Below are 115343 nucleotides of genomic sequence, written 5' to 3'. Positions count from 1 at the left end.
CGTCAAGGGCACGCCCCGCACCCACGGCACCCGCTTCCTTTGATTCAATTCGAAGGGTGGGGATGAAACGACAGGACGCAGCACCTGCAGGTGGATCTGATGGATGACCTCGACGGTGCGGAAGCTCGGGAGACCGTCCGGTTCGGTCTGGACGGCATCGAGTACGCCATCGACCTCACCGGGGACAATGCGGCGACGCTCCGCGCCATCCTCTCCGGCTACGCGGCCAAGGGCCGGCGGGTTGCCACGGGGCGCGGCCGGAAGACGCCGCGGCCGGCCGATCGGGCCCCTGACGACGAGATCCCGAGGATCCGCCGGTGGGCGAAGGAGAACGGGTACAACCCGAGCATGCGGGGCCGGCTCACCCAGTCGATCATCGACGCCTACAGGCAGCGGCGCCGGTAGGCGGTCGGCACGACGCCGACAGGCGACGTCGGATCGGTACCGCCGGCGGGCACGGTCCTGTCGGCGCCGGTCCTGTCGGCGCCGTCGTCAGGACTCCCGGCTGCGGATGGCTGCCAGCAGCTGCGCCTCGGCGCGGTCGAGGTACGACCTCATCTCCTCCGCGGCGTCCTCCGCCTTCCCGTCCCGCAGCAGTGCGGTGACAGCCGCATTGGCGTCGACATAGGGGGCGTGAAAAGCGGGATCGTCGCCCATGCCATGGAACACGAGGCGCATCTCGGCGAGGACCTCGGACATCATCGCATCGAAACGGGCACTGCCGGCCCGCGCGACGACCCCCTGGTGGAAGTCCTGATTGGCGCCGGCCATGGCTGCCACGTCTCCCGCTTCGCGTGCCATGCGGGCGCGGTCGACGACGTCGTCCAGCAGGGCATCGAAGCCGGCCGGCACGGATCCACCACCCCAGCGGAGCGCTGCGGGCTCCAGGTACCGGCGCACGCGGTAGATCTCACGCACGTCGTCGGCGGAGGGCCGGGCGACGAAGACACCGCGGTTGGGCACCCGCGTGACGATGTTCTCGGCAGCCAGGATTCCGAAAGCCTCACGCAGTGTGTTGCGGGACACCCCGAGCGCCCCGCCGAGCGCTTCCTCGAGCAGCTTGGTACCCGGCGGGAGGTCCCCTGCGGAGATGCGCGACCTCAAGGCCGCCGCGGCCCACTGCCCGGAGTGCGCGTGGCGGGCCCCACCCGAGAGCGACCGCAGTGCCGCGAGGGCGTCGTCGAACGTCATCCCATCACCCTACTGGCGCACCCGCCGACCCGGTCCTCACGTCCGGAAGCGGACCGCCGCCCCCGGCGGGAGTTGCGCCGCGCGGTCGAGGTCCGCCGAGGCGACGACGGCGATCACCGGATAGCCGCCCGTCACCGGATGGTCGGCGAGGAACAGCACCGGCAGGCCGGACGGCGGAACCTGCAGCGCCCCGGGCACGGTCCCCTCACTCGGGAGTTCTCCTGCACGCACCCGTGTCAGGGCGGCGCCATCGAGACGCAGCCCGATCCGGTCGGACTGCGCCGTGACCGTCCAGGCCGTCCCGCACAGGCGCTCCAGGGCGCCGTCGCCGAACCAGTCATCCCGCGGTCCTGGGATCACCCGCAGTATCTCGGGCGTCCCGGACGCTCGTGGCAACTCCGGATCCCCCACCGGGGAGCCGGGGACAGGGCGCCCGACGGAGAGGGCCGAACCCCTGGTGAGCGGGGCAGGGCCGAGCCCCGACATGGAATCCGAGGATCGGCTGCCGAGCACCTCCTCGGCGGCGAATCCGCCACGCACTGCGGTGTAGGCGCGCAGGCCCGACGCCGGCGGCGACTGCCGCAGCACCTCGCCCGCCCGCAGGAGGAAGGGGGCGCAGAGCCCGGTCCCACGCTCTCGGCCATCGGGCATCACGATGGTGAGGCGGACGTCGGCTCCCGTCACGGCCAGCACCTGGTCCTCCCGCGCCTCAAGGGCCAGGCCACCGTTGAGGGTCTCGATCACCGCGCTTCCGGCAGCGTTGCCGACCAGCCTGTTCGCCTGGCGCAAGGCTCCCCGGTCCAGGGCGCCCGCCCCGGCGACGCCGAGGTCCATCAGACCCGGCCGGCCGAGGTCCTGGACCGTGCTGTACAGGCCCGGGTCGACGACGGTCAGCCCGGCAGGCACGGGCGTGCCGGGCGGAGTGCCGGGCGGAGTGCCCGGCCCGGAGGGACCGGGCGAAGCGACCGAACCAGGTGGACGGACCGACGCCGCCGGACCGGGGGCGGGAACGGGCTGGGCCCGTGCCTCCGCGGGGACAGCGGGAGCACGCAGTTCGACGAGCTCCCGGACCGCGGTGAACCGGACCCTGTTGCCGGGTGTGATGAGCGCGGGCTGGGCGCGGTGGACATCCCACAGCACGGCGCTGGTGCGTCCGATCAGCTGCCATCCGCCGGGAGACCGGCGTGGATACACAGCAGAGAAGTTTCCGGCGAGCGCCACGGACCCCGCTGGAACGGCGGTCCGGGGTGTTCCCCGCCGCGGGACCTCCAGGCGAGGGTCACCACCGGTGAGATAGGCGAAGCCGGGAGCGAAGCCTCCGAAGGCTGCCACCCAGGGAGTTGCGGTGTGCGCGGCGACCACGGCCTCCTCGCTCAGCCCTGTCAGCTCGGCCACGTCCCGGAGATCAGCGCCGCCGTACTGGACCTGGATGGTGAGGAGCGTGTCCTCCCGCTCCACGGCCGCCGATGGGTCGATCGAGCGGAGATGCGCTGCGAGGTCGGCGACCTGCCAGGGCTCCTGCACGGTGACGAGGACGGTACGAGCCGCCGCGACGACGTCCACCTGGCCCTCTACGGGTCGCTCCTGCAGTTGGGCCTGCACACTGAGTACTTCGGCCAGGCCCGGCAGTTCGACGAGCACACCGTGGTCGCCGACGCGGCGGAGTGTCAGGCCGGCCGGCCCTCGAGGGCCGGCGGCGTCAGGTGAACGCACCGACCGTCACGCCCGCGGAGACCAGGGCATGGCGTACCGCCGCTGCCATCGCGATGGCGCCGTGGGTGTCTCCGTGGACGCAGATGCTCTCGGCGGCGATCCGGATGCGGGAACCGTCGATGGCCACCACCTCGCCGTCGGCCGCCATCCGCAGGACATGCTCGACGACGTCGGCCTCCTCGTGGAGCACGGAACCGGGTTCGCGACGCGGGACCAGTGCGCCATCCGGCATGTACGCGCGGTCCGCGAACGCCTCCACGACGGTGCGCAGGCCCGCCGAGCGCGCCTCCGCCTCGATGACGGTGTTCGGCAGCACCAGCAACGGGAGGGTGTCGTCGATCTCGCGGACCGCCCGGACCACCGCGCGCGCCTGGCGCTCGTGGACGGCGATCGTGTTGTACAGGGCGCCATGGGGCTTCACATACCGGACAGCGGTACCGGCCGCCAGCGCGAGGGCCTGCAGCGCCCCGATCTGGTAGACCACCTCATCGGTCAGTTCCACCGGGTCGACGTCCATGAAACGCCGGCCGAAGCCGGCCAGGTCGCGGTAGCCCGGATGCGCACCGACCGCCGCCCCCGCCGCGGCGGCGGCGGCGCACGTGGTGCGGATCCCGGTGGGATCCCCGGCGTGGAACCCGCACGCCACGTTCACGCTGGAGACGGACTCGATGATTCGTGCGTCGTCACCGAAGGTCCAGTTGCCGAAGGATTCCCCTACGTCGCTGTTCAGGTCGATCGCCGTCATGTGACCTCCATCTCACGTTCCAATCAAGCATGCCCGACGATCACCGATTGTTCAACAATCAAATGCCGGCCGCGCCCTGGAAGGCAGGAGGAGGGGAAGGGGTCCGGTTACCCGGCGGCGCCGTCGTCCGCCCGATTCAGGGGTCCGACCTGAAGCCCGTCAGCTTGTGGGAGCCGTCGCAATAGGGCTTCAGGACCGATGCGCCACACCTGCACAGCGCCACCGTCCGCCGCGTCCGGGGCAGCTCCTCGCCGTCCGCGCCGATCAGTTCGAAATCCCCGCGGATGAGCAGCGGGCCATTCGGGCACGCGACCACCGAGACCGGAGCGGCGCCGGAGTTCAACGAACGTTCGGGAATCGGACCGGATGCCTCCGGAGCCGGGCCGGCACTCACGATGCCATCGCGTTCGAGCTGCGGAGGGATGACCTGCCGGCCTCCCAGGCCTGCATGATGTGCACGGTCATGAGGCCGTCGACCGCGAGCCCGGCAGCAGCGCCGAAGAGGACGTCCTGCAACAGGCGCGGATCGGACTCCACCAGCCCGCCCGCCATGTCCCGCCCGGCGATCTGCTCGTGGACGGCGTCGGCCTCGACGTGCTCGTCGAAGTACTCCGTGGCATCCTCGCCATAGCCGTGGCGCTTGAAACCCCGGGAATACAGGCGGTTGGGCTGCGAGGAGGTCATCTCGTACGCCGCCAGGTGCCCGACGATCGCTCCCCGCAGCCGACGGTTGAGACCGAAGAGCGACATCAGGTTGTTGACGGCCAGCGTGATCGCCGGAGTCGCGTCGAGGTAGGCGCCATAGGTGTCGTCCATCCCGAGCTCGCGCATGGTGCGGGCGAAAAGGGCCGAGTGCATACGCGCCGGCATGCCGTTACCGTACTCATCGGCCTGAATCTCCACCATCGCTGCCTTCGACCTGCCGGTCAGCCGCGGGATGGCGAAGGTGTGCGGGTCGGCTTCCTTGAGCTGGTAGATGGACTTGTGCACGAGGAACTCGCGCAACTGGTCATCGGTTGCGGCCTTCGCCACGAAGCGGGACATGCTCGGACCCGAGTCCTCGCCGGTCATCCGGAAGAGCTCGGCACAGACGGCCTCGCTGGTGGCGCGGGGCAGGTCCCCGAGGACGACCTCCTCGCGGATCCGGCGCTCGAACGCCACCTCGATCCGGTGCCGCACCCCGAGGAGGCCGGGATTCCACTCCCAGTCGTCGCCTGCATCGTCGATGCCGCTGTAGTGCAGCTCGTACAGACAGAAGAGAGCCAGCTGGAGGTCGTCGTCGTGAAGGATGTCGGGCGTCTCGTCCACGGCATCTCCGACGAGCACGGCGAGACGGTCGAGGGAGTCCTGCGCGGACTCGGCAGTGCCGGCGACGATGGTCAGAACGAGGGCGCTGATTTCTCCGCGCGGGGAGGGCTGCTTCACCAAGGACCTCTTCTGTCGATGTACAGACCCTGTGGCCGGGCCAGTAATGCTAAGCGTACTTCGCTTTGGCCGGATCGTGACGCCCGATCCTGTGGAAGGACGGGAAACGACGACGCCGGACCGGTCGGCGCGCGTGCGCACCCGCCGGTCCGGCGTCGTTCCGTCCCCCGTGACTTCGCCGGGGGTTCCCACCCCCGTCGGGGTGGCGATTGTTCCTAGACGCGGCGCTTGCCGTCGCGCGTACCGCGGCTGAGGGCGAGGGCGAGGCCGATCATGCCCACCGCCAGCAGGAAGTGCAGCCAGTTGTCCGCGCTGTTCACCGGGACGAAGTTGGCGGACGAATCCTGACCGATGACAAGGCCGTAGATCCACAGGATGGCGTAGATGATGCCGCCACCGAGGAGGTAGCTGCGCGCCCCCGAGACGGTCCTCGCCATGGCGAGGCCGGCGATGCCGAACAGCAGGTGGACGATGTTGTGGAGGATCGAGACCTGGAAGATCCCGAGCAGCATCGCTTCCGACTGGTGGCCGGCGAACATCATGGTGCCGTAGTTGGAGGTGATCCCCGGAATGAACCCCAGGATCCCGACCAGCAGGAAGACGACACCCACTGCCTGCGCGGCACGCTGCAGGGTGGTACGGCCACTCTCCACCGTGCGATTGTTCGTATTTGTCATGAGGATCTCCTTTTCTTCATATGTGCAAACGGTTATTCGCGGTTGAGCTTGTCCTGCACCGTGCCGGCCATCTTCTCGACGGTGTTCGGGATCTCCGTGGTGCCGTAGAAGCGGGAATCCGGGTGTGTCGCCGGTGGCATCGGAGCGCTCGTGGTCGGACCCTCGTGGTAGGTGAACTGACCCTTGCCGTCCGGGGTGGGGCCGGAGGCCCAGCTTCCCTCGGCAGCGGTCTTCCCGTCGGAGAAGTTCAGGTACTGGTAGGAGACCTCGCGGGCCTCCTTCTTGATCGGGAAGTTGCTCGGCACCGGCAGTTCCTCCATCTTCGACTCCTGGAGCTCCCGCGCGGCGGCGATCCACTGGTTCTGGTGCATGGTGTCGCGGGCGAGCAGGAAGGAGAGCATGTCCCGGATGCCATGGTCATCGGTCATGTGATAGAGACGGGCGACCTGCAGCCGCCCCTGCATCTCGGCATTCGCATTGGCGGTGAAATCTGCCAGGAGATTCCCACTCGCGGTGACGTAGCTGCCCTGCCAGGGGTTGCCCATGCTGTCCACGGGCCGGGCACCGGCCCCTGCGACGATGGCGTGCTGCATGTCGGTGCCACCGACAACGGCCGCGATAGCCGGGTCGGACTGGACCGCCTGTTCGGTGATACCGAGGGGGGACTTCTCGAGCAGCTGGGCGATCATGGTCGCAAGCATCTCCACGTGGCCCATCTCTTCCGCGCCGATCCCGAACAGCAGGTCACGATACTTGCCGGGGATGTGGGCGTTCCACGCCTGGAAGCTGTACTGCAGCGCCACCGTGATCTCGCCGTACTGGCCACCGAGGACCTCCTGCAGCTTGCGTGCATAGATGGCGTCCGGCTTGTCCGGGCTGGCCTTGTACTGAAGCTCTTGCTTGTGAAAAAACACTGATGTCTACCTCCCCACGTAGGGTCCCCCGGGCTTGGACCCGCTCCTTCTGGAAGCGGCCACGGGGGATCCTCTTGATTCGACGCTAACGGCGCCACTAGGATTTTTGGAAGATACTAAGTCTACTTATTTAGATGTTGCAGGATCGGGAAAAGGACTTGCACCGACGAACGTAAGCATGCTTAGCTTCAGTGATAAGTCCAGCACGAGATGCCGGACCATCGCATCGAGAACACGATGGAGCGTCCGCTTTAACGGCAATATCAACGTTAGGAAGAACCATGACTACGCAGAATTGGCCGCAGGATCCCCTGGTTCCCTCCACCACCGGAAACGAGACGTCCACCTCGGACCTCGGAGCCCACGAGCTCAACACCACGGAATTCACCGGCGGCAACTCCGGCGCGGGAGGCACGAAGACCTCCGCAGCCAAGGACCAGGCCAAGCAGGTCGGCCAGGACGGCAAGGAAGCAGCCAAGAACGTGGCAGGCACCGCCGCTTCCGAGGCCAAGAACGTAGCCGGCACCGCGGCATCCGAGGCGAAGAGCGTCGCAGCCGAGGCCGGGTCGGAGGCCCGGAACCTGCTCGGCACGGTGACCTCCCAGGTCAAGGACCAGGCGGGCACGCAGCAGCAGAAGATCACCGAAGGCATCCGGGGTATCTCGAACGAACTGAAGTCGATGGCGGAGAAGTCGGACAACCACATGGTGTCCAGCATCGTGCAGCAGGCGAGCCAGCGAACCGAATCCGCAGCGGGGTGGCTCGAGGGCCGCGACGCCTCCGAGATCCTCGAAGACGTCAAGTCCTTCGCACGGCGCAAGCCCGGCACCTTCCTCGCCATCGCAGCAGGATCCGGCCTCGTCGTCGGTCGTCTGACCAAGGGCCTCACCGGCAACCGCGACTCCTCCGGCACCCCTGCGACCCAGGGACGCGCGTCGACCGGCACCTCGACCACCGGGGCCTACCCCGGCTACACCGAGGTCGACTCCGACCTGTACAGCGGAACCCCCGCCACCGCCGGCTTCGGAGAGACCACCCGCGGCCAGCACGTCGCCGGTTCCAACCCGGCGTTCGTCGACCCCACGGACGACTACCCCACCATCCCGCCGGGAACCCCTCCCGTAGGCACCCTTCCGAATGACGGGAGCCTGCGCTGATGAGTGAGGCATACACGAGCGGCGCCCACCAGGCCGCCGCCCCCCTTCCGACGGAGGCGGAGCAGCGCTCAGCGAACGCCTCAGTGGGCGAACTGCTCGGGGAGGTGACGAAGGACCTCTCCAAGCTGATGCGCCAGGAGGTCGCCCTGGCGAAGGCCGAGGCCACCGAGTCGGCGAAGAATGCCGGGAAGGGCGCCGGCATGTTCGCCGGTGCCGCCATCGGGGGCCACTTCGTCCTCCTGTTCCTGTCCCTCGCCCTCATGTGGGGCCTCGACGCCCTGATGCCGATCGGGTGGGCCGCCGTCATCGTGGCCGTTCTCTGGGGCATCATCGCCGCCGTCCTGGCACTGCAGGGCAAGAAGGAAATGAAGCAGATCAAGGGTCTCCCCCAGACAGCGGAGACCATCAAAGAGATTCCGCCGACACTGAAACCAGGTGAGCAGACACGATGAGCCAGACACCCGAAGAGATCCGTGCAGATATCGAACGTACCCGACAGGAACTGGGTACCGACGTGGACGCCGTCGCGGACAAGGTCAATCCCGCGAACATCGCGCACCGCCAGACCGAGAAGGTCAAGCACAGCTTCAGCAACGTGAAGGAGACCGTCATGGGCAAGGCCGAGGACGTCAAGGACACCGTCATGGGCAAGGCCGAGGACGTCAAGGACACCGTTGCCGGTAAGGCCGGAGACGTCAGGGAGGGCGTCAAGGGCACGGCCGGAAGCGGAAAGGGCGCCGCGCAGTCGGCGACCGGAACGGCCAAGGACAAGGCCCTGCACGCCGGGCACGCCGTCCAGGGCGCTCCCCGCCAGCTGTCGAGCAAGGCCGCGGGCAACCCCCTAGCAGCCGGCCTGATCGCCTTCGGAGCCGGCCTCCTGGTGGCGTCGCTGATCCCTGCGAGCGAGAAGGAACAGCAGGCAGCATCGCAGCTTAAGGAGCAGGCCGCTCCCTTGAAGGAGAAGGTCACCGAGGCTGCGAAGCAGGTCGTCGCGGACGTCAAGGAACCAGCGCAGGAAGCCGTCCAGTCCCTCAAGGAGTCGGCAGCCGATTCGGTGCAGACCGTGAAGGGCGAAAGCCAGAACGCCGTCGGCGAGGTCAAGGGTGAGAGCCAGCAGGCCGCCAGCAACGTCAAGGGCAGCGCCCAGGACGCGAAGTCGAACGTGCAGCAGAGCAGGTAGCCCTCGGGTCCTGTCGACAGAGGCCACCGGATCCGTTCCGGTGGCCTCTGTCCTCGTTTCCCGTGCCGTTCACTCCGGCGTCGGTGGCCCTTGCTGAGCGAGGAGAGCCTCGGCCTCCACCTGTCCGATGATCGGTTGGCGGTACTCCACGGAGAGTATCTCGAGCATCGCCTCGGCGTACTCCTCGTTCGTACTGGCGATCGCGTCGAGGGCATAACTGACGCGGAAATCATGTGCGAAAGCGTCGGCACCGGTATGGGCCACGCAGTTGTGGGTCGCCACACCCGCCAGGACGAGCTGCGCCACCCCGAGGCTCCGCAGCCGCTCCGCCAGGTCGGTGCCGAAGAACGCGCTGTCGCGGGTCTTCGTCACCGTTTCGAGCCCCTCCACGCGCAGGCCCTCGACGACGTCGGCCTGGCGTGTACCCCGGAAGATGAAGCCCTGATCGTCGTCGAGCATCGAGACGGTCCAGGTGGAGCGATCTGGCAGGTGTTCCGTGCGCGCCACCAGCACGGGCGCGCCACTCCGGCGCGCGGCGTCGATGAGGTCGTTGCAGGCGGCAACAAGGGACTGCTGCACTGCCGCAAGGACAGGGTCCTCGAAGAAGGCGTTCTGCATGTCGATGACGAGCAGGGCCGTCTTCTCCCCGCGACCGGCGGAGGAGGGCGAAGCGTCAGCGGGCGGCATCGGGCTCCCGGTGGATCCCGCCGGCGAGGCCCGTCCGGTCGCGCTCGTCTCCCCACCGCATCCCGCCGCTCTCCGCCGGACGGAAGGAGAGCAAGGATGGTTCGTCGACGGGCACAGGCCCGCTGATGATCGAGCCACCGATGGCGGTGTCCAGGTTTCCTGACCGCGCTTCGGCCAGCCGAAGCACCTCGGCTTCCGCCAGATTGGCGGCCTGGCTGATCCGGTCGACGGTGAAGCCGCTGGACAGTGCCCGCCGGATCGCTTCTCCGCACGCCAGGGCGAGCCTGTCGCGCTCGAACTCGGCGTCCTCGAGATCGGCCGCGGCGATCATGACTTCATTGATGTGTGGGGGACGTACAGCTGGCATGGTGCCCTTCCCGTGGGCTTGGCGAACCGGCCGGCACGCAGGGGGTCCGCCACACGGAGGGCCCCCGGCAGCACCATGAGGGACTGGAAGGTGGACCACGGGCCGCCGATCGCACGACGCGCAGTCCCGGAGGCTCCCACGCGTTGGGTCCGTGCACGGGGACGATTCGGAAGATGTTCGGCCGGTGGCTGGACCTTCAGGCCATCATACGGAAGCACCCAGGGCCACGGAAGCGGGCGAAACCGCCGCCGGGACACCGACCGTGACGGCTCGGCAGCACACACCGGCTCGAGGAATAACGCTAAGCCTGCTTCCAATTATCTACTAAGTGTGCTTACTCTAGAGGTCGGTGGTTCGCAGGGACTCCGGTCCCGGCGGAACCTACAGCCGAGAATTCCATACCCCTCGCAGTGAGATTACTCAGAAGGAGAAGGAAATGATTACTCAGGAACACATCGACACCCTGCTCGGCAACGGTGGCAACGTCCTCGGTTCTGACGGAGAGAAGATCGGTTCGATCGGGCAGGTCTACCTCGACGACCAGACCGGTGAGCCCAGCTGGGTCACGGCGAAGACGGGCCTTTTCGGGACGTCCGAGTCCTTCGTTCCCCTCCAGGGTGCAGACATCGAGGGACATGACGTGCGGGTGCCCTACACGAAGCACCAGGTGAAGGACGCCCCTCGCGTCGAGTCCGACGGCAACCTCAGCCCCGAGGAAGAGGATCGCCTCTACCGCCACTACGAGGTCGGCGGCGGCACGAGCGGCTACACCGACACGACGACCGGCACCACCGGCAACGTCGGCCGAGGCGACCGCGACGTGGACATCGACACGACGTCGGGCCGCCACACCGGGCTGACCGACACGAACACGCACTCCGGCACCACCACCGGGCGCGGCACCGTGGGGCACGACACCTCGGGCCCGACCACCGATGAGGCGATGACCCGCTCCGAGGAGCAGCTGCACGTCGGTACGGAACGTCGGGAAGTCGGACGTGCCCGCCTGCGGAAGTACGTCGTCACCGAGAACGTCACCCAGACGGTCCCCGTGAGCCGCGAGGAAGTCCGCGTGGAGCGCGAGCCCATCACGGACGCCAACCGCGGCGACGCCTACGACGGGCCCGCCATCAGCGAGGAGGAGCACGAGGTGACCCTCCACGCAGAGCGTCCCGTCGTCGAGAAGGAAGCGGTTCCCGTGGAGCGCGTGCGCCTCGACAAGGAAACCGTGACGACGAACGAGACCGTCAGCGGCGAGGTTCGCAAGGAAGAGATCGAAGTCGAAGGCGCCGACGACACGCGCCGCGGCAACAACCTCTAAGCAGCATGTGACACAGGAGGGCCCGGGGCGCAGCTCCGGGCCCTCCTGTGTCACGAGGACCATGAAGCGCGGCGAGGCACGACCCATGAGCGAAGCCCGTCATGGCCGACGGATCGGCGCACAGGAAATGGTCCGAGAACTCTTGTCCGAAGTGCAGGAACGATAATAAGCCTGCTGTCTATTTCAGGTAGAGTTGTCTAGAGTAAGTAGTAGGAACAAGCGAAGTTCACCGCGTAGAACCGAGGGGAAGGACACGCCATCGTGCCGGAGTTGAACGATTGGTCGACCAGCCGCCTGCTAACGACCGCGGCCCGCATCGTCGAACACTCATGGAACGAGAAGCTCCTGAGCATCGGCATCACGCATGCAGGACTGACCACACTGGGAGTCCTCGAGCGGGAGGGCACGCTCACGGGCGTACGCCTGGCCCAGCTCGTCCACGTCCAGGCGCAGACCGTGGGACGGACCCTCGACCGCCTGGAAAAGCGGGGCCTCGTGACGCGCCTTCGCAATACGGCCGACCGTCGGAGTCAGAGGATCACCATCACCTCGGCGGGGCTGAAGGCCCTGGAACGGGCGAAGAACATCGAACACGAACTGATGGCCGAGGACGGCCTCGCGTCGGAGGACCTACGCGACCGCCTCAAGACCGTCATCAACGAGCTCGGACCAAAGCGGGACTAGTAGCCTCCGCCATCGGCAGCCATGTTGTTGAAGCGCGAGTAGTGACCCTGGAATCCGACCACCAAGGTCTTGGTAGGACCGTTACGGTGCTTCGCGACGATGACGTCGGCTTCGCCCGCGCGCGCTGACTCCTTGTCGTACACGTCGTCGCGATGTAGCAGGATCACCATATCGGCGTCCTGCTCGATGGAACCCGATTCGCGAAGGTCCGAGACCTGCGGCCTCTTGTCCGTGCGCTGCTCCGATCCACGGTTCAACTGCGACAGCGCGACCACGGGGACATTGAGCTCCTTCGCGAGCAGCTTGAGCGCCCTCGAGAACTCCGACACCTCCTGCTGGCGGGACTCCACGCGCTTGCCGGACGACATCAGCTGCAGGTAGTCCAGCACCACGAGCTTCAGGTCATGCCGCTGCTTGAGACGCCGGCACTTGGCCCGGATCTCCATGAGTGACATGTTCGGGCTGTCATCGATGAACAGCGGCGCGTCATTCATGCGCCCCATCGTCGTCGCGATCTTGCCCCACTGCTCATCCTTGATGGTGCCCTTGCGCAGGTCCTGCAGGCCGATGGTGGCCTCGGCGGAGAGAAGCCGCATCGCGATCTCGTTGCGGCCCATCTCCAGCGAAAAGAAGACAGTAGCCATATTGTGCTTGATGGCGGCCGATCGAGCCCAGTCCAGGGCGAAGGTCGACTTTCCCATGGCGGGGCGCGCGGCCACGACGATCATCTGCCCCCCGTGGAGCCCCTGGGTCAGTTCGTCGAGCTCGTAGAAACCGGTGGGCACGCCGGTCATGCCTTCGCCCCGGTGTCCTGCCGACTCGATCTCGTCGACTGTGCCCTCGATGATGTCCTTGAGGGCCACGTAGTCCTCGGCTGTGCGGCGCTCGGCGACCGCATAGACCTCGGCCTGCGCGGCGTTGACGAGGTCGTCGACCTCGCCGTCGTTCGAGTAGCCGAGCTGCACGATCTTCGTCCCGGCGTCGACCAGGCGACGCAGGACGGCCCGCTCACGCACGATCTCCGCATAGAAGCCGGCATTGGCCGCCGTGGGTACGGACTGGATCAGCGTATGCAGGTACGCGGGCCCGCCGATGCGGGAGATCTCCCCGCGCTTGGTCAGCTCGTCCGACACGGTGACGGCGTCAGCCGGCTCACCACGCCCGTAGAGGTCGATGATCGCCTCATAGATGCTCTCGTGCGCCGGCCGGTAGAAATCGATCCCTCGAAGGACCTCCACGCAGTCGGCGATCGCATCCTTCGAGAGCATCATGCCGCCGAGTACCGACTGCTCCGCGACGAGGTCCTGTGGAGGCGTACGGGAGAAGTCCGGAGTACGAGTGTCCGATGATGAATCTGCATGTGCCAGGGACACTGAAGGGCCTTTCTCCTGCTGTCGAAGCGGCGGTCGCCATAGCGCTCCGCCGGACGCCCGGGCCGGGTCCGACAGGAAAGTCCTATCACCCGACACCCTCATTATTGGGAATCTCCCGCAACCGTAGCCCCCTCTCCAGGAGCGGCCAAGCGCTGTGCCAACAGGGGGTGTGGGTAAGTGTGAATAACCTGTGGATTGCGCGGCGTGTCTTGTGCACAGGATGGGGATAAGCCTGTGGATAGGAAAAAGTTTTGCCTGGGAAGGGCCCTCTGACCTGCGACGATGCTATCCACCGCCTGTGGATCGAAAGTAGTTTCGTGCTCGCTCCATCCACAGGTGCGCTGTTGACAACCGTCCGAGATTTACTTCACCAGGCCCCCTAGGAGCACATAGTCTCCCTCGGGGATGTACTGCATCCGCGGAGAACCGGGCCGCTCAGGGACAGGATCCGGGTGTATGCCCGGCGAGGAACATCTCTGCCCCCTGATGTTCGTCCGAGAGTGCGCAGACAAGCATGGGTGAGCCTCGCATGCCTCTAGGACGATCTTCGCGATTCCGGGCAGCGGGGGTCCAGACGCAGGAAGCCCCCGCGTTCCACGCGGGGGCTTCCTGGTGAACCTGGTGTCGCAGCTGCGTCAGCTGGCGACGACGTCCAGGTCGATCACTGCTGCTACATCCTCGTGGAGACGGACGTTGGCCTGGTACGAACCGACCGACTTGATGTGGGCCGGGATCTCGACCTTGCGCTTGTCGATCTTGCCGAGGCCGGCGGCCTCGACGGCCTTCGCGACGTCGTCGGCCTTGATCGTGCCGAACAGGCGGCCGGAGCCACCCGCCTTCACGGTCAGGGTGACGGGCTTCGCCGACAGGGCGGCGGCCTGTCGCTGGGCGTCCTCGAGCGATGCGTGCTCGCGGGCGGAGCGGGCAGCCTTGATCGACTCGACCTGCTTCTCGCCACCCTTGGTCCACATCAGGGCGAATCCGCGGGGCAGAAGGTAGTTACGTGCGTAACCGTTCTTCACCTCGACGACGTCGCCTGCGGCACCGAGTCCGGTGACTTCCTGGGTCAGAATGAGCTTCGACATTGTGTGTCCCTTTCCCTAGCCGCGGCCAGCGCCGGAGTACGGCAGCAGTGCGACTTCGCGGGCGTTCTTGATTGCCTGGGCGATCTTGCGCTGCTCCTGCACGGTCACGCCGGTGACGCGACGGGCACGGATCTTTCCGCGATCGGAAATGAACTTACGCAGCAGGGCTACGTCCTTGTAGTCGATGACGGTGACGTCAGCGGCCTTCAGGGGGTTGGACTTTGGTTTGGGCTTACGGAGTTCAGCCTTAGCCATCGTGGTGCTCCTTTTTTTCGTTGGAGCCCGCAGAACGATTCTGCGGGATGGGAATTACCAGTTCCGCGAGGAACTGCGGCAGGGGTTCCGGGAACGGAACCGCGCTGCCTAGAAGGGTGGCTCGGAATCGGGGCCGTTGCCCCAGCCCTGCGAGTTACCGCCTGCGGGAGCACCCCAGGGGTCATCCGCAGGCTGCTGGGCCTGCTGGCCGCCGTTCCAGCCCGAACCGGAGTTCGAGCCGCCGGAGTTGCCGCCGAAGCCGCCGCCGGAGTTACCGCCCGAGTTGCCGCCGAAGCCGCCACCGTTCCCGCCGCCGGAGCGCTGGGTACGGGTGACTTTCGCGGACGCATAGCGCAAGGACGGACCGATTTCGTCCACCTCGAGCTCCATGACGGTGCGCTTCTCGCCCTCTTTGGTGTCGTACGAACGTGACTTCAGCCGGCCCTGGGCAACCACGCGGGTTCCCTTGGTCAGGGTCTCGGCGACGTTCTCCGCAGCCTCACGCCACACCGACGCGCGGAGGAACAGCGTTTCGCCGTCCTTCCAGTCGTTGGTCTGACGATCGAAGGTGCGAGGAGTGGATGCGATGGTGAAGTTGGCGACCGCCGATCCCGACGGCGTGAACCGCAGCTCGGGGTCGTTGGTGAGGTTGCCGATCACCGTGATGACTGTCTCGCCTGCCATGGTGCCTCCTTGGGTTCCTTCCCGCCGTAGCGGGGTGGATGGATGAGGAATCCGCCGAGATTATTCGGCGGAGACCTTCTGCTCCTCGGGGCGGATGATCTTGGTGCGCATGATCGTCTCGTTGAGGCTCAGCTGGCGGTCGAGCTCGGAAGCCACGGCGGGAGTCGCGGTGAAGTTGACGACGGCGTAGATGCCCTCGGTCTTCTTCTGGATCTCGTAGGCAAGGCGCCGACGTCCCCAGATATCCACCTTGTCCACGGTGCCGCCGCCGTTGCGGACGACATTCAGGAACTTCTCGAGTGTTGGGTCGATGGAGCGTTCCTCGACGTCGGGGTCGATGATTACCATCAATTCATATGCACGCATGTGTGAACCCACCTCCTCTGGGCTAAGCGGTCGCGGTCTTTCCGCAACAGGAGGTTCTTTAGCGTTGTTCCGGCCACCGGTTCGCGGTATTTACCGCCACCCGGCTGTGGCACGGACGTATCAATGTTACCGGACGAACGGCCGCGGTCGAACTCCTGTGGAAATCGCTACCGGCCGCCGCGGAAGAACGCCGACGTAGCCCTCGCCAGGTGGGCGGGATCGTCCACGCCGCACAGTTCGCGGGCGGAGTGCATGGACAGCAGGGGCGTCCCGACGTCGACCGTGCGGATGCCGAGTCGGGTGGCGGTGAGCGGACCGATGGTGGATCCGCACGGCATTACGTTGTTCGACACGAACTCCTGGTACGGCACGCCGCTCGAACGGCACAGCGCGGCCCAGTAGGCAGCACCCGGCGCATCCGTGGTGTAGCGCTGGTTCGCGTTGATCTTCAGCAGCGGTCCCCGGTTGAGGACAGGCAGGTTCACGGGGTCGTGGCGCTCGGCGTAGTTGGGGTGCACCGCGTGGCCCGCGTCGGCGGATACGCAGAACGAGGATGCGAGGGCCCGCAGGCGCTCCTCCGTCCCGGCGCCGAGGCCGAGCGATATCCGCAGGAGCAGGTCCTCGAGGAAGGGGCCGCTGGCACCCGAGCGTGAGCCACTGCCCACCTCCTCGTGGTCGAACGCGGCGAGCACCGCGATGGGCCCGTCCGCGGGTCCATCGGCGGCTGCCTCGATGATCGCCGTGAGCCCCGCATGCACGGAGGACAGGTTGTCGAGCCTCCCCGAGGCGAAGAACTCTCCCTGCGCGCCGAAGGTGCGCGGCTCCTGCGTGTCGGCGACGACGACGTCGAACCCGCCGATCTCGCGCGGATCGACGCCGGCACCGGAGGCGAGGAGCCCGAGGAGGTCGGCGTCCGCCGGGTCGCCGAGCCCCCAGACAGGGTTCATGTGGCGCTGCTTGTCGAGGGACAGGCCGTCATTGACCGCCCGGTCGAGGTGGATGGCGAGCTGCGGGAAGCGCAGGAGCGGCCCGGTTGCCACGAGGTGCTCGCTGCCGTCATGCAGCGTGAGGCGGCCGGCGAGCGCGAGTTCGCGGTCGAGCCACGAGTTCAGGAGCGGCCCGCCGTACACTTCGACGCCGGCCTGCAGCCAGCCGTACTTCCCCGTGGTCGGTCTGGGCTTGAGCTTGAACGACGGCGAATCGGTGTGGGCGCCCAGGATGTGGAACGCGGTGGTGGGACCTGCGTCCGAGGGGACGGTCCACGCGATGAGCGCCCCGTCGCGGATCACGTAATGGCTGCCGGTGCCGCCGGCCCAGGCGTCCTGCTCCACCAGTTGCCGGAAGCCGGCGGCGGCCAGCCGTCGTCCGGCCTCCGCTGCTGCGTGGAAGCTCGAGGGGGACGCCGAGACGTAGGCCCCGAGATCCTGGATGTGCGTCGTTGTTGGGCTCATACTCCGATTCAACCAGATGCCGTCCCTGGCGATCAGTGCGTGCCTGCCGGGCCCGGCACCACGATCCCGTTCTCGTAGGCGTACACCACGGCCTGCACGCGGTCCCGCAGGTCCAGCTTCGTGAGGATCCGCCGTACGTGGGTCTTGATGGTCGCCTCGGACAGGAAGAACCGTGCGGCGAGTTCCGCGTTGGACAGGCCCTCGGCAATCGCCTCGAGCACCTCGCGCTCCCGCGGTGTCAGCTCGGCCAGCCGCCGGTCGGGGACGGACGTGGCGGCGTGTGCCAGCGGCAGCGACCGGACGTAGGTCTCGAGCAGGCGCTGGGTGACGCGGGGGGCGACGACGGCGTCGCCGCTCGCCACGATCCGGACCGCGTGCACCAGGTCTTCGGGAGCGACGTCCTTCAGCAGGAAGGCCGAAGCGCCGGCCTGCAGTCCGGCGAACGCGTACTCGTCCAGATCGAAGGTGGTCAGGATGATGATGCGCGAGCAGGAACCCGATGAGGTGATCCGGCGCGTGGCCTCGATCCCGTCCCCCTGGGGCATCCGCACGTCCATCAGCACGACGTCCGGCGACAGCTCGGCGGCGAGCCGCACGGCCTCGGCCCCGGTCGACGCCTCTCCGGCGATCTCCAGGTCCGGCTCTCCCTCGAGGATGAGCCGGAAACCCATCCTCAGCAGCGGCTGGTCGTCAGCGAGCAGAACCCTGATGGGCGTGCCCGGCGTGCTGTGCTGCGTGGTCATCTTTCTCTTTCCCCCGTTGGTTCCCCGTTCCGCCGGCGGCGTCGGGGACTGTCAGTTGCACCTCTACGACCCATCCGCCCGAGGGACGGCTGCCGCACTCGACCGATCCCGCGTAGATGGCGGCACGCTCCCGCATGCCCGCGATGCCCTGGCCCGAACCGAGCGAGACGACGGGTCCCATGCCGCCCCGGCCGTCGTCGGTGACACGTAGCCACACGGTATTTCCCGTCCTGGCGATCGCGATGTCCACCAGCGTAACGCCCTTGCCGTACCGCAGGACGTTGGTCAGCGACTCCTGCAGGATCCGGTACACCGTCAGCTGGAAGGCCGGATCCTCGGGCAGCTTCGGGCCGCTGGTGGTCACCCTCAGCGGCAGGGCTGCCGCGCGGAAGCCGTCCAGCAGGTGCGTCAGCGAGCTCGAGGCCGGCAGCGGCTCGAGTGATTCGCTCGCGGCCTCCGCCCTGAGGACACCGAGGACCCGGCGCATGTCGGCGATGGCCGTACGACCCGTTCCCGACAGCTCCTTGAGCACGGCGATCGCACGGTCCGGGTCCCGCTTCATGACGACGGCGGCGCCGTCGGACAGCGCCACCATGACCGTGAGGGAATGCGCGACGACGTCGTGCATCTCCCGCGCGATCCTGTTCCGCTCGCCCGCGGACGCCAGTTCCGCGTTGCGCGCAGCCCATTCCCGCAATTCCTGCTCGTGTTCCCGGTCGCGGCGCACGGTGATGCCGACGCCGACGGCGATCGCCAGGAACATCACGATGAAAGCGGTCAGGAGCCAGAGGATGCCCGGTGCCCCGAGGAAGACGCCCGCGGGTAGGAGGAAGAGGGCCCCGACGGAGAGGACCGTCGCCGCGACGGCTGCGATGAGCGTCTTCTTCAGCGGATAGACCGAGGCCACCGTGTAGAGGGCGATCATGGTGGCGATGCCGATACTGCCCGCGCCGTCCGTGAGCAGGCTGGCCGGCGGGTCGAGGAGGGCCACGAAGGCGAGCACGAGCAGCGGGCGGTCCCGCCGGAAGACCAGCGCCCCGGCCGCGAGGACCACCCCTGGCAGGCCCAGCCAGTTGTCCTGCTCGATGATCATGAGGACCGCGTTCGGGACACCGAAGAACAGGAAGGCGAGCACGACGACGGCGTCCATGGCCCGGGGATGCCTGCGGAAGTACCGCCGGATGGGGCCCAGCCGGCGGGCATTGAGCTCGGTGAAGGAGACCGCGGCCGTTCGTTCCGCGGTCTCCTTCACCAAGGGTCTGGTGCTCATGACGGGATCATGGGCGGTGGTGCCGGACGGGCACCGCTAGATGTCCCGCTTCTTGGCGACGACGAGGGCGATGACCAGGAGCACGAGGGCCCAGGCCCCCATGACGAGGCCGCCCTCCCACTGGGTCAGGGCGTCCTCGGCCGTCGCTACGGCGACCATCTGGTTGCCCGCCTCGGCTGGGAGGAAGCGCGCGGCATCGGGGATCCAGTCGGCAAGGCCCGAGATGAGCTGCACGATGATCGGCAGGACGAAGAAGATGCCGACCGCGGTGACCACCCCACCCGCCGTGTTGCGGAGCAGGATACCGATGGATATCGAGATCACGGCGACGAGTGCGAGGAACGTTCCGGTGTTGATGATGCTCGCCAGGACGCCGTCCTCGCCGATGGCGAAGTCGAGGTCCTCGCCCTGCAGGATGGGCTGGGCGACCAGGTAGGACACGAGGGCGCTCCCGAATCCGACGACGAATGCCACCAGTGCGATGATGACCGTCTTGGCCAGGAGCGCAGGAGTGCGCTTCGGGACGGCGACCATGGTGGAGCGGATCATGCCGGTGGTCCACTCCGAGGCGATGAGGACCACCGCGAGGGAGGCCATCAGCAGTTGCCCGAAGATCAGGCCGGACGACGGGATCTCCCAGGCCTGGCTGGCCGGGTCGAAGTCGCTGCCCGGTCCGCCCGGTCCGGCCGGGCCGCCCGGCGGTGCGCCGGCGGACTCGAAGTTCTGCTGCGTGATGGAGGTGGCCCAGGCGGCGAGGGCGGCCAGTCCCACCATCACGACGACGGTCGAGATGATCAGGATGACCGTCGAGGGGACCGTGGTCACCTTGATCCACTCGGACTTGAGGACCCGGCCGAAGTTCACGCTCGGTCCGGTGTCGCGCGGCTGCCGCGGCCGCTGCTGGGCGGGGGCGGGCGAGGTCGACGTTGCCATGGTCAGCGTCCTTCCGAGGTGGCCGCAGCGTGGTCGGCGGCGGGCAGGCTGTGCGAGTGGTACTCGACTTCGGTCTGGGTGAGCTGCATGTAGGCGTCCTCGAGGGATACCTGGAGCGGCGTGAGCTCGTACACGAGGACGCGTTCCCGCAGGGCGATCTCCGCGATGCGGCGGGGCTCGACGCCCGTGATCTCCACCAGCTCCGGCTCGAGGACCTGCGACGTGATGCCCTCACCGGCGAGGCTGCCGAGGAGGTCCTGCGGACGGTCCGCACGGACGCGGACACGGGCCCTGCCCTGTCCGTCGATGATGGACTGGATGGGGGCGTCCGCGATGATGCGTCCCCGGCCGATGACGATGAGGTGGTCCGCCGTCAGGGCCATCTCCGACATGAGGTGCGAGGACAGGAAGACCGTGCGCCCCTCGGAGGCGAGCCCCTTGGCGAGGTGGCGTACCCACTGCACGCCTTCCGGGTCCAGACCGTTGACCGGTTCGTCGAGGATGACCGTGTGGGGGTCGCCGAGGAGGGCCGCGGCGATGCCCAGCCGCTGGCCCATGCCGAGCGAGAATCCGCCCACCCGCTTCTTCGCCACGGGGCCGAGGCCGGTGAGCTCGATGACATCCTTGACCCGGCTGTTCGGGATACCGTGCGTCGCCGCCATGGCGCGGAGGTGGTTGTAGGCCGAACGCTTGGTGTGGACAGCCTTCGCATCCAGGAGTGCCCCCACCTCGCGCAGGGGAGCCCTGTGCTGGGCATAGGGCCGTCCGTTGACCGTCACCCGGCCGGCGCTCGGGCTGTCGAGACCGACGATCATGCGCATGGTGGTGGATTTCCCTGCACCATTCGGGCCGAGGAAGCCCGTGACCTTGCCGGGCTGCACGGTGAAGGTGACGGCATCGACGGCGGATTTCGCGCCGTACCGCTTCGAGAGGGCCTGGGCCTCGATCATGGTGGGTCCTTCGGCTGTCGTGGGACCGGGCCGCAGCAGCAGGCCCGGTACCTCCAACAGTAGGCCGAGGGCCGGTGGCGGGTCACCGGCCCCAGGGATGATCACTGCGCGGAGGTCCGTCCACCTTTCGGACGACCCTGCCGCCTACCGCGTGCTGATCGACGCGAACTTCCGGATGCACAGCGGCACGAAGACCACGAGCATGAGGATGGCCCCGATCAGCACCGTCAGGACGGCGTTCTGCATGGGCCACGCGTCGGGAAGGGGTGCCGACCCGACGTTGCCGAACAGCTCGCGGGCGGCCTGGACGAGCGCCGACACCGGGTTCCAGTTGGCGAACGTCTCGAGGGCGCTGGGCAGGTTCTGCGACTGCACGAACGCGTTCGAGATGAACGTGAGCGGGAACAGGATCATGAAGGACGCGTTGTTGATGACCTCCGGGGACTTCACCGACATGCCGAGCAGCGCCATGACCCAGCTGAAGGCGTAGGAGAACAGGAGCAGGAGCCCCAGGCCGGCGAAGAAGCTGCCCAGGGAGGCGTCGACCCGCCAGCCCACCACGAAGCCCGTCGCCATCATGATGACCACGGACAGCGAATTGAGCACGAGGTCGCTGTTGGTCCGGCCGATGAGGACTGCGGAGGAGCTCATGGGCAGCGTGCGGAAGCGGTCGATGATGCCGTCCTTGAGGTCCTGGGCCATCGCCGAGCCGGAGAAGGTGGATCCGAAGATCACCGTCTGCGCGAAGATCCCCGCCATGAGGTACTGCGTGTAGTCGGTGCCCGCGACCTGGATGGAGCCGCCGTAGATCTGGCTGAACAGCAGCACGAACATGATGGGCTGCAGCACGGCGAAGATCAGCATGTCCGGCGAGCGCTTGAGCTTGGTCAGGTTCCGCTTGGTCACGGTCCAGCCGTCGGAGAACCACATCGACACTTCGGACGGTGGCTCGGGCGGACCGGCGAAGGCCGCCCGGGATCGATGGTTCTCGGGCTGCCTGTCCTCGGGCGCGAGAACACTCATGCTGCCGCCTCCTTCTGGGGAACTGCCTCTTCGGTCTCCTCGGCCCGGCGGCCCGTGAGCTTGAGGAAGACGTCATCGAGGCTCGGCCGCCGCATGCCGGCGTCGTGGAGTTCGATGCCGGCCTCGCCGAGGTCCGACAGGATGTACTGCAGGGCGCGGGGTCCGTCGGTGACCGCCACCTCCACGGTGCGGCCGTCGCCGTCGATGCCCGGTTCACCGCCGCCGTGGCGTCCGAGGATCTCGAGGGCTGCAGGGGCATCGGCGGCCTCGACGAGGGACACCACCACGCGGTGCCCGCCGATCTGCGCCTTCAGCTGGTCGGCCGTGCCTTCGGCGATGGTCCTGCCGCCGTCGATCACCGCGATGTCGTCGGAGAGCTGGTCCGCCTCCTCGAGGTACTGGGTGGTGAGGAGCAGCGTGGTGCCGTCCCTGACGAGGTCCTTGATGATCCCCCAGAGGGCGAGGCGGCTCCGGGGGTCCAACCCGGTGGTCGGCTCGTCCAGGAAGAGGATCTTCGGGTTGATCACGAGAGCGCCGGCGAGGTCGATCCGGCGTCGCATGCCGCCGGAGAACCCCTTGACCGGGCGGTTGCCGGCCTCCGTCAGCTCGAACTGGTCGATGAGCTCCTGCGCCCGGCGCTTCGACTCCCGGGCGCCCAGGTGGTAGAGCCTGCCCACCATCTCGAGGTTCTCGAACCCGGTGAGGCCCTCATCCACGGCCGCGTACTGTCCGGACACGCCGATGATCCGCCGCGCCGCCTTGGGATCGCGCAGGACGTCGATGCCGTCGATGCGCGCGGTACCCGCCGTCGGTCGGACGAGGGTGGTGAGGATCTTCACGACCGTGGTCTTGCCTGCACCGTTGGGCCCCAGCAGGGCCTTGACTGTTCCCTGGGGAACGGAGAGATTCATGCCGTCGAGCGCGTGGACCGGCCCGCTCTTCGACGAATAGGTCTTCTTCAGACCGTCTGCCTCGATGATCGCCATGCAGAAAGGGTAGGACCGACGGCGGCGCCGTCCTAGTAGCTTCGGTCAGAACCTGTCCGCAATGGTTCCCGGTCCTCTGAGGGCCGCTCCCGGGCGGCCGGAGCCACGAGGAAGGATGCGAGGACGGCGACTCCGACGGCCAGCAGCGCGTTGCGGAGACCCACGGCGTCACCGAGGAAACCGATGAAGGGCGGGCCGGCGAGGAACGCCGTGTAGCCGATCGTGGAGACGACCGAGACCCGGGCGGCGGCGCGCTCGGGCTCGTCCGCCGCCGCGGACATCCCCATCGGGAAACCGAGCGCCGCGCCCGCACCCCACAGGACGGCGCCGACGGCGGCAAGGGGCACGGTGGGCGCCGCGACGAAGAGCACGAGCCCGACGAGTGAGGATCCGAGGCTGGCCTGCAGGACCCGTACGCGACCGAAGCGGTCGATCAGGCCACCACCCACGAAGCGCAGGGCCGTCATCGCCGCGACGAAGACCGCGAACATGATGGCACCGGTACTCTCCGTGGTGCCCAGCCCGTCGACGCTGGCCTTCGCCACCCAGTCGTTCGCGGCTCCTTCGGTCAGCGCGGCTCCGAGCACCACCAGGCCGATCAGCAGGGTGCGGGGCTCACCCCAGGCCCCGAATCGCCTGCCCCCGGTACCGGGCTGTGCTCCGGGTGCCGCGTCCGGGTGCTTCTCCTCGGGCAGGAAGGAGCGCGGCACCCACAGCGACACGGCCAGGCTGAGGGCCGCGACGGCGACGAGGTGCGCGGAGAGGGACACTTCGAGCGCCGACAGCGCCGCCCCGAGCAGGGCACCCACGAACGCTCCCCCGCTGAACGCCGCATGGAACCGGGGCATGATCGTCCGGCCGACCCGCCGCTCGACGTCGGCGCCCTCGATGTTCTGTCCCACGTCCCAGAGGGCGATCCCGCATCCGAACAGGAACAGTCCGACGGCGACCACCGGGACCGAGACCATGACGAGGCCGAGCGCGACGGCGCTTGCAGCCACTGCTGCAGCGGTCCCGCCGATACGGACGGTATTGGCGGTGCCGAAGCGGGCCGCGATGATCCCGGCCAGGGGAAGGGACAGCACCGAGCCGATCGCCCCGACGAGCAGGAGGCTCCCCATCTGGCCGGAACCGAGGCCCAGGGTGCCCGACGCGGCGGGGATACGCGCGGCCCAGCTCGCGAAGACGAGACCGTTGAGCCCGAAGATGGCATAGGTGGCGAACATGGCGGCTCGCACGGAGGGATTCACACTGCAACCGTAGGCGGGCGCCACCATCCGCCACAAACGGGACTCGGGCCGCTCCTGGTTATCCACCGACTGTGGATAAGCCTGTGGAGGAGTTGTGGATGACCGTTCAGCGCGCGCGGACGACCCTGCTCTCGTCCCAGACGGGCTCCTTCGTCTCGTACACCTTGCCGTCGGAGCCGAAGACGAGGAACCGGTCGAAGCTCCGGGCGAACCAGCGGTCGTGGGTCACGGCCATCACGGTGCCCTCGAACGCGTCGATGGCACGCTCCAGCGCCTCGGCCGAATGCAGGTCGAGGTTGTCCGTGGGCTCGTCGAGCAGCAGGAGGGTGGCCCCCGAGAGCTCGAGCAGCAGGATCTGCAGCCGGGCCTGCTGCCCGCCGGACAGGGAGTCGTAGGGCTGCTCCGCCTGCGCCGCCAGTCCGTAACGATCGAGCACGGCGGACGCCGCTTCCCTGCCCAGCCCCGACCGGTGTTCGTCACCGCGGTGCAGGATGTCGACGAGCGTGCGTCCGAGCAGGTCGGGACGGGAGTGCGTCTGCGCGAAGAACCCGGGCCGGATACGCGCACCCAGCTTGACGGAGCCTTCGTGCGGAACCGCCGCGATGTCGACGTCGGACACCGGCAGGTGCTCCCGGTCCGGATCCGAGCCCCCACCGGCCAGCAGCCGCAGGAAGTGCGACTTGCCCGAGCCGTTCGAGCCGAGGACGCCGACGCGGTCCCCGAACCAGATCTCCGTACTGAACGGCTTCATGAGCCCCGTCAGCTCGAGCTTCTGGGCGACGACGGCGCGCTTGGCGGTCCGCCCGCCCTGAAGCCGCATCGACACGTTCTGCTCGAGCGGGATCGCCTCCGGTGGACCGGCCTCGAGGAACTTCGCGAGGCGCGTCTGGGCTGCGTGGTACCGGTTCGCCATGTCCGAGCGGAACGCGGCCTTGTTCTTGTACATGTTGACGAGTTCCTTGAGCTTGAGGTGCTCCTCGTCCCAGCGCTTGCGCAGCTCCTCGAACCGCGCGTTGCGGTCCTCGCGTGCCTTCAGGTAGGTCTCGAAGCCACCACCGTGCGTCCACGACGACGCCCCGAGCGCCCCGGGCTCGAGCGTCACGATGCGCGTCGCCGCGTTGGCCAGCAACTCACGGTCGTGGCTGACGAACAGCACGGATTTCTTCGACTCGCGCAGCTTCGCTTCCAGCCAGCGCTTGCCGGGGACGTCGAGGTAGTTGTCGGGCTCGTCGAGGAGCAGCAGTTGGTCGGGGCCGGAGAACAGTGCCTCCAGCACGAGCCGCTTCTGCTCGCCGCCCGAGAGCGACGACGCCGCCCTGTACTGCGCGCGGTCGAACGGAACGCCGAGGGCGGCCATGGTCACCTCGTCCCACGTGGTCTCGAGCTCGTAGCCGCCGGCGTCCCCCCAGTCGGCGATGGCCTGCGCGTACCTCATCTGGGTGGGCTCGTCCTCGGCCTCCATCATGGCGAGCTCGGCGTCGTCGATCCTCTTCGCGGCGGCCGCCAGGACGGGTGGCGCGGCCGAGACGAGGAGGTCGCGGACGGTCGTGTCGTCGCGCACCTGGCCGACGAACTGGCGCATGATGCCCATCGTCCCCGAGCGGCTCACCGACCCTTCGTCGGGCGTGAGGTCACCGGCGATGATCCGCAGGAGCGTCGTCTTGCCGGTACCGTTCGGTCCGATCAGGGCCGTCTTGTGGCCGTCGCCGACCTTGAAGGCCACGCCGTTGAGCAGCTGCCTGCCGTCGGAGAGGAAGTAGTCGATACCGGAGATGTCGAGATGAGCCACGCCTCCAGTGTTCCATCCACGGACGGACCGCGGGCACCGGCGGCGTCCGATGCCGAAGCCGGAGAGTGGTCAGCGCGCGGAGTCGCCCGGCATCATGCGATAGCCAACGCCGCGGACCGTCCGGATGAAACCCGGGTTGCTCATGTCCTCGCCGAGCTTCTTGCGGAGGTTGCGGATATGCACCTCGACGAGGTGGTGGTCCTGGCTCCAGCCGTCGCCCCATACGCGGTTCAGGAGCGCCTCACGCGTCCAGACCCGCTGGGCTCCGGTCAGGAGCGTCTCCAGCAGGTCGAACTCGATGCGCGTCAGTGCCAGTTCCTGCCCGTCCAGCGTGACCACGCGTCCCTCGACGTCCATCGTCAGATTGTTGTGGCGGAGCACTTCGTTACCCTCGGGTGACGAATTGACCGTCCCGGTGCGGGGCCTGCGGAACATCGCCGAGACACGCGCCGAGAGTTCCCTCGGACTGAAGGGCTTGCCGATGAAATCGTCCGCCCCGATCTCCAGGCCGATCAGGCGGTCGATCTCGTCCTGCCGGGCCGTCACCATGACGATGTACGCGTCGCTGACGGCGCGGCACTGCCGGCAGACCTCCACGCCGTCGAGGTCCGGCAGGTTGAGGTCGAGCGTGATCAGGTCGGGCTTGTGCTCCTTCAACGCGGCCAGGCCGTCGAGTCCGGAGGCGGCCTCGATGATCAGGAAGCCGTTCATGCGAAGTGTGGTGGCGAGCAGGTCGCGGATATCCGGATCGTCCTCGACGATCAGCGCGGTGCGCTGGGACGTGGAATCGGACATGAAACCAGCCTTCCATAGATCCGCGTCCCATAGGGTTCGCGAAGGGCGTTTCGCTCGAACCGATCTGGAGGCAGGGACCCGGCCCCGCCGTAGACTTCCCGGATGCAATCGACGACACTCAGCACCGTGCAGGTGCAGGGATTCACACTGCGTGTGCGAACGACGCCGGGACCGGAGACGCCGGCCGCACCGAAGGCACCGTACGTGCTGATCCATGGCCTGGGGATGACGCACCGCTATCTGGACCGTCTTCGCGCCGAACTGGCGGCGGACGCCGTCGTCCACTCCGTGGACCTGCCCGGCTACGGTCCGGACCCCCGACCCCTGGCGCAGCTGGGTGTGGAGGAGCATGCCGCGCTGATCATCGGGGCACTCACGGCCCTGGGAGTGCGCTCGTGCACCCTCGTCGGACACTCGATGGGCGTGCAGTTCATCACAGCCGTCGCGCTGCAGTCCCCCACCCTCGCAGAGCGACTGGTCCTCATCGGGCCCGTGGTGGACAGGCGCCGGCGCACCGTCGTCGAGCAGGCGGTCTCCCTCGGACACGACACGCTCCGCGAGAGCCCGTCCGCCAACCTCATCGTCTACTCGGACTACCTCCGCACGGGCATGCGCTGGTACCTGCGGCAACTGCTGCCCATGATGGAATACCCGCTGGAACGCGCCATCGAGCGTGTCGGGTGCCCCGTGCTGGTGGTGCGGGGAGGCCGTGATCCGGTGGCGCGGCGCCGGTGGTGCCGGGAACTCGCGGAGCGCGCCCGGCACGGCTCGCTCGTGGAGATCGACGGGCAACCGCACGTCGTCCAGCACTCCGCGGCAGGCGCCGTTGCAGCAGCGATCATCGCGTTCAGTGGCCGTCCGTCCGGTGGCGGGGCCGCTTTCTTGCCGGAAGCTTCGGACGGGTCAACGGGAAAACTTGAAGATTGAAGCGCATGATGGACCTAATGCAGTTGGTTCCGTCCCCTGTTCCACCGACCAGCTGCAAAGACACGACACCCGGCCGGCGCTGGTCTGCAGTACCGGCCGGGTGCTCCAAGCCCTCTGAAGGAGGATCCCATGCCTGAACTGGAAGAGTGGTCGACCAGCCGCCTGCTCACCACTGCCGCCCGGCTCGTCGACCACGCGTGGAACGAGAGGCTGCTCGACATCGGGATCACCCACGCCGGCTACACCACCCTCGGCGTCCTGTCCCGCCAGGGCACGATGACGGGAGCGAAGCTCGCCCTCGCCGTACACGTCCAGGCGCAGACCATCGGCAAGACCATCGAGAAGCTCGAGCGGCAAGGCTTCATCTCCCGCATCCGCGACAGCATCGACCGTCGGAGCCAGCGCATCACCATCACGCCGGCCGGCGTCGAGGCGCTCGCCAAGGCCGAGGACATCGAGCGCACGCTGATGGTGGGCGAAGGACTCGAATCCTATGAGCTGCGGAGCCTCCTCCGCGGCATCGTCGGGGAACTCGCCCCCCAGCGCCAGAAGCCCGCAGCCGCCGTCATCTGAGCGCCTGCGCAGGAAACCTCCGCACCACCACGAAGATGGAAGGGCTGCCACGATTCGTGGAGGACCCGGCCGTCAAGGAATAGCGCAGCGGGCCTGCCGGCGCCCCTGGTCGCGCTCCTGCACCCGGGAGGACGAGGTGGCCCGCTCTCCGCACGTCCGGTCGTTTCGCTAGACAATCTAGCAAGGCGCCGTAAAATGACGAGGTGAACGAGGAACAGCATGATGCGGCGGCGATCGACGAACTCCAGGACCTCATGCTCAGCAATGAGAGCGTGGACCAGTTCCTGGAGGATCTCGCAGGCCTCTCGTCGCGCATCCTCGGCGGCTCGGTGGAGGTTCAGTGCGGCGTCACGTACCGCCACCGGAACCTGGCGACGACCGTGGCCTGCAGCAGCGACGAGGCCCGCAGGCTGGACGAGATCCAGTACGGCTTCGGCGACGGCCCGTGCCTGCACGCGATCAGCACCGGCCACACCGTGATCGTCGACGACGTCCGGACGGACGGCCGGTGGCCCGACTACTTCGGAGCCGTGGCCGACCACGAGTACTACGCCATGATGGGCGTCCCCCTGGTGCTCGGGCCTGAAGGTGGAGCCGCGCTGAACTTCTATGCGGCCTCCCCGAGCACCTTCACGACCAGCACGCAGGAACTGGTGGAGGGCTTCGCCGCGCAGGCCGCGAAGGCGCTGCAGATGGTGCTTCGCGTATCCCGGCACGCCAACACCTCGACGAACCTCAAGGCGGCCATGGAGTCGCGGACCACGATCGACATCGCGATCGGGATCATCATGGGCCAGAACCGCTGCACGCAGTCCGAGGCCTACGCCATGCTCACCCGCGCCTCGAATGCGCAGAACGTGAAGCTCCGCGAGATCGCGCGCCGCATCGTCCATGGCATCTCCACGGAACAGGCGCAGACGCACTTCGCGCCCTGACCGGACGCTCGTTGTCCGCAAGAGGAGCCGCGGGCGCGCGGCGTACCCCGGGTATCGGCTCTTCTTACTTCAGCGTGGCCGCACTGATCCGAAGTTCCTCGACATCCGAGCCAGCCGCGCCGCATGTTCCGAGCGACCGCCACAACATCACGGCGAAACTCGACAGGGCATGGCTTGGACATGGTATTCATGCTCCCACCAGGGACGCTCACATCCTCAGAGGTAAGGAGTCGACCGTTCCTTCAGCAGTCCCGTGATGCCGAAGAAAACGCCGGGGAGGACTTTGGACACTAGCAACCGGCTACCCGTGTCATATGGGATGGGTATCCGTCGGGGAGATAGCGCATCGATGATCTGCTTCGGAGTTCGTAACCCATGTCGATGAGCTGCTATACAACCAGAACCAGATGAACGGTCTGCTTTCGGTGGTCGTGTCACTCGTTGCGGACCTGAGGATCGAGGAAGTGAGGAATCGGTGGGCAGCTCGCGGGGCGGACAGTCTGCATGGTCTTCCCTGATCCGGGCCCGGCCCCTCCTTGCTTTCGTTGTCCTGGCCTATGGCATTACCTGGCTCTTCCGTATTCCGCTGGCGGCCTCCACAGCCGGGCTGATCCCACTAGCGCTGCCGCGGACGGTCCTGCAGTTCGCGGGGGACTTCGGCCCGTTGGTGGCCGCGACGGTCGTCGTCGCCGCCCCTGAGGGCCGCGCCGGGGTACGGGAGCTGTTCGGGCGGGTTCTGTGCTGGCGCGTGGGTTGGGGCTGGTACGCCCTAGCCCTGTTCGGACCCGTGGCGCTGTTCCTGGTCTCGGCGGTTGTGTCGATGACCGCGCTGGGGGCCCCGGTTCCGGACTGGGGAGGGTTCGGGCGGTGGGAGGAACTGCCCTTTCTGGGGCCTGTGGCCACTTGGGTGTTTCTGGTGGTGGTGATCGGGTTTGGGGAGGAAGTGGGATGGCGCGGCTTCGTCCAACCCCACCTCCAAGCCCGCCACAGCGCGCTGGCCGCCGCCGTGGTCGTCGGGGTGTTCTGGGTGTTCTGGCATGCGCCGACGTTCGTGTTTGATGCGGCTTTCTCGGACATGTCACTGCTGTTCACGATCGGGTGGGCGCTGCTTGTCATCGCCGGCAGCATCGTGCTGGCCTGGCTCTACAATGGCACCGGCGGTAGTCTGCTGATCCCCATCCTCTTCCATGGCACTCAGGACTTCACCATGGCGTCCGCGGCTGCCCGCGGTCAGGAGCTGAATCTCGTGTGGGCGGTGGTGTTCCTGACGCTGACCATCATGATCGTGCGGATCGCCGGCCCACGGTACCTGACCCGCTCCTACACGCGCCATCCGCCCTGGATATGACCACCCACAGTCACAGCCGCTGGCCCGAGACCTCTTCCACCCGACGGACCCGAGACCGAAAGTGGCCGACTCGCGAACGTGAGAGCGGCTCGTTCCTGCGCAGCCCAGCCTGGCCCAGAATCTCCCGAGCTCTTACGGGCCACACCCGCCGTCGCCGATCGGCTTGACCGAGAAGTGGTGTCGGATGTGCTCACCGATTCCCGACGACGTGACGTTCTCGAACCGTCCCGCACAGCAGCCATGGCTTCGAGCAGTGATCCAATGAAACGCCGGATGGTGCGCCATGGGTCCCAGCTGACGTACCAAGCCGGCCACGGCCGCTCTCGACCTCGCGGCGACGGGAAGAGCGCTCTTCGGCGAGCCGGACCTCAGCCGGCGGAGCGGGTCAGGTCGGACGCGGCCAGCTCCGCGAGGTCGTTGAAGGTGTAGACGTGGAGACCCGCGTACCCTGCGCCGTCGAGCGCCATCACCAGAGGCGCGGGATCGTAGGACGCGGACGAGAGGAGCTGCCTCACCACGGACCCCGCCCTGGCACTCCCCGCCGATCGCTTCAGGAACCCGAGGGACTGTCCTACGCCGATACTGCCCGCCAGCCGGATCAGGCGGCCCATCCGCACGGGACCGGGGATCCCCGCCCACACCGGCAGGGCGACGCCGTCCGCCCGAAGCCTCGAGGGGTAGGCGGCGAGCACCTCCGGCGAGAAGCACAGTTGCGTGACGCACCAGGACGCGAGCTCCTGCTTCGCCAGCAGGGTCCTGGTGAGCTCCCCGTCCGCGGTCGCGGGGTGTCCCTCCGGGTACACCGCGATCCCCATCCGGAGCACCCCCTCGGAGAGGTCTGCGATATCCGCCATGAGGGCGCCGCTCCAGGCATAGCGTCCGGCGGCGGCGGCAGCATCACCGCCGATCACGAACACGTCGGTGATGCCTGCGTCCAGGCATCGCCCCGTGTACCCGGCCAGCTCCGCACGGTCCGCCACCGACCGGGCGGCCAGGTGCGGGATGGCGGTGTAGCCGGCATGCGCCAGCTCCACCGCGAGCTCCACGGCCTTCCGCGGACCGTGGTGGGGCAGGCACGTGACGGTCACGGCCGCGGGAGCGGGCAGGTGCGCGCGGAGACGCTCCATCAGGCCCTCCCCCGGGACGACCTCGACGCGGACGGGCAGGTCACCCACGCGCGGTCAGCACTCCACGACGTTCAGGGCGAGCCCGCCGCGCGCGGTCTCCTTGTACTTGTCCATCATGTCGGCGCCGGTGTCACGCATGGTCTTGATGGCGACGTCGAGCGAGACATGGTGCCGGCCGTCTCCCCTCACGGCCATGCGCGCCGCAGTGATGGCCTTCATGGCCCCGACCGCGTTGCGTTCGATGCAGGGTATCTGGACCAGGCCGCCCACCGGGTCGCACGTCAGTCCGAGGTTGTGCTCGATCCCGATCTCGGCGGCATTCTCGACCTGCTCCGGAGTTCCGCCCAGCACCTCGGCAAGGGCTCCCGCGGCCATGGCGCACGCGGAACCGACCTCTCCCTGGCAGCCGACCTCCGCACCGGAGATCGAGGCGTTCTTCTTGAAGAGCGCGCCGATCGCCGTTGCGGCGAGCAGGAAGCGGACCACGCCGTCGTCATCCGCTCCGGGCACGAAGTCGACGTAGTACTTCAGGACGGCCGGGATGATCCCGGCCGCGCCGTTGGTGGGTGCCGTGACGACGCGCCCGCCCGCTGCGTTCTCCTCGTTGACCGCCAGGGCGAAGAGGGTGACCCATTCCATGGTGCCGAGGCGGTCGTTCGGGTCGTCCGCCTTCTCGAGCAGTTGCCGCTGCCGTTCCGCGCGGCGCCGTACGCCCAGCCCCCCGGGCAGGATGCCGCCCGTCGTGGTACCGCGCCGGATGGTGTCCTGCATGACGGACCAGATCTCGAGCAGCCCGGCCCGCACCTGGTCCTCGGTGCGCCAGGACAGCTCGTTGGCCAGCACGACGTCGGAGAAGGACCACCCGGAGTTCAGGCAGATGCCCAGCAGTTGATCCGCGGTGTCGAAGGGGTGGGACACCGGGACCGGCTGGAGGACTGCGGTCTCCGAGACGATCTGGTCCTCGTCCAGCACGAAGCCGCCGCCCACCGAGAAGTATTCCCTGGTCCGCATAAGTGCCCCGGCACTCGAATATGCCGAGAAGCGCATGCCATTGGTGTGGTAGTCGAGACGCTGGCCGCGGTGCAGCACCACGTCGGTCTCGGGGTCGAACACGATCCGGTGGGTTGCCGCGAGGTCGAGTGATCGGAACTCGCCGATGCGGGCCACGCGCGCGTCGGCCGTGGTCGGGTCCACGAGGTGGGGCTGATCACCTTCGAGGCCGAGCAGAACGGCCTTCACCGTCCCGTGCCCATGGCCCGTGACGCCGAGGGAGCCGAAGAGGTCCACCCGCACGCGCTGCACGTCGGCCAGCAGCCCCTCGGTCCGCAGCACCTCGGTGAAGAGGAACGCGGCGGTCATCGGCCCACCCGTGTGGGAGCTCGAGGGGCCGATGCCGATCTTGAAGAGGTCGAAGGCGCTGATCGTCATCGGGGCGATCCGGCGGGCTGACGCTTGTAGAACGGCGTGGGGATCACGGTGAAGGGTTCGGGGCGTCCGCGGAGGTCCACCTGGACCTCGGCCCCCACGCCGGCGTATTCGGAGTTCACGTACGCCAGCGCGACGGGGTACCCGAGGGTGGGGCTCGGCAGTCCCGACGTCACGGTCCCGACGACCGTACCGTCCACCACGACGTCGTACCCGGCGCGGGCGGACCGGCGTCCGACGGCACGGAGCCCGACGAGGCGGCGAGCGGGCTCGACGGCCTTGAGCGGCTCGAGCACCGAACGCCCGACGAAGTCGTCGGCCTTCTTGGTGCTGACCACGGGCCCGAGACCCGCTTCGAAGGGGTTCGTGTCGAGGCCGAGCTCATGCCCGTAGAGCGGCATCCCCGCCTCGAGCCGCAACGAGTCACGTGCGGCGAGCCCGCAGGGCAGGAGTCCGTGTGCGCTGCCGGCCTGGAGCGCGGCGTCCCAGAGGCGCACCGCGAAGCTGCTCCCGATGAAGATCTCGAACCCGTCCTCGCCGGTGTAGCCCGTGCGGGCCAGCAGCACGGGCAGCCCTGCCAGTTCCAGCTGCGCCGCGGCGTAGTACTTCAGGTCGCGGATGATGCCGGCGTCCTCGGGACGCGCGAGGTCGAGGAGCACCGCCTCCGCCGCAGGGCCCTGCACCGCGACGAGCGCCGTGGTGTCCGACTGGTCCTCGACGGCGACGTCGAAGCCCTTGGCGCGGAGGCGCAGTTCCTCCGCGACGATCGGAGCGTTCGAGGCATTGGGCACCACGAGGAAGGAGTCCTCGGCCAGCCGGTACGTGATGAGGTCGTCGATGACGCCGCCCTCGGGGTTGCAGATCAGCGAGTACTTGGCCTTGCCGACGGCGACGACGGCGAGGTTGCTGACGAGGGCGTAGTTCAGGAACTCCGCGGCCTGGGGACCGCTCACGAGGACCTCGCCCATGTGGGACAGGTCGAAGAGGCCGGCGGCCCTGCGCACCGTGTGGTGCTCTTCGAGTTCGCTCCGGTACTTCAGGGGCATCTGCCAGCCGCCGAAGTCGGTGAACGACGCCCCGTGCGCCTCGTGCTGGGTGTACAGGGCGGTGTGCTTGCTCTGCTCGCTCATGATCGGCGGATTCCTAGTCTTCGAAGGCTTCGATGGGCGGGCAGGAGCAGATGAGGTTGCGGTCGCCATGGGCGCCGTCGATCCTGCGCACCGGTGGGAAGTACTTGTTCTGCCGTAGCGAACGCAGGGGGTACGCGGCGAGTTCACGCGGGTAGGCCTGCGTCCACTCGTCGGCGACGAGCACCTGCGCGGTGTGCGGCGCCTGCCGCAGGGGGCTCTCCTCGATGCTGAACTCACCGGCCGCCACGCGGTCGATCTCCCCCTTGATCGCGATCATCGCGTTGATGAAGCGGTCCAGCTCCGCGAGATCCTCGGACTCCGTCGGTTCCACCATCAGCGTTCCGGCCACGGGGAAGGACAGCGTCGGGGCGTGGAAGCCGTAGTCGATCAGGCGCTTGGCCACGTCCTCGGCGGTCACGCCGGTGGCGGCGGTCAGCGGGCGGAGGTCGAGGATGCACTCATGGGCCACGAGGCCCTGCACGCCCGTGTAGAGCACGGGGAAGTGCTCGGTCAGCCGGGCTGCCACGTAGTTCGCCGCGAGGAGGGCGTGCGCGGTCGCGCTGGTGAGCCCTTCGGAGCCCATGAGGGCTATGTAGGCCCAGGAGATCGGCAGGACGCCGGCCGATCCGTACATCGATCCCGAGACGGGTGTGCCACCCTCGGCGTCACGGCCGCCGTCGGTCGCGATGTCCCGGTTCGCGTCACCCGGCAGGAACGGGGCCAGGTGCGCGGCCACGGCCACGGGGCCGACGCCCGGTCCTCCGCCGCCGTGCGGGATGCAGAAGGTCTTGTGCAGGTTCAGGTGGGAGACGTCGCCGCCGAACTCGCCCGGCTGGGCGAGCCCCACGAGCGCGTTGAGGTTGGCGCCGTCGATGTAGACCTGGCCGCCGGCGGCGTGCACCTTCTCGCAGACCCACCGCACGTCCTCCTCGAACACGCCGTGCGTCGAGGGGTAGGTGATCATGATGGCCGAGAGGTTCTCGGCGTGCTGCTCGATCTTGGCGAGCAGGTCGTCGTGATCGATGTTGCCGTTCGGTGCGGTGCCGACCACCACGACCTTCATGCCGGCCAGGACGGCGGACGCCGCGTTGGTGCCGTGCGCCGAGGACGGGATGAGGCAGACGGTGCGGTTCTCGTCGCCGCGCGAGCGGTGGTACCCGCGGATGGCGAGGAGGCCGGCGAGCTCGCCCTGCGACCCCGCATTGGGCTGCAGCGAGACGCGGTCGTACCCGGTGATCTCGGCGAGACGCTCCTCGAGGTCGGTGATGAGTTCGCGCCAGCCCTCGGTCTGGCCCTCGGGCGCGAAGGGGTGGATGGAGGCGAACTCGGGCCAGGAGATGGATTCCATCTCGACCGTCGCGTTGAGCTTCATGGTGCAGGAGCCCAGCGGGATCATGGTGCGGTCCAGCGCCAGGTCCTTGTCGGAGAGCCGGCGGAGGTACCGGAGCATCGCCGTCTCGGAGCGGTGCAGCGAGAACACGGGGTGCGTCATGAAACCGGACGTCCGGTGCAGGTCCGCGGGGATCCGGTCGCCTGCAGTCGCCGACTCGGTGCCGCCGCCGCCGAAGACCGCCGCGACGGCCGCGACGTGCGCGGCCGTCGTCGTCTCGTCGCACGAGATGCCGAGGTGGTCGGCGTCGACACGGCGGAGGTTGTAGCCCTGAGCCTGCGCCTTGTCCGCGTACTCCGCCGCCTTGCCGGGCACGCGGACCAGGAGGGTGTCGAAGAAGGCATCGTGCACGACGGCGGCGCCGGACCCGGCGAGGGCGTCTGCGAGTTCGACGGCCCGCCGGTGCGTGGTGCGCGCGATCGCCTTCAGCCCCTCGGGGCCGTGGTAGACGGCGTACATCGACGCCACGATCGCCAGCAGTGCCTGGGCGGTGCAGATGTTGCTCGTGGCCTTCTCGCGGCGGATGTGCTGCTCACGCGTCTGCAGGGCGAGGCGGTAGGCGGGTGCGCCGTCGGCGTCCTTGGAGACGCCGACCAGGCGCCCGGGCAGCATGCGCTCGAGGCCCTTGCGGACAGCCATGTAGGCGGCATGGGGGCCGCCGAAGAAGAGGGGGACGCCGAAGCGCTGGGCAGAGCCGACGGCGATGTCCGCGCCCTGCTCGCCGGGAGGGGTGATGAGCGTCAGGGCCAGGAGATCGGCGGCGACCGTGACGAGTGCGCCGCGTTCCTTCGCCGCGCCGATGACGGCGGCGTGGTTGCGCAGGGCACCGGAGGCGCCGGGCTGCTGCAGGACCACCCCGTTGATGTCGCCGTCCGGCAATCCGGCCGAGAGGTCGGCGATCTCCACGTCGAACCCGAGCGCCTCGGCGCGGCCCCGCACGACGGCGACGGTCTGCGGGAGGGCGTCCGCATCGATGACCGTACGGCCCTTGTTCTTGCCGGAGCGGCGCATGAGGAGGACTGCCTCGGCGACGGCGGAGGCTTCGTCGAGCAGCGAGGCGTTGGCGATGTCGAGGGCGGTGAGGTCCTGCACCATCGTCTGGAAGTTCAGGAGGGCTTCGAGGCGGCCCTGGGAGATCTCGGGCTGGTAGGGCGTGTAGGCGGTGTACCAGGCGGGCGACTCCAGGACGTTGCGGCGGATCACCGGTGGAGTGACGGTGTCGAAGTAGCCCTGGCCGATCATCTGGACGGCGGTCCGGTTGCGGCCGGCGATCCGCCGGAGCTGCGCCAGCACCTCCGTCTCGCTGAGGGCCGCGGGCAGCTTCAGCGCGCGGTCGAGCCGGATGCTGGCGGGCACCGCCATGTCCACGAGCTTCTCGAGGCTCGGGTAGCCGAGGACCTCGAGCATCGTCCCGGCATCGGAGGTGCGGGGGCCGATGTGACGGTCGGCGAAGGTGGATGCGGCGCCGGATGCGGCGCCGGATACCGAGTCGGGGAAGGCGGTCATGGGGAACTCCGTACGTCAGAAGGGGGCGCTGTCGCGCGTGCCTGGTCGAGTTCCTCCCCGCTCTGTAGGGGACCTGAGAGTTTCCGCAGGGCTCCGCGCCTGCTTGCACCGTCGGTGAGCGCCGGGCGTGCCCGATGCTGCTTTCCAGAGTTGCCTAACCGCAGCGGTACTGGGCCTGAGAGATTCCTGGGGAGGATTTGCTCCTACGGCGCCTACCGGTTTTGAGTCAACGGCAGAACTCTCCCGCTGCAGGTCGATGGCGTATTCAGTTGGGGGTGTCGCGGCGTGTGAGCCGTCCCACAGTCTACCGCGCACGGCCGACGCGAGGCAAAGATACCCGACTCCCGGGCGGAAGGAATGCCGCCCTCGTGTTCCCTGCGGACCCTCCGATAGGACTAGCGTTGGAAGAAACCCTGGCACCTGGAGCATCGATGTCGATTCCCCGTCTCCGCTACGGCGCGGCCGCGCTGATCCTGCTCGCCGCCGTCGCGCTTCCCTCGCCGCCGGCCACCGCTGCCGGCGCCTCCTATGTCGCCCTCGGCGACTCCTACTCCTCGGGCATGGGGACGCGCGAGTACCTGGCGGACGGGACGAACTGCCGGCGGTCGGTCCATGCGTATCCCCCGCTGATCGCGAGCGCTGCGGGATACTCGTTGAACTTCCGCGCCTGCTCGGGGGCCACGATTCCCGACGTCGTGACGGCGCAGCTCGGCGCGCTCGCGCCGACGACATCGCTCGTCTCCCTGAGCGTCGGCGGGAACGACGCATCCTTCGTCGCCGTCCTGACCGAGTGCGCGAAGCCCGCCTGGATGAGCAACTGCAACGCGGCGGTCGACCGCGCCCGGGCCGTCATCACCCACCAGTTGCCCGGCGGCCTCGCCTCCCTGTATGCGCAGATCCGCGCCCGGGCGCCCCAGGCTTCCGTCACGATCGCCGGCTACCCGCGGATCTTCAACGGTGAGGACTGCAATGCGGGCACCTGGTTCTCGCCCGCCGAGCAGGTCCGGCTGAATGCGATGGCGGACCTGCTCAACGCCACGACGGCGACGGCGGCCTCAGCGGCCGGCTTCACCTTCCGCGACCCCACGGCCGCCTTCGCCGGCCATGGCGTGTGTGACGACATCGAGTGGCTGAACGGGCTCTCGAACCCGATCGCCGACTCCTACCATCCGAATCGGACAGGGCACGCCGTCGGGTACGTACCGCTGATCGGCGCCTCGCTGGCGGGCAGCCGGGTCGGTGTCACCCAGGCGACGCTGCAGTCCGCCGAGCGATCCGCGCCGGCGCTCGCCCGGCAGCAGGCAGCGTACGCGGCACGGGACGTGGGCATCACGCCGAAGGAGTTCGCCCTGCCGGACCTGAAGGGCCCCGCCGCCCGGGCGGCGGCGGCGCGCGCCGGTGTCGACCTCGAGGACCCCGCGAGCATCCAGCGGGCGGACCGCGCGGCGGAAGCCCGGCAGAACGCAGGCCGGTAGCGACGACTATATACATATGCATGGAATAACCCGGCGGTGGGGCAGGTTCAACCAACAGGCCCAGGGTGGGCCGAAAACGCCAAGCACGGGAGCGACACCATGGCACGCGAACTGGAACTCGGACTCGACACCTTCGGGGATGTCACGCGCGGACAGGACGGCAACCCCGTCCCCTACCCGCAGGTGATCCGGAACGTGATCGCCGAAGCGGTCCTCGCCGATCAGGTCGGTGTCGACTTCATCGGTGTCGGCGAGCACCACCGTGACGACTTCGCCGTCTCCGCACCGGAAACCGTCCTGGCGGCCATCGCCGGGCGCACGCAGCGCATCCGCCTCGGTTCCGCCGTGACGGTGCTCAGCTCGGATGATCCCGTCCGCGTCTACCAGCGCTTCGCCACGCTCGATGCCGCCTCGAACGGCCGCGCGGAGGTCATCCTGGGGCGCGGCTCCTTCACCGAGTCCTTCCCCCTCTTCGGCTATGAGCTCTCGGATTACGAACGCCTCTTCGAAGAGAAACTCGACCTCTTCTCCGAGCTGATCAAGGAGGGCCCGGTCACGTGGTCCGGCAGCACACGCCCGGGACTGGACAACCACGAGGTCTACCCCAAGACCGACGGCGGCCGCCTCAAGACGTGGATCGGCGTCGGCGGCAGCCCTGAATCCGTGGTGCGCGCCGCCCGCTACGGCATGCCCCTGATGCTCGCGATCATCGGCGGCGATCCTGCTCGGTTCGCCCCCTACGTGGACCTGTACCACCGGGCACTCACCCAGCTCGGCCGGCCCACGCTCCCGATCGGCGTCCACTCGCCCGGCTACATCGCCGACTCGGACGAGCAGGCCCGCGAGGAGCTGTGGCCCGACAACCGCATCATGCGTGATCGGATCGGCCGCGAGCGCGGCTGGGGTCCGACGACCCGCGCGGAGTTCGACCAGGAAGCCGATGCCGGATCGCTCTACGTCGGCTCGCCCGAGACCGTGGCGAAGAAGATCGCCGCGACGGCCCGGACCCTCGGTATCGACCGCTTCGACATGAAGTACAGCGCCGGCCCGCTGCCGCACGAGAAGCTCATGCACAGCATCGAGCTCTATGGCACGAAGGTCATCCCCATGGTCCGGGAGATGCTCGCCTAGGATCCCTTCGCAGCACAGTCCCTCCCACCTCCGACCGCGGACGGTGGGAGGGATTCTTCGTCTGCTGCCGGCGGCTTCGCTCTTTCTTCGGTTTTCGTTCGCCCTTCCGCAACGGCTCGGTTGAGCGGCGTGGGCCAGAGTAGGACCCAGGCGGCCAGTAGTCTTCCCGCCGGTTCCGGACCGTCCACCGGAACCGGCGGGCAGCTTCAGCCAGGAATCAGGGCGCCGCCGGCACCGCTCCCAGCGGCCCCGTCCTTCCCCGCTCCTCGATCGACAGGACCGACGTGTTCCAGCTTCCCGTGCTCGACCGGGGGACCCTCGAGAATCTCGGGGTCGAACTCGCCAACCAGGCGGGCGCGCTGCAGTTCGCGGAGATGTTCGTGGCGATGCTGCCACAGCGGATCGCTGCCGTGGAAGCCGCTTTCGCGGTCCGCGACGCGGACGCCGCCGTCGTCGCACTCCTCAGCCTGAATGTCAGCTCGTCCATGGTGGGGGCACGCCGCCTCGAGGCGCTGTCCGCCGCGGCCCTGGGATCGATCGATGAGCCGACGAGCCACGCCGGGCTCATCGCGCACCTGCAGGGCCTGGGTGTGGAGTTTCAGTCCGCGCTGGGCGGCATCATCCGGTAGCCGACGCCGCGGACCGTCCGGATGAACCTGGGCGCCTTCGTGTCCTCGCCGAGTTTCTTCCGGAGGTTCCGGATGTGCACCTCCACGAGGTGCTGGTCATTGACCCAGCCGTCACCCCAGATCCGCGACAGCAGGGTCTCCCGCTGCCAGACCCGGCGGGGCCCGGAGACGAGCGTGGCCAGGAGGTCGAACTCGATCCGCGTCAGGGGCAGCTCGACGCCGTCGAGCATCGCGATCCTGCCCTCGGTGTCGATGGTGATGGGTCCGTGCACCAGGAGGCCCTCCACCTGTTCCGGTGCCGCCGTGGCCTCTGCCGGCCTGTCCGACGCCGCCTGGGTCGCCGCCTCGGGCTCGACGCCCACCAGGGGCTGTGACACGCTGCGCACCGTGCTCCTGGGACGGCGGAACATCGCGTTCACCCGTGCGCCGACCTCGCGCGGGCTGAACGGCTTCATCACGAAGTCGTCCGCCCCGATCTCGAGGCCGATCAGGCGGTCGATCTCATCCTGCCGCGCCGTGATCATGATGACGTAGGCATCGGTCAGGGGGCGGATCTGCCGGCATACCTCGACGCCGTCGATATCCGGGAGGTTCAGGTCGAGGGTCACGAGGTCCGGGCGGCGTTCGCGCACGAGCGCGACGCCCTGCCGTCCGTTCTCGGCCTCCAGGGTGATGAAGCCGTTCATGCCCAGCGTCATGACCAGCAACTGGCGCACGTCGGCGTCGTCTTCGATGATCAGTGCAACGCGCGCATCGGGGTCGGAAGTCATAACTGACACACTGCCAGATGTTGAAAGCACCACCGAGCGCATCCGTCCCCTTGTCCCGATATTCTGGCGAATCCGTTCCGTGCCCTCCCGGCCGGCGATACGTCAGCCACGGCCGGCTCCCACCGTGTGTCCCCCGAGCCAGGGTCCCACCTCGCGCGCAGGAAGCGGCACGGCGAGGTGGAAGCCCTGCCCGAAATCGCAGCCCCGCGCCCTCAGCTCTTCCGCCGTCCGCTCGTCGTCGACCCCCTCGGCGACCACGCGCAGGCCCAGGCTGTGTGCGAGGTCGATGATCGACCCCACCAGTCCGTGGGCCCGGTCGTCGTCGCCCATGGCGATGATGAACGAGCGGTCGAGCTTCAGCTCGTCGACCGGAAGGTCGCGCAGGTAGGCCAGGGAACTGTAGCCGGTGCCGAAGTCGTCGATGGCGATCTGGATACCCGCGGCGCGGACGGCCGCCAGGATGTCGGCTGTGCCGGTCGGCGTGGACATGAGTACGTCCTCGGTGATCTCCAGCATGAGGCACGACGGCGGCACGTCGAACTGCTCGAGGAGGGCGAGGATCTCGTGCGGCAGTCCCGGCAGGATGCAGGATCCCGACATGTTGACCGCTACCGAGATGTCCAGTCCGGCGGCCCGCCAGCGGGCGACCCGACGGACGGCGCGCCGCAGCACCAGGGAGGAGAGGGCGGGCATGAGGCCGGCTTCCTCGGCGAGGGACAGGAACGCGGTCGGGGGTAGCTGCCCACGCGTGGGGTGGTTCCATCGCACGAGGGCCTCCACGCCCGTCACCTCGCGGTCGCCCAGCCGGACCTTCGGCTGGTAGTGCATCTCGAACTGGTCCTCCGCGAGCGCGATCCGGAGCTCCTGGACGGTGCGCAGCCGCAGCTCGCCGTCGTCGTCGTCCGTCGCGTCGTAGACGTGGTGGCCGGTGCGCGCGGACTTCGCACGGAACATGGCGATGTCCGCCTTGCGCATGAGCAGGCTCATGTCGGTGCCCTGCTGCGGGGTCAGGGCTATGCCGATGCTGGCGCCAGCCTGCAGTGCCGCGGTGCCCACCTGGACGGGATCGGACAGCGCCGCTCCCAGCCGCCTGGCCGTGGCGACGGCGTCCTGCTCCGTCACGCCCTGGAGGAACACGGCGAACTCGTCACCGCCGAGGCGGGCGAGCATGTCCTGGGGGCGCAACTGCCGCCTGAAGCGCCGACCGACCTGGACCAGGAGCGCATCCCCGACGTCGTGCCCGAGGGCGTCGTTGACGTGCTTGAAGCGATCGAGGTCGAGCAGGAAGAGGGCTCCGGGCTGCCCGGTCCCGAGCCGCTCCGGGACGTCGGTCAGCAGGGCGCGCCGGTTGGGCAGGCCTGTGAGTTCGTCCGTCCGGGCGAGGGTGACGAGCATGCGGTTCCGGAACGCGAGGGGGACCGCAGCGAGGGCGAGCGTGGATGCCGCGAAGACCACCGCGAGCAGGGGGATACGCAACTGGCAGCCGATCACGAGTACCGCGAGGGCCGATGCGGTGGAGACCAGGGGCGCGGCGAGTTCCGGAATCCCGCGGCTGCGGTGGCGTGATCCCCTGCCGGTACTGGCCGCACCGTCGGTCCACGCGGCGATCGCCGCTATCCCTGCGACCCAGCCGGCGTCGATGACGGACCCCACGGCGTACTCCTGCATGCCCAGCGCGTAGGCGACGTCGGCAGCGGAGAAGACGATGAGGCCCGAGACGAGGAGGGGCCAGCGCGGACCGATATCGAGGCCGCGGGAGGCGAGCACGCCGCCGACGGCGGTGATGAGCAGGAGGTCCAGGAGCGGATAGGCCACGGCGATGACCGCCTCGAAGGTCGTACCGCCCGAACTGCCGATGCGGAGGACGGGCGCGAGGACCAGGGCCATGAGGGATGCCGCGGCCAGCGCTCCCACGATGCTGTCGAGCATCAACGGCCAGATCAGGTCCTTCAGCTTCCTGACCACCACCACCGCGACGGCGCCGAGCATGAACGGATAGAAGGCGAAGTATCCGACGTCCGCCCACGACGCGTAGCTCAAGGCGACCTCCCCGTGCAGGGAGGCGGCGTAGTACGCATCGCCCGCGGCGTAGGCGATCACGGCGCCCGCGGCCAGGAGGACCTGCCGTTGCGCGAAGCGGGTCCGCACCGCGGCGCTGATGCACAGGGCGACGGCGGAAAGTTCCGTGAGGATGCAGAGCCAGCCGTCCAAGAGGGGATCGAACGTCTCCTGGTCCCCGAGCAGGAGGCCCCCGGTGTACACGGCCAGCAGCACGATCATCATGGCGGTCAGCACCCGGGCATGGCCCGGCCGCGCAGGACGGCGGCCATCACGGACGGGGGCATCGTCGCGCCGCATGCAGTCCCCGTTCTCGCTCTGGTGGTGGAATCGCCAGCATAGGGGGACGGCGCCGGGCCGAGAGCGAGAACGGCCTGTAGCAGGCCATATCCTGCACAAATACTTGGCTTGGACCGAAGCCCTCCCTGCATGGCCCGGCGCCACCCGCTCCTATCCCAGGTGTACGGCCTCACCCGACGTCGTGAACTCGTTCCGCGCGACCCTGACCATGAACCAGGAGATCGGGGACGCGAGCGCGAGGGCCACGGCGGCAGCCAGGAACACCACCGAGTACCCGTCCACGAGGGACTGCAGCCCGCCTGCGGCTCCCTCGGCGGTGCCGGTCCCGGCCCCGGCCGTGTAGAGGGCCGTGAAGACGGCGGTCCCGATGGATCCGCCGATCTGCTGCGTCGCCGTGACGGCGGCGCTCGCCACACCCGCGTCCCTCGGTGCGATGCCGAGGAGGGCGACGTTCTGGAGCGGGACGAAGATGAAGGCGAGCCCCATCCCGAGCAGGATCTGCGCGGGAAGGACTTCGAGGGCGTAGGAACCGCCCACGGTGATGCGGCTGAGCAGCAGCAGCCCTGCAGCGGCGATGAGCGGACCGACGGTCATGAGGATGCGGGGACCGACCGTGGGCAGGAGCCGCGAGACGACGCCGGCACACACGATGATGGCGAAGGTCATCGGAAGGGACGCGAGTCCGGAGACCAGCGGGCTCATGCCGAGGACGATCTGGAAGTACAGCGTCAGGTAGAGCAACGCACCGAGCAGCGCGGCGCCCACCGCGATCGAGGAGAGGTACGCGCCTGCCCGGGCACCATCGGTGATGATGCGCAGCGGCAGGAGGGGGTGGGCCGAACGGGACTCGACGAGGAGGAACAGGACCAACAGCACCACGCCGAGGGCGAGGAAGCCCAGCGTGTCGGCGCGGACCCACCCGGCTTCGGCGCGGGAGAAACCGTAGACCACGGAGGCGAGGCCGAGGCTCACGAGGACCGCTCCGGGGACGTCGTAGCGGGTGCTTCCCTCGGCGCGGCTCTCCCGCAGCACGGGGAGGCCCACGGCGATGGCGACGACGGCGATGGGCACGTTCACGAGCAGGCACCAGTGCCAGCTGAAGTACTCGGTCAGGACACCGCCCAGCAGGAGGCCGACGGCGGCTCCACCACCGGCGATGGTCCCGTAGACGGCGAAGGCCCGGACGCGGTCCTTGCCGCCCGGGAAGGTGACCGAGAGGATGGCGAGCGCCGCGGGAGCGAGCAGTGCGGCGAAGACGCCCTGGAGGCCGCGGGCCACCAGGAGCATCTCACCCGAGGTCGCGAACCCGCCGATGGCCGAGGCGAGGGCGAAGCCGCCCATGCCGATGAGGAACGAGCGCTTCCGGCCCCAGAAGTCGGCGATGCGGCCGCCGAGGAGCAGGAGCGCGCCGAAGGTGAGTGCGTACAGCGTCACGACCCAGCTGCGATCGCTGTCGGACATGCCGAGTTCGGCCTGTGCCTGCGGCAGGGCGATGTTCACGATGGTTCCGTCGAGGACGACGGTGAGCTGTGCGAGCGCCACGATGGCCAGCACGAGCCAGCGGTTGGCAGGGGCCCTGGCCGGGAGGTCCTCCGCGGCGGAGGGGCTGGTGGAGCCCGAGGGTGGGACTGTCATGGATCTCCTCAGAAATGGTGTCGTACCGAGGGTAGGGCCGCCCTCACGGAGAGTCAAACGAACTAGTTCGTTTGGTTATGCTTGGGGTATGCCTTCCACGACGGACGTACGATCCCGGATCCTCCTGGCCGCGCGGAGCGAGTTCGCCTCCTACGGGCTGGCGGGCGCGCGCATCGACCGGATAGCCAAGGCGGCGAGTGCCAGCAAGGAGCGCCTCTATGCGCACTTCACCGACAAGTCGGCGCTGTTCCAGGCCGTACTCGACACCAACGCCATCGAGTTCCACCAGGCGGTGGCCCTGGATCCCCTGGACGTCCCGGCCTTCGTGGGCCGGATCTTCGACCATGCGCACGAGCATCCCGACATCCTCAGGATGCTGACCTGGGCGCGCCTCGAGGGGGTGGACTACGACCTGCCCGGGATGGGGGCAGACCCCGACGTCAAGCTGGTGGCGCTCCGGCAGGCGCAGGAACTGGGCCACGTGGACCCGTCCTGGGCGCCGGAAGAACTCCTCCCGATCCTCTTCGGCATCGCGCAGGCCTGGGTGCAGGCTCCGCTGGTCGCGCAGCAGAACGCCGTCGGGACGCCACGGTCGGCGCATCGGGCGTCGGCGGTCGAGGCCGCCCGGCGGGTGCTCCGGCCATGAGCCGGTCCATCCGGCCCTGGCCGGCGACCGGCGCGGCGCTCAGAGCCCGAGGGCGGGCATGGGCAACCCGAATTCCCGCTTGAGCGCGAGACGGGCCGCATTCAGCCCCGCCATGCCGTGGACTCCCGGACCCGGCGGCGTCGACTGGGAACACAGGTAGACGCCCTTGATCGGCGTCGCCCAGGGCTGCAGGGACGGCACCGGGCGGGCGATGATCTGGCGCAGGTTCACCGCTCCGCTGCTGAAGTCGCCGCCCACGTAGTTGGCGTTGTACGCCTCGAGCTCGCTCGCCGTCGTCGTGTGGCTGCTGACCACGACGTCGCGGAAGCCGGGCGCGAACCGCTCGATCTGGGCGGTCACGGCCCCTGCCATGTCCCGGGTGGAACCCCTCGGCACATGGCAGTACGTCCACAGCGTGTGCCTGCCCTCGGGCGCGCGGGTCGGGTCGAACGACGACGGCTGCGACAGGAGCACATAGGGGCTGTCCGGATGCTGCCCCTGGTTGACCTGCTTCTCCCCGGCAACGATCTCCTCGCGTGATCCGCCCAGGTGCGCCGTACCTGCGCGGTGCAGCTCCGGGTGGGTCCACGGCACGGGACCGGACAGGATGAAATCCACCTTGCAGGCCGCGTTGCCGTAGGTGAAGGCGGACAGGGCAGCCCGGTAGGCCGACGGCAGCCTGCCGCGGGACATGGCCTGGAAGGTCTTCGGTGCGACGTCGAGAAGCGTCACGGGCGCGTCCGACACCTCGGCCAGGGTGTCGATCCTGCTGTTGGTGACCACCTCCCCGCCGTGCTCCCGGAGGTCCAGCGCCAGGGCATCGGCGATGGACTGCGACCCTCCCACGGGGATCGGCCATCCGACGGTGTGCGCGAGGAGGTTCAGCACCAGTCCCGCCCCCGCTCCCGTCACCGAGGGCAACGTGCCCACCGGATGCGCCATGACCCCCGTCACGAGGGCCCTCGCCTCGTCGGTGCGGAAGCGGCGGTTCCAGGACGGCAGGCCCTGGTCGAGGACCGCCAGGCCGAACCGCAGGGCCGCCTCCGGCTTCTTCGGGATCCGCACCACGTGGTTCAGCGTGAAGGCCAGGATGTCCTGCTCCCGGTCACGGAGGGGCTGCAGAAGCCGTCGGTACGCTTCGCCGTCCGCGCCGAGCCCGGCCACCGTCTGCTCCAGGCTCCGGTGGGCGACGCCGGCCCGGCCGCCGTCGAGCGGGTGCGCGAAGGACACCTCGGGGACGGCGAACCCGATGCGACGGCTCAACTCGAAGGCACGGAAGAAGGGTGAGGCGAGGGCCATCGGATGGACGGCGGAACAGAAGTCATGAAGGTGACCGTCCTCCATCAGCCGAAGGGAACGCGACCCGCCTCCGAGTGTCGGCGCGGCTTCGTGCACCCGGACGGACAGACCGGCGCGCGCCATGACGACGGCTGCCGCAAGGCCGTTCGGCCCGGCTCCGACTACGACGACATCTGGCATGGCGCTTCCTCTCCTGCCGCGGGGTGGTTCCCCGTCCGGCGCTAGGTCTGCTCGGCCTCCACGCCGACGCGCCCCCGCCGTCCGACGGCGCGCTGCGCGAGCACCCTCACTCGGCGAACAGCTGCCTTCGCCGTCCTCGGGGCTGTTCGCCGTGCACCGAGCAGCGACGCGACGGCCGCGTAGCGCACGGGGCTGAGCGGGATGTCGAAGGTGGTCGGGACCACCACCACGTTCTTCGAGAAATTGCGCTTGAAGGTGGTGACGTTCGCGAGTCCGGGGTAGTTCTCGCTCACGATCCCCGTCAGCCCGCACGCCGTGTTGCCGGCGGCCTTCAGTACCTTGAAGGCCTCCCACAGGAGCAGGTACGGCGCGAAGGTACTGCGGGCCTCGTGCGTACTGCCGGCGAAGTAGTACACGGAGTAGCCGCGGTACTCCGTGGTGATCAGCCAGCTGAGGGGAGTCTCGCCCCGATAGGCGACGAGGAGTCGCAGGTGATCTCCCAGCACGGCCAGCAGGGTCTCGTAGTAGGCGGAATCGAAGGACTGGAAGCCGTCCCGCTCGGCGGTCTCCTGCATGATCGGAAAGAGCTGCGTGGCGAAGACCTCTTTCCATTCCTCTCGAGGTATGTGTCGGACCTCGACGCCGTTGCGCTGGGCACGGCGAATGCTGTTGCGGGCGTTCGGCCTGAAACTCCTGAGCAGCTCCGGTTCGGAGGGCGTCAGGTCGACGACGATCTCGCGCTCGTACCACCCGTGCTCGATCGGTCCGGTCGCCGGAGCCTGCGGCGTGGCGACCTGCATGCGGACATACAGCGGGTCCACGGAGGGGTGCTCGCGAAACTGGCCGCGCACCGACTCCATGAGCTGGCGCTCGGCCACCGGGGTGCGCTCGGCGAACCAGACAGGACCGTTCACCACGACCACCGATTCCCTGAACCGACGGACCACGTGGACGTAGCTCGCCGTGGCCACGAGTGTCCCCGAGGCATCCCTGTAGGCCCAGATGCCCAGGGGCGTCCGGCCGAGGGCCTGCTCGAACTCGACCCAGTCGGGTGTCTGCTCGATGGGGATCACCACCTCCGGGCGTGCTGCGGCGATCGCGTCGAAGGCCGCCCGGTCGAGGGGGCTGTAGGTCAGGGGTGCTGCACTCACTGATGATCTTCCGCTGGTCGTGGCGATGGAGCTGGAGGCTGCAACGGAACGGGCCCGTCGCCGTCGTCCGCGGGTGCCGGTAGGGCTCCCGTTTGGTCATGCCAGCCTATCGGAGCAGCAGGGCCGGACGCCCTCCGCGGCGATCTCCGCGGGATCCGCGCAGGTTCCGCGCCGGATGCCCGCGTGCCGAAGCGCAGGGTGAAGCGATCCCGGGCGTTGTCGAAGGAGCCGCCCTGCGGATCGTCGATGCCGATCCGCCTGACCACGTCCCGTTCCGGCGTGAGCACATCCAGTACCACGACCACCAGAACGTATGCCGTCGCAAGAATATGGGCGAGCACGGCCCAAGCGTACATGCCGAGTCCGAGGTTGTGCTCGGGGGCACCGCCGCCCGTCCTGGCTCCGAGGTAGAGCCAGACGGCCACCCAGTGGAGGACCTCGACGAGTTGCCACGCGAGGACCACCCGCCAGCGGGGAAGGGCCAGCGCGATGAGGGGAACGAGCCAGAGTGCGTACTGCGGTGAATACACCTTGTTGCACAGGATGAAGGCACCGACGATCAGCAGCGCGAGCTGCGCCAGGCGGGGGCGGCGCCGCGCACGGAGGGCGAGGACCCCGATACCTGTGCAGGCGAGTGCGAAGAGGACGGCTGCGCCGATATTGATCGCAACCGGTGACAGGGGTGCACCGCCGGACTGCCGGGCGAGGGCGTTGTACACGTACCACCCCGACGAGAACCCGGCATCGCGGTTCTCGGAGAACGTGAGGAAGTAGCGCCAGCCGGTCAGGTCCCGCAGCATGAACGGCACGTCGACCGCGAGCCATGCCACCGCCGTGCCTGCCAGCGCACCGAGGAAGGCCCTGTAGCGGCCCGTCCTGATCGCCAGGACCAGGACGGCCCCCAGCAGCAGGACCGGATAGAGCTTCACGGCCGTGCCGAGTCCCCAGAGAACGCCCGCGAGGAGCGGTCGGTCCCGGGCGAAGGCCAGCATCCCCGCCGTCGCGAGCAGCACGGCCCAGAGATCCCAGTTGATGGTTCCGGACAGGATGATCACCGGTGCGGTCGCGACGATCGCCGCGTCCCAGGGCCGGCGGGCGGCCAGCCGGAGTGTCGCCAGTACGGTCAGGATCCATATGCCCGCCAGGAGGACGGCATTCACGTCGAAATAGAGGAGGGACTTCACCCCTGGTGAAGCGCCACCGGCGGTGAGGGTGACGAAGAGGGCCGTGGCGGAGGCGATCAGGCCGAGCAGCACCGGATATTCGAAGAGTGCCCCCGGGGTGATGAAGGGGAGGACGCCTTCGCCGAGCCCGCGGCTCTGGTAGAGCTCCGTCCAGTCCGAGTAGCACGCGCGGTAGAAGTAGTCCGGCGACGACCACCCCTCCACCCGGCACGGGTTCTTGACGATCACGGCCAGGGCGGCGGCACAGACGGTGAGGAGGATGAGCACCCGCTGGACGGTGAACACCTGGGGAGCCACCCGTCCGGGATCGGCGTGCCGGCCCAGCGGCCCTCCGATCCCTTCCACCAACGGCTGGAGGACCGGGTCCGATCGGCTCGGGATGCTGATCCGGTAGGGCCCGCGCGCTCCCGTACCCGACGTCATCCACCGAGCCTAGTCGCCCCCCTGCGGCAGAAGGGGCTCGGAGTCGGGCCGCTTGACGCCGAGCGGCCGCGGGCGCAAGGAATGACGGTGCATGCATCGGCGTTGGAAAGTGAACGTAGACTGGCACTTCCTGCCGACCGCGCCCGGGCGATGACGGCCGGGACACATTCAACTGGCTTTCGAGGAGAACTGTGGGACAGAACCCCATTCGCGTGGCAATCATTGGAGTCGGCAACTGCGCCGCGTCGCTGGTGCAGGGAGTGCACTACTACCGCGATGCGGATCCGTCCGGGAGCATCCCCGGACTGATGCATGTCGAGTTCGGCAAGTACCACGTGGGGGACGTCGAATTCGTCGCGGCGTTCGACGTCGACGGCAAGAAGGTCGGCCACGACCTCGCCGAGGCGATCGGTGCCAGCGAGAACAACACCATCAAGATCGCCGACGTGCCGCCCACCGGCGTGATCGTCCAGCGCGGCCACACCCTCGACGGGCTGGGCAAGTACTACCGCGAGACCATCGTGGAGTCCGACGAGGAGCCGGTGGACATCGTCGCCCAGCTCAAGGCCACCAAGGCCGACGTCCTGGTCTGCTACCTGCCCGTCGGCTCCGAACATGCCGCCAAGTACTACGCCCAGTGCGCCATCGACGCCGGCGTGGCGTTCGTCAACGCCCTGCCCGTCTTCATCGCCGGCACCAAGGAGTGGGCGGACAAGTTCACCGAAGCCGGGGTCCCGATCGTGGGCGATGACATCAAGAGCCAGATCGGCGCCACGATCACGCACCGCGTCATGGCGAAGCTGTTCGAGGACCGTGGCGTCACGCTGGACCGCACGTACCAGCTGAACGTCGGCGGCAACATGGACTTCAAGAACATGCTCGAACGCGATCGCCTCGAGTCCAAGAAGATCTCCAAGACCCAGGCCGTGACCTCCAACGTCAAGGCACAGCTCCACGCCGACGACGTCCATATCGGCCCCTCCGACTACGTCGCCTGGCTCGATGACCGCAAATGGGCGTTCGTGCGCCTCGAGGGCCGCAACTTCGGCGACGCCCCCGTGTCCCTCGAGTACAAGCTCGAGGTGTGGGACTCCCCGAACTCCGCCGGCGTCATCATCGACGCCATCCGTGCCGCGAAGATCGCCCTGGACCGCGGCATCGGCGGTCCCATCCTCTCCGCCTCCAGCTACTTCATGAAGTCCCCGCCGGAGCAGTACGCGGACGACATCGCCCACGAGAAGGTCGAAGCCTTCATCCGCGGCGACCTCGACCGCTAGCAGTACCGCGGACCCGCGGCATCAGGGCCGGGACGGCATCGCCGTCCCGGCCCTGATCGTCGGCAGCGTGGCGGCCGCCCTACCTCACCGTGGGGCCCCGACCTGCTAGAACAGCCCGACGGCGTTGCCCTCGCCGTCCACGTCCATGCGCAGCGCGGCCGGTTCCTTCGGCAGTCCCGGCATGGTCATCACGGAGCCCGTCAGGGCGACGATGAACCCCGCGCCGGTCTTCGGGATGAGGTCCCTGACATGGACGGTGAAGCCCTTCGGAGCCCCGAGCAGGCTCGCATCATCAGAGAAGGAATACTGCGTCTTCGCCATGCACACAGGGAGCGCCGACCAGCCGTTGGCCTGGATCTCCTTCAGGCGCCGCAGCGCCGGCACCGAGAAATCGACGCCGTCGGCGCCGTAGATCTCCTGGACGATCGTCCGGATCTTGTCCTCGATCGGAAGGTCGAGGGAATAGAGGTGCGAGAAATCGACGGGACGCTCCAGGGCCGCGAGGACCTTCGCGGCGAGCTCGTCGCCGCCCGGTCCGCCCCCGCCCTGACCCCAGACGTCGGCGACGGCGGCGTCGATGCCCTCTCCCGAACACCACCCGAGCAGCCAGTCGAGCTCCTCCTGCGCGTCCGTGCCGAACCGGTTGATGGCTACCACCGGCGAGATGCCGAACTTCTCGATGTTCCGCACGTGGCGCGCCAGGTTGGCCGTCCCCTCCCGGAGGGCGTCCACATCCGGCGTCGCGAGGTCGGCCTTCGCGACGCCGCCGTGCATCTTGAGCGCGCGGACCGTCACGACGAGGACGACGGCGTCGGGTGCGAGGTCGGCGGCGCGCGCCTTGATGTCCATGAACTTCTCGGCACCGAGATCCGCACCGAAGCCCGCCTCGGTCACCACGATGTCCGCGAGGCGCCGTGCGGTGCGTGTGGCGATGACCGAATTGCAGCCATGGGCGATGTTCGCGAAGGGGCCGCCGTGCACGAGGGCAGGCGTGCCGGCGATGGTCTGCACGAGGTTCGGCTTGATGGCATCCTTGAGCAGCAGCGCCAGGGCCCCCTGTACCTGCAGGTCGCGGACGGTGAGCGGGGCGCGATCGTAGGTGTAGCCGAAGGTGATGTCGCCGAGCCGTTCCTTCAGGTCCTCGAGGTCCTTCGCCAGGCAGAAGACGGCCATGATCTCCGAGGCCACCGTGATGTCGAAGCCGTCCTGGCGCGGAGTGCCCTGTGCAGGGCCGCCGAGCCCGATGACCACCTCCCGGAGCGCCCGGTCATTGACGTCCAGGACACGCTTGAACGTGATGCGCCGCGGGTCGATGCCGAGCTCGTTGCCCTGGTGGATGTGGTTGTCGATCAGGGCCGCGAGCGCATTGTTCGCCGAGGTGATGGCGTGGAAATCACCGGTGAAGTGCAGGTTGATCTCGTCCATGGGCAGTACCTGGGAGTACCCGCCTCCGGTCGCCCCGCCCTTCATGCCCAGCACCGGTCCCAGGGACGGCTCGCGGAGTGCGATCATCACGCGCTGTCCCGCCCGCGCGAGGGAATCCGCGAGACCGACCGTACACGTGGATTTGCCTTCTCCCGCCGGGGTGGGACTCATCGCGGTCACGAGGACCACCCTGCCGGGAGCCCCGTCCGTGTCGGGCAGCAGGCGTGGATCGATCTTCGCCTTGAAGCGTCCGTAGAACTCGAGCGCCTCCCGCGGTATCCCGGCGGCTTCGGCTATGTCCTCGATGGGTCTGACCGCAGCTGCGCGGGCAATCTCAAGATCGCTCATGCGGCAAATCTATCAGCGGTGGCGTGTCACGCCGGAGGCAGTCCCGCGCGTTCGAGGACGTAGGCGATCAGCGGGTCGTACAGTCCCGGGCAGACGTTGTCGTCGAGCGGGACGGCCACCTCGAGCTGGCCCTGCGCCTCGGAGACGAACAGTCCCGGGTCGTTGCAGTCGGCGAATCCGATGGTCGGGAGTCCCGAACTCGCCGCATGTCCCGCCCACCCGTGGTCTGCCACCACGAGGTCGGGCATCCCGATGCCCTCCCGGGCCAGGGTATCGATGCTCAGCCGCATGGGCTCGGGGAGGTGGGTGTGCATGAGGCCGCCGTGCTGGTGCCAGACGAGGACACCGAAGACCTGGCGGATGTCGCCGGCTCCGAAGCGCCTGCCCTCGGCCACCTCGACCACGGTGGCACCGGCCGCGGCGGCGGCCCGCGCGAAGGCAGCATGGACGGGCAGGAGGCCCGCGGGATGGCCCGTCGCGAAGAGGATCCGATCGTTCCGTCGCACGGAGGCACCGAGCCTGTCGGCGAAGCGGTCGAGGGCGGCCACACACGTCCCGGCGTCGATGGTGTCCTGCCCCTCGGTGTGGGAGCGGTCCGGGCTCGTGCCGACACGCTCGTGCATGAGGTCGAAGACGTCGTCGTACGTCCACCTCCGCGTGAGCTCCACGCCGAATTCGAGGTTCTCGTTGCCTTCGAGGAAGAGCCGCATGTGCTTCAGGTTGTCCTGCCGCGGAGTGGCCACCTGACCGGTGATACGAACGGAATCGAGGTATTCGGCGAGCTCAGCGGGATTCACGCTTTCCATCCTAGGGGGCGGGATTCGCTGCTTCAGCGCGCGGTGGCCGCAGGGAAACGCTCGACGGCGGTGCGGTAGGTCTGCGCTGTCAGCAGTGCGGTGCGCTGCCACCCGAAGGCGAGGGCGTGGCTCGCAGCCCCGCGCCCGAGGGCGTCACGCAGGGACGACTCGTCGTGGAGGCGTTCCAGGGCGTCCGCCCACTGCGCCGCCGAGTGGCCGTCGACGAGCAGGCCGCTGCGCCCGTCGCTGACGGCCTGCGGGAGTCCGCCCACATTGGCCGCGACGACGGGCGTGCCGCACGCCTGCGCCTCCAGCGCCACGAGGCCGAAGGATTCGCTGAAGGACGGCATGGCAACGACGTCGGCCGAGCGGAACCACTGGGCGAGGTGCGCAGCCGTGACAGGCGGGTAGAGCCTGATGTCGTCGGCGAGGCCGGCGCCCTCGATGAGGGGCTGGAGCGCGAGCGCCTCGGACCCGCTGCCCGAACCGAGGATGCTCACGGCGAGCGGGATGTCCGGCCGACGACGGCGGAGCTCGGCGGCCGCCGCCACCAGGACCTGCGGTCCCTTGAGCTTCTGGATCCTGCCGGCGAACACCACGTGGAACTGGTGGGGAGCAAAGGCGAGGGCAGCACGTGCGGCACCCCGGTCGCCCGGATGGAAGGTCGAGAGATCGACGCCGGGGGCCACCACATCGATCCTGTCGGGCGCGGCGCCGTAGAGCGACACGAGTTCCGAAGCCTCCGTACTCGTGTTCGCGATGAGGCGCGCTGCTCCCGAGACGATGTCCTGTTCTCCCGCGATCCTGTCGGCCGGCTCCCGGGCACCGAGCGCCTTCATACGCAGGTTCTTGACCTTGGCCATCGTGTGCATGGAGTGGACGAGGGGCAGGTTCATCTCCCTGCTGAGCGTGAGGCCCACGGCCCCGGACACCCAGTAGTGGGAGTGCAGGACATCGAAGTGGCCGTCGGCGAGAAGGTCTGCGACGTCGGTGATCGCGCCGGCGAACGTGGACGCCAGGCCTGGAAGCGCTTCCTTCGGGATGCGCCGCCGGGGGCCGGCGTCGAGGTGGTGGACCACCACGCCGTCCCCCAGCACCTCACGGCGCGGACGACCCTCGCCGGTTTCGCGGGTGAAGATCTCCACCTCGATGCCGACCGCTGCCAGCTCGAGCGCGGTGCTCCTGACGTAGACGTTCATTCCACCGGCATCGCCCCTGCCGGGCTGTTCGAGTGGAGAGGTGTGCAGGGACAGCATGGCTACCCGCCTGACGCCGGACACGCCCTCTCCTTTCCGACCGGCTGTGGGGAAGGGGCCGGTCGAGTGACCCTCACGACCCTATAACGCGCCGTCCGCGCCCCTCATTCCGGTCAGAAGCGGGTGAGGACGTCGATGAACTCGTCGGCACGGGCAAGCGTCTCCACCATCTTCGCGCGCCGCTCCACCGCGGTGTCCCGGAAGACGGCCAGGCGTGCTCGGAGCTCATCGGTGGCAGCCTGATCCTCTTCCTGCTGCAGGGCGTCCAGGACTCCGAGGAGGTCCGTCATCTCCTCCAGCGAGAACCCCAGCGGCTTCATCCGGCGGATCACCATCAGACGCTCGAGATCGGTTTCCGTGTAGACGCGGAAGCCGCCCTCAGTCCGGGACGTCGCGGGCAGGATGCCCACCTCGTCGTAGTGCCGGATGGTCCGCAGGGACAGACCCGTGCGCTCGGCGAGCTCGCCGATGTGCATGGTGCGCGACCGGCCGTCTTCCCCACGAACACCCGCGCCTGCCTTCTCGTCGGTCGCGCCAGGGTGCTGCGCGGCCGGCTCGGCGACCTCCGCTGATGCATCGCTCATCGCTGCTCCACTTCCCATCCCAGCTACAACCTCACGTAACGTCAGAGTAGAGTTCAACCGTTACTGCGGGTTCCCGCGGTTCTTCTGTACACCGGCGTACAGCCTAGCTTCCCGTTCCACACGGCGGATCAGCTCCTCCCGCCGCCCTGTACTCCCACGCACGAAGGAACCCACCATGTCCGCAGCCGCACCAGCCGCGACTCCAGAGCTCACCCCGGTCGAACGCCAATCCGTCGCCCGGACGCTGAAGAACCCCCGGCTCCTGAAGACCGAGGTCCTCGCCGGGCTCGTCGTCGCCCTCGCCCTGATCCCCGAAGCCATCGCGTTCTCGATCATCGCCGGCGTCGACCCACGGCTCGGACTGTTCGCCTCGTTCACGATGGCGGTGTCCATCGCGTTCCTCGGCGGGCGCCCTGCGATGATCTCCGCCGCGACCGGGGCCGTCGCCCTGGTCATCGCACCCCTCGTCGCCAGCCACGGCGTCGACTACTTCATAGCCGCCGTCATCCTCGGCGGCGCCTTCCAGGTGATCCTCGGCGTCGCCGGCGTCGCACGGCTCATGCGGTTCATCCCCCGCTCCGTCATGGTGGGCTTCGTCAACGCCCTGGCCATCCTGATCTTCCTGTCCCAGGTGCCCGAGCTCATCGATGTCCCCTGGCCCGTGTACCCGATGGTCGCCGTGGGCCTGGCCATCGTCTTCGGCCTGCCCCGCCTCACCAAGGCCGTCCCGGCACCCCTGGTCGCCATCGTGGTCCTGACAGTGTTCGCGGTCCTCGCGAATGTGCTGGTGCCCACCGTCGGGGACAAGGGAGAGCTTCCCGAGTCCCTGCCGTCCCTGTTCCTCCCCGACATCCCCCTGAATCTCGAGACGCTGCGGATCATCGCGCCCTTCGCCCTCGCCCTGGCCGCCGTCGGACTCCTCGAATCCCTCATGACAGCCAAGCTCGTGGACGACATCACCGACACCCGCTCGAACAAGACGCGCGAGTCCTGGGGCCAGGGGGCCGCGAACATCATCACCGGATTCTTCGGTGGCATGGGCGGCTGCGCGATGATCGGCCAGACCATGATCAACGTGAAGGCCTCCGGAGCGCGCACGCGCATCTCGACGTTCCTCGCCGGCCTCTTCCTGCTCATCCTCGTCGTCGCCCTCGGCGACGTCGTCGCCCTCATCCCGATGGCGGCCCTCGTCGCCGTGATGATCTTCGTCTCGATCGCCACCTTCGACTGGCACAGCATCCAGCCGGCCACCCTCAGGCGCATGCCGAAGAGCGAGACCACCGTCATGCTCGCCACCGTCATCGTGACCGTCTGGACCCACAACCTCGCCATCGGCGTCGGCGTCGGTGTCCTGGTCGCGATGGTCGCCTTCGCACGCCGCGTCGCCCACTTCGTCACCGTCGAACGCACAGAGGAAACGGTGAACGGCGACCGCCACGCCATCTACACCGTGAACGGCGAACTGTTCTTCGCGTCCTCCAACGACCTCTACACGCAGTTCGACTACGCCACCGACCCGCACCGGGTCACGATCGACCTGCACGGCTCGCACCTGTGGGACGCGTCCACCATCGCAGCCCTCGACGCCATCCAGGAGAAGTACCGCACCCATGGCACCGACGTGAACATCGTCGGACTCAACGAGGCATCCGCCGGCATGCGCGAGCGCCTCGGCGGGAAGCTCGGCGCAGGCCACTGACCTCGGGATGCCGATGAGCGCGGTCCCGGCATGTGAACAAGGGATTCTCGGCCGTCGGCGGCCGCTCTTCCCCGACCGGTCGGTCCGGACGTAGGGTGTGAGCGGAGAGCCGGGAAGCCTGGTCGGCCTGCGGGTCTTGTGCCCGTGGAACGCCGTGGCGGCCGCCTCGGCGGTCGGTCCGAGAGAATGGTACCCGCCATGGCATCAGCGCCAGCATCACATCCGATCATCGACACCACCGGTCTCGTGAAGGCTTTCGGCAGGATCCGTGCCCTGGACCGCCTGGATCTGCGTGTCGAAGAGGGCGAGGTCCACGGCTTCCTCGGGCCGAACGGGGCCGGTAAATCGACGGCACTGCGAATACTCCTCGGCCTCATCCGCGCGACCTCCGGAACGGCCCGCGTGTTCGGGCTGGACCCCTGGCGGGACCCCGTCCGTGCCCACCGGGACATCGCCTATGTACCAGGGGATGTGAGCCTGTGGCCGAACCTCTCCGGCGGGGAAGTCATCGACCTGCTCACCGGGCTGCGCGGGGGTGCTGATGAGCGGTTGCGCAGGGAACTGATCGATGAGTTCGACCTGGATCCGCGGCGCAAGGCCCGGACCTACTCGAAAGGCAACCGGCAGAAGGTCGCCCTGATCGCTGCATTCGCCCGCCCCGCCCGGCTGTACCTGCTCGATGAGCCCAGCTCCGGCCTGGACCCGTTGATGGAACTGGTGTTCCGGCGGCAGGTCCAGCGTGTCAGCGCTGCCGGTGCCACGGTGCTGCTCTCCAGCCATATCCTCAGCGAGGTCGAGCATCTCTGCGGCAGGGTGACGATCATCCGCTCCGGCAGGGCCGTGGAGACCGGCGCCCTGGCCGAGCTGCGGCATCTGAAACTGACCCACTTCAGGGTCGAGGGGCCCGGGGCCGCAAAGCTGGCAGGCCTGCCCGGGCTGTATGGCGTGCTGGCCGAAGGGGACGTGGCGGAGTTCGACGTGCATCCCGCCGATCTCCCACAGGTGCTGGAAGAGGCTGCAACCGCCGGGATCAGTGGGTTGAGTGTGTCTCCGCCGTCGCTGGAGTCCCTGTTCCTCAGCCACTACGACGACCCCACCGGCCAGGTGCCCTGATGTCCGGGATCGTGGGCCTGGTGCTGGCCCACGTTCGAAGGGAACGGGTCGTCCTGCCCGTCTGGATCCTGTGTATCGCCCTCCTCGGGTTCGTCGTGGCCCGTGCCGTGGCCACGGAGTTCGCGGACGAGTCGGCGCGGGTGGCGATCATCACCGTGGCGGCGGCGAGCCCGGCATTCCTGTTCATCCGCGGCGTGCCCGACGGCACCGGCATCGGGCAGGTCGTGTTCTTCCAGGGATATGCCTTCACCGCGGTGCTCGCAGCGCTGATGAGCACGTTCTTCGTGATCCGCAACACCCGTACCGATGAGGAGCTCGGACGCGCAGAGCTCGTGGGTTCCCTGCCGGTGCGGCGGGCCGGCCCACTGGTGGCAACCCTGACGCTCGGGGTCGCTGCGAACCTCGTGTTGGCGTTGTGCGTGGCTGCGGGGTTCATCGCCGCCGGGCTGCCTGGGTCTGGGGCCCTCACCGCAGGGGCAGCAGTCGGCGCGGTCGGGGTCTTCTTCGTGGCCACCGCAGCGGCCGTAGCGCAGGTGATGCCCTCAGGGCGGTCTGCCAACGGTGCCGCTGCGGGCCTGGTCGGGGTGAGTTACCTGCTGCGCGGCATCGGTGATGCCTCCGGCACCCCGAACGCCGATCTGACCCAGGTGGCGAGCGGGTGGCTCTCCCTGCTGTCGCCTCTCGGCTGGGGCCAGCGTGCCCGGCCCTTCTCGGTCGCCGATCCCGCGCCCCTCCTGGGCCTGACGGCAGCCGCAGCAATCATCGCCGTGGCCGTCGTCGTGCTGAGGGGACGCAGGGACCTGGGTGCCAGCCTGCTCCCGGACCGCACAGGCCGGGAACGCGCAGGCGCCGCCGGTGCCTCCTTGCTGGGTCTTGCCTGGCACCAGCAACGGGCTACCCTGACCGGCTGGTGTGTCGCCGCGGCACTGCTCGGAGGGACCGCCGGTGGTCTCGCGCCCGTTGTCACCACCGCCATCGACGGCAACGAGTCGCTCAGCCGGTTGATCGCGCGGCTCGTCCCGGGCAGCCAGGCGGAGATCATCGACGTGTTCACCGCGGCCCTGCTCGGCATCGCGGGGGTCCTGGCCGCAGCCGCCGGCATCCAGGCGGTCCTGCGGCTCCGGGCGGAGGAAACAGAAGGCCGGGCCGAACTCCTCCTGGCCACGCCCCGCTCACGGGCACGGTGGCTGAGTGCGAACCTGGCCCTGGCCGCGGCCTCGGTGGTCCTCGTGGCGCTCGTCTCCGGGACCGCTGCAGCCATCGGTCTGGCCCTCTCCGGCGCAGCGGACGGCTCGTCGTGGTACCTGGTGGCTGCCGGGCTGGCGCACGTCCCGGCCGCCGTCGTGTTCGTCGCGGAAGCGACGCTGCTCTTCTCTGCGGCACCGAGGGTGTGCATTCCCGTGGGGTGGGGAATCCTCGCAGGAGGGCTGGTGCTCGGCCAGTTCGGCGACCTGCTGCGCCTGCCCGCCTGGCTACAGGATCTGAGCCCGTTCCGTCACTCCGCGGCAATGCCGGTCGAGGCCTTCGATCCCGCAGCCGCCCTCACGATGACGGTGATCGCCCTCGTCGGAGCAGGGGTCGGCGCCTATCTGCTCGGCCGCCGCGACCTCACGCCATGACGGTATCCCCTACCTCGGCGCCTCGGAGGATCCGATGCACCTGCACCAGGGCGTCCCAGGTGCAGGTGACAGGAGTGGTCGCGGGGGCCGGGAGTCGGTCGTCGGCTCCTGTCCGGTCACTTGATGTGCATGGTGTGTTGGGGAAGCGTGAAGCGATGGGCTTCGTCCCACGGCCCGCGGGACTGGCTGGACAGGATCCGTCCCAGGAGCGAGGCATGCCGCCGCCACCTCCGCAGCATGAGCTGCACTTCTTTCCGGTGGTGGAAACCGGGCATCGGCGCTGCCGGGACACCCGGCAGCTCCGATACCGGACCTGCGCCGTGCGAGAGCGGGGTCAAAGATCCGCTCATGATGAATTCACCGCGAGGAGGACGAGCGGGCTGCGAGGAATGCACTGGCGGAGCCGGTGTGTCGACTAATTGGGCAGGAATAGGCCGGGAATTGGGCATGACTGGCTTTCATGGGTGAAGAAAGGCCGGGAATCGCCAGGAGATGGCAGTGCCGGAAAGGGAGAAGACGAGGAAGCCGCGCACGGGAACGGGCTATGCGGAGATGGGCCGGCTACTGCCGGTGCGCCGACTTCCTAGTGCGTACGGACAACGAAGGCGGGATTGGTGCCGCGGGCAAAGGCTCCGCTGAGCATGATATTCACAATCTCCACCTCCATCTCGTCGAGTGCACTTATGGGCGTACGGCCGGTGCGTCCCCCGATATTCGAGTTGGGAAGACCCAATGGCTTATGTGCAAAGCTACCGCATGAAATACGTATCGCATAGCCCACTGCACGAATTCATGAATGTCTGTCTGCGGAAGGCGGAATTGCTGTCGAGCCGCAGTCGGATCCCGGCCCGAGGCCGACTAGAGGTTCCAGTGCACGATGGCCGGTGTGCGCTTGTCCCAACCGAGGGCACAGACCGCCGCTGTGCCGAGCACGAAGTGACGGCCCTCGATGCCACCGAACTGCAGCCACCGGGCCGCGACGATCCGGAGGAAGTGTCCGTGCGCCACGAGCAGGGCGTTCTCGACGGGCGTCGCTCCCGGATCCCGGTCCGCGGGCGTGCCACAGCCCGCCTGGACCCGTGCGATGACCCGGTCCGCGCGCTCCGAGACCTGGTCGAGCGTCTCCCCGTTCGGGGCGCCGTCGTTCCAGATCAGGTAGCCGGGGTTCTCCTCGCGCACCGCTGCACTGTTGCGGCCCTCGTTGTCGCCGTAGTCCCACTCGTGCGCATACGGCAGCACCTCGGCATCGGGAAAGCCGGCGAGCTCGGCCGTGCGCACCGCGCGCTGCAGCGGCGAGGTCACCACCAGGCCGAAATCGACGCCCTCGAGTTGCCCACGGGCGGCGAGCGCCTGTTCCTCCCCGTGCTGCGTCAGCGGGAGGTCCGTCAATCCCGTGTAGCGCCCGTCCCTCGACCACTCCGTCTCGCCGTGCCGCAGGAGCCACAGTTTCGGCAGTGGGGTGCCCGCGGGAGTGAGATCCGGTGCCGCGGCGCCTGTCATGGGCTTCATGCTGTGCTCTCCTGTGATTCGGGCTGCTCGTTCCACCACTGGCGGAGCTTGGTCTCGGCATCCTCGGGCTCGTGCGGGCCGTGCTCCATCCGTTCCTCGAGGAGGAAGCGGTACGCGCGCCCCACCACGGGGCCGGGCCGGATCCCGAGCAGCGCCATGATCTGCTCCCCATCCAGGTCCGGCCGGATCGAGTCCAGTTCCTCCTGCTCCGCGAGCGTCGCGATCCTCGCCTCGAGGTCGTCGTAGGCGAAAGCGAGGCGCTCGGCCTTCCTGCGGTTCCGGGTGGTCACGTCGGAGCGCGTGAGGCGATGCAGCCGCTCGAGGAGGGGGCCGGCGTCGTTCACGTACCGCCGCACCGCCGAGTCGCTCCAGCCGGCTTCGCCGTAGCCGTAGAACCGCATGTGCAGCTCCACGAGCCGCGCGACGGCCTTGATGGTGTCGTTGTCGAACCGCAGGGCACGCAGCCTCTTGGTCACCAGCTTCGCGCCGACCGCGTCGTGGTGCCGGAAGCTCACGGCGCCACCGGGCTCGAACTTCCGCGTGGCGGGCTTGCCGACGTCGTGCAGGAGCGCGGCGAGGCGCAGGACGACGTCGGGCCCCGGCACCGGCCCGTCGTCGTCGCTCTCGAGGGAGCAGGCCTGGCGCAGCACCGTCAGCGAGTGCTGGTAGACGTCCTTGTGGCGATGGTGCTCGTCCGTCTCGAGACGCAGCGCCGACACTTCCGGCAGCACGTGCTCGGCGAGCCCGGTGTCCACCATGAGGTCGATCCCGGCGTCGGGCGCCTTGCCCTGGATGAGCTTGACCAGCTCGTCGCGTACGCGTTCCGCGGAGATGATCGAGATCCGCTCGGCCATGGACACCATTGCCTCGGACACCTCGGGGGCGACCGTCACGCCGAGCTGGGAGACGAAACGCGCGGCGCGCATCATGCGCAGCGGGTCGTCGGAGAAGGACGACGACGGCGTTCCGGGCGTGCGGAGGAGACCCGCGTGCAGGTCCCCCACACCGCCGAACAGGTCGACGAGTTCGAGCGATGGAAGCCTCAGCGCCATGGCGTTGATGGTGAAGTCACGACGCAGGAGGTCGTTCTCGAGGCTCGACCCGAAGGCGACCGCCGGCTTCCGGGAGGCGGGGTCGTAGGCCTCCGCGCGGTACGTGGTGATCTCGATCTGGAAGCCGTCCTTGCGCAGCCCGATCGTCCCGAAAGCCCGCCCGATCTCCCAGTACGCGTCCGCCCAGCGTCTGATGACGGCGAGGATCTGGTCCGGATCGGCATCCGTGGTGAAGTCGAGGTCGGGTGATGCCCTGCCGAGGAACAGGTCGCGCACCGGCCCGCCGACGAGGGAGAGCTCGTGGCCGGCAGCATCGAAGAGCTCGCCGACCTCGAGGACCACGGGAGGCAGGGGTGCGGTAAGGGTCGAGGTGTCCAGCAGGTGCGACATAGTCCCTTAAGGGTGCCAGATCGGCCCCCTTTTCCCACACCGCGGGGGCCTCCGCTGATGCCGGGAGGGATGCTGTAGGGGTGGGCGGGCAACGGGCCGCGCCGTCATCGCCCCTCCTTAAAGATCGTTAGAGTGGTCTGCATGGACCGACCCGTTCCAAGTGCTCCTAAGCGCACCCCGCTGACAGTGTCAATGGGAACCACGGGTATGCCTGCCGTGCAGCACCAGCTGCCCACGGTGGAGGAGGTGTCGGCCGGCGGGATCGTCGTGGACACCACGAAGGAGACGCTCGACGTCGCCATCATCGCCCGCCTGAACCGCGGGGGTCGGCTGGAGTGGTGCCTGCCGAAGGGCCACCCGGAAGGCGTGGAGAACAGCGAGGAAGCGGCTGTCCGCGAGATCGCGGAGGAGACCGGCATCGAGGGCAGGATCGTCTCGGCCCTGGGCAGCATCGACTACTGGTTCACCGTCAGCGGCCATCGGGTGCACAAGACCGTCCATCACTTCCTGCTGATCGCGACCGGCGGTTATCTCACCATCGAGAACGATCCGGACCATGAAGCCGTCGATGTCGCGTGGGTTCCCCTGCAGGAACTGGGGCGGCGCCTGTCCTTCCCCAATGAACGGCGCATCGCCGACCTCGCCCGCGAGGTCCTGCCCGAGCATCTCTGAACCGCCGCGCGTGCCCCCGCGAACGCCGTCGTCCTCTCCTGGTGAGACGATGGATGACGATGTCTGACACGAACACCGCCTCGATTCCCCTGCAGGACGCCGGACGGCCTGCCCGCGACGAGCCCTCGGCCGCGCAGGATTCCTCCACTGCCCGGTCGAGCGCCATCATGGCCGCCGGCACCCTCGTCTCGCGGATCCTCGGCCTCGCCCGCGTTGCCCTCCTCGCCACGGCGATCGGGGCCGCGGGACAGGTGTCGGACCTCTTCACCTCGGCCAACAACCTGCCGAACTTCCTCTACCTGATGCTCGCCGGCGGCGTCTTCAACGCCGTCCTGGTGCCCCAGATCATCCGGGCCAGCAGGCTCCCGGACCGGGGGGCGGACTACGTCAGCCGGCTCCTCACCCTCGCGGCCGCAGCCCTGCTCGTCCTGACCGTGCTCGTGACTCTCGCCGCGCCGGTCATCGTCGGCCTGACGACGAGTTTCACGGGCGCGAACCTCGCCCTCACCACGGCGTTCGCCTACTGGTGCCTGCCGCAGATCTTCTTCTACGGGATGTACGCGGTGACGGGGCAGATCCTCAACGCCAACGGATCCTTCGGACCGTACATGTGGGCGCCGGTCGTCAACAACATCGTGTCGATCGCCTTCCTGGTGGTCTTCATCCTGCTCATGGGCAGCGAGCAGGTGGAACGGCACACACCGGGCACGTGGACGACGGCGCAGACCGTGCTCCTGGCCGGTGGGACCACCGTCGGCATCGTCATCCAGGCCCTCGTGCTGTTCATCCCCCTGAAGCGCCTGAACCTCGGGCTGAAGCCGATGTTCGGCATCCGGGGAACAGGGCTCGGCCGCACGGGCAAGCTCGCGTCCGTCACGATCGTGACGATGCTGATCGGCAACGGGCTGTACCTCGTGAACCAGCGCATCGCCACCATCGCCTCCGACGCCCGGCCGCGGCTGCTGGCACAGGACCCGCCCGTGCAGATCGCCGGCTCGACGAACCTCGAGTTCGGCGCCATGGTCTACCAGCTGCCGCACTCCGTCATCGCGTTGTCCCTGGCCACCGTGATGTTCAACCAGCTCTCGTCGGCTCACGCCGACGGCGACCTGCCGACAGTTCGGGCCACCCTCTCACGGGGCCTGCGCATCATCGGCGTCGCGACGGTCTTCGGTGCAGCCGTCCTGCTCGCGTTCGCCGGTCCCCTCGGGATGCTGTTCAGCGAATCACCCGAGAGCGCCGCCATCAACGGGGTCATCATCGCGATACTCGCCGTGGGAGCCCCGTTCCTGAGCGCGAACTTCTTCCTGAACCGCGTGTTCTACGCGAGCGAGGACGTGAAGACCCCGCTCAAGATCCAGCTGATCCTGTCCGTCGTCGGCGTCGTCCTCGCACTCACCGCCGGGATGTTCGATCCCCGGCTCATCGTGCCCATGCTGGCCGTCGCCTACTCGCTCGGCAACGCGATCGCCGTCGTCGTCAGCCATGTCTTCCTGACGCGGAAGATCGGGTCCTACGGTGCAGGGCACGTCTTCGACGTCCACGTGAAGCTCACCCTCGCCGGCATCCTCGCAGCAGTCGTCGGAACGGCGCTCTGCTGGGCCTTCGGCGGCTACGACGCCGCAGGCTTCCTCTGGCAGTCCAAACTCAACGCCGTCGTCGTGCTGGTGATCGGCGGGCTCGTCATGACGGCGGTCTACCTGGGCATGCTGAAGCTGCTCCGAATCACCGAATTGGACGAGTTCCTGGGGCCCCTCCTCGCGAGATTCCGCCGGAGTGGCGCCTGACGTACCCGCCCGGGAATGGGTCGACCGACCGGTAGCATGGGTAGAAATCAGCCATGGTCTCCGGGAGGAACACGTGCCAGAAGCAGTAGACGTCGGTTCAGTGCTGGGCGGCCGGTACAAGGTGACCGCCTACGTGCTGGCATCTGCTGAGAAGGACCTCGTGCTCGACGGCGTCGACCAGGTGCTCAACCGGCCCGTCAGCATCCTCGTCGCGTCGGCCGGCAATGCCTCCCAGGTCGCCACGAGTGCCCGTGAACTCGCAACCGGTGACAGGAGCGAGAACATCCAGGTCCTCGACCTCGGTATCACCGAGTCCGGCACCTACCTGGTGACCAACAGGACTCCCGCGGCCGACATGCTGGACCTGATCGTCCAGCAGGATTCCCCGGCGCAGGAGGCCCCGTACGTCGAGCCGTTCTTCACGGACACGCTCGGCTCGGAGATCTTCGGCCGGCCGCGCTCCACGGAGCCGGAGACGTACGACGACCATGACGAGGACGAGTACGAGGAGTACGACGCCGGTCAGCAGGGCCGGCGGCAGCCACGCTTCTCGGGCCTCACGCGGCGATTCGGCCGGAACGGATCAGACGACTCCCGCCAGGAGGACACTTCCGATCTGCCCCCGGTTCCCGCAGAACCCGAGCCAGAGCGTCGGCAGACCCAGCACCTCGTTCCTCCACCCCCCACCCAGAGGCCGGGCGGAGCGTCGGCCGCTCCCGTCGGGTCCCGCGAGGACCGGCACAAGCAGGACGACGACGGCCACCAGCACCGGGCGGCAGCCGTTGCAGGTGCCGGTGCAGCCGGGGTGGCCGGCGCCGCGGCCGCCGCAGCCTCCCGGCAGCCCGGAAGGGCCGCGTCACGTTTCCCGCTGTCCGGGTTGCGGGATGATCCGGACAGCTACGACGACGACGACCACCCGGACGGGTCGGGCACGTCGGACGGCCATGACGGACGCACGGACGACGACGACGACAATCGCGGCCGGAAGTTCACCCGCGTCCTCGTCGGCGTGGTGCTCACCATCGTCCTCGTGGTCGCCGTCGTGCTGGCAGCGACGCAGATCGGCTCCATCTTCGGTGGAACGAATGTGGCCGACGAACCCGTCGGACAGACCACCAGCAGCGCTGCGACCGAAGACGCGACGGCGCCTGCCACGCCGACGGCCGCACCGACACCTGACGCCGTCGCGCCCGTCGTCTCAGGTGTCACCCGCCTGGTGCCGGACAATCCAGGGCTCGATGCGGCCAACGACGTGAACCTGCCCCTCGTTACCGACGGCAATCCCGCGACCTTCTGGGGCAACCAGGTCTACGCCAGCGACACGTTCGGTGGTCTTGCCACCAACCTCGCCCTGGTCGTCGAGCTCGAGCAGGAATCCACGATCTCGCAGGTCTCCATCGCGCAGCTGAACGGCGCCGGCGGCAACTTCTCGGTACTCGTCAACGATGAGCGATCCCTGGAGGGCGCCGAGCAGATCGCACAGGGAGGATTCACGGCTCCCACGGTGACCCTTCCCATTCCCGACGGAGCCGACGTACCGACCACCGGCCGGTACGTCATCATCAACTTCACCCAGCTACCGCGGCTGTCCAACATCCAGGCGCAGTACCCCTTCGGCCTCCGGATCGCGGAGATCACGGTCAGCTGAGCCGGTGTGTGCCTACGCCTGTCGACCGGTCGGTCGGGCAGGCCCGGGCATCTCCTGCAGGCGGAATAACCACCCATGTGGTTCCGTTGAGGGAAGTGTCCGCTGATATGTCCGGCCGGGCAGTATCCGCGAATGAGAAGACAGAAAGGTCTTTCGAGAACGTGACAACCCAAACCGATGTCCAGTTGGACACGCCCACGGCAGACGGCTCCGGTAGCGAGCCGAAGATCCACGACGTCATCATCGTGGGCTCCGGGCCCTCCGGGTACACCGCGGCGGTCTACACGGCCCGCGCCAACCTCAAGCCCGTCATGATCGCGAGTTCGGTCAAGGCCGGCGGTGAGCTCATGAACACCACCGATGTCGAGAACTTCCCCGGCTTCCCCGAAGGCGTCATGGGTCCTGACCTCATGGAGCAGTTCGAAAAGCAGGCCCGCCGCTTCGGGACCGAGATCCTCTTCGAGGACGTCGTCGCCGCCGAGCTCGACGGCGGCATCAAGAAACTCACCATCGCCACCGGTGAGGAGTTCCTCGCGCGCGCCGTCATTATCTCGACCGGTTCCGAATACCGCGAGATCGGCCTCCATGACGAGAAGCGGCTTTCCGGGCACGGCGTGAGCTGGTGTGCGACGTGCGACGGGTTCTTCTTCCGTGACCAGGACATCGCCGTCGTCGGCGGTGGCGATTCCGCGATGGAAGAGGCGCTCTTCCTGACCAAGTTCGCGCGCTCGGTCACGGTGATCCACCGCCGCGACACCCTGCGTGCATCGAAGATCATGCAGGACCGCGCCTTCGCTCACGAGAAGATCCGCTTCCTGTGGAACTCGGAGGTGGTGGGCATCCACGGCGCCGAGAAGGTCACGGGCGTCAAGGTAGCCAGCACCGTCGACGGAACCACCACCGACATCGATGTCACAGGGATTTTCGTTGCTATTGGCAACGATCCCCGGGTCGACCTCGTCAAGGACCAGCTGGAACTCACCAGTGAGGGGACCATCGCCGTACAGGGCCGGACGTCCAAGACCTCGCTCCCCGGTGTCTTCGCAGCAGGCGACGTGATCGACCCCACCTACCGCCAGGCCATCACGGCCTCCGGAAGCGGCTGCGTCGCGGCCCTCGACGTGGAGCACTACCTCGCGGACACCGTGAGCGCTTCCCTGACGGCAGCACGGGTGCCGACGCCACCGGCCGAGGCAGTATCCGAATCAGCTTCCCTCTGACCGACCAACCACAAGGAGTATCGCCATGAGCAACGCAAAAGATGTGACGGACGCGTCATTCGACGCAGACGTCCTCAAGGCAAGCAAGCCAGTCATCGTCGATTTCTGGGCGGAATGGTGCGGGCCGTGCCGCATGCTGTCTCCGATCCTCGACGACATCGCGGCTGAGCACGCGGAGAAGGTCGACGTCGTGAAGGTGAACGTGGACGACAACCCCGCGATCGCCGCCAAGTACGGCATCACCTCGATTCCGGCGGTCTACGTCTTCCAGGGTGGCGAGGTCGCAACGACCTCCATCGGAGCCAAGCCCAAGCAGGTCCTGGAGCAGGAATTCGCCGCGTTCATCAACTAACTCCCACGTTGATGGAAGAAGGGCTCGTCGGTTCGCGACGAGCCCTTCTTCGCGTTCAGGGTGAACAGCAACGGCGAAGGCCCTCCGGTGCCCCGAACAGATCGGTCGCAGATCCATCGGAGGTGACCGCTGGGCGGAAGAACGCAGTAACGGCGCCGCCGGTCAGTAGAACCGATTAGGAACAGGTAGAACTGAGCAGGACTCTCCACCCCTGGCGCTCACTGGTGTCGGAGCTCACTGGCGTCAGCGGTCACCGGCTTCGCGCCGGTGGAACGAGCCGCGGACGTTGCCACCGTCCTTCCCGGTAGGCCGAGTGTGGGGAGTCTTCGTAGCGGGGTAGACCTGCCACCTACTCCTACCTGTTGTCGGCCCGGTCGCAGGAGCGGGCAGGAACCAGCACGCCCGCTGTGCCGGCAAGCCCGCGCGCGGTCTGCAGAAGGGACAGGCGAGCCGACCCGCTGACCTCGGCTCGTATTCTTCGGTTGGGAAGCTTTCGGACGGTCCTCCGACCGTTGGTGAGTTCTCGAACACGCCACGGGACGGTCGAAACTGTTGGGCATGTAATCTGCTCGACAGCGGTGGGCTTGGTTCCACGTGAAACCTGTCCGCCTCGGTGGACGAATAAACCTCCTTAAGTTGTATCCGTGATCCTCATTGTCGCTGTGTACGGCGACCGCTGAATGACTGGGCTACCTCTCCTGCTCACGACGGCGGCCGGTCTGCAGGAGGGAAGCCGTGCCCGCCCGCCGGACCCCATTCCTTGCGGCACGAGGCGATCCGAATCGGTAGGGTTCAGTCCGTGTGGCTCCTGATATTTGCGGGCCTCCCTGGGCGTCCGCGAGCCTGGCCAGCACCGGGTTCCCGTGAACCGCAGACAAGAGCGGCGCGACACTGTGCGAAAGCCTTCCGATCAGAATCAGCACGACAGCCCGCACTCGGTGAACGACTGTTTCACGTGGAACAGAGATCGAGAGTTCTGGGTCAAGGGCAGCAGGGGCCGGAGGGAAGGGGCGCGCAGGCCACTGCGAAGAACCTATCACTCGGCTGACACTTGTCCTCAGCTCTTTGGATAGACGCTCCAGTTCGGACGCGCCGGCCGGCCGACGGTCCACACGACTGCCGGTCGCAGATGTTCAAGTCGCACTCAACTGCTAAGGGCCTATAGCCTGCCAACGAGTGCCATCCTCTGACGGAACGAAGATGACCGTGTGCTGTCTACCGTAGGGGCGTCGCAGAGAGCCACCGAGCAGCCTTGCGGAGTCCTACGGGCATCGTGCGGACTTCCGCCCACCAGTACGCATCAGAACACGGGTGAGAGTGAGCCTCGCTTCGCCCGGGAAGCAACCCACCAAAAGGGCCGTGGCGAGTGCAGCGAAGATGGCGCAAGCCGGGCGATCCCTTCAGGCGCTCTGGGCTATGCCCAGTGAGTCCCATGGCACTCGCGCGGGTGCTGTTTCACGTGAAACGGGCACTTTGAGGGCGCTCTACGTGGCGGCACCCGCCCCGCCGGAGCCCCTCGTAGACCGGTTCGGCGCTGGGAGCAAAAGTACTCGGAGCGAGTGATCAGCGCTGCCGCGGCGCAGACCGGAACGCGTCTCCTCCTGGCAGGCGCTCCAGCTCCGCGCCGAAGCGGCAGTTCTGCGCACACGGGGGCGTCGCCCGTCCTCTGGAGCACACCGGCTACCCGCGACAAGCCAGGAGCGTCCAGTGCGCGAAGCGTGTGCCATCCTTCGACAGCGCAGCGGGGCCCTCCGTGAGGAAGCCGTTCGATACCCGACACCCGAGCGGCCCGCATACGGGCTCGTTCCGAGGACACAGCGCATGCTGCAACGGATCCAGGCGCGGTTATGAATCCGGTCGGGTTTCACGTGAAACCTCCAGGTGTCTCCTGTCGCGCGAACCGACTTGGCTCTTGCCGCCCGCCTGCTGAGCACCTTCACCGCTCCTGAACGCGCACGCGGGAGGCACGCACTCGGACGAGGAGTCTTTGCTGAGGCCTACCAACCCGCCCTCCTACTCTTCATCGAGTTCAATGACTTGGTGTGCGCGGTCGATACGCGAGACAATGTCGAGATAGCCGGCTCGAAGGTCCTGGCCTTCGCGTCCGGCGGAGGTCTGAGCGAGGACAGCCGGGAAGTGCGGCTGAATGGTGGATGGGCCTCTCGTGGAGTGAGCCCGTATGTAGAGCAATAGCTCGTTCCCAAGTGCCGAGGGAAGCGTACATCGGCAGTTTCACGTGAAACACCCGGCCGCCATGGGCTCCGAGGAGTTGTCAGCGCTGTGGGGGACGATGAGCAGTTCGACTGGAGGGTACTCCTCGGCCAGCGCTGCCGCGCCAGGTTAGCCGACACCCCGAACCGGCTGGCAGCGCGTTCGGGAAGTCCAGCCTGATCGAATAGGGCAGACCCCAGCCACAGGGGGGGTTTTCCAGCGGCGGTATGGCGGGCCGATATGGAGACTGCAGGCGGCTCCACATCGGCCCCGTTTCACGTGAAACGCGCCTACCCCTGGACGAGCGGATTATTCCGCAGCGGGTGACAGAACTCCAATGATCCTGTTGAGGTCGTCGACGCTGGCGAACTCGATGCTGACGCGCCCCTTCTTGGCCCCGAGGGTGATCTTGACATTCGTATCCAGTCGATCCGAGAGAGACGTTGCAAGGTAGTCCAGTCGCTCGTGCCGGGCACCGTCCCGCGGTGATGTCGGCTTGCTGGGACGGCGCAGGCCACCGCTCAGTGCAACGATCTCCTCGGTCGACCTGACAGACAACCCTTCTGCGACGATCTTCTGCGCCAGCTTCTCCATGTCCGCAGAGTCGCCGAGGCCAAGGAGTGCCCGTGCGTGTCCGGCGGACAGCACGCCCGCAGCAACCCGCCGCTGGACAAGAGGCGGCAGCTTCATCAGACGGATGGTGTTGGAGATCTGCGGTCGAGACCGTCCTAGCCTCCCGGCAAGCTCGTCGTGCGAACAACCGAAGTCTTCGAGCAGCTGCTGATACGCGGCCGCCTCCTCGAGGGGGTTGAGCGCACTCCGATGCAGGTTCTCGAGAAGAGCGTCCCGCAGCAGATCGTCATCGAGCGTGGACCGGATGATGGCGGGGATTGTCTCCATACCGGCCTCGCGCGAAGCACGCCAACGGCGCTCGCCCATAACCAACTCGTACTTCGCCTCACCGTTCTCCTGGGAAGGCCGAACGACTACCGGCTGTAGCACACCGATCTCGCGGATCGAATGGACGAGCTCCGCCAGCTCATCTTCGTTGAACTCCACCCTCGGCTGCTTGCGGTTGGGGTGGATCGCCCCCACGGGGAGTTCAGCGAACGTCGCCCCAGGAACCTCGACCAAGCCGGGCTTCTCGTCTGCGTCCTGAACTGCCTCGCCAGCGGGCGCGTCCTTAATCCCGTCGATCATCTCGTCTTCTCTTGTTTCACGTGAAACAGAGTTCTTCGCGCCAGCGACGACGGCATCAGCAGTTCCAGAACCGGAGGACAGCTCGTCCTGAACGACGCTGTCCACGCCGGGCTCCGCGTCCTGCCCGGACACGGACGGTTTAGTCTGGCTGGTTCGGGAGCGGGTCGCTCCTGCCTCACTCCGAACCGCAGCGCGAGCCTGAGCTTCGTGGCTCGACACGACGGCTACCACGGCGCTCTCACCGCTCGGGCCCTCGGACAGCGCGGGCGCCGCCCCGGCTCGGGCTTCCTCCTCCCTGGACGTCGTGGGCGAGAGCGGCTCGACCTTCGATCCGTCGCGCTTCAGCGGAGGCTTCCGGTTAGACGATTTCGCAACCCGCTTCGTTTGAGCGTCCAGAACATTCTTGTTGATACCACTGCGAAGGGCGGAGGAGTACGAACGAGGCTGCTCGGCGACGTCGTCCTCCGTCACGCGTTCGAAGAAGAGATCGACAGGACGGCCTCCCTGCCGCCTCGAGTTGTCCGAACCACCGCTTGAAGAGATCTCCCGCTCTTCGGGCTCAGGCTCGGGATCCGGCTGAGGCGTCTCGAGGATCTCCTCAGCTGATGCGCTGGGAATGAGGGCTCCCAACCCTCGTCCGAGTCCGCGACGCTTTTCCGCCATGTCATTCCTTCCAAAGTGTTGGAGCATCGCTCCACCGCTACTTCTGATCGTCCGTGAGGACCGGTACTCCGAGGTGTCAGGAGCGCGAGGCGATTTCCGCCGCGGCCTCCTGGTAGGAGAGCGCTCCGCTGGAGGACGGATCGTAGGTCATGACTGTCTGCTGGTAGCTGGGTGCTTCAGAGATCCGCACGGATCTGGGCACTACCGCCTTCAGGACCTCCTGGGGAAAATGCTCGCGCACCTCGGCCGCGACCTGGGCCGCAAGATTGGTACGCCCGTCGTACATCGTCAACAGGATCGTCGATACGGCCAGATCCGCGTTCAGATGCTTCTGGATCATCTCGATGTTCTTCAGCAGCTGACTCAGACCCTCGAGCGCGTAGTACTCGCACTGGATGGGGATGAGGACTTCCTTAGCCGCAACGAATGCGTTGACTGTCAGCAAGCCGAGGCTCGGCGGGCAGTCGATGAACACGAAGTCCAGTCGTGGCTCGCCGTTCTCCTCGCGCGCCTTGGCATACACGTCGATAGCACGACGAAGCCGCTGCTCACGCGCGACCAGCGAGACGAGTTCGATCTCCGCGCCGGCGAGGTGGATGGTCGCAGGAGCGCAGATCAGGTTCGGGACATCAGGGCAGGGAGCAACAACGTCACCCAGCGGTACATCGTCGATGAGGACGTCGTAGATCGAGTCGACATCCGCGTGATGGGCGATGTTGAGCGCCGTCGAGGCGTTGCCCTGGGGATCGATGTCGATCACCAGCACCTGCAGCCCGGCCGTGGCGAGGGCAGCAGCGATGTTGACCGTCGTCGTCGTCTTGCCCACGCCACCCTTCTGGTTGCTGATCGTCATGATCCGGGTGTTCTTCGGCTTGGGAAGGGCCTTGCCCAGGAGTTTCTCACGGCGCTTCGCCTCGCTCGCCAGTTCGCGGCCGAGTGGCGACGACTCGTCCATGGCTTCCATGACGTTCTTCCCCTTCGCCGGCTTCTTCACCGGCGGGCTGTCCACGGCTCCGGAGGGCGCGCTTGCCGTTTCACGTGGAACAACGCCGGTATTTGCCGGGTCCGCAAACGCGCCGGGCTGTATTTCCCGCAGGCCTAAGGCGAGAGGGGACCCGGCCACCAGAAGGGACTCGGAATTCTTCGCGGGGGCGTCCTTGATGGTCACTCAGTTGCTCACTCTCACATGCCAGACGTCGTTATCTACAAGGGTAGCCGCTAGTGCTCGGCAGGTTGGGACGAAGAGCGGTGCGACCAGCAGGACGTCAGGCTCAGGCGAGGCGTACGGGGATTCGAACAACCGTCGTCGGCTCCTCGAGGACGTCGGCGCCGACCGTCACGATCTCCGCGGGTCCTCCGCCGAGCTTCCGAATCAGCTTGCGGGCTTTCTCGATCTCTTCCGCCGCGCTCCGACCCTTGATAGCGAGGACCTGTCCGCCGGCCCTGGTCAGGGGAATCGTCCATCCCGCGAGCGTGGACAGAGCGGAGACCGCACGTGCCGTGACGTAGTTTCCCGACACCTCGCCGACCATCTGCTCCGCGCGGCCCCTGTGGACGACGACGTTGGCCAGGGAGAGATCCTCCACGACCTCCTTCAACCAGGTGACGCGTCGGTCCAGCGGCTCCACCAGGTGCACCTCGAGGTCCGGCCGCGCTATGGCGAGGGCCAGCCCTGGAAGTCCCGCTCCACTGCCCACGTCCACGACGGACGCATCCCGGTCCATCAATTCGGCGACGACAGCACAGTTGAGGACATGCCGCCCCCAGAGACGCGGCACCTCCCTGGGACCGAGGAGCCCACGCTCGATGCCCGAGGAAGCCAGGTGGCCGACGAACCCACGGGCGAGGTCGAGCCGGGAGCCGAAGACCGCCGACGCAGCGACCAGTTCATCGGCCGTCGGCTCGGGGGCGAAACCGGCTGCAGAGGGTGATTCCTCAGTCATCGCTGGGGGATACGACGATGTGCCGGGCCTGGCCCTCGCCCTCGGACTCACTGACGAAGCCGAGGTCGGCGACGACGTCGTGGACGATCTTCCGCTCATAGGCGGACATCGGCGCCAGCGCCACGTCGTCTCCGGTCTCCCTGACCTTCTCGACGGCGTCCTGGGCGATCTTCGTCAGCTCGCCCCCACGGCGGCCGCGATAGCCGTCGACGTCGAGCACGAGACGGGAACGGGCGTCGGTCGCGGTCAGGACGCTGAGTCGGGTCAGCTCCTGGAGCGCTTCGAGCACCTCTCCGTCCCGACCGACCAGTGAGCTCAGGCCAGCGTCGGAACGGTCCTCGGACACGATGGAGATATACGTGCGGCCGCTACGGACCTCGATGTCGATGTCGCCGTCGATATCTGCGATATCCAGGAGTTCCTCGAGGTAGTCAGCGGCGACATCCCCCTCTTCATCGAGCCTGGCTGCCTTGGTCCCGGCGATCGTGTCGCCGTCACCGTGGACCTCCGTGCCGTCCGCGTCCGTCGCGTCGGACTTCGTGCCATCGAGCTCGGGCGTGTGCTCTTCGTTGTCTACCGTCATCGCTTCTTCCTCTTCTTGCGCTGGGGCTGGACACGCTGGCCCCGTGGCTCCGGAACGGATTCGATGGCCGGCTCGGCCTTCCGCTCACCGAGGAGCGGGACCATGGGCAGGCCCTTCTTGGCGCGACGGTCCGCAAGCGCCTTCGCTGCCGGGGATCCGGGCGTGGGCATCCGGCGGATGACGTAGAACTGCTGCGCCATCGTCCACACGTTCGTGGTGGTCCAGTAGACCAGCACACCGATGGGGAAGTTGATGCCACCGACGCCGAACACCAGCGGAAGGATGTAGAGCATGATCTTCTGCTGACGCATGAAGGGACTCTGCATGGCCTCTTCGGACATGTTCTTCGCCATGATCTGCTTCTGCGTGATGAACTGCGATGCCGTCATCGCGATGATCATGAGCAGGGACAGGATGATGACGCTGATGTTCCCGTCGGCGCCGAAGCTGCCGAGGAAGGTGGAGGAGAGCGGCGCACCGAAGATCGTGGCGTTGTCGAACTGGCGGACCGAGTCCGGGGACAGCGCCCCGATCGTGGCTCCCTCGGCGCTGGCGCGGGAGATGCCGTTGAGAACCGTGAACAGGGCGAAGAAGAACGGCATCTGGATGAGGATCGGCAGGCAGGCCGCGAACGGGTTGGTCCCGTGCTTCTTGTACAGGGCCATCTGTTCCTGCGTCATCGCCTGGCGCGAGAGCTGGTCCGTCTTGCCCTTGTACTTCTGCTGGAGCTTGCGGAGATCCGGCTGCAGTGCCTGCATCCCCCGCTGCGCCTTGATCTGCTTGACGAAGACGGGGATCAGGGCGGCGCGGATGACGACGACGAGACCGACGATCGACAGCACCCAGGTCCAGCCGGATGCGGGGTCCATTCCGAGGAACGTGAAGCCCTCGTGGAACATGAACATGATCCACGACACGAGCCACCTGAACGGCGCCAGGATCGTCTCAAAAAAACCCATAATCAGTTAGCTCCTCGAGCCGCGGGGCGGCTTTCGTCATCGGCCGGGATGACCGGATGGTTCAACACAACAATCGAGGGGACCTTCCCTGCAGGGAAGGTCCTGGAACCCGCCGGCACGTGGTCCACGCCGCCGTCGTTCCAGGGGTGGCAGTGCACCAGCCGCCGCGAAGCGAGGCCCAGCCCGCGAACGAATCCGTGAACCGTCACGGCCTCGAGTGCATAGGCGGAACAACTCGGGTAGAAGCGGCACACCGGTCCATACAGCGGAGAGACGACCTTCCGGTACGCGATCAGGAGTCCGATCACAGCCAGGCGAGGCACTCCGATGAGGAAGGCCAGCACACGCGCCGCGACCACCTTCACGATACTCTGCCCTGCCTTTCCGGTGCGTCGGAGCGGTCCAGCCTGCGGGCGACCGCAGCCAGGCAACTCGTGAAGTCCTTCTGCAGGGCCGGCCAATCGCTGTCCGCCGCCGCCGGCAACGCCCGGACGACGACGTCGTACCCGTGGGGGTGGGCGGCGACCCACTCCGCCGAAGCGTGGCGAAGCCTTCGTTTAACGAGGTTGCGGGTAACTGCGTTCCCCACGTTCTTGCCGACGATGAAGCCGACCCTCGAGGGCGCCGAATCCGGTGTCCTGGAGCCGTATAGCACGACGTTCCGGCGCCCTGATCGGGCACCGGAACGTACGGTACGTGCAAAATCCGCTGCCGTCCGCACCCTGTGGATCATCGGAAGCACTGGGGATTCCTGTTCATTGTCGAAGGAAGGAGCCCGATGCCGTCGCGATCACCCGAAGGACGCATGGCGTGGGAGGAACCGCTTATGCCGAGAGTTCGGTACGGCCCTTGCCACGGCGTGCCGACAGGATGGCACGACCTGCACGGGTGCGCATGCGAAGACGGAAACCGTGCTTCTTGGCACGACGGCGGTTATTCGGCTGAAAAGTCCGCTTGCTCACTGTAGTTACTCCAGAACGATCTTGAGATGCGTCCGGCCCATTGCAACAAGGGGGAAGAACAGACTGACGCGATGAAGGTGTACATCCGACATTCGCGGAGGAGCTGTCACATCCCGAGGCCTCTTAGTACCCGGAAAAACCTGTGATGGCATGCGAAATGCAGACGTGTTGGACTACATAACGTTAGGGGACGCAGCTCTGGGGCGTCAAACTCGCCGCTGTGGGCCTGTGGGCTACTTTTCCCACTGCCTGTGGACAACCGGCGTCCAAATCACACTACACGCATCGCCGCGGGGTCCGCGTGAGACCCTTCACAGTGCCCGTCCTGCCGCGCCAGTCCGCTATCTTCTGCAGTTTTCATCCTCTAGTCTTGGCTCTGGTCCGTTTATCCACGACATGTGCACAACCCTGTGGAGAACGGACCTTTTCGAGCGGTTGTGCAGCCAAGAGGGGTTTTTTCGTGGGTACAGATGAGGTAAACGACGTCGGGAGCTCCTGGCGTAAAGTCATCCGGACCCTCGAACAGGACGATCGCGTCACTCCGCGACAGCGCGGCTTCATGGTGCTCGCCCAGGCCCAGGGCCTCATCGGAACCACCATGCTGATCGCCGTCCCCAACGAACTGACGCGCGAAGTACTCCAGACCCAGCTCAAGGCAGCCCTCGACGAGGCACTGCGGAACGTCTTCCGGGAAGACATCCAGTGCGCGTTCGTCATCGACCCCGAGCTGACCCCCGTCGCCGAGGAGGTTCCCGAGCAGGAACCCGAGCCGGTCTCGCCGGAACCCAAGGGTGAGGCGAAGCCGTCCCCTACTCCTCCCAGCAACTCGCACGAGTTCGGCCGGCTCAATCCGAAGTACATCTTCGACACCTTCGTCATCGGATCCTCGAACCGATTCGCACACGCAGCAGCGGTCGCCGTCGCCGAGGCACCGGCGAAGGCCTACAACCCGCTGTTCATCTACGGTGATTCCGGGCTGGGCAAGACGCACCTCCTCCACGCCATCGGGCACTATGCGCGTCACCTCTACACCGGCATCCGTGTGCGCTACGTGAATTCCGAGGAGTTCACCAACGACTTCATCAACTCGATCCGCGATGACGAGGGCTCGAGCTTCAAGCAGACCTACCGCAACGTGGACATCCTGCTGATCGACGACATCCAGTTCCTCTCCGGCAAGGACCGGACCATGGAGGAGTTCTTCCACACCTTCAATGCGCTGCACAACCACAGCAAGCAGGTGGTCATCACCTCCGACCTCCCACCGAAGCAGCTCATCGGGTTCGAGGAGCGCATGCGGTCCCGTTTCGAGTGGGGCCTCCTGACGGACATCCAGCCGCCGGAACTGGAGACCCGCATCGCCATCCTGCGCAAGAAGGCGATCAGCGACAGCCTCAGCGCGCCCGACGACGTCCTGGAGTACATCGCCTCGAAGATCGCGACGAACATCCGTGAACTCGAGGGGGCCCTGATCCGGGTCACCGCCTTCGCGAGCCTGAACCGCCAGCAGGTCGACGTGAACCTCGCCGAGATCGTGCTGAAGGACCTCATCTCGGACGACGGCGCGCAGGAGATCACCTCGACCGTGATCATGGCGCAGACCGCGGACTACTTCCAGATCAGCATGGAGGAACTCTGCAGCAAGTCGCGTACGAGGACCCTGGTCACCGCGCGGCAGATCGCGATGTACCTGTGCCGGGAGCTGACGGACATGTCCCTGCCGAAGATCGGGCAGGAACTCGGCGGCCGGGACCACACCACCGTCATCCACGCCGACAGGAAGATCCGCGAACTGATGGCAGAGCGCCGTGCGATCTTCAACCAGGTCACGGAGTTGACCAACCGGATCAAGCACAAGCAACGCGAAGCCTGACGACCCCCTGCGCTGTCCCACCGTAATTAACAGGTGTGGACACAGCTGTGGATAACCAGGGGCACATCACCGCGCAACCTGAGGAAAAACCACCTCCTGCCTGTGGATCCCCGAAATGACAAGGATTCCGCCCACAGCCGCCTCCTGCCGGCCGTCGGCCGTCCCCACAGCTTGTCCACAGGGAGGATCCGCACCGGCGAGCCGCCCAGCCGACTTATCCACAGAATCCACAGCAGTTATTAACACTACGAACCTTAAACTTCAAAAGCTCGTCAAATAACATTCCACGTTCCGTTCGACCCCGCCCGCCGAGCTCCCGGGCCTGCTGCGCAGCCCCGCTACCCGGCTAAGCTTTCACCCAGTAGGGTTGTAGTTCCCCGTGCCCGGGCTCTTCCGTGGACGATTCGACCCACCATCCGCCAGCGATTCGCAGGTGGCTGTTTTTTTGATCTGGCGAAAGGCGGCACTGCTCCGTGAAATTCAGAGTTGAACGGGACGTACTTGCGGAGGCTGTGTCCTGGACCGCCCGCTCGCTGTCACCGCGCCCGCCCGTACCTGTGCTCGCCGGCCTGCTCATCAAGGCCGAAGGAGGCTCCCTGAGCCTCGCCAGCTTCGACTACGAGATCTCCGCGCGCCTCGAGATCGCAGCGGATGTCCTCGAGGAAGGCACCATCCTCGTCTCGGGGCGGCTGCTCGCCGATATCTGCAGGAGTCTTCCCTCCGCACCGGTGGAGGTGGCGACCGATGGCTCGAAGGTGACCCTGACGTGCCGCAACAGCCGCTTCAACCTCGCCACCATGCCCGAGGGCGAATACCCCGAACTGCCGAAGCTCCCGGCCGTGAGCGGTGTCGTCGACGGCGATGCCTTCTCCCAGGCCGTCTCCCAGGTGATCATCGCGGCCAGCCGTGACGACACGCTGCCCATCCTGACGGGTGTCCGCATGGAGATCGAGGACGACCTGATCACTCTCCTCGCCACGGACCGCTACCGGCTCGCCCTCCGTGAGGTCTCCTGGAAACCGACCACTCCGGGGATCTCCACCAGTGCCCTGGTCAAGGCGAAGACGCTCAACGAGGTCGCCAAGACCCTCGGCGGCGCCGGCGACCTGAACATCGCCTTCTCCGACGACTCCGAACTCATCGGCTTCGAATCGGGCGGGCGCCGCACCACGTCGCTGCTCGTCGACGGCGACTACCCGAAGATCCGTTCGCTCTTCCCGGACACCACACCCATCCACGCCACGGTGCGGACCAGTTCCCTGGTGGAGGCCGTCCGCCGCGTCTCCCTCGTCGCCGAACGGAATACTCCCGTCCGGCTCGCGTTCACGGACGGCCAGGTCACACTCGATGCCGGTACGGGAGAGGACGCACAGGCGTCCGAGGCCATCGAGGCAGTCCTCGACGGCGACGACATCACGGTCGCCTTCAATCCGCATTACCTGAGTGAGGGCCTGGGCGCGTTCAACAGCCCCTACGTCCGGTTCTCCTTCACCTCACCGCCCAAGCCCGCGGTGATCTCGGCCCAGGATGACGCCTCCGGCGAGGACAGGGAAGACTATAAGTACCTGCTGATGCCCGTGCGGCTGCCCAACCAGTAACCGCCCGGCAGGCACACCGACTGGCCGGACCGGCAGCCGGACATATCGTCAGAAAGAGAACCTCATGCACATCGGCCTCATTGGACTCGGAAAAATGGGATTCAACATGAGGGAGCGGCTGCGGGAGAAGGGCATCGAGGTCACGGGCTTCGACCGGAACCCCGACCTCACCGATGTGTCGAGCCTCGATGAACTGGTCGCCGCTCTTCCCGCACCGCGGATCGTCTGGGTCATGGTTCCGGCCGGCCAGATCACCGACGGCGTCGTCAAGGACCTCTCCGAGGTCCTTGCCAAGGGCGACCTGGTCATCGACGGAGGCAACTCCAAGTTCACCGATGACCAGATCCACGCCACCCTCCTTGCCCAGAAGGGCATCAGCTTCCTCGACTGCGGTGTCTCCGGCGGCGTCTGGGGGCTCGAGAACGGCTACGGCCTGATGGCGGGCGGCAGCCGGGAAGATGTGGAACGGGCCATGCCCATCTTCGACGCACTCCGTCCCGAGGGTGATCGGGCCGAGAGTTTCGTCCACGTGGGTGACGTCGGGGCGGGGCACTACGCGAAGATGGTCCACAACGGCATCGAGTACGGGCTGATGCAGTCCTACGCCGAGGGTTACGAACTGCTCGAGGCCAAGGACATCGTGAAGGACGTCCACGGCACCTTCGCTGCCTGGCAGAAAGGCACGGTCGTCCGCTCCTGGCTGCTCGACCTCCTCGTCAAGGCGTTGCAGGAGGACCCCGGGCTGTCGAAGATCGCCGGCTATGTGGAGGATTCCGGTGAGGGCCGATGGACCGTCGAGGAAGCGATCGCCAATTCCGTTCCGGCACCTGCCATCACCGCCGCACTGTTCGCCCGGTTCGCATCACGGCAGGAGGACTCGCCGTCGATGAAGATGGTGTCGGCGCTCCGCAACCAGTTCGGCGGCCATGCTGTGAAGCCCGCTCAGCCGAAACCCGAGTAAGTGGTCTCCGGTGTACGTTGAGCACCTCTCGCTCACCGGGTTCCGGAGCTACGGGCAGCTCGATACGGCGATCGAACGCGGCGTCACGGTCTTCGTGGGACCGAACGGCGTGGGAAAGACCAACATCGTCGAGGCCATCGGCTACCTGGCCACGCTCTCGTCCCATCGCGTCAGCACCGACAGGCCGCTCATCGCCTTCGGGGAGGAGCGCGCGATCATCCGCGGCAGGTTCGTCCGGGGATCCCAGCGCACCAGTGTCGAGGTGGAGATCAACGCGGAGGCGGCGAACCGGGCCCGGATCAACAGGTCCAATCCGGTGCGGGCCCGTGATGCCGCCGGGATCCTGAAGACCGTCCTGTTCGCTCCCGAGGACCTGTCGCTGGTGAAGGGCGACCCGTCGGGACGCCGCCGGTACCTCGACGACGTCATGGTCTCCCTCCTCCCGCACCAGTCCGCGTTGCGTGCCGACTACGAGCGCGTCCTCAAGCAGCGCAACGCCCTCCTCAAATCGGCCCGGGCTGCCGGCAGGTTCTCGACCGCCCACGAGGCCACGCTCGATGTGTGGGATCAGCACCTGGCAGAGACCGGGGCCCGGCTCCTGTCGGCCCGCATCGTCCTCGTCGACCAGCTCCGCCCGCACGTGGAGCGGGCGTACAAGGAACTGACGGACGGCTCGAAGCGCGCGGAGATCGCCTACGTCTCGAGCGTGTCGTCGTCGCAGGACCTCGCCGGTGACGACGGTCCGGATACCGGACACAGCCGTTCCGAGGAGGGGCTGCGGGACCTCACCCTGACCGAGCTGACCGAGCTGTTCCTCGCCGGCCTCCTGCGCCACCGCAAGAAGGAGCTCGAGAGGGGAATCTCCCTCGTCGGTCCGCACCGCGACGAGCTCGATCTGCTCCTGGGGAAGGCGCCGGCGAAGGGCTACGCATCGCACGGTGAGACCTGGTCGATGGCGCTGGCCCTGCGGCTAGCCTCGTACTACCTGCTGCTCGAGGAGGACCACACACCCGGAGGCAATCCGGTCCTGATCCTCGACGACGTCTTCGCAGAACTCGATGCCCAGCGCCGTACCCGCCTCGCCGCCATCGTCGCCCCCGCGGAACAGGTGCTGGTCACGGCCGCCGTCGGCGACGACATCCCCGCAGCGCTCCTCGGCCGGCAGATCCGGGTCGTGCCGGGTGGCATCGAGGCACCGGACGACGTCAGTGGGGACATCGGCAGCCACGACCGCGACACTTCCTCCCCCGGTGCAGGAGGACCGCATGTCTGACGACCGCCCGGACGACGAGGCCCCGGTGCAGGACGGCCCGGACCAGCCAGGGGCCCGGGACTTTCCCGAGCAGGATGCCCCGCAGGCCCTCCTCAACAGGCTCCGCAGCGCATCCCAGGCCAGGGGCACCCCTCGCGAGGCGGTGTCGAAGCGGACAGCGAAGGCGCCGAAGCGCCGGTACTCGCCCGAGCCCGTGTACGGCGGACGGGATCCCGAAGGCGTGGGGAACGTGTTCTCGCGGATGCTCGCGGAACGGGGCTGGAAATCACCCGTGGCGATCGGTTCGGTGCTCTCACGCTGGGACGAGATCGTGGGAGCAGACATCGCCGCGCACTGCGTCCCCGAGAGCTTCGACGCCGACACCGTCCTGGTCAGGTGCGACTCGACCGCCTGGGCGACGCAGCTGCGCCTCATCACGCCGCAGGTGCTGCAGAGGTTCGAGGCCGAACTGGGCGCCGGCGTCGTCACGCGGCTCTCCGTCGTCGGGCCGGCGGCTCCGAGCTGGCGCAAGGGCGGGCGTTCCGTCAAGGGACGAGGCCCACGCGATACGTACGGATGACCCGGAGCACCGATCGCTGCGCCCGCTGAATGGCCTGTAGCGCAACTGGGGGTCCGCCCGGCGTATCCGTCCTCATGGAAGGACCCTCTATCGGCTCTGGCGGCGCTTTATTGGCCAGTGAGGGGGTGTTCGTGCGGGATTGCAGGCCTCCACAGGGTAGAATGGGACGAGATCGTTTTGGTCCATCCAGTTGAGGAGCCGTCTACGCCTGTGGCACACGAGAACGAGTTGAATGCAAGTGATGTGTTGATCGGCGAAGGCGAGTCCCCGATCCTGGAGGCGGCCACCGAACACGCATACGGTGCCAATGAGATCACGGTGCTGGAGGGCCTCGAAGCGGTCCGCAAGCGCCCGGGCATGTACATCGGATCGACCGGACCACGGGGTCTGCACCACCTCGTGTACGAAGTGGTGGACAACTCGGTCGACGAGGCACTGGCCGGCTACTGCGACCACATCCAGGTCACGCTCCAGGCGGACGGCGGCGTCAAGGTCGTCGACAACGGCCGCGGCATCCCCGTGGACATGCACCCCACCGAGGGACGCCCCACCGTCGAAGTGGTCATGACCATCCTCCACGCCGGCGGCAAGTTCGGCGGCGGCGGGTACGCGGTATCGGGCGGCCTGCACGGCGTCGGCATCTCGGTGGTCAACGCCCTGTCCAAGCGGGTCGAGACGGAAGTGCGGCGCCAGGGCCACGTGTGGCGCCAGTCGTTCGGCGACGGCGGCAAGCCGGTGGGCGAGTTGAGGAAGGGCGAGGAGACCGCCGAGACGGGCACCACCCAGACGTTCTATCCCGACGACTCCATCTTCGAGAGCACCGAGTTCGACTTCGAGACCCTGCGGGCGCGGTTCCAGCAGATGGCGTTCCTCAACAAGGGGCTGCGCATCACGCTCACCGACGAGCACGTCGACGAGGTCGAGGACGAGGTCACGGTCGAGACCGGCGAGGACTCCACGCCCAAGCACCGCGAGGTGGAGTATCTCTACGAGAACGGTCTGCTCGACTACGTCCGGCACCTGAACTCCTCGAAGCGGGTCGATGTCATCCACGAGGACATCATCGCGTTCGAGACCGAGACCCCCGACCGCACCATGTCCGTGGAGATCGCCCTGCAGTGGACCTCGGCCTACTCGGAGAGCGTGCACACCTACGCGAACACGATCAACACGCATGAGGGTGGAACGCACGAGGAAGGCTTCCGTGCAGCCATGACCACCCTGATCAACAAGTACGCGCGCGAGAAGAACATCATCAAGGAGAAGGACGACAACCTCACGGGTGACGACATCCGCGAGGGACTCACCGCGGTCATCTCCGTGAAGCTCTCCGAGCCGCAGTTCGAGGGCCAGACGAAGACGAAGCTCGGCAACTCGGAGGTGAAGGGCTTCGTGCAGCGCGTCGTCAGCGACCAGCTGGGCGACTGGCTCGAGCGCAACCCGGGGCCCGCGCGGGACGTCATCCGCAAGTCGATCCAGGCGTCGCAGGCGCGCCTCGCGGCCCGCAAGGCCCGCGAATCGACGCGCCGCAAGGGCCTCCTCGAGTCCGGCGGCATGCCGGGCAAGCTCAAGGACTGCCAGTCCAAGGACCCGGCGCGGTCGGAGATCTACATCGTGGAGGGTGACTCGGCCGGTGGTTCCGCCGTCCGCGGGCGCAATCCCGAGACGCAGGCCATCCTGCCCCTGCGCGGGAAGATCCTGAACGTGGAGCGCGCGCGCCTCGACCGGGCCCTCGGCAACAGCGAGGTCCAGGCCATGATCACGGCGTTCGGTGCCGGCATCGGCGAGGACTTCAACGTCGAGAAGGCCCGGTACCACAAGATCGTGCTGATGGCCGATGCTGACGTGGACGGCCAGCACATCACCACCCTGCTGCTCACGCTGCTGTTCCGCTACATGCGGCCGCTGATCGAGAACGGTTTTGTCTACCTGGCGCAGCCGCCGCTGTACCGCATCAAGTGGTCCAACGCGAAGCACGACTACGTGTTCAGCGACCGTGAGCGTGACGAGGTCATCAAGATCGGCCTGGCCAACAACCAGAGGCTGCCCAAGGACAACGGCATCCAGCGGTACAAGGGCCTCGGTGAGATGGACTACACGGAACTGTGGGAGACCACCATGGATCCGGACCATCGCACGCTGCTCCAGGTGACCATGGACGATGCCGCCGCCGCGGACCAGGTGTTCTCGGTGCTGATGGGCGAGGACGTCGAGTCCCGCCGCAACTTCATCCAGCAGAACGCCAAGGACGTGCGTTTCCTGGATATCTAGTGTGTGTCTCCGGCATTCTGCCGGCGCAACGAAATAAGAGCGGACTTAGGGTCCCTGCCCGAGCTTGCGAGGGAAAGGGAAGAAGTTCGATCGAGCGCCTACACAGAATGTCGGAGCCACCCACGGCTCGGTCACGCGGTATCGCAGGACACAGACATGACGAACGGAACTGATTCATGAGTGACGACAACACCGGCAACGGACCGGACGAGCCCATCGAGGGCGAGGTCCTGACGGACCGCGTCGAGCAGGTCGACCTCCAGACGGAGATGCAGCGGTCCTACCTGGACTACGCGATGGCCGTCATCGTCGGCCGGGCCCTGCCCGACGTGCGCGACGGCCTCAAGCCCGTGCACCGCCGCGTGCTCTACGCCATGTTCGACGGCGGCTACCGGCCGGACCGCTCGTTCAACAAGTGCGCCCGCGTCGTGGGCGAGGTGATGGGCCAGTACCACCCGCACGGTGACTCCGCGATCTACGACGCCCTGGTCCGCCTGATCCAGGACTGGACCATGCGCTACCCCCTCGCGCTCGGCCAGGGCAACTTCGGTTCACCCGGCAACGACGGCGCCGCAGCGCCCCGGTACACGGAAACCAAGATGGCCCCGCTCGCGATGGAAATGGTGCGGGACATCGACGAGGAGACCGTCGATTTCCAGGACAACTACGACGGCAAGAACCAGGAACCGACGATCCTGCCGTCGCGCTTCCCGAACCTGCTCGTCAACGGGTCCTCCGGCATCGCCGTGGGCATGGCCACGAACATCCCGCCGCACAACCTGCGCGAGGTCGCGGACGGTGTGCAGTGGTACCTGGAGAACCCCGACGCAACGAAGGAAGAGCTGCTCGAAGCCCTGATCGTCCGCATCAAGGGACCGGACTTCCCGACCGGCGCGCAGATCCTCGGCCACAAGGGCATCGAGGACGCGTACCGGACCGGACGCGGCTCGATCACCATGCGCGCGGTCGTCAACGTCGAGGAGATCCAGAACCGGACCTGCCTCGTCGTCACCGAACTGCCCTACCAGGCGAACCCGGACAACCTCGCGATCAAGATCGCGGAACTCGTCAAGGACGGCAGGATCAGTGGCATCGCCGACCTCCGTGACGAGACCTCGGGGCGCACGGGCCAGCGCCTCGTGATCGTGCTCAAGCGCGACGCCGTCGCCAAGGTCGTGCTGAACAACCTCTACAAGCACACGCAGCTGCAGGACAACTTCAGCGCCAACATGCTCGCCATCGTCGACGACGTCCCCCGCACGCTGAGTCTGGACGCGTTCATCCGCCACTGGGTGAACCACCAGCTCGAGGTCATCGTCCGCCGCACCCGGTACCGCCTGCGCAAGGCGGAGGAGGAAGCCCACATCCTGCGCGGCCTCCTGAAGGCGCTCGACGCCCTGGACGAGGTCATCGCCCTGATCCGTGCCTCCTCCACCACGGAGCAGGCACGCGACGGGCTCATGGGACTGCTCTCCATCGACGAGCTGCAGGCCACCGCCATCCTGAACATGCAGCTGCGGCGCCTCGCCGCCCTCGAACGGCAGAAGATCCAGGACCGCCACACGGAACTGGAGTCGATGATCACCGAGTTCAACCGGATCCTCGCCTCCGAGGACGTGCAGCGCGGCATCGTCAGCACGGAACTGGCGGAGATCGTCGGCAAGTTCGGCGACGACCGGCGGACCGAGATCCTCATGGGCTACGACGGGGACATGAGCATGGAGGACCTGATCCCCGAGGAGGAGATGGTCGTCACCATCACCCGCGGTGGCTACGTCAAGCGCACGCGCAGCGACAACTACCGCCAGCAGGCACGCGGCGGGAAGGGCATCAAGGGAGCCCAGCTGCGGGGCGACGACGTCGTCGAGCACTTCTTCGTCACGACCACGCACCACTGGCTGCTGTTCTTCACGAACCTCGGCCGGGTCTACCGCGCGAAGGCGTACGAGCTGGTGGAGGCCGCACGTGACGCCAAGGGACAGCACGTGGCGAACCTCCTGGCCTTCCAGCCCGACGAGACCATCGCCCAGGTCCTGGACCTGCGTGACTACCAGCAGTCCCCCTACCTGGTCCTCGCCACCAAGCGCGGCCTGGTGAAGAAGACGCGCCTCGAGGACTACGACACGAACCGGACCGCCGGCGTGATCGCGATCAACCTCCGCGACAACGACGAACTCGTCTCGGCACAGCTCGTGTCCGGTGATGACGACATCATGCTCGTCTCGCGCAAGGGACAGTCGCTGCGCTTCACGGCCGACGACGACGCCCTCCGGCCCATGGGGCGCGCGACGTCGGGCGTGACCGGCATGAAGTTCCGCGAGGACGACGAGCTGCTCGCCGCCAACGTCGTGACGGACGACTCCTACGTCTTCATCGTGACCGAGGGTGGTTTCGCGAAGCGCACGAAGGTGGACGACTACCGTGTCCAGGGCCGCGGCGGCCTCGGCATCAAGGTGGCGAAGCTGGCAGAGGAGCGCGGGGACCTCGTGGGCGCCCTCGTGGTGCAGGAAGAGGACGAGGTGCTCGTCGTCATGGGTGGCGGCAAGGTCGTCCGTTCCGCCGTCGCCGGTGTACCGGCCAAGGGACGCGACACGATGGGCGTCATCTTCGCGAAGCCCGACAAGGCCGACCGCATCATCGCCGTGGCCCGCAACAGTGAGCGCAGCGTCGCCGTCGAGGAAGGCCTCATCGAGGACCCGTCCGAGGCCAGTCCCGACGTCGACGTGATCGATACGGTCACGCCGCAGGAGGATCCCGCAGAGTTCACAGCCGATGAAGTACGGTTGTCGACAGAGGAAACGGCTGAGCCTGACGCTGAGTCGCCCGAACACGGAGGTAGCGAGTGAGCTCGGCCAACACCAACCCGCGGTCGTCCAGTGGACAAGTGCGCGCTCCCGGGGCACCGCCGCGCGTGAACGCTCCTGCACGTCCCGCCCAGCGCCCTGCATCCGCGGGCCAGAGCGGGCGTCCGACGCAGCGCCCGGGGCTCGTGAAGCCGGCGCCGAAGGCGAAGGCCCGCAAGGCCCGCCTGCTCGTCAGCAAGGTGGACCCGTGGTCCGTGCTGAAGATGTCGTTCCTGCTGTCGGTCGCCCTCGGAATCGTGACCGTCGTCGCGGCGATCGTGATCTGGACCGTCCTGGACCTCACGGGTATCTTCGACGGCGTCAACGACCTCCTGAGTGAGATCGCCGGGTCGGAGAGCGGCGGGTTCGACCTGCGGCAGTTCGCCTCGCTGACACAGGTGGTCTCCTTCGCCACGATCATCGCCGTGGTGAATGTCGTGCTCCTCACGGCGCTCGCGATGCTTGCGGCCGTGCTCTACAACATCTCGTCCGCCCTGGTCGGCGGTATCGGCGTCACGCTGACCGACGACTAGTGCACCGGCCTCTCGGCGCCCTCCGGGCGATTTGAGAAATGCCGAGCCACTACTGTAAAGTCGTATCTCGGCCCGAAGAGGTATCGGGGCGTATAGCTCAGGCGGTTAGAGCGCTTCGCTGATAACGAAGAGGTCCCAGGTTCAAGTCCTGGTACGCCCACGGATCCACCACTCGCAGGAGACTGCAAGGAGACTGTTGTGAAGAAGTTGCTCATCGCGGCAGCGGCTGCAGCCGGTGTCCTCGTGTACAAGCAGTGGCAGGATTCACAGAAGAGCAAGAGCGTCTGGAGCAATGCGACGGACGACGTAGCCTAGCAAGGAGCACGGTCCGGGTATACTGGACCAGGCTCATTTCGGGGGCATGGCGCAATTGGTAGCGCACCTGCTTTGCAAGCAGGGGGTTCGGGGTTCGAGTCCCCGTGCCTCCACCGAAGGGAAAGTCCCGGTCATCGACCGGGACTTCCTGCGTTAAGCGCCGGTGCCGAGCTTCCGGCCGTGTGCAATAGGGTGGCCCAGTGATCATCTTCCTCTCGATCCTGGGTGTCATCGGGGTCTCTGCCTCCGGGCCCATCATGGCCGCCACGGCCGCACCGGTGCTGGCCATCGCCTTCTGGCGGAACCTGCTCGGTGCCGCGCTCATGGGAGGCCCTGCCGTCCTGTCCAAGCGGGCCGAGTTCGCGGCTCTCACGGGGGCAGACTACCGCCGGCTGGCGGTCGCAGCCGTGGCGCTGGCCCTCCACTTCGTCTGCTTCATCACCGCCCTCAAGCTCACGTCCGTGGCTGCAGCGACGGCTCTCGTCTGCCTCCAGGTGGCGTGGATCGCGCTGTTCAATGCGGTGCTCGGCACACAGGCATCGCGAGCGGTGGTCGCCGGGCTCGGTGTCGCCTTCATCGGTGTCGTCGTCATCACCGGGTTCGACCTCTCGCTTTCGCGGGACGCGCTCCTCGGCGACGTGCTGGCCCTTGCCGGAGGGGCGCTGGCAGGTGTCTACCAGATGGCCGGGGCATCGGCCCGGAGGACGATGTCCACGGGCACCTACACCACCCTCTGCTACGGAGCCTGCGCCGTGATCCTGCTGGCACTCTGCGCACTCACCGGGCAGCCCATCGTGGGATTCACCCCCGCCGCCTGGGCCGGCATCTTCACTGTGACCCTTCTGGCGCAGATCATGGGTCACTCGGTCTTCAACCATCTCCTCGCCGTCATGAGCCCGCTCGTGGTCTCCATGATCATCCTGCTGGAGATCCCCGGAGCGGCGATCCTCGCGGCCGTATTCCTCGGCGAGAAGCTTCCGGCAGGAACCTATGGCGGTCTGGTGCTGATCCTCGTCGGCCTTGCCGTGGTGATCCGCGGCCAGCAGCGGCTCAAGGGGTCCCGCAGGCCCCTGGGGGATCAGACGGCTGCGGTATCCCCTCCCGTGCTCGGTGAACAATAGCTCATGAGGAATATGCCGAGTGAAGCATAAAGCGGGCAACGAAAAGGACCCCCGGCTTCAGGCCGGGGGTCCTTTCCGATCTGCCGTGGAATCAGGCCTTGGGCTCGTCCGTCGGCTTCGCCGCGTGCTTGGCCGAATCGGTCACGTTCTTCGTCGTGTCGGCGACGGTCTGTGCTGCGCCCGCTGCCTTGTTCTTGCCGTCGTCGGTCGCATCGTCGGACTTCGCAGCGCGTTCAGCGGCTTCCTTGACCTCTGCGACGACGTCCTTCGCTTCCTGCGTCTTCTCGGCGGAGACAGGTGCGGACGTGGCCTTGATCGGTGCGGGAGTCTTCCACGGGTCTTCGACCGGCTTGGAAGCCCGCCAGGCCGCGAGACCGGCGACGATGGCCGATGCGAGAACGCCGAAGATCAACCATCCCTTGCCGGACTTGCGTGCCTGGCTCTTCTTGAGGTCCTTCGACGCCTGGAGGGTTGCTGCGACGAGGCGCTTCTGGGCGTTCTTCACGGCCTTCTTGTCGCCGGTCACCTTGATGACCGCCTTCTCCACCACCGGGGGCACGGTGGCCCCTGCGAGGGAGCGGGAGGCACTGTCTGCTGCTTCACCGAGCTTGGCGGACATGGCCGGCAGGTACTCGTCGACGACCTTGAGCTTGGCCGAGTTCAGTGCGGGGGCTGCCTTGTCGAGCGTTCCCTGGATCTTCGGGGTGGTCTCGTCGATCACCTGGGTGATGCGGGGTCCCACCCTGTCGATCCGGTCCTGGATGAGGGGGGTGACGACGGCGATGCCACCGGAAACCCCTTCCGTCGCTTTGCGGACCGTGTCCTGCAGAGCCGGTCCTGCCGTCTCTATGCCCTTGTCCCATCGGGGCTTGGCCCAACCGTAGGCGGCGTCGACATGCGGCGATGCCCAAGCGCGCGCCGCGGCTACACCGGCAGCGAATGCTGCTCCGATGGCGACGGTCTCCTCCAGATCATGGCTGGCGCGTACGTTGTTCTTCACAAAAACCTCCAGGGGGTGGTTACTCGTTTTGATCAGCCTACGTTGCATAGGTGGCAGGTGCTATCGGTGCCCCGCGCCGGAGCCGGCATCGTGGGGCCGTTTCACTGTGCGCGGAATGTGACTCCTCCAGCTTATTGTCAGGACCCGCGTGAAAGAATGGCGCAATGACTGCTATCCCAACCGCAAAAGCGACCATCCACACCAACCAGGGCGACATCGAGGTCAATCTCTTCGGCAATCATGCGCCGAAGACCGTGAAGAACTTCGTAGGACTCGCCACGGGCGAGATCGCCTGGACCCACCCGCAGACCGGGGAGGAGAGCAACGCCCCCCTCTACAGCGGGACGATCTTCCACCGCATCATCAAGGACTTCATGATCCAGGGTGGAGATCCCCTGGGCCAGGGCATCGGCGGCCCGGGCTACAAGTTCGACGACGAGATCAATCCGGACCTGAACTTCAACGAGCCGTACAAGCTGGCCATGGCGAACGCCGGCCTGCAGGGTGGACGCGGAACGAACGGCTCGCAGTTCTTCATCACATCCGTACCCACGACCTGGTTGCAGGGCAAGCACACCATCTTCGGTGACGTCACCGACGAGGAATCACGCAAGGTGGTCGACAAGCTGAACGCCATCGGCACCGATATGAGGGACAAGCCCCTCGAGGACGTCGTCATCGAGAGCATCACCGTAGAACAGCTCTGACCGAATGTCCTACGGGGTCCCCGCGCCCGACGCCGGCAGCCAGCAGGCGCCCGTCTGCCCTCGGCACACCGACCGCGTCAGCTATGTGAGGTGCCAGCGGTGTGGGCGTCCGGCGTGCGCGGAGTGCCAGCGTCCCGCTGCCGTCGGGTTCCAGTGCGTGGACTGCGTGCGTGAGCAGGCTGCCCGCGCGCCGGTCCGCAGGAACGCCTTCGGCGGCGTCGCGCGCGGGGACACCCCCATCACCTACACGCTGATCGGCCTCTGCGTGCTGGTGTTCCTGCTCCAGCTCGTGGTGCCCGGGCTCACGCGGACCTTCGCCTACGCACCGGTGTTCACCGCCGGTGCCGGTGGGGTCATCCCTGCCGAACCATGGCGGATGCTCACAGCGGCCTTCCTCCACTCGCAGGGTTCCTTCCTGCACATCGCCTTCAACATGTATGCGCTGTACGTCCTGGGGAAGGTACTCGAGCCCGCGATGGGCCGTGCGCGGTTCCTGGCCCTGTACCTCGTCTCCGCGGTCGGGGGGTCCCTCGGTGTCCTCCTGCTGAGCTCGCCGATGCAGTACGTCGTCGGTGCTTCCGGCGCGGTCTTCGGGCTCTTCGGCGCCCTGTTCATCGTCCAGCGGAAGCGCGGCGGGGACATACGGCAGATCGTCGTCCTCATCGCCGTCAACGCCGTGCTGGGGTTCGTGGTCCCGGGGATCGCCTGGCAGGCGCATCTGGGCGGACTGCTCGCGGGTGCTGCCTGTGCAGCCGTCATCGCGTACGCACCGCGGGGACCGCGGCAGGCACGCCTGCAATGGCTCGGCCTGGGCGTCGTCGTCGCTCTGCTCGGGCTCCTGACCTTCGTGGGAGTCTCCCGGCTTCCCATCTAGCAAGGCATGTACCAGTGAGGGGCCGGCACATCGCGTGCCGGCCCCTCACTGTGTTTTCCACACCCCTTATCCACACCGGGGATAACTTACACACATGTAATTCCACACCTGTGGATAAGCAGGGCCCGGAATCTCGGGCCGATCCGTGGATCATCAACAATGATGTGCACATCTGTGGATAACTTCGTACACATGGTGTGTATAGAGCGGAACCGGGCCCGAGGGGCGAATGACAGTGCCCTTCGCGCCGCACGGGTCAGGCGGTGCGCGGATCCCACGATCGGCGAGTGCTGAACGCGGGGCAGCGAAGCGGCTACCGCCAGCGCGTGGTCATGAGGAAACCGATGATCGCGATGCCGAAACCGACGAGGATGTTCCATGATCCCCAGGCCGCGACCGGCAGGGTGGACATCGAGATGTAGAACGTGATGATCCACAGGAGACCGATGATCATGAGCCCGAACATCACGGGCTTGTACCAGGCCGGGTTCGGCTTGGGCTGCGAGGACTTCACGGCGGGCGCAGCGGAGCTGGCTCTCTTGCGGGGCTTCGACTCGGGCACGGATTCTCCTCGACGGGGCGCCACCGCGGATCAGCGGCACCGGTGGTCTCGCCGGGCGCCCCGATGCGTCCAGACCCGCAGGCTATCCTGAAGGAAGAACACCCGGCGGCCCGGTTCTCGGAACGATTCTAGCCAAGAACCACCGGATCCCGGTGCATCCCGAACGGCAGGAGCGGCAGTGGCCAGGTCAACCCTCGACGCCGCACCCGATACTCGGGCTGCGCGCGCCAGGCCAGTACGCCGTCGCCGTACTCTTGTCCAGGTGATCGCCCAGGTACTGGGCGAACTGCTGATCACCGCAGGTGTGGTCCTCCTGCTCTTCGTCGGCTGGGAGCTGTGGTGGACCAACATCGATTCCGGCATCAAGCAGGAGCAGGCCCTCGAGGAATTCTTCGCCGAGGTGCCACCCGCCGCCGATCCTCCGCCCTCCGGAGGGGAGGCCACGGGTACGCCCGCTCCCGAGGTCTTCGGTGAGCCCATCGTCCTCCCCCAGGGTGACCTCGCCGGAACCTTCGGCGTGGTGTACATCCCCCGGTTCGGTGAGGACTACTCGCGACCCGTCACATCCGGGGTCGGCACGGATGTGCTCGACAACCTCGGACTCGGCCACTACCCGGGTACGGGAGCGCCCGGCGAGGTGGGGAACTTCGCACTCGCGGGGCACCGCCAGACCCACGGCCAGGTGCTCGACCAGATCCACACGCTCGTACCGGGAGACCGCGTCTATGTGCAGACCCGCGACGGCTACTACACGTACGTGTTCCGCAACACCGAGATCGTCCTGCCGGATCGCGTGGACGTGATCGCACCGGTGCCCACGGATCCCGCAGCCCTGCCCGTGGACCGGATCCTCACCCTGACGAGCTGCAATCCGCGCTTCGGCGCCCAGGAGCGTATTATTGCTTACTCGGTGATGGAGTCCTGGCGTCCACTGGATGCCGGCCCGCCGCCCGAGATCGCGGAGCAGGTAGCCCGCGCCGCAGGACAGGGATGACCACCATGTACGGATGGATTTTCCGGGCGCTCCCCGGCCCGCTCTGGATGCGCATCATCCTCTCCGTGATGCTGGTCCTCGCAGCCGTCGCGGTACTCATGCTCTTCGTGTTCCCCTGGGTCTCCCAGTTCAACCCGCTCACCGATTCAACGATTGGTTCCCCCTAGCTCATGGCTGACACCACCCGCATCCTCGTCGTCGACAACTACGACAGCTTCGTCTACACGCTGGTCGGCTATCTCCAGGAACTCGGCGCCGAGACGACCGTGGTCAGGAACGACGACGTCACCCTCACCGAGGCGGAGGAGATGGCCGCGTCCCGCGACGGCGTGCTGATCTCCCCCGGTCCCGGTACGCCTGCCGAAGCCGGTGTCTGCGTGGACCTCATCCGCTGGTGCGGCGAGCACGCGAAGCCGATGCTGGGGGTGTGCCTCGGCCATCAGGCCCTCGCGGAGGCCTTCGGGGGAACCGTGACGCACGCCCCTGAACTCATGCACGGAAAGACCTCACTCGTGGAACACGATGGGACGAGCGTGTTCGCGGGCCTCCCGTCCCCGGTCACGGCCACGCGCTATCACTCGCTGGCAGCCGTCAGCGACGACGTCCCGGCCGATCTGACGGTGACGGCACGTACCGCGAGTGGCATCATCATGGGGCTGGAGCATAGGACGGCACCGCTGTGCGGCGTCCAGTTCCACCCCGAGTCCGTCCTGACGGAGGGTGGCTACCAGATGCTGGGGAACTGGCTCGAATCATTGGGACTCGAGGGCGCTGCCGCCAAGGCTGCGGGACTCAGTCCGCTCATAGCGCGTTAGTCCTGGCCCTCCGTGGGCCTCGGCGACGACTGACCGTCGGTTCCCTCGGTGGGCCGGCTGCTCGGCTGCTCCGAGGGGGCCGGCGTCGCCCGCTCAGAGGGCTCCGGCGCCGGCTCCTCCGCGGGCGCCTTCGCTACGGTGAGCACGATCTCGGTGCCCTGGTCGACCTCGGAACGCGCCGGCGAGGACTGCGCGGTGACGATTCCCGGCGCCACGACGCTGTTCTCGGCCTCACGGACGGAGGACGGCAACTGCACCGCGGGATCGGCCAGCAGGGCCTGTGCCTGCTCGACCGTCAGGTCCGTGAGCAGCGGAACGGTCACCTTGCCGTTGGACAGCACCAGGTCCACGGAACTGCCGACGGGAACGGTCTGTCCGGCCTGCGGGTTGGTGGTGATGACCCTGCCCTCAGGGACTTCGGCGCTGGTCTCCTCCGTGATCTCGCCACCCCTGAGGCCCAGCTCCTCGAGTTCGTCCCTGGCCGAGGACTCGGTCAGTCCGGCGAGCGAGTCCGGCAGCACCACGTTGGCCGGGCCGAGTGAGACGGTGATGTTCACCCGTGATTCCGGCTTCACGGACGCTCCCGCGGACGGCTCGGAGCTGATGACGTTCCCGGCGTCGACGGTCGCGTTGTATTCGTCGTCCGACGACGGGACCAGGCCGGCGTCCACGATGGCATCGGTGGCATCCGCCTCCGCCATGCCCGTGAGGTCGGGAACGGAGACGGTCACCACCTCCTGCGCGGGCTGGTCCGTCGAGAGGTTGTTGAGGACGAAGTACCCGCCGGCGAGCACGAGCAGGACCGCCACGAAGAAGACGGTGATCCAGGCCGCCCTCGAGGTCTTCCGTCGCTGGTCCTGGTGCAGGTCCTCCTCGTCGGTCCTCCTCAGGACATCGAGCCGGTCGTCGTCCTGGTGATCCGGCAGGGCACGTTCCGCGGCGACACGATCCATGGCACGGGTGTGCGGATCGGCGGAGGCCGACGGAACGGCGATCATGGCCGCGCGGGCGGAGGCCGCACGCGTCGGCGGCGCGGAGACGTCCATCGCCTCGGTCGGCGCTCCGATCGCAGCGGGGACGGCGATGCCGCGGCCGGCGTCGAGCAGGGCCCTGCGGAAGGACGCGGCGTCCTGGAACCGGTGGTTGCGGTCCTTCTGCAGTGCCCTGGCGAGGACGGAGTCGAGGGCCGGGGTCACCGCAGCATCGAGGCTGCTGGCGACGGGTGGATCCTCCCGCACATGCTGGTAGGCCACCGATACAGGACTGTCCCCGATGAAGGGCGGGCGGCCTGTGAGGAGTTCGAACAGCAGGCAGCCCGCCGAGTACAGGTCGCTGCGGGCATCCACCGTCTCGCCGCGCGCCTGTTCCGGGGAGAGGTACTGGGCCGTGCCGAGCACTGCCTGGGTCTGTGTCATGGTCGCCTGCGAATCCGCCAGGGCGCGCGCGATGCCGAAGTCCATGACCTTGACCGCACCGTCGGGGGTGATCATGACGTTGGCGGGTTTGATGTCCCGGTGGACGATGCCCGCCCGGTGGCTGTACTCGAGGGCAACGAGTACTCCGGCGACGTAGGTGATGCTGTCCTCGGGAGTCAGGTCCCCCGCCTTGACGTGGTCGCGCAGGGTGCGTCCGGCCACGTATTCCATGACGATGAACGGAACGCGGACCTCGTGCTCCGGACGGTCAGGGATCTCCTCCTCGCCCGTGTCGTACACGGCGACGATGTTCGGGTTGTTCAGCCCGGCCACGGCCTGCGCCTCACGGCGGAACCGCGACTGGAAGAGGGGATCGCGCGCCAGGTCCTGGCGGAGCACCTTGATCGCCACGGAGCGCCCGAGCCGGAGGTCGCGGCCCAGGTGCACGTCGGCCATCCCCCCGCGGCCGATCAGCTCCCGGACTTCGTACCGCCCGTTCAGGATGCGCTCGGTGGTCATCACGCCGTGCCCTTCCGGTGTCGGCTGCCTGTCCGGATCATGGTCCGGTGGTCGCCGTCGGCGACGAGCTCGGGCTTGTCGGAGCCGTCGGTACCTGCGGCACCTGGGTCGGAGGAGGTCCCGAGCTGACGACGTACTCCACCTGCGTGCCAGGGGCCAGCACAGCACCCGGTCCCGGACTGACGCGTAGGACCGTTCCTTCCGGCTGGTCCGAGTCCTCCGACCCCACGTTCAGCGGTCGGAGGCCGAGCTCCACGAGGATCCGCTCGACATCGGCAGCGCCCCGTCCCTGCAGCCCTCCCGGCACAGTCACGTCCTCGACCGGTTCCGGTCCCCTGGAGACCGTCAGCGTGATGGTCGCCGGCGGGGTCTGGGCTCCGCTCGGGTTGATATCGAGGACGATCCCTTCGTCCTGCTCCGCGTACTGCCTCTCGACGTTCACTCCGAAGCCGAGAGCTATCAGTCGCTGCGTCGCGGCCGCTTCCGTGCTCCCGCGGTACTCGCTCGGCGAGATGATGATCTGCTCCGCCTCGTCGGTGGTCTCCGACGGGATAGGCGACGGCGAGGTGGGCGACGGCGTCTGCGACGGCGTCCGGGAGGGCGACGGGGTAGTACTCGGTGACGTACTCGTCTCGACCGGCACGGTCTCCGGATCGTCCCCGGCCAGCAGCGGCTGGAGGATCAGGAAGGCGATCGCCGCCAGGGCGAGGAGGAGCAGCACGATGAGCGGGAGGAGCCACGGACTCCGCCGGTTCTCCTCCTCGGGGCGGTAGGGCCGACCCGGCTCCACGGCATCGACGTCCTCCTGCGACCAGTCCCTGGACGCGGCCAGGCCCGCTGCGGCACCGGCAGCCGCAGGGGCCGCGACCGTCGGCAGGGCGGACGTCGTCGGCGCCGGAACCGCCGTCGTCGCCTGCGTGTCCTGGCGCGGAACAGCCGCCGTTGCCACGTCCGCCCCCGCGCCGAAGGCGAGCATCCCGGGAACAGCGGCCTCGGCGGCGCGGATGTTGCCGGCACGGATGGCGTCCACGGCACGGGCGAGGGACTCGGCATCGCGCGGCCGGTCCGCGGGATCCTTGGCGAGCATCGAGCTGATCAGTGCCCGGACGGGGCGCGGGATGGACTCCGGCAGGGGCGGAGGCGCGTCATTGACCTGCGCGAGGGCGATCGCGATCTGGGACTCGCCGGAGAACGGACGACGGCCGGCGAGGAGTTCGTACCCGATGACGCCCAGGGCGTAGATATCGGATGAACCCGTGGCGGGTTGGCCCGTGGCCTGCTCGGGCGCGAGGTACTGGGCGGTGCCCATGACCTGGCCCGTAGCCGTCAGCGGTACCTGGTCGGCGAGCCGCGCGATCCCGAAGTCGGTGATCTTGACCCGCCCGTCGGGCATCACGAGGATATTGCCGGGCTTCACATCGCGGTGTACGAGTCCCTGCCGGTGCGCCACCGCGAGGGCGGTAGCGGTCTGGCCCACGATCGAGAGCGTGCGGTCGGGCGAGAGGACCTGCTCCTTCTCGATCACGGCCGACAGCGGCTGGCCCGGAACGAGTTCCATGACGAGGTACGCGGAGCCGCCCTCCTCGCCGTAGTCGAACACGTTGGCGATACCCTCATGGTTGAGCAGTGCCGTGTGGCGCGCTTCCGCCCGGAAGCGGTTGAGGAACGCGGGATCGCCCGAGTACTCCTCCTTGAGGATCTTGATGGCGACGACGCGGCCGAGGATCTGGTCCCGCGCCTTCCATACTTCACCCATGCCGCCGATGGCGATCCGCTCGGTCAGTTCGAACCTGCCGCCCAGGGTGATGCCTGATGTGGGCCTCATCTGTTCAACACCGCCTCTATGAGTCTTTTGGCACTGGGTGAGGTCAACTGCTGACCAGTGGGGATGTCCACGTTCTCCATCACGATCGATACCGCTACCTGTGGGTCGTCCGCGGGTGCGAAGCCCGTGAACCACGCGTTGTCCCCTGAATCGGTGACCTCCGCGGTTCCTGTCTTGCCGGCGACCTCGACGCCCGGGATGCGGGCGCCGGTCGCCGTGCCGTTCTCCACCACGTTGACCATCCAGTCGGTGAGCTGGTCCGCGGTCGCCTGGCTGGTCGACTGGTGGAGCACTTCCGGCTGGGGCGACTCGATCAGCTCGAGGTCGGCCGCACGGATCGCCTTGACCAGCTGCGGCTTCATCTGCTGCCCGTCGTTGGCGATCGCCGAGGCCACCATGGCCATCTGGAGCGGAGTGACCTTGGTGTCGAACTGCCCGACGGCGGATTGCGCCAGTTCGGGTTCCGTCAGGTCCGAGGGGAACGTGCTCGCGATGACGCGGGTGGGGATCGCCAGCTTCTCGCCGAAGCCGAACTTCGCGGCCTGTTCCTGGATGGCTTCCTCGCCGAGGTCCAGTGCGATCTGGGCGAAGGGCGTGTTGCAGGACTGCTCGAGGGCGAACTCCAGGTCCGCCGTCGTCCTGCTCGCACAGCCGCCCGTGACGAAGTTGGGCAGGGTGTAGTCGATACCCGGGAATTCGAGTGCGGGTGGGTTGGGGATCTCGGACTGCGCGTCGTACCGGCCGGACTCCAGCGCCGCGGCCGCATCGATGAGCTTGAACACCGAACCGGGGGACACGAGGGATTCCGTGGCGGGGTTGGTGTAGATCGAGAGCCCGGGCTGCTCGGAGAGCACGGCCGCGTTCTCGGAGATCACGGCGGTGTCGTGGCCGGAGAGGAGATTAGGGTCGTAGGTCGGCTTGGAGACCATGGCGAGGATGTTGCCGGTGCCGGGTTCCATGACGACGATCGAACCGCGCTGGCCGTCGGGGATCAGGTCCGATGCCAGCTTCTGGATCTCGGGGTCGATGGTCAGTTCGACCGAAGCGCCCTCGGAGTCGACGCCGGAGAACAAGCGGACCACCCGGTCGTAGAACAGGGAGCTGCTGGTGCCGGAGAGGATGTCCGACTCCTCGGCCTCGAGCTGCGTGGACCCCAGCGACAGGGAGTAGTAGCCGGTGAGGTGGGCGTACAGCTCGGGCTCGTTGTACACGCGCTGGAAGTTGAACTGGTCCTCCGACGGCACGGATTCGGCGATGGCGCGGCCGTCCACGAGGATGGCACCGCGCTGCCGGCCGAAGTCCTGGTACAGCTGGCGGCTGTTCCAGTCGTTCTCGTTGAGCTCCTGCGCCTGGAAGAACTGCACGTAGGTGAGGGATCCCAGGACGAGCGCGAACATGCCGACAGCGACGACCCATGCACTGCGGATGGCCTGGTTCATCGGTTCGCCTCCTTCGTGGTCCTCTTCTTCACGGGCTTTCCGTTCACGCCGATCGCCTCGGGGAAGGAGTCCTTCATGGGTGCCGACGGCGCCGGCCGCCGTGCAGCCTCGGAGATCAGCAGGATCAACGCCACAATGAGCCAGTTTGCCAGCAGGGAGGACCCGCCGGCGGACATGAACGGCGTGGTGAGCCCCGTGAGGGGAATCAGGCGCGTGATGCCGCCGATCACCACGAAGCACTGGAGGGCGATGGTGAACGAGAGGCCACATGAGAGCAGCTTCCCGAAGCCGTCCTTCGTGCCCAGGGCTGCGCGGATGCCGCGGGACACGAGGATCACATAGAGCATCACGATGGCGACGACGCCGATGAGGCCGAGTTCCTCACCGAGGGCCGCGATGATCATGTCGCTGTTCGCGTACGTGACGAGGTCCGGCCGTCCTTCGCCCAGTCCGGTGCCTATCAGGCCGCCGTTGGCCAGGCCGAAGAGTCCCTGCACCACCTGCGCACTGCCGCCGGGTGCCCGGTTGTAGACCTCCGGGGCGAAGGCGTTGATCCAGGAGTCGAACCGCAGCGCGACGTGGCTGAACAGCTCGAGCGCGACGAAGACACCGACGCCGATCATCGCCAGGCCGATCAGGACCCAGCTCACCCGGCTCGTCGCCACGTAGATCATGACCATGAACAGGCCGAAGAACAGGATCGACGAACCGAGGTCGCGCTGGAAGATCAGGACCCCGATGCTCACCAGCCAGGCCGCGGCCATGGGGGCGAGATCCCGAAAGCGCGGGAGCTGCAGGGGCCCGATCTTCTTGCCGGCCAGGAGGATGAGGTCACGGTTGGTCGATAGATAACCAGCGAAGAATATCGCGAGCGTGATCTTCGCGATCTCGCCCGGCTGGAAGGTCCCGAATCCCACCGAGATCCAGATCCGTGCTCCATTGATCTCGAGACCGAGCGGCGTCAGCGGCAGCAGGAGCAGGACGGCGCTGACGATCAACGAGATGTAGGTGAACCGGCGCAGGATCCGGTGGTCCCGGAAGAGGATCAGCAGCAGTGCCGCCGCTCCCATCGCCACGGCCGTCCACAGGACCTGCTGCGGAGCGACAGGGGTGAAGTCAGGGTTCATGCTGGCGGCGGACAGGTCCAGGCGATGGATCATCGCCAGGCCGATCCCGTTCAGGGCGATGACGATCGGAAGGATTACCGGATCCGCATATTTGGCACGGAACCGCAGGATGACGTGGAGGAAGAGACTCATCAGGCCGAGGGTGAGCGCCTGGGACCAGAAGTAGTCGGTGAACGCCCCTTCCCGCCCGGTGCCTGCCAGGTAATTGGCGCCGACGGCCACGCCGAGGGCGAGCACCAGCAGGGCGAGCTCGACGTTGCGCCGGGACCGGGGAACGGTCAGAACATCACTCACTGGCTGCACCTCCACAGTCGACGGCGGGGAACGGGGGATCTGCATCAGGCGACGCACCGGCCGTCGCAGGATCAGTCGTGGTGGACGGGCCGGGCGACGCCGACGCCCCGGGCGTCACCGGCGCAGCTGGTCCGGCAGAGGCGCTGGGACCCGGTGAGGCCGATCCTGCCGGGGACGGTTCTCCGGTGACGGACGTAGTGGGGGTCGGTTGCGGCACGGGAGAAGCGTCGGCGCTGCCGGTGGTTCCCGGCGAGCCGGACGCGCCTGGAGATGGCGAGGCCGTCCCTGATGCCGCAGGTCCGCAGGCGACGGCGCGCAGTTCGCTGCGGAGATCGCCGACGATGCGCTGTGCTTCCTCGAGGCTCGCCGCCGGCAGGGTGTTCGATACCTGGGACCGCTGGTACTGGGGGAGGTTGGAGACGGGAATGTCCGTGGTCTCGTACGTCTCGCTGAGGCTGATGGGCCCGATCCGCTGCGGTACGCCCTTGTAGATCGCGACGCGGTTGTCCGCCTCCGCCACGTAGTAGCGCGTCTGGGTCCACGTGTAGCCGAGGCCGATGACCGCGACCAGGATCAGGGTCATGAGCGAGAGGAATGCGGGCATGAGCCACCGCCGCTTCCGTGGCGCCGGCGGCTCCTCCGTGTCACCCGCCTCGGTCTCGGCCTTGTGTGTCAGCATCATCGCCGCGCGGCGCTCGGAGGAGCGCTGCGTCACGATCGGGATCTGGCCCGTCTCGGTGGCGAGGGCTGCTGATCCTACGAGTACATGGGGCCGCGTCAGCAGATCCTGTCGGATGATGTCTGCGCGGATGGCCGCGCCGGGGAGGCTTGCGTCGTCGTCGGTCCCGGCGGGCGCAGCCCCTGCCGTACCCGAGTGCCTCTCGCGTTCCCCCGCCGCCTGCCGCGCCGGGGGGATCGAGGCGGGTGGAGGTGTGTCGGCGTCGTCGGCTTCGTTGACCTCGACCACGGCGATCGTGATGTTGTCGGGCGATCCGCCCGCGAGGGTCAACTCGACGAGCGTGTCGACGCACGCACGGATGTCCTTCGTCTCGCGCATGACCTGCTCCACGACGCGGTCGTTGAGGACGGCGTTCAGGCCGTCGGAGCACAGCAGCCAGCGCTCCCGGGGCTCTGCGTCGAACTGCTCGAGGTCCAGCTCCGGGCTTGCATCGACATCGCCCAGCACTCGCATCAGGACGTTCTTGTGCGGATGGATCTCCGCTTCCTCCGGCCTGAGCCGCCCTTCGTCGATGAGGCGCTGGACGAAGGTGTGGTCGGTGGTGATCTGCTCGAAGACGCCGTTCTTCAGGCGGTAGGCGCGCGAGTCGCCGATGTGGGCGAGCTGCAGCTTGTCACCGTCCAGCAGGATGGCTGTCACGGTGGTGCCCATGCCCGCCAGTTGCGGATTGGTGGACACGAGTTCGGAGAGCAGGGAGTTGGCGGTCTGGATCTCGTCGGCGAGGTGTGTTCCGGCGTGGCCGTCATGCCTGTTGTGATCGAGGTGGATCAGGTCCAGGACAGTGGAAGCAGAGGCGACATTGCCGCCCGCGTGCCCGCCCATGCCGTCGGCGACGACGGCGAGGTATCGGCCCACGTAGGCGGAGTCGTCATTCTTCGCACGCACCATGCCCACGTCGGAGCGGGCGGCGAACCTCAGCGCGAGCGGCACGCCTATGGCCTCAATTCGATGACCGTCTTACCGATCCGGATGGGGACGCCCGGCTCGACGGGCAGGGCACGCGTGAGCTGGGTGCCCGCGAGGTAGGTGCCGTTGGTGGAGCCGAGATCCTCGATGAACCAGCGGCTGCCCTGGGGGAACAGTCGGGCATGCCGGCCGGAGGCGTAGTCGTCCTCGAGCACCAGGGTCGCCTCCTGGGCGCGGCCGAGGAGGATCGGGCTCGCGGCGAGGTCCAGCGTCGTCCCACTGAGGGGGCCTTCCGTGACGACCAGCCGGCTGGCGGAGGCGCGCACGGGTGCGGGTTCCTCGCGAAGGTCGGGATTCTTCCGGATGTCCCGGGCCGTCGGGGTGCCGACCTTGTTGCGCCGGCCGACCACCAGGTCCCGGCGCAGGGCCCCAACCGTGCTGAGGACGAGGACCCACAGCAGGATCAGGAAGCCGAAGCGCAGGAGCGTCACGGTCAGTTCTCCGGCCTCGCTCATCGCTGGACTCCGCCTTCCTGCGTGGGCGCGAGGCGGAAGGTCAGCCGTGATCGCCCCATGGTGATCGTCGAGCCGTCCGTGAGTTCCGCCTGCCCGTTCACGCGCTGCCCGTTGACGTAGCTGCCGTTGGTCGAGCCGAGGTCGACGGCGTAGATCCGGCCCCCCTGGGCCCGGATCTCGAGATGGCGCCGGGACACGCCCGTGTCGTCGACGAGGATGTCGGCCTCGGAGGAGCGCCCGAGGACGATGGATCCGGAGTTGATGGAGTAGCGCCGGCCGTCGATCTCGAGGATCGGCTGGTAGCGCGTGGGCTGGCGGCGTGGTGCCACCGGTGCGGCGGGCCCTGCGGGGCGACGGGCAGCGGCCTGCTTCTCGATCGACGAATCGATCTCGAAGACACCTGCCTTGAGATCGGGATCGTGTTCGAAGGAGACGCGGACCGGTCCCTGCAGGCTGTACTGCTGGCTGTTCACGTGCGCGATGACGACGTCGCACAGCTCTTCGGCGAGGGCCGACCCCCATTGCTGGGCGAGTTCGAAATCGGAGTCGGACAGGCGTGTCGTGAAGACGTTGGGGGCAAGGGTGCGGCCCTGCGACAGGACGAGCGAGCGGTTGTCCAGCTCCTTGCGGAGGGCGCTGGCGATCTCCAGGGGCTGCACCTGGGAACGCGAGCCCGTGGTGAAGGCGCCCCGGACCAGCTTTTCGAGTCCGCGCTCCACGTTGTCGAGAATGCCCATCGTCCGCCTCCTCCCCTTGTCGCACTGTGGTTTCGGGCCCTGGCAGCAGTGGGCTGCAGGGCTTCTCCCGGTCCTGGGGACGGCGATGTCCAGCCGGGCATGTTCCCTTCGATACTACTGGGAGGCTCTGGTAATGGGCTCCATGTGGGTGCCCGGAGGGTTGCTTTGTCCTAACGATCGCGGTCGGCGGCGGGGTGGTCCCCGGGTGTCGTCGGCCGTGGTCCCGGCGCTGTTTAGGTAATTGCGGCTCAGCTCGGCTATGCTTGTCTCTGCTGTTCACAACACCTGCGCCTGGCGCATGGAGTTGGATTCTCGAAATGCGCGAGTGGCGGAACGGCAGACGCGCTGGCTTCAGGTGCCAGTATCCGAAAGGGTGTGGGGGTTCAAATCCCCCCTCGCGCACGCGGCAGGACACGGAAGGGCTCCCACCCTGTGGGGGCCCTTTCGTGCGTTCGGCACCGGTCAGCGGAAGTCGCGGGATCTGGTGGTGGCCTTGAGCTGCAGGACCTCGATGCGGTCCGCGACGAGGTTGACGATCCCCTCGGGGGATCGCTCGAGGACACCCCTCACGATCACGCTGCCGGCTTCCCGTGCCACACGGCGGTAGCGCTGCCAGACCCCCACCGAGCAGATGACGTTCACCAGCCCCGTCTCGTCCTCGAGGTTCATGAAGGTGATGCCACTCGCCGTCGCGGGCCTCTGCCGGTGCGTCACGACTCCCGCCACTTCGATGCGGCGGCCGTTCTCCGCCGTCTTCAGTTCCGCCGCTGTCAGGGCACCCCGGCGTCTCAGCCGGCCCCTGGCATGGCGCACCGGATGGTCGTCCGGCGTGATGCCGGTGGACCACAGGTCGGAGCCCACCTTGTCGATGTCCGAGAGTTCGGGCATCAGGGGAGGCTGGATGTAGACGGCGGTCCCCTTGATCTGGCCTTCGCGTTCGGTCGATGCAGGCCCGGCGTTCCAGAGTGCCTCCCGGCGGCTCAGGCCCATCGAGTCGAAAGCGCCCGATGCCGCGAGGGCCTCGAGCTGCCCCGCGTTGACGCCCGTACGCCGCGCGAGGTCCGGCATGTCCTCGTAGGGGCCGTTGCTCTCCCGCTCCGCGACGATCCTCTCTGCGAGCTTCACCCCCAGGGACTCCACGCTCGCCAGTCCGAGCCTCACCGCATAGTTGCCATCACGGCGATGGGGTGTCGAATCGAACGGTGTGTCCTGGTCGAAGTAGCCGACAGGAGGCTGCTCGTCCTCGGTGCAGCAGTCCGTCCCGGTGGTGCGTGAACGGGGATCGGCGGGAGGGTCATAGCCTTCGAGCGGCTCGAGGTCGGCATGCACGCCGGAGTGCAGGATGTCGGGCCGCAGGACGACGGCGCCGTGCCGCCGGGCGTCCGCCACGAGGGTCTGCGGCGAGTAGAACCCCATGGGCTGGGCGCGCAGGAGTGAGGCGAGGAATGCGCCGGGATAGTGCAGGCGCAGCCACGCGCTGACATAGACCAGCAGGGCGAAGCTGATCGAATGGCTCTCCGCGAAGCCGAAGTTCGCGAAGGCATGGATCTTGTCGTAGATGGTGTCGGCCACGTCGCCGGTGATGCCGTTGGCCTCCATCCCCGCGTACAGCTTGGCCTTCAGGGAATCGATCCGCTCCTCGCCCCGCTTGGATCCCATGGCCCGGCGCAGCAGGTCGGCATCCGCTCCGGTGCAGCCGCCCACGACCATGGCCATCTGCATGAGCTGTTCCTGGAAGAGCGGAACGCCGAGGGTCCGCTCGAGGACCGGCTTGAGGTCGGGGTGGAGGTACCGGACCTCCTCCTCGCCCATCTTCCGCTTGATGTAGGGATGGACCGCGCCGCCCTGGATGGGCCCGGGACGCACGAGGGCGACCTCGATGACGAGATCGTAGAACTGGCGGGGCTGCAGGCGGGGGAGCATGCCCATCTGGGCGCGGCTCTCCACCTGGAAGACCCCCACCGAATCGGCGAAGCACAGCATGTCGTACACGCCCTGCTCCTCCTTGGGGATGGTGTGCAGCTCCCACTTCTCCCCGAAGTGCCGGTCCACGAGGTCGAAGTTGTACTGGATGGCTGCGAGGATGCCGAGGCCCAGCAGGTCGAACTTCACGAGTCCCATCCAGGCGCAGTCGTCCTTGTCCCACTGCAGGACCGTCCTGCCGTCCATGCGTCCATGCTCGATAGGGCATACTTCGCCCACGGGCCGGTCGGTCAGCACCATCCCGCCCGAATGGATGCCGAGGTGGCGAGGGAACTTCAGGACCTCCTGGGCGAGGCCGACCACCGCTTCCGGGATGTCGTGGTCGTCGCTGGAGACGAGGCCGCCCCACCGCTCGATCTGCCGGGACCACGCGTCCTGCTGTCCCGGACTGTGGCCCAGGGCCTTGGCCATGTCCCGGACGGCGAACTTGGGGCGATAGGTGATGACGTTGGCCACCTGGGCGGCGTTGAATCGCCCGTACTTCCGGTAGACGTACTGGATGACCTCCTCGCGGCGGTCCGAGTCGAAGTCCACGTCGATGTCCGGCTCCTCGTCGCGCATGCTCGAGAGGAACCGCTCGAAAGGAAGCCGGTACTTGATGGAGTCCACCGCGGTGATCTCCAGCAGGTAGCAGACCGCCGAGTTGGCAGCCGATCCCCGGCCCTGGCACAGGATGCCGTTGCGGCGCGCATAGTGCACGAGGTCGTGGACGATCAGGAAGTATCCCGGGAAGTCCTTGCTCTCGATGACCTCCAGTTCGCGCTCGATACGCTCGCGGACATCGGTCCGGTTCCCGTAGAGCTTGTCGGCCCCTTGCCGGACGAGTTCCCGGAGGTAGCTCATCTGCGTGTGGCCCTCCGGCAGGTCGATGTTCGGCAGCCCGGGCCGGACGCTGCGCAGCGTGAAGGAGAGATCGGCGGCGATGTCCACCGTGCGTTCCACCGCTCCGGGATAGCCCCTGAACCGCCTCGCCATCTCGGCACCGCTGCGCAGGTGGGCGGCACCGGCCGCGGGAAGCCAGCCATCCATCTGGTCCAGGCTCCGGCGGGCCCGCACCGCAGCAAGGGCTGCTGCGAGCCTGTGCTGCCCGGGAGTCGCATAGTGCACGTTGTTGGTGGCCACGGTGGGAAGCTTCAGGCGGGACGCGACGGCGGCCAGGGCGTCATTGTGCGCCGTGTCCAGGGGATTGCCCTGGTTGATGAGTTCGACGGCGACCGAATCCCGGCCGAACAGCTCGACGAGCTTCCGGAGCTCGGCCTCGGCTGCGGCTTCGCCGTCCGCGACGAGCGCCGAACGCACCGACCCCTTCCTGCAGCCCGAGAGGACCATCCACTGGCCACCGGCGTGCCCGGCGAGGCGCTCGAGGTCGTAGCGGGGCTTCCCCTTCTCGGCGGCGGCATCGAGCTGTGCCTCGGTGATGGCCGTGGACAGGCGGTGGTAGCCCGCTGACCCGCGGGCGAGGACCAGGAGGTGCTGCCCCTCCGGATCCGCCTCGCCGTTCTGCGGCTTCGACAGCCCGAGGGACAGTTCCGTGCCGTACATGGTGGCGAACCCGGGGTATTTCTCGGCAGCTTCCGCGAAGTGCACCGCGCCGTACAGCCCGTCATGGTCGGTGAGGGCCATGCCGGTCAGGCCGAGCCGTCGGGCCTCCTCGGCGAGGTGCTCGGGACTGGACGCGCCGTCGAGGAAGCTGAAGTTGGAGTGCACATGCAGTTCCGCGTACGGCACCACCGGGCCCTCGGGGGCCGCAACCTCGGCAGGAGCTGTGTAGGGCCGGCGCTTCCGGGACCAGGCGGGGCTGTCGCCGCCGTCCGCTCCGAGGGGTGGTGCGCCGGGTCGGGTGGCGGAGAGGTTCCGTTCGAAGTCCGACCACGGAATAGGTGGATTGTTCCAGCCCATGGCGTCCCTCCCTGTCCTGGATGTCCTGCGGTTGTCGGTGGTGCCGGCGTGCCCGGGCCGTCAGTCGTAGCCGGCTTCCACCCACCACGCGTGGTCCTCGAGCAGCAGCAGCCAGGCGGATCCCGACTGGTCCACCAGCTGGAAGCGGTTGAGCACGCGACCCTTCGGGTCCCACCAGCGCTCGTTGATGGGCCAGGGGCCCGCCCAGGAGTGCACGGGCCGCCGGCCGTCGTCGGGACCTGCGCTGAAGAAGGCGGGATCGGCGCTCAGGAGGCCGCGGGGATCGACGTCCACCGGGTTGCCGCGGGAATCGACGACGACGGCGGGTACGGGATCGGCGAACACGGTGGCCGGTGCCGGGCCGGGCAGGCGGCCGGGCCAGGGCTGGGCGCGGTCCTTCACGGGGACCCTGGAGGGTGAGGACGGGGTGTCCCCCCACGGGACGAAGACGCGTCGGTCCGCCAGGAGTCGCCCGCCGGCGATGACCGCGGTGAGCACGGCTCCGTGGCCCAGCATGCTCTGCACGCGGGCCAACCCGTGGTGGATGCCTTCGTCCGGTCCCGTCCCCCACAGTCCGTCCGCGTGGTCGCCGAGGTCCTCGACGACGTCGGGCACCACATGGACACGCGTGATGCCGGAGGTCAGGCCGTGGTCGGACGCGGCGGTGCCCTGGAGCTGCCAGCGCACGCGGTCCACGACGTCGTCCGCATCGAACCAGCGAGGATGCTGCCAGCGGCGTTCGGACACCTCGCCCGATTCCGTGTGGAGCGAGACGTGCAGTGCCGTACACACCAGCCCTGCCTGGCGCAGCGTGTCGACGAATGCGTCCGCCCGGGTCCGGAAGGCGAACGCGAGTTGGTCGATGCGCGCGAGGGGCGGCTCGAAATCGGCGATGGTGTCGAGGTGGGGTGGCGGTTTCCGTGCGACGACGCTCCGGTGGTCGAGCCCGCTCGCCTGGCGGTGGGCGAGGGCCCCCTCGATCCCGAAGCGGTTGCGGACGTCGGAGGCCTTGAGCGCCGCGAAATCACCGAGCGAGCGGATGCCGAGGCGCTTGAGCAGCACGGTGAGCTTCGGCTGTTCGAGGACTTCCAGGGGATAGCTGCCGAGGAACCACGGCGAGCCGGCCGGGGGGATGATGACCAGCGGCTCGGCGTCGTCGTCCAGCTGGTCGGTGGCCTTGGCCGCCTGCTCGGCGGCGAACGGACCGTCCGCGATACCGATCCGCACGTCGGTGAGCCCGATGGCGGCGAGGACCTGGAACACGACGTCCGCTGCCTTGCCCTCGCTGCCGTAGTAGCGCGAGGGTCCCTTGACCTTGAGGGCACACAGTCCCGGACGGAGGACCTGGACGCCGGGCATGATGGTCTCCACGGCCGCGGTCACGGGCTCGAAGGTCCGCTCGTCGAGCGAGGGATCGTAGGGATGGCACACGAGGCCCGTGCTGCGGGCCTGGGCCTCCCGGATGCGCAGGCCCCGTTTCACGCCGTCCTGGCGGGCTGCGGGAGAACAGGCGAAGACCTCACCGCGGTCCACGAGGACGAGGGCCGCATCGGGGGGCAGCGAATACTCCCGCAACGCTGCCGTGATGGGCCAATCCGGGAACCAGAGCATCATGGTCCGGGTTGCCGGTGCCGTGCCTGTGGCTGCTGCGGGCAGGGGTGACGTCATGAGGACTTCATCAGCCGGGGTTCGAACAGGGTGCCGGACGCCGAACCGGACGCCGACACAGGGGGAGTACCAGGGATGCCGTCGGGTCCCTGCGGTACCCCGGTGTCCTGGGCCACGGTTCCCCCTGCGCTGGTGCCCTGCAGGTCCGCCAGTCCCACATAGGCGTGGCGGAGTCGTCCGGAGGGCTGCGTCGCGGTGATCTTCATGCGGCGCGACCTCAGATGGCCGGTTCCCGAGCCGAGGCCCTCCCAGGCGCTCTCGGCCACGCCGAGCGTGGAATCGCTCTGCTTCCAGGCGCCGAGGGTGATCAGGGCCGCACTCCGCTGGCGCAGCCGTGCCTTGAGCCGCGCCCATTCGGTGGGTGCCAGGTGTTCGGGGGCGCGGGTCAGGATGATCGGGACGACGTCCACGAGGGCGGCCGTGACGGTGAGCCATTGGGAGCCGGGATTGGGGACCAGGATGAGGCGCTCGAGGTTGATGCCGAAGCCCTGTGCCGCTTCGACGCTGAAGTCCGGCATGCCGATCACGCTGCACCATGCACCTGTCGCCGAAGGAGCGGCCAGCAGGGCCATGGCGAGGGTGGTGGAGTTACGGACGGAGTAGGAGCCGCCGGACTGGAGGCCGCCGCCGGGCAGGATCCGCGCGAGGGCCGGAACCGTGGGCAACAGGCGGGAGTCGAGCTTGCCCGCCTGCATGCTGTTGATGCGCGCCTGGAGACCGAGTGCGACGTCGGCTGCGGTGGTTCCGGGGCGGCCGGCAGGTTCCGGGCGGGACGCGTCCTCGAAGTCGGAGGAAGGCTCATCCCATTCGAGGGCATGGCCGGCAGCTGGAGGCGTCACCCCCTAATATTCGAATACGTGTTCGATTAAGTCAATCGGCGCGCCTCCGCTGAAATAGGGCACAGCTGTGGTAGGCGCAATGCCGGATCAGGGTACGGCCAGGGGGTCGGTCATGCCGGGAAACAGGTCAGGAGCCACGCGTCGCGTCGGACGACGGGCGGGTGCGGGCAGCAACCCTGCCAGGGGGTCAGGCGTCGGACGCCTTGCGCGAGGCATCGCGTTCCTTGACCCGTGCGGCTTCCGTGCGGACGGCGGCCTGGGTGGACCGCTCGGCGACCAGCCAGGCGGGCGGGTCCTGCAGCAGGGCGGTGATCTGCTCGCTCGTCAGGGCGTCCGTGATGCCCCCGCGGGCCAGTCCGCTGATGGAGATCCCGAGCTTCTGCGCGACGACGGGGCGCGGGTGCGGACCCGTGCGGCGCAGCTCGGCGAGCCATTCCGGCGGGCTCTGCTGCAGTTCGTTGAACTCGGCACGCGTCAGCTCGGTCTCCTGGAAGTCCTCGGGAGCGGCGGGCAGGTAGATTCCCAGTTTCTTGGCCGCAGTGGCGGGCTTCAGGGTCTGGGGGGTTTTCGCGGGAGTCATGGTTCCAGCTTAACGGGCCGCCTCGACGGTCGGCGTCAGGCGCTACTGTGATCAGGTGCCCACCGACCAGCCCCGTACCCTGTCCGTGGGTTTCGTCCCGGGTGTGACGCCGGGCAAGTGGGTGGCCAGGTGGCGCGAACGGCACCCGGAGGCACCCCTCGAGCTCCACCAGCACGACGACGACGCACTGGCGGCGCTGAGGGAGGGCTCCGACGACGTCGTCTTCGTCCGGCTGCCCGTGGACCGCGCCGGGCTCCACCTGATCCCCCTCTATGAGGAGCAGCCCGTGGTGGTGGTGTCCCGGGACAACGAGCTGTCGCTCTATGACGACGTCCCGGTCGAGGAACTCGAGGGTGAGACCCTGCTCGACATCGCGGAATGCGGCGGGCCGAAGACGGCCATGGAGGTCGCGGCGTCCGGTGCGGGCGTCGTCGTCCTGCCCATGTCGCTCGCACGGCTGCATGCGCGCAAGGACGCGGTGCACCGACCCGTCCCGGGCCTGCCGACGACGACCATCGGCATCGCCTGGCGGGTGGAGGACGAGTCCGACGACGTCGAGGAGTTCATCGGCATCGTCCGTGGGCGGACGGCCCAGAGCTCACGGCAGCCCTCACAGCGCGAGGCCCCGAAGAAGACGGCCTCGCAGAAGGCCGCCGCGAAGAAGGCCGGCGCCGGTGGAGGCGGCAAGGAGCAGAAGGGCGCCAGGAAGCCGCCGTCGGGCAAGCAGGCCCGCCCGTCGGGGACCCGGGGAAAGCGGCGCTGACCTCCGCGCCCGGCACGCGCGGCCGGGATGGACGGACCGCCCGGCCTGGGACGTGCGCTCGCAGCGCTGCTTCAGCGGTGCCGCGGCGGCCCCTCAGGCCTGCGCCGGTTGCCCGTTGCTCGCCATCGTCCCGCCGTCCACGGGCAGGACGACGCCGGTGATGAAGCGTGCGTCGTCGCTGGCCAGGAAGGTGATGGCGGCGGCGACCTCCTCCGGCAGTCCGCCGCGCCCGAGGGCGATGCGCCGGGCGAATTCCTCGGAGATCCCGTGCGCCTCGCCGTCGTCGCTCGTGAGCTCGGTCCAGATGAATCCGGGGGCGACGGCGTTCACCCGAACGCCGTCCCTGCCGTGGTCCAGGGCGACCGCGCGCGTGAAGTTGCTGACACCGCCCTTGGCCGCGTTGTAGGCGCTCATGCGCCAGTCTCCAGCCAGGCCGGAGACCGAGGAGACGTTGACGATGCACCCCTTGCTCTCCAGCAGGTGCCCGAGGGCCGCCTTGGTGCCGTAGAACACGCCGGAGAGATCTGTCTCGATGACGCGGTGCCAGTCCTCCACGCTGGTGTCCTGGACCGTGCCCTGCGTGATGGTGCCCGCGTTGTTGACGAGGACGTCGAGGCGCCCGTACCGCTCGACGGCCTGCTGCACCATCGCCGCCACCTGCCCGAAGTCGGACGAGTCCGCCGGCACCGCCGTCGCCCGCCCCTCGGGCAGGGATGCCACGACGTCGTCGATCTTGTCCGCGACGGAGTCGGTCAGGACCACCTTCGCACCTTCGGCGACGAAGCGCCGCGCCGTCGCCTCGCCGATGCCGGAACCGGCACCGGTCACGACGACGACCCTGCCCTCGAATCGTTGCTCCATTCCGCACTCCTTCCGGTCCTTCCACCGTGGCACCGAGCCTCCCGGCCCGCAACGGCCGCATCGGCTCACCGTGGCAGCGCCGGACCTGCTACCGGACGCCGGAAGGCCCGCCCCGCCTGCGCGGGACGGGCCTTCCGGGTGGTGCCGGTGCCGCTGGTCAGCCGAGGGACGCGAGGGCGAAGACGGCGGCCGCGATGCCGAAGCCCATGAGGCCGATCGTCGTCTCCATGACCGTCCAGGTCTTGAGGGTGGTCTTGACGTCCATGTTGAAGAAACGGCCCACGAGCCAGAAGCCGGAGTCGTTGACGTGGCTGGCCACCACGGACCCGCCGGCGACGGCGACGACGAGCGCTGCGAGCTGGAGGGCGTTGTAGTCCCCGGCGAGGATCGCCGGGGAGATGAGGCCGGCAGCCGTGGTCAGTGCCACCGTCGCCGAGCCCTGGGCGATCCGGAGGATCGCCGCAATGAGGAATCCCGCGAGGATCAGCGGGATGCCGAGGTCTCCCAGGACGTCGGCGAGGGCGTCACCGATGCCGCTGGTGCGCAGGACGCCGCCGAACATGCCGCCCGCACCCGTGATGAGGATGACCGAGCAGACCGGGCCGAGCGCGGACTCCAGTGTGCTCTCGAGGACCGTCTTGTCGATGCCCCGCCGACGCCCGAGGACGTAGGACGCCACGAGGAGCGAGATCAGCAGGGCCACGGGTGTCTCCCCGAGGGTCCTGAGCAGCTGGAACCAGGCCTGGTCGGTGAGGCCCTCGTCCACCGCGCCCGAACGGGCCACGGTGTTGAGTCCGGTGTTGAGGAAGATCAGCACGAGGGGGAGCAGCAGGATCCCGACGACGGTGCCGAACCTGGGCGGGTTGGCCTCGGCGTGCTCGTCGGCCGTACCGAGCAGTTCGGGGACGGGCAGGACGTATTTCCTGCCGGCCCACAGTCCGTACAGGTAGGAGGTCACGTACCAGGTGGGGATGGCGGCGAGAAGGCCGACCATGATGACGATGCCGACGTTCGCCCCGAAGAATTCCGACGCGGCGACGGGACCCGGGTGCGGGGGGACGAAGATATGCATCACGGAGAATGCTCCGGCTGCGGGCAGGCCGTAGCGGAGGACGCCGCCGCCGAGGCGCCGGGCGACGGAGAAGACCACGGGCAGCATGACCACGAGTCCCGCGTCGAAGAAGATGGGGAAGCCGAAGATCAGCGACGCGACACCGAGGGCGAAGGGGGCCCGCTTCTCGCCGAAGGCCCGGATGAGGTGGTCGGCGAGCACTTTCGCGCCGCCACTGGTCTCCACCAGGCGACCGAGCATCGCGCCGAGGCCGACCAGGAGGGCCACCGCGCCGAGGGTGGATCCGAAGCTGCCGACCAGGACGGTCACGATCTGCGACGTCGGGATGCCGGTGGCGA

103 protein-coding genes, 3 tRNA genes and 1 riboswitch (1 of these 107 only partly in view) are annotated in these 115343 nt (G+C 67.8%); of the genes, 42 read left to right on the top strand and 64 right to left on the bottom strand.

Features of this window, described 5'->3' with window-relative positions:
- The first annotated feature begins 90 nt into the window (after positions 1–90).
- Positions 91–405 carry an Lsr2 family protein gene (locus ACIQCY_RS08785; protein ID WP_400483509.1) on the top strand — a complete coding sequence of 105 codons (315 nt, stop codon included), beginning with the start codon at positions 91–93 and terminating at the stop codon, positions 403–405.
- Between the two features lie 87 nt (positions 406–492).
- On the opposite strand, the gene ACIQCY_RS08780 is transcribed toward ACIQCY_RS08785, so the two are convergent.
- The 7 genes from ACIQCY_RS08780 to ACIQCY_RS08750 form a co-directional block, all read right to left on the bottom strand.
- Positions 493–1191, bottom strand: a complete 699-nt coding sequence (locus ACIQCY_RS08780; protein WP_400483508.1) for a GntR family transcriptional regulator — start codon at positions 1189–1191, stop codon at positions 493–495.
- A 36-nt stretch (positions 1192–1227) separates the two neighbouring features.
- Entirely contained in the window at positions 1228–2904 is a 1677-nt protein-coding gene (locus tag ACIQCY_RS08775; RefSeq protein ID WP_400483507.1) for a 5-oxoprolinase/urea amidolyase family protein, read from the bottom strand.
- Positions 2891–3649 carry a LamB/YcsF family protein gene (locus ACIQCY_RS08770; protein WP_400483506.1) on the bottom strand — a complete coding sequence of 253 codons (759 nt, stop codon included), beginning with the start codon at positions 3647–3649 and terminating at the stop codon, positions 2891–2893. The genes ACIQCY_RS08775 and ACIQCY_RS08770 overlap by 14 nt, the downstream gene beginning before the upstream one ends.
- A 136-nt stretch (positions 3650–3785) precedes the next feature.
- The gene (locus ACIQCY_RS08765) at positions 3786–3965 is read right to left on the bottom strand and encodes a CDGSH iron-sulfur domain-containing protein (RefSeq protein ID WP_400483574.1); all 180 of its coding nucleotides are present in this window, start codon (positions 3963–3965) and stop codon (positions 3786–3788) included.
- Positions 3966–4039: 74 nt separating this feature from the next.
- Positions 4040–5074, bottom strand: a complete 1035-nt coding sequence (locus tag ACIQCY_RS08760; RefSeq protein ID WP_400483505.1) for an iron-containing redox enzyme family protein — start codon at positions 5072–5074, stop codon at positions 4040–4042.
- A gap of 215 nt (positions 5075–5289) precedes the next feature.
- A complete protein-coding gene (locus tag ACIQCY_RS08755; RefSeq protein ID WP_400483504.1) occupies positions 5290–5751 on the bottom strand; it encodes a DUF4383 domain-containing protein in 462 nt (153 codons plus the stop codon).
- Positions 5752–5783: 32 nt separating this feature from the next.
- On the bottom strand, positions 5784–6665 hold the full coding sequence (locus ACIQCY_RS08750; protein ID WP_400483503.1) for a manganese catalase family protein: 882 nt from the start codon (positions 6663–6665) through the stop codon (positions 5784–5786).
- A gap of 281 nt (positions 6666–6946) precedes the next feature.
- On the opposite strand from ACIQCY_RS08750, the gene ACIQCY_RS08745 reads away from it, so the two are divergent.
- The 3 genes from ACIQCY_RS08745 to ACIQCY_RS08735 are packed head-to-tail and all read left to right on the top strand — an operon-like array spanning position 6947 to position 9002.
- Positions 6947–7822, top strand: coding sequence for a hypothetical protein (locus ACIQCY_RS08745; RefSeq protein WP_400483502.1), 876 nt, complete (start codon positions 6947–6949; stop codon positions 7820–7822).
- Positions 7822–8274, top strand: a complete 453-nt coding sequence (locus ACIQCY_RS08740) for a phage holin family protein (protein WP_400483501.1) — start codon at positions 7822–7824, stop codon at positions 8272–8274. The genes ACIQCY_RS08745 and ACIQCY_RS08740 overlap by 1 nt, the downstream gene beginning before the upstream one ends.
- Positions 8271–9002 carry a DUF3618 domain-containing protein gene (locus ACIQCY_RS08735; protein WP_400483500.1) on the top strand — a complete coding sequence of 244 codons (732 nt, stop codon included), beginning with the start codon at positions 8271–8273 and terminating at the stop codon, positions 9000–9002. The genes ACIQCY_RS08740 and ACIQCY_RS08735 overlap by 4 nt, the downstream gene beginning before the upstream one ends.
- 69 nt (positions 9003–9071) lie before the next feature.
- Here the strand turns inward: ACIQCY_RS08735 and ACIQCY_RS08730 are convergent, their stop codons facing one another.
- Together ACIQCY_RS08730 and ACIQCY_RS08725 are read right to left on the bottom strand one after the other, a co-directional pair.
- A complete protein-coding gene (locus tag ACIQCY_RS08730) occupies positions 9072–9689 on the bottom strand; it encodes a cysteine hydrolase family protein (RefSeq protein WP_400483499.1) in 618 nt (205 codons plus the stop codon).
- Positions 9676–10056, bottom strand: a complete 381-nt coding sequence (locus tag ACIQCY_RS08725) for a hypothetical protein (protein WP_400483498.1) — start codon at positions 10054–10056, stop codon at positions 9676–9678. The genes ACIQCY_RS08730 and ACIQCY_RS08725 overlap by 14 nt, the downstream gene beginning before the upstream one ends.
- Before the next feature lie 436 nt (positions 10057–10492).
- On the opposite strand from ACIQCY_RS08725, the gene ACIQCY_RS08720 reads away from it, so the two are divergent.
- Together ACIQCY_RS08720 and ACIQCY_RS08715 are read left to right on the top strand one after the other, a co-directional pair.
- Positions 10493–11377: a DUF2382 domain-containing protein gene (locus tag ACIQCY_RS08720; protein ID WP_400483497.1), complete on the top strand. Its 885-nt coding sequence runs from the start codon at positions 10493–10495 to the stop codon at positions 11375–11377.
- Positions 11378–11638: 261 nt separating this feature from the next.
- Positions 11639–12061, top strand: coding sequence for a MarR family winged helix-turn-helix transcriptional regulator (locus ACIQCY_RS08715; protein ID WP_400483496.1), 423 nt, complete (start codon positions 11639–11641; stop codon positions 12059–12061).
- Here the strand turns inward: ACIQCY_RS08715 and dnaB are convergent.
- The 15 genes from dnaB to ACIQCY_RS08640 form a co-directional block, all read right to left on the bottom strand.
- Positions 12058–13434, bottom strand: coding sequence for a replicative DNA helicase (gene dnaB, locus ACIQCY_RS08710; protein ID WP_400483495.1), 1377 nt, complete (start codon positions 13432–13434; stop codon positions 12058–12060). The genes ACIQCY_RS08715 and dnaB overlap by 4 nt on opposite strands.
- Before the next feature lie 635 nt (positions 13435–14069).
- On the bottom strand, positions 14070–14519 hold the full coding sequence (gene rplI, locus ACIQCY_RS08705) for a 50S ribosomal protein L9 (protein WP_400483494.1): 450 nt from the start codon (positions 14517–14519) through the stop codon (positions 14070–14072).
- Positions 14520–14534: 15 nt separating this feature from the next.
- Positions 14535–14774 (bottom strand): 30S ribosomal protein S18, encoded by a 240-nt coding sequence (rpsR, locus tag ACIQCY_RS08700; RefSeq protein WP_005273147.1) that lies wholly within the window; start codon positions 14772–14774, stop codon positions 14535–14537.
- Between the two features lie 108 nt (positions 14775–14882).
- On the bottom strand, positions 14883–15458 hold the full coding sequence (locus ACIQCY_RS08695) for a single-stranded DNA-binding protein (protein ID WP_400483493.1): 576 nt from the start codon (positions 15456–15458) through the stop codon (positions 14883–14885).
- Positions 15459–15518: 60 nt separating this feature from the next.
- Positions 15519–15824, bottom strand: coding sequence for a 30S ribosomal protein S6 (gene rpsF, locus ACIQCY_RS08690; protein ID WP_043442549.1), 306 nt, complete (start codon positions 15822–15824; stop codon positions 15519–15521).
- A 167-nt stretch (positions 15825–15991) separates the two neighbouring features.
- A complete protein-coding gene (locus ACIQCY_RS08685; protein WP_400483492.1) occupies positions 15992–17275 on the bottom strand; it encodes a M18 family aminopeptidase in 1284 nt (427 codons plus the stop codon).
- Between the two features lie 32 nt (positions 17276–17307).
- Complete coding sequence (locus tag ACIQCY_RS08680; RefSeq protein WP_400483491.1) at positions 17308–18018, bottom strand: response regulator; 711 nt, start codon at positions 18016–18018, stop codon at positions 17308–17310.
- Entirely contained in the window at positions 17966–19288 is a 1323-nt protein-coding gene (locus ACIQCY_RS08675) for a sensor histidine kinase (protein ID WP_400483490.1), read from the bottom strand. The genes ACIQCY_RS08680 and ACIQCY_RS08675 overlap by 53 nt, the downstream gene beginning before the upstream one ends.
- Before the next feature lie 36 nt (positions 19289–19324).
- The gene (locus tag ACIQCY_RS08670) at positions 19325–20221 is read right to left on the bottom strand and encodes an ABC transporter permease (protein ID WP_400483489.1); all 897 of its coding nucleotides are present in this window, start codon (positions 20219–20221) and stop codon (positions 19325–19327) included.
- Positions 20222–20223: 2 nt separating this feature from the next.
- Positions 20224–21171, bottom strand: a complete 948-nt coding sequence (locus ACIQCY_RS08665; RefSeq protein WP_400483488.1) for an ABC transporter ATP-binding protein — start codon at positions 21169–21171, stop codon at positions 20224–20226.
- Between the two features lie 144 nt (positions 21172–21315).
- Positions 21316–22101: an ABC transporter permease gene (locus tag ACIQCY_RS08660; protein WP_400483573.1), complete on the bottom strand. Its 786-nt coding sequence runs from the start codon at positions 22099–22101 to the stop codon at positions 21316–21318.
- Positions 22102–22190: 89 nt separating this feature from the next.
- The gene (locus ACIQCY_RS08655; protein WP_400483487.1) at positions 22191–23180 is read right to left on the bottom strand and encodes an ATP-binding cassette domain-containing protein; all 990 of its coding nucleotides are present in this window, start codon (positions 23178–23180) and stop codon (positions 22191–22193) included.
- A 32-nt stretch (positions 23181–23212) separates the two neighbouring features.
- Positions 23213–24406 carry an MFS transporter gene (locus tag ACIQCY_RS08650; RefSeq protein WP_400483572.1) on the bottom strand — a complete coding sequence of 398 codons (1194 nt, stop codon included), beginning with the start codon at positions 24404–24406 and terminating at the stop codon, positions 23213–23215.
- Between the two features lie 130 nt (positions 24407–24536).
- Entirely contained in the window at positions 24537–26219 is a 1683-nt protein-coding gene (locus ACIQCY_RS08645; protein ID WP_400483486.1) for an ABC-F family ATP-binding cassette domain-containing protein, read from the bottom strand.
- Between the two features lie 69 nt (positions 26220–26288).
- Positions 26289–27014 carry a response regulator gene (locus tag ACIQCY_RS08640; protein WP_400483485.1) on the bottom strand — a complete coding sequence of 242 codons (726 nt, stop codon included), beginning with the start codon at positions 27012–27014 and terminating at the stop codon, positions 26289–26291.
- A gap of 102 nt (positions 27015–27116) precedes the next feature.
- Between ACIQCY_RS08640 and ACIQCY_RS08635 the strand changes: the two genes are divergently transcribed.
- The 4 genes from ACIQCY_RS08635 (at position 27117) to ACIQCY_RS08620 (ending at position 30797) form a co-directional block, all read left to right on the top strand.
- Complete coding sequence (locus ACIQCY_RS08635; protein WP_400483484.1) at positions 27117–27941, top strand: alpha/beta fold hydrolase; 825 nt, start codon at positions 27117–27119, stop codon at positions 27939–27941.
- A 129-nt stretch (positions 27942–28070) separates the two neighbouring features.
- On the top strand, positions 28071–28514 hold the full coding sequence (locus tag ACIQCY_RS08630) for a MarR family winged helix-turn-helix transcriptional regulator (protein WP_400483483.1): 444 nt from the start codon (positions 28071–28073) through the stop codon (positions 28512–28514).
- A gap of 203 nt (positions 28515–28717) precedes the next feature.
- Complete coding sequence (locus ACIQCY_RS08625; RefSeq protein WP_400483482.1) at positions 28718–29449, top strand: GAF and ANTAR domain-containing protein; 732 nt, start codon at positions 28718–28720, stop codon at positions 29447–29449.
- Positions 29450–29924: 475 nt separating this feature from the next.
- Complete coding sequence (locus ACIQCY_RS08620; RefSeq protein WP_400483481.1) at positions 29925–30797, top strand: CPBP family intramembrane glutamic endopeptidase; 873 nt, start codon at positions 29925–29927, stop codon at positions 30795–30797.
- 368 nt (positions 30798–31165) lie between these two features.
- On the opposite strand, the gene ACIQCY_RS08615 is transcribed toward ACIQCY_RS08620, so the two are convergent.
- Genes ACIQCY_RS08615 through gcvP form a run of 4 tightly spaced genes read right to left on the bottom strand, consistent with a single transcriptional unit; the run spans position 31166 to position 37375 of the window.
- The gene (locus ACIQCY_RS08615; RefSeq protein ID WP_400483480.1) at positions 31166–31972 is read right to left on the bottom strand and encodes a methylenetetrahydrofolate reductase; all 807 of its coding nucleotides are present in this window, start codon (positions 31970–31972) and stop codon (positions 31166–31168) included.
- Between the two features lie 6 nt (positions 31973–31978).
- Entirely contained in the window at positions 31979–33352 is a 1374-nt protein-coding gene (locus ACIQCY_RS08610) for an L-serine ammonia-lyase (RefSeq protein WP_400483479.1), read from the bottom strand.
- On the bottom strand, positions 33349–34479 hold the full coding sequence (gene gcvT, locus ACIQCY_RS08605) for a glycine cleavage system aminomethyltransferase GcvT (protein WP_400483478.1): 1131 nt from the start codon (positions 34477–34479) through the stop codon (positions 33349–33351). Before gcvT ends, ACIQCY_RS08610 begins: the two co-directional genes overlap by 4 nt.
- 13 nt (positions 34480–34492) lie before the next feature.
- Positions 34493–37375: an aminomethyl-transferring glycine dehydrogenase gene (gene gcvP / locus ACIQCY_RS08600; RefSeq protein WP_400483477.1), complete on the bottom strand. Its 2883-nt coding sequence runs from the start codon at positions 37373–37375 to the stop codon at positions 34493–34495.
- A gap of 154 nt (positions 37376–37529) precedes the next feature.
- Positions 37530–37631: riboswitch (glycine riboswitch) on the bottom strand.
- Positions 37632–37806: 175 nt separating this feature from the next.
- Here gcvP and ACIQCY_RS08595 point away from each other — a divergent pair.
- The 3 genes from ACIQCY_RS08595 (at position 37807) to ACIQCY_RS08585 (ending at position 40610) form a co-directional block, all read left to right on the top strand.
- Complete coding sequence (locus tag ACIQCY_RS08595; protein ID WP_400483476.1) at positions 37807–38850, top strand: SGNH/GDSL hydrolase family protein; 1044 nt, start codon at positions 37807–37809, stop codon at positions 38848–38850.
- Positions 38851–38949: 99 nt separating this feature from the next.
- A complete protein-coding gene (locus tag ACIQCY_RS08590) occupies positions 38950–39981 on the top strand; it encodes an LLM class flavin-dependent oxidoreductase (RefSeq protein ID WP_400483475.1) in 1032 nt (343 codons plus the stop codon).
- 284 nt (positions 39982–40265) lie between these two features.
- The gene (locus ACIQCY_RS08585) at positions 40266–40610 is read left to right on the top strand and encodes a hypothetical protein (protein ID WP_400483474.1); all 345 of its coding nucleotides are present in this window, start codon (positions 40266–40268) and stop codon (positions 40608–40610) included.
- Here the strand turns inward: ACIQCY_RS08585 and ACIQCY_RS08580 are convergent.
- The 3 genes from ACIQCY_RS08580 to ACIQCY_RS08570 all read right to left on the bottom strand — a co-directional run bounded on the left by ACIQCY_RS08580 (position 40580) and on the right by ACIQCY_RS08570 (position 45373).
- Complete coding sequence (locus ACIQCY_RS08580; RefSeq protein WP_400483473.1) at positions 40580–41380, bottom strand: response regulator transcription factor; 801 nt, start codon at positions 41378–41380, stop codon at positions 40580–40582. The two genes, ACIQCY_RS08585 and ACIQCY_RS08580, sit on opposite strands and share 31 nt — an antisense overlap.
- 102 nt (positions 41381–41482) lie before the next feature.
- On the bottom strand, positions 41483–43738 hold the full coding sequence (locus ACIQCY_RS08575; protein WP_400483472.1) for a putative bifunctional diguanylate cyclase/phosphodiesterase: 2256 nt from the start codon (positions 43736–43738) through the stop codon (positions 41483–41485).
- A 150-nt stretch (positions 43739–43888) separates the two neighbouring features.
- A complete protein-coding gene (locus tag ACIQCY_RS08570; protein WP_400483471.1) occupies positions 43889–45373 on the bottom strand; it encodes an MFS transporter in 1485 nt (494 codons plus the stop codon).
- Positions 45374–45461: 88 nt separating this feature from the next.
- On the opposite strand from ACIQCY_RS08570, the gene ACIQCY_RS08565 reads away from it, so the two are divergent.
- Entirely contained in the window at positions 45462–46019 is a 558-nt protein-coding gene (locus ACIQCY_RS08565; protein WP_400483470.1) for a TetR family transcriptional regulator, read from the top strand.
- Between the two features lie 39 nt (positions 46020–46058).
- Here ACIQCY_RS08565 and ACIQCY_RS08560 read toward each other — a convergent pair whose 3' ends face one another.
- Genes ACIQCY_RS08560 through ACIQCY_RS08550 form a run of 3 tightly spaced genes read right to left on the bottom strand, consistent with a single transcriptional unit; the run spans position 46059 to position 50256 of the window.
- On the bottom strand, positions 46059–47498 hold the full coding sequence (locus ACIQCY_RS08560) for a phytoene desaturase family protein (RefSeq protein WP_400483469.1): 1440 nt from the start codon (positions 47496–47498) through the stop codon (positions 46059–46061).
- Positions 47499–47539: 41 nt separating this feature from the next.
- Positions 47540–48649 (bottom strand): lipid II:glycine glycyltransferase FemX, encoded by a 1110-nt coding sequence (locus ACIQCY_RS08555; protein WP_400483468.1) that lies wholly within the window; start codon positions 48647–48649, stop codon positions 47540–47542.
- Entirely contained in the window at positions 48646–50256 is a 1611-nt protein-coding gene (locus tag ACIQCY_RS08550; RefSeq protein ID WP_400483467.1) for a glycosyltransferase family 87 protein, read from the bottom strand. Before ACIQCY_RS08550 ends, ACIQCY_RS08555 begins: the two co-directional genes overlap by 4 nt.
- Before the next feature lie 191 nt (positions 50257–50447).
- On the opposite strand from ACIQCY_RS08550, the gene ACIQCY_RS08545 reads away from it, so the two are divergent.
- Positions 50448–51533, top strand: coding sequence for an inositol-3-phosphate synthase (locus ACIQCY_RS08545; RefSeq protein ID WP_400483466.1), 1086 nt, complete (start codon positions 50448–50450; stop codon positions 51531–51533).
- A gap of 105 nt (positions 51534–51638) precedes the next feature.
- Here ACIQCY_RS08545 and ACIQCY_RS08540 read toward each other — a convergent pair whose 3' ends face one another.
- The 4 genes from ACIQCY_RS08540 to ACIQCY_RS08525 all read right to left on the bottom strand — a co-directional run bounded on the left by ACIQCY_RS08540 (position 51639) and on the right by ACIQCY_RS08525 (position 55835).
- Positions 51639–53306 (bottom strand): formate--tetrahydrofolate ligase, encoded by a 1668-nt coding sequence (locus ACIQCY_RS08540; protein ID WP_400483465.1) that lies wholly within the window; start codon positions 53304–53306, stop codon positions 51639–51641.
- 26 nt (positions 53307–53332) lie between these two features.
- Positions 53333–54112 (bottom strand): phosphatase, encoded by a 780-nt coding sequence (locus tag ACIQCY_RS08535; RefSeq protein ID WP_400483464.1) that lies wholly within the window; start codon positions 54110–54112, stop codon positions 53333–53335.
- A 23-nt stretch (positions 54113–54135) separates the two neighbouring features.
- The gene (mshA, locus tag ACIQCY_RS08530; protein ID WP_400483463.1) at positions 54136–55383 is read right to left on the bottom strand and encodes a D-inositol-3-phosphate glycosyltransferase; all 1248 of its coding nucleotides are present in this window, start codon (positions 55381–55383) and stop codon (positions 54136–54138) included.
- Positions 55384–55472: 89 nt separating this feature from the next.
- Complete coding sequence (locus tag ACIQCY_RS08525; RefSeq protein WP_400483571.1) at positions 55473–55835, bottom strand: MerR family transcriptional regulator; 363 nt, start codon at positions 55833–55835, stop codon at positions 55473–55475.
- 283 nt (positions 55836–56118) lie between these two features.
- On the opposite strand from ACIQCY_RS08525, the gene ACIQCY_RS08520 reads away from it, so the two are divergent.
- From ACIQCY_RS08520 to ACIQCY_RS08510, 3 genes are all read left to right on the top strand, one after another.
- The gene (locus ACIQCY_RS08520) at positions 56119–57642 is read left to right on the top strand and encodes a SulP family inorganic anion transporter (RefSeq protein WP_400483462.1); all 1524 of its coding nucleotides are present in this window, start codon (positions 56119–56121) and stop codon (positions 57640–57642) included.
- A gap of 198 nt (positions 57643–57840) precedes the next feature.
- Positions 57841–58755, top strand: coding sequence for an ATP-binding cassette domain-containing protein (locus tag ACIQCY_RS08515; protein WP_400483461.1), 915 nt, complete (start codon positions 57841–57843; stop codon positions 58753–58755).
- Complete coding sequence (locus ACIQCY_RS08510) at positions 58755–60374, top strand: ABC transporter permease (protein ID WP_400483460.1); 1620 nt, start codon at positions 58755–58757, stop codon at positions 60372–60374. The genes ACIQCY_RS08515 and ACIQCY_RS08510 overlap by 1 nt, the downstream gene beginning before the upstream one ends.
- A gap of 116 nt (positions 60375–60490) precedes the next feature.
- On the opposite strand, the gene ACIQCY_RS08505 is transcribed toward ACIQCY_RS08510, so the two are convergent.
- The 3 genes from ACIQCY_RS08505 to ACIQCY_RS08495 all read right to left on the bottom strand — a co-directional run bounded on the left by ACIQCY_RS08505 (position 60491) and on the right by ACIQCY_RS08495 (position 63325).
- Positions 60491–60724, bottom strand: coding sequence for a hypothetical protein (locus tag ACIQCY_RS08505; RefSeq protein WP_400483459.1), 234 nt, complete (start codon positions 60722–60724; stop codon positions 60491–60493).
- Positions 60725–61232: 508 nt separating this feature from the next.
- On the bottom strand, positions 61233–61883 hold the full coding sequence (locus ACIQCY_RS08500) for a histidine phosphatase family protein (protein ID WP_400483458.1): 651 nt from the start codon (positions 61881–61883) through the stop codon (positions 61233–61235).
- Positions 61880–63325 (bottom strand): CCA tRNA nucleotidyltransferase, encoded by a 1446-nt coding sequence (locus ACIQCY_RS08495; protein ID WP_400483457.1) that lies wholly within the window; start codon positions 63323–63325, stop codon positions 61880–61882. Before ACIQCY_RS08495 ends, ACIQCY_RS08500 begins: the two co-directional genes overlap by 4 nt.
- 192 nt (positions 63326–63517) lie before the next feature.
- Between ACIQCY_RS08495 and ACIQCY_RS08490 the strand changes: the two genes are divergently transcribed.
- The 5 genes from ACIQCY_RS08490 to trxA all read left to right on the top strand — a co-directional run bounded on the left by ACIQCY_RS08490 (position 63518) and on the right by trxA (position 69004).
- Positions 63518–63997 carry an NUDIX hydrolase gene (locus ACIQCY_RS08490; RefSeq protein WP_400483456.1) on the top strand — a complete coding sequence of 160 codons (480 nt, stop codon included), beginning with the start codon at positions 63518–63520 and terminating at the stop codon, positions 63995–63997.
- Between the two features lie 59 nt (positions 63998–64056).
- Positions 64057–65784, top strand: coding sequence for a murein biosynthesis integral membrane protein MurJ (gene murJ, locus ACIQCY_RS08485; RefSeq protein ID WP_400483455.1), 1728 nt, complete (start codon positions 64057–64059; stop codon positions 65782–65784).
- Between the two features lie 73 nt (positions 65785–65857).
- Positions 65858–67432, top strand: coding sequence for an ABC transporter substrate-binding protein (locus tag ACIQCY_RS08480; RefSeq protein WP_400483454.1), 1575 nt, complete (start codon positions 65858–65860; stop codon positions 67430–67432).
- A gap of 227 nt (positions 67433–67659) precedes the next feature.
- Positions 67660–68652, top strand: a complete 993-nt coding sequence (gene trxB / locus ACIQCY_RS08475) for a thioredoxin-disulfide reductase (protein ID WP_400483570.1) — start codon at positions 67660–67662, stop codon at positions 68650–68652.
- 25 nt (positions 68653–68677) lie between these two features.
- A complete protein-coding gene (gene trxA, locus ACIQCY_RS08470; protein WP_400483453.1) occupies positions 68678–69004 on the top strand; it encodes a thioredoxin in 327 nt (108 codons plus the stop codon).
- Between the two features lie 2520 nt (positions 69005–71524).
- On the opposite strand, the gene ACIQCY_RS08465 is transcribed toward trxA, so the two are convergent.
- From ACIQCY_RS08465 to rpmH, 8 genes are all read right to left on the bottom strand, one after another.
- Positions 71525–73078, bottom strand: a complete 1554-nt coding sequence (locus ACIQCY_RS08465; protein WP_400483452.1) for a ParB/RepB/Spo0J family partition protein — start codon at positions 73076–73078, stop codon at positions 71525–71527.
- Positions 73079–73154: 76 nt separating this feature from the next.
- Positions 73155–74042, bottom strand: a complete 888-nt coding sequence (locus ACIQCY_RS08460; protein WP_400483569.1) for a ParA family protein — start codon at positions 74040–74042, stop codon at positions 73155–73157.
- Between the two features lie 307 nt (positions 74043–74349).
- Positions 74350–75021 carry a 16S rRNA (guanine(527)-N(7))-methyltransferase RsmG gene (gene rsmG / locus ACIQCY_RS08455; RefSeq protein WP_400483451.1) on the bottom strand — a complete coding sequence of 224 codons (672 nt, stop codon included), beginning with the start codon at positions 75019–75021 and terminating at the stop codon, positions 74350–74352.
- Positions 75014–75604, bottom strand: coding sequence for a protein jag (locus ACIQCY_RS08450; protein ID WP_400483450.1), 591 nt, complete (start codon positions 75602–75604; stop codon positions 75014–75016). Before ACIQCY_RS08450 ends, rsmG begins: the two co-directional genes overlap by 8 nt.
- Positions 75601–76563, bottom strand: coding sequence for a membrane protein insertase YidC (gene yidC / locus ACIQCY_RS08445; RefSeq protein ID WP_400483449.1), 963 nt, complete (start codon positions 76561–76563; stop codon positions 75601–75603). The genes ACIQCY_RS08450 and yidC overlap by 4 nt, the downstream gene beginning before the upstream one ends.
- Before the next feature lie 2 nt (positions 76564–76565).
- A complete protein-coding gene (gene yidD, locus ACIQCY_RS08440; RefSeq protein ID WP_400483568.1) occupies positions 76566–76871 on the bottom strand; it encodes a membrane protein insertion efficiency factor YidD in 306 nt (101 codons plus the stop codon).
- Positions 76872–76924: 53 nt separating this feature from the next.
- The gene (gene rnpA / locus ACIQCY_RS08435; RefSeq protein WP_400483567.1) at positions 76925–77296 is read right to left on the bottom strand and encodes a ribonuclease P protein component; all 372 of its coding nucleotides are present in this window, start codon (positions 77294–77296) and stop codon (positions 76925–76927) included.
- A 91-nt stretch (positions 77297–77387) separates the two neighbouring features.
- Complete coding sequence (gene rpmH / locus ACIQCY_RS08430) at positions 77388–77525, bottom strand: 50S ribosomal protein L34 (protein WP_022892375.1); 138 nt, start codon at positions 77523–77525, stop codon at positions 77388–77390.
- Between the two features lie 460 nt (positions 77526–77985).
- Between rpmH and dnaA the strand changes: the two genes are divergently transcribed.
- From dnaA to ACIQCY_RS08370, 12 genes are all read left to right on the top strand, one after another.
- Complete coding sequence (gene dnaA / locus ACIQCY_RS08425; protein ID WP_400483448.1) at positions 77986–79398, top strand: chromosomal replication initiator protein DnaA; 1413 nt, start codon at positions 77986–77988, stop codon at positions 79396–79398.
- Positions 79399–79871: 473 nt separating this feature from the next.
- Complete coding sequence (dnaN, locus tag ACIQCY_RS08420; RefSeq protein WP_400483447.1) at positions 79872–80996, top strand: DNA polymerase III subunit beta; 1125 nt, start codon at positions 79872–79874, stop codon at positions 80994–80996.
- Between the two features lie 64 nt (positions 80997–81060).
- Entirely contained in the window at positions 81061–81957 is an 897-nt protein-coding gene (gnd, locus tag ACIQCY_RS08415) for a phosphogluconate dehydrogenase (NAD(+)-dependent, decarboxylating) (RefSeq protein ID WP_400483446.1), read from the top strand.
- Positions 81958–81967: 10 nt separating this feature from the next.
- On the top strand, positions 81968–83230 hold the full coding sequence (recF, locus tag ACIQCY_RS08410; protein WP_400483445.1) for a DNA replication/repair protein RecF: 1263 nt from the start codon (positions 81968–81970) through the stop codon (positions 83228–83230).
- Positions 83223–83789: a DUF721 domain-containing protein gene (locus ACIQCY_RS08405; protein ID WP_400483444.1), complete on the top strand. Its 567-nt coding sequence runs from the start codon at positions 83223–83225 to the stop codon at positions 83787–83789. Before recF ends, ACIQCY_RS08405 begins: the two co-directional genes overlap by 8 nt.
- Before the next feature lie 243 nt (positions 83790–84032).
- Positions 84033–86060, top strand: coding sequence for a DNA topoisomerase (ATP-hydrolyzing) subunit B (gene gyrB / locus ACIQCY_RS08400; protein ID WP_400483443.1), 2028 nt, complete (start codon positions 84033–84035; stop codon positions 86058–86060).
- Positions 86061–86236: 176 nt separating this feature from the next.
- A complete protein-coding gene (gyrA, locus tag ACIQCY_RS08395; RefSeq protein WP_400483442.1) occupies positions 86237–88906 on the top strand; it encodes a DNA gyrase subunit A in 2670 nt (889 codons plus the stop codon).
- Positions 88907–88944: 38 nt separating this feature from the next.
- Positions 88945–89436: a DUF3566 domain-containing protein gene (locus tag ACIQCY_RS08390; RefSeq protein ID WP_400483441.1), complete on the top strand. Its 492-nt coding sequence runs from the start codon at positions 88945–88947 to the stop codon at positions 89434–89436.
- Positions 89437–89522: 86 nt separating this feature from the next.
- Positions 89523–89596: transfer RNA gene (locus ACIQCY_RS08385), tRNA-Ile, on the top strand.
- A gap of 38 nt (positions 89597–89634) precedes the next feature.
- Entirely contained in the window at positions 89635–89751 is a 117-nt protein-coding gene (locus ACIQCY_RS08380) for a DLW-39 family protein (protein WP_400483440.1), read from the top strand.
- Between the two features lie 40 nt (positions 89752–89791).
- Positions 89792–89864, top strand: a tRNA-Ala gene (locus ACIQCY_RS08375).
- An 87-nt stretch (positions 89865–89951) separates the two neighbouring features.
- Entirely contained in the window at positions 89952–90872 is a 921-nt protein-coding gene (locus tag ACIQCY_RS08370) for a DMT family transporter (RefSeq protein WP_400483439.1), read from the top strand.
- A 91-nt stretch (positions 90873–90963) separates the two neighbouring features.
- On the opposite strand, the gene ACIQCY_RS08365 is transcribed toward ACIQCY_RS08370, so the two are convergent.
- Positions 90964–91872, bottom strand: coding sequence for a hypothetical protein (locus ACIQCY_RS08365; protein WP_400483438.1), 909 nt, complete (start codon positions 91870–91872; stop codon positions 90964–90966).
- A 164-nt stretch (positions 91873–92036) separates the two neighbouring features.
- On the opposite strand from ACIQCY_RS08365, the gene ACIQCY_RS08360 reads away from it, so the two are divergent.
- Positions 92037–92579, top strand: coding sequence for a peptidylprolyl isomerase (locus tag ACIQCY_RS08360; RefSeq protein ID WP_400483437.1), 543 nt, complete (start codon positions 92037–92039; stop codon positions 92577–92579).
- 4 nt (positions 92580–92583) lie between these two features.
- Positions 92584–93453: a rhomboid family intramembrane serine protease gene (locus ACIQCY_RS08355; protein WP_400483436.1), complete on the top strand. Its 870-nt coding sequence runs from the start codon at positions 92584–92586 to the stop codon at positions 93451–93453.
- Positions 93454–93766: 313 nt separating this feature from the next.
- Here ACIQCY_RS08355 and ACIQCY_RS08350 read toward each other — a convergent pair whose 3' ends face one another.
- Positions 93767–94015 carry a cell division protein CrgA gene (locus tag ACIQCY_RS08350; RefSeq protein ID WP_400483435.1) on the bottom strand — a complete coding sequence of 83 codons (249 nt, stop codon included), beginning with the start codon at positions 94013–94015 and terminating at the stop codon, positions 93767–93769.
- A 262-nt stretch (positions 94016–94277) separates the two neighbouring features.
- Between ACIQCY_RS08350 and ACIQCY_RS08345 the strand changes: the two genes are divergently transcribed.
- Genes ACIQCY_RS08345 through ACIQCY_RS08335 form a run of 3 tightly spaced genes read left to right on the top strand, consistent with a single transcriptional unit; the run spans position 94278 to position 95824 of the window.
- Complete coding sequence (locus ACIQCY_RS08345) at positions 94278–95009, top strand: class E sortase (protein ID WP_400483434.1); 732 nt, start codon at positions 94278–94280, stop codon at positions 95007–95009.
- A gap of 5 nt (positions 95010–95014) precedes the next feature.
- Complete coding sequence (locus ACIQCY_RS08340) at positions 95015–95176, top strand: hypothetical protein (RefSeq protein ID WP_400483433.1); 162 nt, start codon at positions 95015–95017, stop codon at positions 95174–95176.
- 3 nt (positions 95177–95179) lie between these two features.
- Entirely contained in the window at positions 95180–95824 is a 645-nt protein-coding gene (locus ACIQCY_RS08335; RefSeq protein ID WP_400483432.1) for an aminodeoxychorismate/anthranilate synthase component II, read from the top strand.
- On the opposite strand, the gene pknB is transcribed toward ACIQCY_RS08335, so the two are convergent.
- The 7 genes from pknB to ACIQCY_RS08300 are packed head-to-tail and all read right to left on the bottom strand — an operon-like array spanning position 95821 to position 105340.
- Positions 95821–97758, bottom strand: a complete 1938-nt coding sequence (gene pknB / locus ACIQCY_RS08330; RefSeq protein ID WP_400483431.1) for a Stk1 family PASTA domain-containing Ser/Thr kinase — start codon at positions 97756–97758, stop codon at positions 95821–95823. The genes ACIQCY_RS08335 and pknB overlap by 4 nt on opposite strands.
- A gap of 37 nt (positions 97759–97795) precedes the next feature.
- Positions 97796–99583, bottom strand: coding sequence for a protein kinase (locus ACIQCY_RS08325; protein ID WP_400483430.1), 1788 nt, complete (start codon positions 99581–99583; stop codon positions 97796–97798).
- Positions 99580–101022, bottom strand: a complete 1443-nt coding sequence (locus tag ACIQCY_RS08320) for a peptidoglycan D,D-transpeptidase FtsI family protein (protein WP_400483429.1) — start codon at positions 101020–101022, stop codon at positions 99580–99582. The genes ACIQCY_RS08325 and ACIQCY_RS08320 overlap by 4 nt, the downstream gene beginning before the upstream one ends.
- Complete coding sequence (locus ACIQCY_RS08315) at positions 101019–102443, bottom strand: FtsW/RodA/SpoVE family cell cycle protein (protein WP_400483428.1); 1425 nt, start codon at positions 102441–102443, stop codon at positions 101019–101021. The genes ACIQCY_RS08320 and ACIQCY_RS08315 overlap by 4 nt, the downstream gene beginning before the upstream one ends.
- Positions 102436–104070, bottom strand: coding sequence for a protein phosphatase 2C domain-containing protein (locus ACIQCY_RS08310; RefSeq protein WP_400483566.1), 1635 nt, complete (start codon positions 104068–104070; stop codon positions 102436–102438). Before ACIQCY_RS08310 ends, ACIQCY_RS08315 begins: the two co-directional genes overlap by 8 nt.
- 44 nt (positions 104071–104114) lie before the next feature.
- Positions 104115–104603 carry an FHA domain-containing protein gene (locus ACIQCY_RS08305; RefSeq protein WP_400483427.1) on the bottom strand — a complete coding sequence of 163 codons (489 nt, stop codon included), beginning with the start codon at positions 104601–104603 and terminating at the stop codon, positions 104115–104117.
- Positions 104600–105340, bottom strand: a complete 741-nt coding sequence (locus ACIQCY_RS08300; protein WP_400483426.1) for an FhaA domain-containing protein — start codon at positions 105338–105340, stop codon at positions 104600–104602. Before ACIQCY_RS08300 ends, ACIQCY_RS08305 begins: the two co-directional genes overlap by 4 nt.
- Positions 105341–105659: 319 nt before the next feature.
- On the opposite strand from ACIQCY_RS08300, the gene ACIQCY_RS08295 reads away from it, so the two are divergent.
- A tRNA-Leu gene (locus ACIQCY_RS08295) sits at positions 105660–105742 on the top strand.
- 60 nt (positions 105743–105802) lie between these two features.
- Here ACIQCY_RS08295 and ACIQCY_RS08290 read toward each other — a convergent pair.
- The 4 genes from ACIQCY_RS08290 to ACIQCY_RS08275 all read right to left on the bottom strand — a co-directional run bounded on the left by ACIQCY_RS08290 (position 105803) and on the right by ACIQCY_RS08275 (position 112309).
- The gene (locus ACIQCY_RS08290) at positions 105803–109222 is read right to left on the bottom strand and encodes an error-prone DNA polymerase (RefSeq protein WP_400483425.1); all 3420 of its coding nucleotides are present in this window, start codon (positions 109220–109222) and stop codon (positions 105803–105805) included.
- A 60-nt stretch (positions 109223–109282) separates the two neighbouring features.
- Complete coding sequence (locus tag ACIQCY_RS08285; protein ID WP_400483424.1) at positions 109283–110890, bottom strand: DNA polymerase Y family protein; 1608 nt, start codon at positions 110888–110890, stop codon at positions 109283–109285.
- Positions 110887–111729, bottom strand: a complete 843-nt coding sequence (locus ACIQCY_RS08280; RefSeq protein ID WP_400483423.1) for a hypothetical protein — start codon at positions 111727–111729, stop codon at positions 110887–110889. Before ACIQCY_RS08280 ends, ACIQCY_RS08285 begins: the two co-directional genes overlap by 4 nt.
- A 187-nt stretch (positions 111730–111916) precedes the next feature.
- On the bottom strand, positions 111917–112309 hold the full coding sequence (locus ACIQCY_RS08275; protein WP_400483422.1) for a DUF5997 family protein: 393 nt from the start codon (positions 112307–112309) through the stop codon (positions 111917–111919).
- 55 nt (positions 112310–112364) lie between these two features.
- Here ACIQCY_RS08275 and ACIQCY_RS08270 point away from each other — a divergent pair, with 55 nt between their 5' ends.
- The gene (locus ACIQCY_RS08270) at positions 112365–113072 is read left to right on the top strand and encodes a LysR family substrate-binding domain-containing protein (RefSeq protein ID WP_400483421.1); all 708 of its coding nucleotides are present in this window, start codon (positions 112365–112367) and stop codon (positions 113070–113072) included.
- Positions 113073–113165: 93 nt separating this feature from the next.
- Here ACIQCY_RS08270 and ACIQCY_RS08265 read toward each other — a convergent pair whose 3' ends face one another.
- Together ACIQCY_RS08265 and ACIQCY_RS08260 are read right to left on the bottom strand one after the other, a co-directional pair.
- Positions 113166–113933 (bottom strand): SDR family NAD(P)-dependent oxidoreductase, encoded by a 768-nt coding sequence (locus ACIQCY_RS08265; RefSeq protein WP_400483420.1) that lies wholly within the window; start codon positions 113931–113933, stop codon positions 113166–113168.
- A 157-nt stretch (positions 113934–114090) separates the two neighbouring features.
- Positions 114091–115343: the 3' portion of a GntP family permease gene (locus tag ACIQCY_RS08260; protein WP_400483419.1), read on the bottom strand. The gene runs 148 nt beyond the window's last position; the window shows 1253 of its 1401 coding nt (coding positions 149–1401); the start codon falls outside the window, past its right edge; the stop codon is at positions 114091–114093.

The sequence above is a fragment of the Arthrobacter sp. NPDC092385 genome (assembly GCF_044755105.1).
Classification (GTDB): domain Bacteria; phylum Actinomycetota; class Actinomycetes; order Actinomycetales; family Micrococcaceae; genus Arthrobacter_D.
Note: the sequence above shows the minus strand (reverse complement) of the source record. Positions and strands in the feature narration are given on the sequence as shown.

Excerpts from the sequence above, each read along its gene's own strand:
- ACIQCY_RS08780 (WP_400483508.1), bottom strand. The coding sequence starts at position 1,191 with ATGACGTTCGACGACGCCCTCGCGGCACTGCGGTCGCTCTCGGGTGGG.
- ACIQCY_RS08770 (WP_400483506.1), bottom strand. The coding sequence starts at position 3,649 with ATGACGGCGATCGACCTGAACAGCGACGTAGGGGAATCCTTCGGCAAC.
- ACIQCY_RS08755 (WP_400483504.1), bottom strand. The coding sequence starts at position 5,751 with ATGACAAATACGAACAATCGCACGGTGGAGAGTGGCCGTACCACCCTG.
- ACIQCY_RS08745 (WP_400483502.1), top strand. The coding sequence starts at position 6,947 with ATGACTACGCAGAATTGGCCGCAGGATCCCCTGGTTCCCTCCACCACC.
- ACIQCY_RS08740 (WP_400483501.1), top strand. The coding sequence starts at position 7,822 with ATGAGTGAGGCATACACGAGCGGCGCCCACCAGGCCGCCGCCCCCCTT.
- ACIQCY_RS08735 (WP_400483500.1), top strand. The coding sequence starts at position 8,271 with ATGAGCCAGACACCCGAAGAGATCCGTGCAGATATCGAACGTACCCGA.
- ACIQCY_RS08730 (WP_400483499.1), bottom strand. The coding sequence starts at position 9,689 with ATGCCGCCCGCTGACGCTTCGCCCTCCTCCGCCGGTCGCGGGGAGAAG.
- ACIQCY_RS08725 (WP_400483498.1), bottom strand. The coding sequence starts at position 10,056 with ATGCCAGCTGTACGTCCCCCACACATCAATGAAGTCATGATCGCCGCG.
- ACIQCY_RS08720 (WP_400483497.1), top strand. The coding sequence starts at position 10,493 with ATGATTACTCAGGAACACATCGACACCCTGCTCGGCAACGGTGGCAAC.
- rplI (WP_400483494.1), bottom strand. The coding sequence starts at position 14,519 with ATGTCGAAGCTCATTCTGACCCAGGAAGTCACCGGACTCGGTGCCGCA.
- rpsR (WP_005273147.1), bottom strand. The coding sequence starts at position 14,774 with ATGGCTAAGGCTGAACTCCGTAAGCCCAAACCAAAGTCCAACCCCCTG.
- ACIQCY_RS08695 (WP_400483493.1), bottom strand. The coding sequence starts at position 15,458 with ATGGCAGGCGAGACAGTCATCACGGTGATCGGCAACCTCACCAACGAC.
- rpsF (WP_043442549.1), bottom strand. The coding sequence starts at position 15,824 with ATGCGTGCATATGAATTGATGGTAATCATCGACCCCGACGTCGAGGAA.
- ACIQCY_RS08685 (WP_400483492.1), bottom strand. The coding sequence starts at position 17,275 with ATGAGCCCAACAACGACGCACATCCAGGATCTCGGGGCCTACGTCTCG.
- ACIQCY_RS08680 (WP_400483491.1), bottom strand. The coding sequence starts at position 18,018 with ATGACCACGCAGCACAGCACGCCGGGCACGCCCATCAGGGTTCTGCTC.
- ACIQCY_RS08675 (WP_400483490.1), bottom strand. The coding sequence starts at position 19,288 with ATGAGCACCAGACCCTTGGTGAAGGAGACCGCGGAACGAACGGCCGCG.
- ACIQCY_RS08670 (WP_400483489.1), bottom strand. The coding sequence starts at position 20,221 with ATGGCAACGTCGACCTCGCCCGCCCCCGCCCAGCAGCGGCCGCGGCAG.
- ACIQCY_RS08665 (WP_400483488.1), bottom strand. The coding sequence starts at position 21,171 with ATGATCGAGGCCCAGGCCCTCTCGAAGCGGTACGGCGCGAAATCCGCC.
- ACIQCY_RS08660 (WP_400483573.1), bottom strand. The coding sequence starts at position 22,101 with ATGTGGTTCTCCGACGGCTGGACCGTGACCAAGCGGAACCTGACCAAG.
- ACIQCY_RS08655 (WP_400483487.1), bottom strand. The coding sequence starts at position 23,180 with ATGGCGATCATCGAGGCAGACGGTCTGAAGAAGACCTATTCGTCGAAG.
- ACIQCY_RS08650 (WP_400483572.1), bottom strand. The coding sequence starts at position 24,406 with ATGTTCGCCACCTATGCCATCTTCGGGCTCAACGGTCTCGTCTTCGCG.
- ACIQCY_RS08640 (WP_400483485.1), bottom strand. The coding sequence starts at position 27,014 with ATGTCCGATTCCACGTCCCAGCGCACCGCGCTGATCGTCGAGGACGAT.
- ACIQCY_RS08635 (WP_400483484.1), top strand. The coding sequence starts at position 27,117 with ATGCAATCGACGACACTCAGCACCGTGCAGGTGCAGGGATTCACACTG.
- ACIQCY_RS08630 (WP_400483483.1), top strand. The coding sequence starts at position 28,071 with ATGCCTGAACTGGAAGAGTGGTCGACCAGCCGCCTGCTCACCACTGCC.
- ACIQCY_RS08610 (WP_400483479.1), bottom strand. The coding sequence starts at position 33,352 with ATGACGATCAGCGCCTTCGACCTCTTCAAGATCGGCATCGGCCCCTCG.
- gcvT (WP_400483478.1), bottom strand. The coding sequence starts at position 34,479 with ATGAGCGAGCAGAGCAAGCACACCGCCCTGTACACCCAGCACGAGGCG.
- gcvP (WP_400483477.1), bottom strand. The coding sequence starts at position 37,375 with ATGACCGCCTTCCCCGACTCGGTATCCGGCGCCGCATCCGGCGCCGCA.
- ACIQCY_RS08595 (WP_400483476.1), top strand. The coding sequence starts at position 37,807 with ATGTCGATTCCCCGTCTCCGCTACGGCGCGGCCGCGCTGATCCTGCTC.
- ACIQCY_RS08590 (WP_400483475.1), top strand. The coding sequence starts at position 38,950 with ATGGCACGCGAACTGGAACTCGGACTCGACACCTTCGGGGATGTCACG.
- ACIQCY_RS08580 (WP_400483473.1), bottom strand. The coding sequence starts at position 41,380 with ATGACTTCCGACCCCGATGCGCGCGTTGCACTGATCATCGAAGACGAC.
- ACIQCY_RS08575 (WP_400483472.1), bottom strand. The coding sequence starts at position 43,738 with ATGCGGCGCGACGATGCCCCCGTCCGTGATGGCCGCCGTCCTGCGCGG.
- ACIQCY_RS08570 (WP_400483471.1), bottom strand. The coding sequence starts at position 45,373 with ATGACAGTCCCACCCTCGGGCTCCACCAGCCCCTCCGCCGCGGAGGAC.
- ACIQCY_RS08565 (WP_400483470.1), top strand. The coding sequence starts at position 45,462 with ATGCCTTCCACGACGGACGTACGATCCCGGATCCTCCTGGCCGCGCGG.
- ACIQCY_RS08560 (WP_400483469.1), bottom strand. The coding sequence starts at position 47,498 with ATGCCAGATGTCGTCGTAGTCGGAGCCGGGCCGAACGGCCTTGCGGCA.
- ACIQCY_RS08550 (WP_400483467.1), bottom strand. The coding sequence starts at position 50,256 with ATGACGTCGGGTACGGGAGCGCGCGGGCCCTACCGGATCAGCATCCCG.
- ACIQCY_RS08540 (WP_400483465.1), bottom strand. The coding sequence starts at position 53,306 with ATGAGCGATCTTGAGATTGCCCGCGCAGCTGCGGTCAGACCCATCGAG.
- ACIQCY_RS08535 (WP_400483464.1), bottom strand. The coding sequence starts at position 54,112 with ATGGAAAGCGTGAATCCCGCTGAGCTCGCCGAATACCTCGATTCCGTT.
- ACIQCY_RS08525 (WP_400483571.1), bottom strand. The coding sequence starts at position 55,835 with ATGCACATCGGCGAGCTCGCCGAGCGCACGGGTCTGTCCCTGCGGACC.
- ACIQCY_RS08520 (WP_400483462.1), top strand. The coding sequence starts at position 56,119 with ATGTCCGCAGCCGCACCAGCCGCGACTCCAGAGCTCACCCCGGTCGAA.
- ACIQCY_RS08515 (WP_400483461.1), top strand. The coding sequence starts at position 57,841 with ATGGCATCAGCGCCAGCATCACATCCGATCATCGACACCACCGGTCTC.
- ACIQCY_RS08510 (WP_400483460.1), top strand. The coding sequence starts at position 58,755 with ATGTCCGGGATCGTGGGCCTGGTGCTGGCCCACGTTCGAAGGGAACGG.
- ACIQCY_RS08505 (WP_400483459.1), bottom strand. The coding sequence starts at position 60,724 with ATGAGCGGATCTTTGACCCCGCTCTCGCACGGCGCAGGTCCGGTATCG.
- ACIQCY_RS08500 (WP_400483458.1), bottom strand. The coding sequence starts at position 61,883 with ATGAAGCCCATGACAGGCGCCGCGGCACCGGATCTCACTCCCGCGGGC.
- ACIQCY_RS08495 (WP_400483457.1), bottom strand. The coding sequence starts at position 63,325 with ATGTCGCACCTGCTGGACACCTCGACCCTTACCGCACCCCTGCCTCCC.
- ACIQCY_RS08490 (WP_400483456.1), top strand. The coding sequence starts at position 63,518 with ATGGGAACCACGGGTATGCCTGCCGTGCAGCACCAGCTGCCCACGGTG.
- murJ (WP_400483455.1), top strand. The coding sequence starts at position 64,057 with ATGTCTGACACGAACACCGCCTCGATTCCCCTGCAGGACGCCGGACGG.
- trxA (WP_400483453.1), top strand. The coding sequence starts at position 68,678 with ATGAGCAACGCAAAAGATGTGACGGACGCGTCATTCGACGCAGACGTC.
- ACIQCY_RS08465 (WP_400483452.1), bottom strand. The coding sequence starts at position 73,078 with ATGGCGGAAAAGCGTCGCGGACTCGGACGAGGGTTGGGAGCCCTCATT.
- ACIQCY_RS08460 (WP_400483569.1), bottom strand. The coding sequence starts at position 74,042 with ATGGAAGCCATGGACGAGTCGTCGCCACTCGGCCGCGAACTGGCGAGC.
- rsmG (WP_400483451.1), bottom strand. The coding sequence starts at position 75,021 with ATGACTGAGGAATCACCCTCTGCAGCCGGTTTCGCCCCCGAGCCGACG.
- ACIQCY_RS08450 (WP_400483450.1), bottom strand. The coding sequence starts at position 75,604 with ATGACGGTAGACAACGAAGAGCACACGCCCGAGCTCGATGGCACGAAG.
- yidC (WP_400483449.1), bottom strand. The coding sequence starts at position 76,563 with ATGGGTTTTTTTGAGACGATCCTGGCGCCGTTCAGGTGGCTCGTGTCG.
- rnpA (WP_400483567.1), bottom strand. The coding sequence starts at position 77,296 with ATGATCCACAGGGTGCGGACGGCAGCGGATTTTGCACGTACCGTACGT.
- gnd (WP_400483446.1), top strand. The coding sequence starts at position 81,061 with ATGCACATCGGCCTCATTGGACTCGGAAAAATGGGATTCAACATGAGG.
- ACIQCY_RS08405 (WP_400483444.1), top strand. The coding sequence starts at position 83,223 with ATGTCTGACGACCGCCCGGACGACGAGGCCCCGGTGCAGGACGGCCCG.
- gyrA (WP_400483442.1), top strand. The coding sequence starts at position 86,237 with ATGAGTGACGACAACACCGGCAACGGACCGGACGAGCCCATCGAGGGC.
- ACIQCY_RS08360 (WP_400483437.1), top strand. The coding sequence starts at position 92,037 with ATGACTGCTATCCCAACCGCAAAAGCGACCATCCACACCAACCAGGGC.
- ACIQCY_RS08355 (WP_400483436.1), top strand. The coding sequence starts at position 92,584 with ATGTCCTACGGGGTCCCCGCGCCCGACGCCGGCAGCCAGCAGGCGCCC.
- ACIQCY_RS08340 (WP_400483433.1), top strand. The coding sequence starts at position 95,015 with ATGTACGGATGGATTTTCCGGGCGCTCCCCGGCCCGCTCTGGATGCGC.
- ACIQCY_RS08335 (WP_400483432.1), top strand. The coding sequence starts at position 95,180 with ATGGCTGACACCACCCGCATCCTCGTCGTCGACAACTACGACAGCTTC.
- pknB (WP_400483431.1), bottom strand. The coding sequence starts at position 97,758 with ATGACCACCGAGCGCATCCTGAACGGGCGGTACGAAGTCCGGGAGCTG.
- ACIQCY_RS08325 (WP_400483430.1), bottom strand. The coding sequence starts at position 99,583 with ATGAGGCCCACATCAGGCATCACCCTGGGCGGCAGGTTCGAACTGACC.
- ACIQCY_RS08320 (WP_400483429.1), bottom strand. The coding sequence starts at position 101,022 with ATGAACCAGGCCATCCGCAGTGCATGGGTCGTCGCTGTCGGCATGTTC.
- ACIQCY_RS08310 (WP_400483566.1), bottom strand. The coding sequence starts at position 104,070 with ATGGTGCGTGCGAAGAATGACGACTCCGCCTACGTGGGCCGATACCTC.
- ACIQCY_RS08305 (WP_400483427.1), bottom strand. The coding sequence starts at position 104,603 with ATGAGCGAGGCCGGAGAACTGACCGTGACGCTCCTGCGCTTCGGCTTC.
- ACIQCY_RS08300 (WP_400483426.1), bottom strand. The coding sequence starts at position 105,340 with ATGGGCATTCTCGACAACGTGGAGCGCGGACTCGAAAAGCTGGTCCGG.
- ACIQCY_RS08290 (WP_400483425.1), bottom strand. The coding sequence starts at position 109,222 with ATGGGCTGGAACAATCCACCTATTCCGTGGTCGGACTTCGAACGGAAC.
- ACIQCY_RS08285 (WP_400483424.1), bottom strand. The coding sequence starts at position 110,890 with ATGACGTCACCCCTGCCCGCAGCAGCCACAGGCACGGCACCGGCAACC.
- ACIQCY_RS08275 (WP_400483422.1), bottom strand. The coding sequence starts at position 112,309 with ATGACTCCCGCGAAAACCCCCCAGACCCTGAAGCCCGCCACTGCGGCC.
- ACIQCY_RS08265 (WP_400483420.1), bottom strand. The coding sequence starts at position 113,933 with ATGGAGCAACGATTCGAGGGCAGGGTCGTCGTCGTGACCGGTGCCGGT.